This is a genomic window from Bradyrhizobium forestalis (assembly GCF_002795245.1).
Classification (GTDB): domain Bacteria; phylum Pseudomonadota; class Alphaproteobacteria; order Rhizobiales; family Xanthobacteraceae; genus Bradyrhizobium; species Bradyrhizobium forestalis.
In genome coordinates this window covers 82501-194739 of record NZ_PGVG01000009.1, presented here as the reverse complement: position 1 = coordinate 194739, position 112239 = coordinate 82501, and the positions used below count along the sequence as shown (strand labels likewise).

Annotated in this window: 108 protein-coding genes, 1 tRNA gene, 1 rRNA gene and 1 riboswitch (2 of these 111 cut by a window edge); of the genes, 56 read left to right on the top strand and 54 right to left on the bottom strand. The window is 64.4% G+C overall.

Going from position 1 to position 112239, the window contains the following annotated elements:
• Positions 1 to 53, top strand: partial view of a secondary thiamine-phosphate synthase enzyme YjbQ gene (locus tag CVM73_RS13875; RefSeq protein WP_100232531.1) — the 3' portion only. 421 nt of this gene lie to the left of the window's left edge; only the last 53 of its 474 coding nucleotides appear in the window; the start codon falls outside the window, past its left edge; it ends in the stop codon at positions 51 to 53.
• Positions 54 to 116: 63 nt separating this feature from the next.
• Here CVM73_RS13875 and CVM73_RS13870 read toward each other — a convergent pair whose 3' ends face one another.
• Entirely contained in the window at positions 117 to 1742 is a 1626-nt protein-coding gene (locus tag CVM73_RS13870) for an MFS transporter (protein ID WP_208639199.1), read from the bottom strand.
• Between CVM73_RS13870 and CVM73_RS40320 the strand changes: the two genes are divergently transcribed.
• On the top strand, positions 1717 to 1947 hold the full coding sequence (locus CVM73_RS40320) for a hypothetical protein (RefSeq protein WP_167406811.1): 231 nt from the start codon (positions 1717 to 1719) through the stop codon (positions 1945 to 1947). The two genes, CVM73_RS13870 and CVM73_RS40320, sit on opposite strands and share 26 nt — an antisense overlap.
• An 82-nt stretch (positions 1948 to 2029) precedes the next feature.
• Here CVM73_RS40320 and CVM73_RS13865 read toward each other — a convergent pair whose 3' ends face one another.
• The 5 genes from CVM73_RS13865 to CVM73_RS13845 all read right to left on the bottom strand — a co-directional run bounded on the left by CVM73_RS13865 (position 2030) and on the right by CVM73_RS13845 (position 5571).
• Entirely contained in the window at positions 2030 to 2398 is a 369-nt protein-coding gene (locus CVM73_RS13865; protein ID WP_100232529.1) for a hypothetical protein, read from the bottom strand.
• 101 nt (positions 2399 to 2499) lie between these two features.
• Entirely contained in the window at positions 2500 to 2823 is a 324-nt protein-coding gene (locus tag CVM73_RS13860; RefSeq protein WP_100232528.1) for a hypothetical protein, read from the bottom strand.
• Complete coding sequence (locus CVM73_RS40655) at positions 2820 to 3140, bottom strand: YggT family protein (protein WP_100232527.1); 321 nt, start codon at positions 3138 to 3140, stop codon at positions 2820 to 2822. The genes CVM73_RS13860 and CVM73_RS40655 overlap by 4 nt, the downstream gene beginning before the upstream one ends.
• A gap of 158 nt (positions 3141 to 3298) precedes the next feature.
• Entirely contained in the window at positions 3299 to 5278 is a 1980-nt protein-coding gene (locus tag CVM73_RS13850) for a sodium:solute symporter family protein (RefSeq protein WP_100232526.1), read from the bottom strand.
• Between the two features lie 14 nt (positions 5279 to 5292).
• Positions 5293 to 5571 (bottom strand): DUF4212 domain-containing protein, encoded by a 279-nt coding sequence (locus CVM73_RS13845; RefSeq protein ID WP_100232525.1) that lies wholly within the window; start codon positions 5569 to 5571, stop codon positions 5293 to 5295.
• Between the two features lie 286 nt (positions 5572 to 5857).
• On the opposite strand from CVM73_RS13845, the gene CVM73_RS13840 reads away from it, so the two are divergent.
• The 4 genes from CVM73_RS13840 to CVM73_RS13825 all read left to right on the top strand — a co-directional run bounded on the left by CVM73_RS13840 (position 5858) and on the right by CVM73_RS13825 (position 10173).
• Entirely contained in the window at positions 5858 to 6466 is a 609-nt protein-coding gene (locus CVM73_RS13840; RefSeq protein WP_146006597.1) for a hypothetical protein, read from the top strand.
• A 70-nt stretch (positions 6467 to 6536) separates the two neighbouring features.
• Positions 6537 to 8672 (top strand): DUF294 nucleotidyltransferase-like domain-containing protein, encoded by a 2136-nt coding sequence (locus CVM73_RS13835; RefSeq protein ID WP_100232523.1) that lies wholly within the window; start codon positions 6537 to 6539, stop codon positions 8670 to 8672.
• A gap of 185 nt (positions 8673 to 8857) precedes the next feature.
• Positions 8858 to 9538, top strand: a complete 681-nt coding sequence (locus tag CVM73_RS13830; protein ID WP_100232522.1) for a response regulator — start codon at positions 8858 to 8860, stop codon at positions 9536 to 9538.
• A gap of 158 nt (positions 9539 to 9696) precedes the next feature.
• A complete protein-coding gene (locus tag CVM73_RS13825; RefSeq protein WP_100232521.1) occupies positions 9697 to 10173 on the top strand; it encodes a hypothetical protein in 477 nt (158 codons plus the stop codon).
• A gap of 1453 nt (positions 10174 to 11626) precedes the next feature.
• On the opposite strand, the gene CVM73_RS13815 is transcribed toward CVM73_RS13825, so the two are convergent.
• Together CVM73_RS13815 and hemA are read right to left on the bottom strand one after the other, a co-directional pair.
• Positions 11627 to 15136 carry a PAS domain-containing hybrid sensor histidine kinase/response regulator gene (locus CVM73_RS13815; protein ID WP_100232520.1) on the bottom strand — a complete coding sequence of 1170 codons (3510 nt, stop codon included), beginning with the start codon at positions 15134 to 15136 and terminating at the stop codon, positions 11627 to 11629.
• A 435-nt stretch (positions 15137 to 15571) separates the two neighbouring features.
• Positions 15572 to 16801 (bottom strand): 5-aminolevulinate synthase, encoded by a 1230-nt coding sequence (hemA, locus tag CVM73_RS13810; RefSeq protein WP_100232519.1) that lies wholly within the window; start codon positions 16799 to 16801, stop codon positions 15572 to 15574.
• Positions 16802 to 17128: 327 nt separating this feature from the next.
• Between hemA and aroQ the strand changes: the two genes are divergently transcribed.
• Positions 17129 to 17560 (top strand): type II 3-dehydroquinate dehydratase, encoded by a 432-nt coding sequence (aroQ, locus tag CVM73_RS13800; protein WP_100232579.1) that lies wholly within the window; start codon positions 17129 to 17131, stop codon positions 17558 to 17560.
• A 61-nt stretch (positions 17561 to 17621) separates the two neighbouring features.
• Here the strand turns inward: aroQ and CVM73_RS13795 are convergent, their stop codons facing one another.
• From CVM73_RS13795 to CVM73_RS13780, 4 genes are all read right to left on the bottom strand, one after another.
• On the bottom strand, positions 17622 to 18683 hold the full coding sequence (locus tag CVM73_RS13795; protein WP_100232517.1) for an MBL fold metallo-hydrolase: 1062 nt from the start codon (positions 18681 to 18683) through the stop codon (positions 17622 to 17624).
• Positions 18684 to 18815: 132 nt separating this feature from the next.
• Positions 18816 to 20972 carry a methyl-accepting chemotaxis protein gene (locus CVM73_RS13790; RefSeq protein ID WP_100232516.1) on the bottom strand — a complete coding sequence of 719 codons (2157 nt, stop codon included), beginning with the start codon at positions 20970 to 20972 and terminating at the stop codon, positions 18816 to 18818.
• 160 nt (positions 20973 to 21132) lie between these two features.
• Positions 21133 to 21858, bottom strand: coding sequence for an outer membrane protein (locus CVM73_RS13785; protein ID WP_100232578.1), 726 nt, complete (start codon positions 21856 to 21858; stop codon positions 21133 to 21135).
• 225 nt (positions 21859 to 22083) lie between these two features.
• The gene (locus tag CVM73_RS13780) at positions 22084 to 22404 is read right to left on the bottom strand and encodes a helix-turn-helix domain-containing protein (RefSeq protein WP_100232515.1); all 321 of its coding nucleotides are present in this window, start codon (positions 22402 to 22404) and stop codon (positions 22084 to 22086) included.
• 192 nt (positions 22405 to 22596) lie between these two features.
• Here CVM73_RS13780 and CVM73_RS13775 point away from each other — a divergent pair, with 192 nt between their 5' ends.
• Positions 22597 to 22881, top strand: coding sequence for a hypothetical protein (locus CVM73_RS13775; RefSeq protein WP_100232514.1), 285 nt, complete (start codon positions 22597 to 22599; stop codon positions 22879 to 22881).
• A gap of 35 nt (positions 22882 to 22916) precedes the next feature.
• On the opposite strand, the gene CVM73_RS13770 is transcribed toward CVM73_RS13775, so the two are convergent.
• The 7 genes from CVM73_RS13770 to CVM73_RS13740 form a co-directional block, all read right to left on the bottom strand.
• On the bottom strand, positions 22917 to 23054 hold the full coding sequence (locus tag CVM73_RS13770) for a hypothetical protein (protein WP_245452295.1): 138 nt from the start codon (positions 23052 to 23054) through the stop codon (positions 22917 to 22919).
• A 202-nt stretch (positions 23055 to 23256) separates the two neighbouring features.
• On the bottom strand, positions 23257 to 23466 hold the full coding sequence (locus tag CVM73_RS13765) for a hypothetical protein (RefSeq protein WP_080133401.1): 210 nt from the start codon (positions 23464 to 23466) through the stop codon (positions 23257 to 23259).
• Positions 23463 to 23639, bottom strand: a complete 177-nt coding sequence (locus CVM73_RS40310; protein ID WP_167406823.1) for a hypothetical protein — start codon at positions 23637 to 23639, stop codon at positions 23463 to 23465. The genes CVM73_RS13765 and CVM73_RS40310 overlap by 4 nt, the downstream gene beginning before the upstream one ends.
• Positions 23640 to 23992: 353 nt before the next feature.
• Entirely contained in the window at positions 23993 to 25612 is a 1620-nt protein-coding gene (locus CVM73_RS13760) for an ABC transporter ATP-binding protein (RefSeq protein WP_167406822.1), read from the bottom strand.
• 2 nt (positions 25613 to 25614) lie between these two features.
• Positions 25615 to 26454, bottom strand: a complete 840-nt coding sequence (locus tag CVM73_RS13755; RefSeq protein WP_146006596.1) for an ABC transporter permease — start codon at positions 26452 to 26454, stop codon at positions 25615 to 25617.
• On the bottom strand, positions 26451 to 27422 hold the full coding sequence (locus tag CVM73_RS13750) for an ABC transporter permease (protein ID WP_100232512.1): 972 nt from the start codon (positions 27420 to 27422) through the stop codon (positions 26451 to 26453). The genes CVM73_RS13755 and CVM73_RS13750 overlap by 4 nt, the downstream gene beginning before the upstream one ends.
• 484 nt (positions 27423 to 27906) lie before the next feature.
• Positions 27907 to 29457, bottom strand: a complete 1551-nt coding sequence (locus CVM73_RS13740; protein WP_100232511.1) for an ABC transporter substrate-binding protein — start codon at positions 29455 to 29457, stop codon at positions 27907 to 27909.
• A 216-nt stretch (positions 29458 to 29673) separates the two neighbouring features.
• Here CVM73_RS13740 and CVM73_RS13735 point away from each other — a divergent pair, with 216 nt between their 5' ends.
• The 4 genes from CVM73_RS13735 (at position 29674) to irr (ending at position 32599) form a co-directional block, all read left to right on the top strand.
• On the top strand, positions 29674 to 30321 hold the full coding sequence (locus CVM73_RS13735) for a TetR/AcrR family transcriptional regulator (RefSeq protein WP_100232510.1): 648 nt from the start codon (positions 29674 to 29676) through the stop codon (positions 30319 to 30321).
• A 250-nt stretch (positions 30322 to 30571) separates the two neighbouring features.
• A complete protein-coding gene (locus CVM73_RS13730) occupies positions 30572 to 31234 on the top strand; it encodes a DUF3313 domain-containing protein (RefSeq protein ID WP_100232509.1) in 663 nt (220 codons plus the stop codon).
• 32 nt (positions 31235 to 31266) lie between these two features.
• Positions 31267 to 31836 carry a DUF2147 domain-containing protein gene (locus tag CVM73_RS13725; RefSeq protein WP_100232508.1) on the top strand — a complete coding sequence of 190 codons (570 nt, stop codon included), beginning with the start codon at positions 31267 to 31269 and terminating at the stop codon, positions 31834 to 31836.
• 277 nt (positions 31837 to 32113) lie between these two features.
• Positions 32114 to 32599, top strand: coding sequence for a Fur family transcriptional regulator Irr (gene irr, locus CVM73_RS13720; protein ID WP_100232507.1), 486 nt, complete (start codon positions 32114 to 32116; stop codon positions 32597 to 32599).
• Between the two features lie 51 nt (positions 32600 to 32650).
• On the opposite strand, the gene CVM73_RS13715 is transcribed toward irr, so the two are convergent.
• Complete coding sequence (locus tag CVM73_RS13715) at positions 32651 to 34198, bottom strand: winged helix-turn-helix domain-containing tetratricopeptide repeat protein (RefSeq protein WP_100232506.1); 1548 nt, start codon at positions 34196 to 34198, stop codon at positions 32651 to 32653.
• 133 nt (positions 34199 to 34331) lie between these two features.
• Here CVM73_RS13715 and mddA point away from each other — a divergent pair, with 133 nt between their 5' ends.
• Entirely contained in the window at positions 34332 to 35120 is a 789-nt protein-coding gene (gene mddA / locus CVM73_RS13710; protein ID WP_167406821.1) for a methanethiol S-methyltransferase, read from the top strand.
• 89 nt (positions 35121 to 35209) lie between these two features.
• A complete protein-coding gene (locus CVM73_RS13705) occupies positions 35210 to 35632 on the top strand; it encodes a GFA family protein (protein ID WP_100232505.1) in 423 nt (140 codons plus the stop codon).
• 108 nt (positions 35633 to 35740) lie between these two features.
• Here CVM73_RS13705 and CVM73_RS13700 read toward each other — a convergent pair whose 3' ends face one another.
• Positions 35741 to 35965, bottom strand: coding sequence for a cysteine rich repeat-containing protein (locus tag CVM73_RS13700; RefSeq protein WP_100232504.1), 225 nt, complete (start codon positions 35963 to 35965; stop codon positions 35741 to 35743).
• Positions 35966 to 36202: 237 nt separating this feature from the next.
• Here CVM73_RS13700 and CVM73_RS13695 point away from each other — a divergent pair, with 237 nt between their 5' ends.
• Positions 36203 to 36487 (top strand): hypothetical protein, encoded by a 285-nt coding sequence (locus tag CVM73_RS13695; RefSeq protein WP_100232503.1) that lies wholly within the window; start codon positions 36203 to 36205, stop codon positions 36485 to 36487.
• Between the two features lie 135 nt (positions 36488 to 36622).
• Here the strand turns inward: CVM73_RS13695 and CVM73_RS13690 are convergent, their stop codons facing one another.
• Positions 36623 to 38560, bottom strand: a complete 1938-nt coding sequence (locus CVM73_RS13690; protein WP_100232502.1) for a sensor histidine kinase — start codon at positions 38558 to 38560, stop codon at positions 36623 to 36625.
• Positions 38557 to 39240 carry a response regulator gene (locus CVM73_RS13685; protein WP_167406820.1) on the bottom strand — a complete coding sequence of 228 codons (684 nt, stop codon included), beginning with the start codon at positions 39238 to 39240 and terminating at the stop codon, positions 38557 to 38559. The genes CVM73_RS13690 and CVM73_RS13685 overlap by 4 nt, the downstream gene beginning before the upstream one ends.
• Before the next feature lie 331 nt (positions 39241 to 39571).
• Between CVM73_RS13685 and CVM73_RS13680 the strand changes: the two genes are divergently transcribed.
• The gene (locus CVM73_RS13680) at positions 39572 to 39988 is read left to right on the top strand and encodes a RidA family protein (protein WP_100232500.1); all 417 of its coding nucleotides are present in this window, start codon (positions 39572 to 39574) and stop codon (positions 39986 to 39988) included.
• A 186-nt stretch (positions 39989 to 40174) separates the two neighbouring features.
• Positions 40175 to 40843, top strand: coding sequence for an alpha/beta fold hydrolase (locus CVM73_RS40650; protein WP_208639198.1), 669 nt, complete (start codon positions 40175 to 40177; stop codon positions 40841 to 40843).
• A gap of 1147 nt (positions 40844 to 41990) precedes the next feature.
• Here CVM73_RS40650 and CVM73_RS13670 read toward each other — a convergent pair.
• The 3 genes from CVM73_RS13670 to CVM73_RS13655 form a co-directional block, all read right to left on the bottom strand.
• Positions 41991 to 42224: a hypothetical protein gene (locus CVM73_RS13670; protein WP_100232499.1), complete on the bottom strand. Its 234-nt coding sequence runs from the start codon at positions 42222 to 42224 to the stop codon at positions 41991 to 41993.
• 975 nt (positions 42225 to 43199) lie between these two features.
• A complete protein-coding gene (locus CVM73_RS13660) occupies positions 43200 to 43502 on the bottom strand; it encodes a hypothetical protein (protein ID WP_100232497.1) in 303 nt (100 codons plus the stop codon).
• A gap of 217 nt (positions 43503 to 43719) precedes the next feature.
• A tRNA-Leu gene (locus tag CVM73_RS13655) sits at positions 43720 to 43804 on the bottom strand.
• A 154-nt stretch (positions 43805 to 43958) separates the two neighbouring features.
• On the opposite strand from CVM73_RS13655, the gene CVM73_RS13650 reads away from it, so the two are divergent.
• Positions 43959 to 44498: a disulfide bond formation protein B gene (locus CVM73_RS13650; protein ID WP_100232496.1), complete on the top strand. Its 540-nt coding sequence runs from the start codon at positions 43959 to 43961 to the stop codon at positions 44496 to 44498.
• A gap of 3 nt (positions 44499 to 44501) precedes the next feature.
• Here the strand turns inward: CVM73_RS13650 and CVM73_RS13645 are convergent, their stop codons facing one another.
• Positions 44502 to 45587: an AbrB family transcriptional regulator gene (locus CVM73_RS13645; protein ID WP_100232495.1), complete on the bottom strand. Its 1086-nt coding sequence runs from the start codon at positions 45585 to 45587 to the stop codon at positions 44502 to 44504.
• A gap of 100 nt (positions 45588 to 45687) precedes the next feature.
• A complete protein-coding gene (locus CVM73_RS13640; protein WP_100232494.1) occupies positions 45688 to 45978 on the bottom strand; it encodes a PsiF family protein in 291 nt (96 codons plus the stop codon).
• A gap of 199 nt (positions 45979 to 46177) precedes the next feature.
• Here CVM73_RS13640 and CVM73_RS13635 point away from each other — a divergent pair, with 199 nt between their 5' ends.
• Positions 46178 to 46660: a hypothetical protein gene (locus CVM73_RS13635; RefSeq protein WP_100232493.1), complete on the top strand. Its 483-nt coding sequence runs from the start codon at positions 46178 to 46180 to the stop codon at positions 46658 to 46660.
• Positions 46661 to 46785: 125 nt separating this feature from the next.
• Here the strand turns inward: CVM73_RS13635 and CVM73_RS13630 are convergent, their stop codons facing one another.
• A complete protein-coding gene (locus CVM73_RS13630; protein WP_100232492.1) occupies positions 46786 to 47334 on the bottom strand; it encodes a TetR/AcrR family transcriptional regulator in 549 nt (182 codons plus the stop codon).
• Between the two features lie 198 nt (positions 47335 to 47532).
• Here CVM73_RS13630 and CVM73_RS13625 point away from each other — a divergent pair, with 198 nt between their 5' ends.
• The 4 genes from CVM73_RS13625 (at position 47533) to CVM73_RS13610 (ending at position 49903) form a co-directional block, all read left to right on the top strand.
• Positions 47533 to 48009: a PaaI family thioesterase gene (locus CVM73_RS13625; protein ID WP_100232491.1), complete on the top strand. Its 477-nt coding sequence runs from the start codon at positions 47533 to 47535 to the stop codon at positions 48007 to 48009.
• A 44-nt stretch (positions 48010 to 48053) separates the two neighbouring features.
• Entirely contained in the window at positions 48054 to 48437 is a 384-nt protein-coding gene (locus CVM73_RS13620; RefSeq protein WP_100232576.1) for a CidA/LrgA family protein, read from the top strand.
• Positions 48434 to 49156 carry an LrgB family protein gene (locus CVM73_RS13615; protein WP_100232490.1) on the top strand — a complete coding sequence of 241 codons (723 nt, stop codon included), beginning with the start codon at positions 48434 to 48436 and terminating at the stop codon, positions 49154 to 49156. Before CVM73_RS13620 ends, CVM73_RS13615 begins: the two co-directional genes overlap by 4 nt.
• Before the next feature lie 87 nt (positions 49157 to 49243).
• Positions 49244 to 49903, top strand: coding sequence for a DsbA family protein (locus tag CVM73_RS13610; protein WP_100232489.1), 660 nt, complete (start codon positions 49244 to 49246; stop codon positions 49901 to 49903).
• 80 nt (positions 49904 to 49983) lie between these two features.
• Here CVM73_RS13610 and CVM73_RS13605 read toward each other — a convergent pair whose 3' ends face one another.
• From CVM73_RS13605 to CVM73_RS13595, 3 genes are all read right to left on the bottom strand, one after another.
• Positions 49984 to 50190: a hypothetical protein gene (locus CVM73_RS13605; RefSeq protein ID WP_100232488.1), complete on the bottom strand. Its 207-nt coding sequence runs from the start codon at positions 50188 to 50190 to the stop codon at positions 49984 to 49986.
• Between the two features lie 82 nt (positions 50191 to 50272).
• The gene (locus tag CVM73_RS13600) at positions 50273 to 51343 is read right to left on the bottom strand and encodes a carboxylesterase family protein (protein ID WP_100232487.1); all 1071 of its coding nucleotides are present in this window, start codon (positions 51341 to 51343) and stop codon (positions 50273 to 50275) included.
• A gap of 21 nt (positions 51344 to 51364) precedes the next feature.
• A complete protein-coding gene (locus CVM73_RS13595) occupies positions 51365 to 52336 on the bottom strand; it encodes a S1C family serine protease (protein WP_100232486.1) in 972 nt (323 codons plus the stop codon).
• Between the two features lie 281 nt (positions 52337 to 52617).
• Between CVM73_RS13595 and CVM73_RS13590 the strand changes: the two genes are divergently transcribed.
• From CVM73_RS13590 to CVM73_RS13565, 6 genes are all read left to right on the top strand, one after another.
• A complete protein-coding gene (locus tag CVM73_RS13590; RefSeq protein ID WP_100232485.1) occupies positions 52618 to 54036 on the top strand; it encodes a M20 family metallopeptidase in 1419 nt (472 codons plus the stop codon).
• 262 nt (positions 54037 to 54298) lie between these two features.
• Positions 54299 to 56089 carry a peptide ABC transporter substrate-binding protein gene (locus CVM73_RS13585; protein ID WP_100232484.1) on the top strand — a complete coding sequence of 597 codons (1791 nt, stop codon included), beginning with the start codon at positions 54299 to 54301 and terminating at the stop codon, positions 56087 to 56089.
• Positions 56090 to 56119: 30 nt separating this feature from the next.
• Positions 56120 to 57079 (top strand): ABC transporter permease, encoded by a 960-nt coding sequence (locus CVM73_RS13580; protein WP_100232483.1) that lies wholly within the window; start codon positions 56120 to 56122, stop codon positions 57077 to 57079.
• Entirely contained in the window at positions 57045 to 57962 is a 918-nt protein-coding gene (locus CVM73_RS13575; protein WP_100232482.1) for an ABC transporter permease, read from the top strand. The genes CVM73_RS13580 and CVM73_RS13575 overlap by 35 nt, the downstream gene beginning before the upstream one ends.
• A complete protein-coding gene (locus CVM73_RS13570) occupies positions 57962 to 58957 on the top strand; it encodes an ABC transporter ATP-binding protein (RefSeq protein ID WP_100232481.1) in 996 nt (331 codons plus the stop codon). The genes CVM73_RS13575 and CVM73_RS13570 overlap by 1 nt, the downstream gene beginning before the upstream one ends.
• The gene (locus CVM73_RS13565; RefSeq protein ID WP_100232480.1) at positions 58954 to 59922 is read left to right on the top strand and encodes an ABC transporter ATP-binding protein; all 969 of its coding nucleotides are present in this window, start codon (positions 58954 to 58956) and stop codon (positions 59920 to 59922) included. Before CVM73_RS13570 ends, CVM73_RS13565 begins: the two co-directional genes overlap by 4 nt.
• Before the next feature lie 15 nt (positions 59923 to 59937).
• On the opposite strand, the gene CVM73_RS13560 is transcribed toward CVM73_RS13565, so the two are convergent.
• Together CVM73_RS13560 and CVM73_RS13555 are read right to left on the bottom strand one after the other, a co-directional pair.
• Positions 59938 to 60558 (bottom strand): HAD family hydrolase, encoded by a 621-nt coding sequence (locus CVM73_RS13560; RefSeq protein ID WP_347338456.1) that lies wholly within the window; start codon positions 60556 to 60558, stop codon positions 59938 to 59940.
• 120 nt (positions 60559 to 60678) lie between these two features.
• Positions 60679 to 60900, bottom strand: coding sequence for a dodecin (locus CVM73_RS13555; RefSeq protein WP_100232479.1), 222 nt, complete (start codon positions 60898 to 60900; stop codon positions 60679 to 60681).
• Positions 60901 to 61048: 148 nt separating this feature from the next.
• On the opposite strand from CVM73_RS13555, the gene CVM73_RS13550 reads away from it, so the two are divergent.
• Positions 61049 to 61930 carry a DMT family transporter gene (locus tag CVM73_RS13550; RefSeq protein ID WP_100232478.1) on the top strand — a complete coding sequence of 294 codons (882 nt, stop codon included), beginning with the start codon at positions 61049 to 61051 and terminating at the stop codon, positions 61928 to 61930.
• 18 nt (positions 61931 to 61948) lie between these two features.
• Here CVM73_RS13550 and CVM73_RS13545 read toward each other — a convergent pair whose 3' ends face one another.
• The 4 genes from CVM73_RS13545 to CVM73_RS13530 all read right to left on the bottom strand — a co-directional run bounded on the left by CVM73_RS13545 (position 61949) and on the right by CVM73_RS13530 (position 66379).
• A complete protein-coding gene (locus CVM73_RS13545; protein ID WP_100232477.1) occupies positions 61949 to 62506 on the bottom strand; it encodes an HNH endonuclease in 558 nt (185 codons plus the stop codon).
• A gap of 202 nt (positions 62507 to 62708) precedes the next feature.
• Positions 62709 to 63686, bottom strand: coding sequence for a peptidyl-alpha-hydroxyglycine alpha-amidating lyase family protein (locus CVM73_RS13540; RefSeq protein ID WP_100232476.1), 978 nt, complete (start codon positions 63684 to 63686; stop codon positions 62709 to 62711).
• 123 nt (positions 63687 to 63809) lie between these two features.
• A complete protein-coding gene (locus CVM73_RS13535) occupies positions 63810 to 65573 on the bottom strand; it encodes a flavin-containing monooxygenase (RefSeq protein ID WP_100232475.1) in 1764 nt (587 codons plus the stop codon).
• Between the two features lie 158 nt (positions 65574 to 65731).
• Positions 65732 to 66379, bottom strand: coding sequence for a DNA-3-methyladenine glycosylase family protein (locus CVM73_RS13530; RefSeq protein ID WP_100232474.1), 648 nt, complete (start codon positions 66377 to 66379; stop codon positions 65732 to 65734).
• On the opposite strand from CVM73_RS13530, the gene CVM73_RS13525 reads away from it, so the two are divergent.
• The 3 genes from CVM73_RS13525 (at position 66332) to CVM73_RS13515 (ending at position 69583) form a co-directional block, all read left to right on the top strand.
• A complete protein-coding gene (locus CVM73_RS13525) occupies positions 66332 to 67330 on the top strand; it encodes a nucleotidyltransferase domain-containing protein (protein ID WP_245452294.1) in 999 nt (332 codons plus the stop codon). The two genes, CVM73_RS13530 and CVM73_RS13525, sit on opposite strands and share 48 nt — an antisense overlap.
• Positions 67330 to 68199, top strand: coding sequence for a tRNA glutamyl-Q(34) synthetase GluQRS (gene gluQRS, locus CVM73_RS13520; protein ID WP_167406819.1), 870 nt, complete (start codon positions 67330 to 67332; stop codon positions 68197 to 68199). Before CVM73_RS13525 ends, gluQRS begins: the two co-directional genes overlap by 1 nt.
• Positions 68200 to 68314: 115 nt before the next feature.
• Positions 68315 to 69583, top strand: a complete 1269-nt coding sequence (locus tag CVM73_RS13515) for an ATP-binding protein (RefSeq protein WP_100232471.1) — start codon at positions 68315 to 68317, stop codon at positions 69581 to 69583.
• On the opposite strand, the gene CVM73_RS13510 is transcribed toward CVM73_RS13515, so the two are convergent.
• Positions 69510 to 70403 carry a YihY/virulence factor BrkB family protein gene (locus CVM73_RS13510; RefSeq protein ID WP_100232470.1) on the bottom strand — a complete coding sequence of 298 codons (894 nt, stop codon included), beginning with the start codon at positions 70401 to 70403 and terminating at the stop codon, positions 69510 to 69512. The two genes, CVM73_RS13515 and CVM73_RS13510, sit on opposite strands and share 74 nt — an antisense overlap.
• A 309-nt stretch (positions 70404 to 70712) precedes the next feature.
• Between CVM73_RS13510 and CVM73_RS13505 the strand changes: the two genes are divergently transcribed.
• From CVM73_RS13505 to CVM73_RS13480, 6 genes are all read left to right on the top strand, one after another.
• Positions 70713 to 70907: a twin transmembrane helix small protein gene (locus CVM73_RS13505; RefSeq protein ID WP_028178512.1), complete on the top strand. Its 195-nt coding sequence runs from the start codon at positions 70713 to 70715 to the stop codon at positions 70905 to 70907.
• Positions 70908 to 70909: 2 nt separating this feature from the next.
• Positions 70910 to 71482, top strand: a complete 573-nt coding sequence (locus CVM73_RS13500; protein WP_100232469.1) for a cob(I)yrinic acid a,c-diamide adenosyltransferase — start codon at positions 70910 to 70912, stop codon at positions 71480 to 71482.
• Between the two features lie 125 nt (positions 71483 to 71607).
• Positions 71608 to 72357 (top strand): electron transfer flavoprotein subunit beta/FixA family protein, encoded by a 750-nt coding sequence (locus CVM73_RS13495; protein ID WP_100232468.1) that lies wholly within the window; start codon positions 71608 to 71610, stop codon positions 72355 to 72357.
• Positions 72357 to 73301: an electron transfer flavoprotein subunit alpha/FixB family protein gene (locus tag CVM73_RS13490; RefSeq protein ID WP_100232467.1), complete on the top strand. Its 945-nt coding sequence runs from the start codon at positions 72357 to 72359 to the stop codon at positions 73299 to 73301. The genes CVM73_RS13495 and CVM73_RS13490 overlap by 1 nt, the downstream gene beginning before the upstream one ends.
• Positions 73302 to 73510: 209 nt before the next feature.
• The gene (locus tag CVM73_RS13485; protein ID WP_100232466.1) at positions 73511 to 74392 is read left to right on the top strand and encodes a 3-hydroxybutyryl-CoA dehydrogenase; all 882 of its coding nucleotides are present in this window, start codon (positions 73511 to 73513) and stop codon (positions 74390 to 74392) included.
• A 226-nt stretch (positions 74393 to 74618) separates the two neighbouring features.
• Entirely contained in the window at positions 74619 to 74813 is a 195-nt protein-coding gene (locus tag CVM73_RS13480) for a putative motility protein (protein ID WP_035965699.1), read from the top strand.
• 80 nt (positions 74814 to 74893) lie between these two features.
• Here CVM73_RS13480 and tlpA read toward each other — a convergent pair whose 3' ends face one another.
• Entirely contained in the window at positions 74894 to 75559 is a 666-nt protein-coding gene (tlpA, locus tag CVM73_RS13475) for a thiol:disulfide interchange protein TlpA (RefSeq protein ID WP_100232465.1), read from the bottom strand.
• Positions 75560 to 75660: 101 nt separating this feature from the next.
• On the opposite strand from tlpA, the gene argH reads away from it, so the two are divergent.
• From argH to lysA, 3 genes are all read left to right on the top strand, one after another.
• Entirely contained in the window at positions 75661 to 77058 is a 1398-nt protein-coding gene (argH, locus tag CVM73_RS13470; protein WP_100232464.1) for an argininosuccinate lyase, read from the top strand.
• 93 nt (positions 77059 to 77151) lie between these two features.
• A complete protein-coding gene (lptM, locus tag CVM73_RS13465; protein WP_100232463.1) occupies positions 77152 to 77445 on the top strand; it encodes an LPS translocon maturation chaperone LptM in 294 nt (97 codons plus the stop codon).
• Positions 77446 to 77468: 23 nt separating this feature from the next.
• Positions 77469 to 78734 (top strand): diaminopimelate decarboxylase, encoded by a 1266-nt coding sequence (gene lysA / locus CVM73_RS13460; protein ID WP_100232462.1) that lies wholly within the window; start codon positions 77469 to 77471, stop codon positions 78732 to 78734.
• A gap of 23 nt (positions 78735 to 78757) precedes the next feature.
• On the opposite strand, the gene CVM73_RS13455 is transcribed toward lysA, so the two are convergent.
• On the bottom strand, positions 78758 to 79648 hold the full coding sequence (locus CVM73_RS13455; RefSeq protein ID WP_100232461.1) for an NAD(P)-dependent oxidoreductase: 891 nt from the start codon (positions 79646 to 79648) through the stop codon (positions 78758 to 78760).
• A 120-nt stretch (positions 79649 to 79768) separates the two neighbouring features.
• Positions 79769 to 80152: a carboxymuconolactone decarboxylase family protein gene (locus CVM73_RS13450; RefSeq protein ID WP_100232460.1), complete on the bottom strand. Its 384-nt coding sequence runs from the start codon at positions 80150 to 80152 to the stop codon at positions 79769 to 79771.
• Between the two features lie 168 nt (positions 80153 to 80320).
• Here CVM73_RS13450 and CVM73_RS13445 point away from each other — a divergent pair, with 168 nt between their 5' ends.
• The gene (locus CVM73_RS13445; RefSeq protein WP_100232459.1) at positions 80321 to 82981 is read left to right on the top strand and encodes a TIGR02302 family protein; all 2661 of its coding nucleotides are present in this window, start codon (positions 80321 to 80323) and stop codon (positions 82979 to 82981) included.
• Between the two features lie 141 nt (positions 82982 to 83122).
• Here CVM73_RS13445 and CVM73_RS13440 read toward each other — a convergent pair whose 3' ends face one another.
• Together CVM73_RS13440 and CVM73_RS13435 are read right to left on the bottom strand one after the other, a co-directional pair.
• Complete coding sequence (locus CVM73_RS13440; RefSeq protein ID WP_100232458.1) at positions 83123 to 83497, bottom strand: response regulator; 375 nt, start codon at positions 83495 to 83497, stop codon at positions 83123 to 83125.
• Between the two features lie 38 nt (positions 83498 to 83535).
• Positions 83536 to 84414: an MJ0042-type zinc finger domain-containing protein gene (locus CVM73_RS13435; protein ID WP_167406818.1), complete on the bottom strand. Its 879-nt coding sequence runs from the start codon at positions 84412 to 84414 to the stop codon at positions 83536 to 83538.
• A 192-nt stretch (positions 84415 to 84606) separates the two neighbouring features.
• Between CVM73_RS13435 and ftsE the strand changes: the two genes are divergently transcribed.
• From ftsE to CVM73_RS13415, 4 genes are all read left to right on the top strand, one after another.
• Positions 84607 to 85266 carry a cell division ATP-binding protein FtsE gene (ftsE, locus tag CVM73_RS13430; protein WP_100232574.1) on the top strand — a complete coding sequence of 220 codons (660 nt, stop codon included), beginning with the start codon at positions 84607 to 84609 and terminating at the stop codon, positions 85264 to 85266.
• Positions 85259 to 86227, top strand: a complete 969-nt coding sequence (locus tag CVM73_RS13425) for a cell division protein FtsX (protein ID WP_100232456.1) — start codon at positions 85259 to 85261, stop codon at positions 86225 to 86227. Before ftsE ends, CVM73_RS13425 begins: the two co-directional genes overlap by 8 nt.
• A gap of 309 nt (positions 86228 to 86536) precedes the next feature.
• Positions 86537 to 87241, top strand: a complete 705-nt coding sequence (locus CVM73_RS13420) for a YdcF family protein (RefSeq protein WP_100232455.1) — start codon at positions 86537 to 86539, stop codon at positions 87239 to 87241.
• 22 nt (positions 87242 to 87263) lie between these two features.
• Entirely contained in the window at positions 87264 to 88037 is a 774-nt protein-coding gene (locus CVM73_RS13415; protein WP_100232454.1) for a lysophospholipid acyltransferase family protein, read from the top strand.
• Between the two features lie 258 nt (positions 88038 to 88295).
• Here the strand turns inward: CVM73_RS13415 and CVM73_RS13410 are convergent, their stop codons facing one another.
• Entirely contained in the window at positions 88296 to 88907 is a 612-nt protein-coding gene (locus tag CVM73_RS13410) for a gamma-glutamylcyclotransferase (protein WP_167406817.1), read from the bottom strand.
• A gap of 110 nt (positions 88908 to 89017) precedes the next feature.
• On the opposite strand from CVM73_RS13410, the gene CVM73_RS13405 reads away from it, so the two are divergent.
• On the top strand, positions 89018 to 90202 hold the full coding sequence (locus tag CVM73_RS13405; RefSeq protein ID WP_100232452.1) for a DUF2125 domain-containing protein: 1185 nt from the start codon (positions 89018 to 89020) through the stop codon (positions 90200 to 90202).
• 124 nt (positions 90203 to 90326) lie between these two features.
• Here CVM73_RS13405 and CVM73_RS13400 read toward each other — a convergent pair whose 3' ends face one another.
• The 3 genes from CVM73_RS13400 to CVM73_RS13390 are packed head-to-tail and all read right to left on the bottom strand — an operon-like array spanning position 90327 to position 93238.
• Positions 90327 to 91262: a prephenate/arogenate dehydrogenase family protein gene (locus CVM73_RS13400; protein WP_100232451.1), complete on the bottom strand. Its 936-nt coding sequence runs from the start codon at positions 91260 to 91262 to the stop codon at positions 90327 to 90329.
• A complete protein-coding gene (gene hisC, locus CVM73_RS13395; protein ID WP_100232450.1) occupies positions 91259 to 92356 on the bottom strand; it encodes a histidinol-phosphate transaminase in 1098 nt (365 codons plus the stop codon). The genes CVM73_RS13400 and hisC overlap by 4 nt, the downstream gene beginning before the upstream one ends.
• Before the next feature lie 33 nt (positions 92357 to 92389).
• On the bottom strand, positions 92390 to 93238 hold the full coding sequence (locus CVM73_RS13390) for a chorismate mutase (protein ID WP_100232449.1): 849 nt from the start codon (positions 93236 to 93238) through the stop codon (positions 92390 to 92392).
• Between the two features lie 218 nt (positions 93239 to 93456).
• Positions 93457 to 93536, top strand: a riboswitch (SAM riboswitch).
• Between the two features lie 94 nt (positions 93537 to 93630).
• Here CVM73_RS13390 and metX point away from each other — a divergent pair.
• Both metX and metW read left to right on the top strand, forming a co-directional pair.
• Positions 93631 to 94833 (top strand): homoserine O-acetyltransferase MetX, encoded by a 1203-nt coding sequence (gene metX, locus CVM73_RS13385; RefSeq protein ID WP_100232448.1) that lies wholly within the window; start codon positions 93631 to 93633, stop codon positions 94831 to 94833.
• A 2-nt stretch (positions 94834 to 94835) separates the two neighbouring features.
• Positions 94836 to 95498 carry a methionine biosynthesis protein MetW gene (gene metW, locus CVM73_RS13380; RefSeq protein WP_100232447.1) on the top strand — a complete coding sequence of 221 codons (663 nt, stop codon included), beginning with the start codon at positions 94836 to 94838 and terminating at the stop codon, positions 95496 to 95498.
• A gap of 173 nt (positions 95499 to 95671) precedes the next feature.
• On the opposite strand, the gene CVM73_RS13375 is transcribed toward metW, so the two are convergent.
• The gene (locus CVM73_RS13375; RefSeq protein ID WP_100232446.1) at positions 95672 to 96535 is read right to left on the bottom strand and encodes an alpha/beta fold hydrolase; all 864 of its coding nucleotides are present in this window, start codon (positions 96533 to 96535) and stop codon (positions 95672 to 95674) included.
• A 214-nt stretch (positions 96536 to 96749) separates the two neighbouring features.
• On the opposite strand from CVM73_RS13375, the gene CVM73_RS13370 reads away from it, so the two are divergent.
• Positions 96750 to 97409 carry a TIGR02594 family protein gene (locus tag CVM73_RS13370; protein ID WP_100232445.1) on the top strand — a complete coding sequence of 220 codons (660 nt, stop codon included), beginning with the start codon at positions 96750 to 96752 and terminating at the stop codon, positions 97407 to 97409.
• A 168-nt stretch (positions 97410 to 97577) separates the two neighbouring features.
• Here the strand turns inward: CVM73_RS13370 and CVM73_RS13365 are convergent, their stop codons facing one another.
• A complete protein-coding gene (locus tag CVM73_RS13365) occupies positions 97578 to 98366 on the bottom strand; it encodes an MOSC domain-containing protein (RefSeq protein ID WP_100232444.1) in 789 nt (262 codons plus the stop codon).
• Between the two features lie 241 nt (positions 98367 to 98607).
• Between CVM73_RS13365 and clpB the strand changes: the two genes are divergently transcribed.
• Positions 98608 to 101259 carry an ATP-dependent chaperone ClpB gene (gene clpB, locus CVM73_RS13360; protein WP_100232443.1) on the top strand — a complete coding sequence of 884 codons (2652 nt, stop codon included), beginning with the start codon at positions 98608 to 98610 and terminating at the stop codon, positions 101257 to 101259.
• A gap of 87 nt (positions 101260 to 101346) precedes the next feature.
• Here clpB and CVM73_RS13355 read toward each other — a convergent pair whose 3' ends face one another.
• Positions 101347 to 101610: a hypothetical protein gene (locus CVM73_RS13355; RefSeq protein ID WP_100232442.1), complete on the bottom strand. Its 264-nt coding sequence runs from the start codon at positions 101608 to 101610 to the stop codon at positions 101347 to 101349.
• Positions 101611 to 101946: 336 nt separating this feature from the next.
• Between CVM73_RS13355 and CVM73_RS13350 the strand changes: the two genes are divergently transcribed.
• The 3 genes from CVM73_RS13350 to CVM73_RS13340 all read left to right on the top strand — a co-directional run bounded on the left by CVM73_RS13350 (position 101947) and on the right by CVM73_RS13340 (position 105780).
• A complete protein-coding gene (locus tag CVM73_RS13350; RefSeq protein ID WP_146006593.1) occupies positions 101947 to 103470 on the top strand; it encodes a hypothetical protein in 1524 nt (507 codons plus the stop codon).
• Between the two features lie 42 nt (positions 103471 to 103512).
• Positions 103513 to 105309: a phage tail tip lysozyme gene (locus CVM73_RS13345; protein WP_100232440.1), complete on the top strand. Its 1797-nt coding sequence runs from the start codon at positions 103513 to 103515 to the stop codon at positions 105307 to 105309.
• Between the two features lie 102 nt (positions 105310 to 105411).
• Positions 105412 to 105780, top strand: a complete 369-nt coding sequence (locus CVM73_RS13340; RefSeq protein ID WP_100232439.1) for an RNA-binding protein — start codon at positions 105412 to 105414, stop codon at positions 105778 to 105780.
• Positions 105781 to 105878: 98 nt separating this feature from the next.
• On the opposite strand, the gene CVM73_RS13335 is transcribed toward CVM73_RS13340, so the two are convergent.
• The 3 genes from CVM73_RS13335 to CVM73_RS13325 all read right to left on the bottom strand — a co-directional run bounded on the left by CVM73_RS13335 (position 105879) and on the right by CVM73_RS13325 (position 110210).
• The gene (locus CVM73_RS13335) at positions 105879 to 107498 is read right to left on the bottom strand and encodes an NHL repeat-containing protein (protein WP_100232438.1); all 1620 of its coding nucleotides are present in this window, start codon (positions 107496 to 107498) and stop codon (positions 105879 to 105881) included.
• 150 nt (positions 107499 to 107648) lie between these two features.
• Positions 107649 to 108011: an SPW repeat protein gene (locus tag CVM73_RS13330; RefSeq protein WP_100232437.1), complete on the bottom strand. Its 363-nt coding sequence runs from the start codon at positions 108009 to 108011 to the stop codon at positions 107649 to 107651.
• A 135-nt stretch (positions 108012 to 108146) separates the two neighbouring features.
• Complete coding sequence (locus CVM73_RS13325; protein ID WP_100232436.1) at positions 108147 to 110210, bottom strand: M23 family metallopeptidase; 2064 nt, start codon at positions 110208 to 110210, stop codon at positions 108147 to 108149.
• Between the two features lie 992 nt (positions 110211 to 111202).
• Between CVM73_RS13325 and CVM73_RS13320 the strand changes: the two genes are divergently transcribed.
• Positions 111203 to 112239: ribosomal RNA gene (locus tag CVM73_RS13320) — 16S ribosomal RNA — on the top strand (it continues 452 nt past the right edge of the window).

Genomic DNA, 112239 nt, shown 5'->3' with positions numbered 1-112239 from the left:
GCCGCCCGCACCGCCGAGAGATCGTGCTGCAGTTCATCGGCAGCAATCAGTAAGCGCTCGAAACAAAACCGGCCGCGGAGACCGCGGCCGGTTCGTGTCGTCGATCGTGCTGTCGATCAGGTCGCCTTGATGTCGACGTCCTTGGTCTCCGGCAGGAACAGGAATCCGATCACGACGGTGATCGCCGCGAAGATGATCGGGTACCAGAGGCCGGCATAGATGTCGCCGGTCGAGGCCACGATGGCGAAGGCGGTGGCGGGCAGGAGGCCGCCGAACCAGCCGTTGCCGATGTGGTAGGGCAGCGACATCGAGGTGTAGCGGATGCGGGTCGGGAACAGTTCGACCAGCATCGCCGCGATCGGGCCGTACACCATGGTGACATAGACCACGAGGACGAACAGCAGGCCGATGATCGCCGCCACCTGCGGGCGGAAGATGTCGAACGGATGCGCCATCTTCACGATGGCGGCGTCGCCCGCCTTCGGATAGCCGGCCGCCTGCACCGCCGCCGTGATCGCGGGATTACCCGTCTTGGCATCGGTGTAGGGCACGTCCTTGCCGTTGACCACGACCTTCACGCCTGACCCGGCGGCGCCGTAGCTCGTCGAGTACTTGACGGACGACTGCGACAGGAAGGCGCGTGCGGTATCGCAGGGCGCGCTGAAGACGCGGGTGCCGACCGGGTTGAACAGGTCGCCGCAGCCTTTGGGATCGGCCACCACCTCAACCTTGACCTGCTCGATGGCCTTTTCCAGCGCCGGGTTGGCGTTGGTGGTGATCATCTTGAAGATCGGGAAGAAGGTCAGCGCCGCGATCAGGCAGCCGCCGAGGATGATCGGCTTGCGGCCGATTCTGTCGGACAGCATGCCGAACACGACGAAGAAGCCGGTGCCGAGCAACAGCGACCAGGCGATCAGCAGGTTGGCGGTATAGCCGTCGACCTTCAGGATCGATTGCAGGAAGAACAGCGCGTAGAACTGGCCGGTGTACCAAACCACGCCCTGGCCCATCACGCCGCCGAGCAGCGCGAGCAGCACGAGCTTGCCGTTCTGCCAGTTGCCGAAGGCCTCCGTCAGCGGCGCCTTCGAGCCCTTGCCCTCGTCCTTCATCTTCTGGAAGATCGGCGATTCATTGAGGCGAAGCCGGATCCAGACCGAGACTCCAAGCAGCAGCACCGAGACCAGGAACGGGATGCGCCAGCCCCACTTCGCGAAGTCGGCCTCGCCGGTCGCGGTGCGGGTGAACAGGATCACCAGCAGCGACAGGAACAGGCCGAGCGTCGCCGTGGTCTGGATGAAGGAGGTGTAGTAGCCGCGCTTGCCGTGCGGAGCGTGCTCCGCGACATAGGTCGCCGCGCCGCCATACTCGCCGCCGAGCGCCAGGCCCTGGGCGAGGCGCAGCGCGATCAGGATGATCGGGGCCGCGATGCCGATGGTTGCCGCGCTGGGGAGCAGGCCGACGATGAAGGTCGACAGACCCATGATCAGGATGGTGACGAGGAAGGTGTATTTGCGGCCGACGATGTCGCCGATACGGCCGAACACGATCGCGCCGAACGGCCGCACCAGGAAGCCGGCGGCAAACGCCAGCAGCGCGAAGATGTCGCGGGTGGCCGGCGGATAGTCCGAGAAGAACTGCACGCCGATGATCGAGGCGAGCGAACCGTAGAGGTAGAAGTCGTACCACTCGAAGACAGTACCGAGCGAGGAGGCGAGAATGACGAAACGTTCGTCCTTCGTCATGCCGGCGCTGCCTGGTGCCGATGTCGCAGTTATTGTCGTCATTCCGATTCGCTCCCGCTTGTCTTTTTTGGATTCGAATACTGATCTGCGCCATGCAGGCGCGCAGTTAATCGGAGCGAGCACTTACATGTTTGCCGCGTCCGGCCCAATAGTACTTTCGGCTGGACCGACTTTTGGATTACACGCAAACGGCGAGTACGTCTGATATCGGAGCGATTGCGCCGAAATCCTGTCGATAAGACGGCCGCAAGATACCTGCGCGGATCGGCAGAGATGATGAAGTCAGACTAAAGTCCAATCAGGGAGAAGATCAACGCGACCGTCCACATCACGATGGAGACGATCGCGGTCCAGCACGCGAACAGCAGATAGGTCTCGCGCATGACCGTTGAAATCGTCTTCTGCGCATGGGCTTGGGGCGGACGGTGCTCCTTGGGAAGATAGAGCCACATCTCGGTCCGGCGATGATCCTTGGTTCGGGCTTCGCGGGCCTTGAAGGCGAGGACAAGAGTCATTGCCATGCTCAGAAAGCCTCCCGCCTGAAACGCGATGCGCGGGAGGAAGGACAGGCCGATCATGACGCAGAAGATGGCGAGCGAAGCGAACCCGCATGCGCGCAACACAGTCTCATATGCGATACGGCGCATCTCTTCCATGAGCCGCTACTCCGTCGATCGAAATTGACCCGCCACATCGGATTGAGGAGCTGGTTCCAGCGTAGCGCCGGCGCGACCCGTCCTCAACGCCGCTTCAGCGGCTACAGTCCGATCTTGAGAAAGTTCCCGACAGCCGGAAGCGAGAGGATTGCGGTGCCAGCAAGCCATATCCAGAGTGAGACGCTGTTCGATTCCGCCGCGCCGGTGACCCGCTCGTAGATCGCCGCCGGAATTCCGCCAAGAATGACGGTGGCGGTCGAGACCATCAGCGATGCGAACATCAGCGTCAGCGACAGACTTCCGAAAAGCAGCGGGCCGGCGAGCATCTGCGCGTACAGGAGCGTGAAGATCAGCGACAGCTGGTTGAAGATGCCGTTGATCATTCCGAAAAATGCAATTCCGATGAAATAGAAACTGCGGCTCATGAGGCCGCTCCGCCAAATCGGGGGGCGAGATTGAGCAGCAGCAATGTGTAGTGAAACGCGACCCGCAGCCAGAACAGCCAGACGAATCCGAACAGCCACAGCACCACCGGTGGGGTTGCCTTCGGTGTCACAACTGCGACGACCGCTACGACGGGATCGGTGATTCGACAAAAGAATCGCCAGATGTAGTTCGGCGAGTCCGCATCGACCATCAGACCAAGCAGGACGCGGCCAAGCAATGTGTACATCAATGCCGCGAGCAGGAAATTGGGCAGATGAAAGTACCAATACGAAGCAAGTGACGTTGCGGTATCCAAAGGACGTTTCCCCTCGCAGCCGGGCAGCTCAATCTTCGCAACCTGCCTCTTGCACGACAATGGCAAGGGGCGCGTGTCCCGACAAGACAGACGTTGCGCGGCAAACAAAGATGGGGCCCGAGGGGCCCCATCTGCCGATAATGAAGTGCTGCGATACCTCAGGTGGTCTTTTCCTCAAGCACCGTTCTGCCTCGCGGCCTCCTGATGTCATCAACATAGGCCTGCATTTCCCTTGACGGCTCCCGGCCGAGCTTGCTGACGATATAGATGACGAGGAAGCCGAGCGGTGCCCCGAGGAGTCCGCAGGCGATGTTGGTAAGGTCGAACCAGCCGACCTTGTTGGCCAGCGGGTGCGCGAGCGTCGGGAAGCTCTCCATCGCGTTGGGCAGCGCCATGGCTTTGGCAATATCGACCAGCGGCGCTCCTGTCAGCGGGTTGGTCAGTGACGTCATGCCGAAATATTTGACGCCGGCACCCGGGAAATACCGGGTCGTCACCAGGTAGAACAGGCACAGGCCGAAGCCGGCGATGATGCCGCAGATCGCACCGGCCGCCGTCGTGCGTTTCCACCAGACGCCCATCACGAGCGCCGGGAAATTGCCCGCCATTGCAAGCGAGAACGCCCAGCCGACCATGGCCAGGATGTCCGCAGGCTTGGTGGCGGCCGTCGCGGCCGCGATCACGGCGACGCCCACCAGAAGAGCGCGCGCCACCGTGAGACGGCGCATGGTCGGCGCGTTCGGGTCGATCATCTTGTAGTAGATGTCATGCGACAGCGCGTTCGCGATGGCGAGCAGCAGCCCGTCAGCGGTGGACAACGCTGCGGCGAGACCTCCGGCCGCCACGAGACCCGAAATCACATACGGAAGGCCCGCGATTTCCGGCGTGGAAAGCACGATCACGTCCGTATTGATGACGAAGTCCTGCAGCCTCACGACGCCGGGATGTCCGGCGACCGCCTTGCAGGCCGCAATGATGGCATCGATATTGGTGGCGTTCTTGCCGCAGATTTGGATCAGCCCGAGTTCGCCCCAAGTGAACAGCCATGGACGAATGGCCGACAGGTCCCTGCCGATGATGTTGGTATAGACTTCCAGCTTCGAGAACGCCGCGTAGGCTGGCGCCGAGAAGTACAGCAGGAAGATGAACAACAGCGACCACGCCACGGATTGGCGCGCCTCACGCACCGACGGGGTGGTGAAATAGCGCATGAGGATATGCGGCAGCGAAGCCGTGCCGACCATCATGCACATGATGATCGCGAAGAAGTTGAGCGGGCTATAGTTGATGAAGGGCTGGATATGCGGCTTGAGCGCCGCGGCTGTCGCCAGACCCGTCGCCAGCATTTGCTGCTCTCGCGCGGTGATATCCGCGATTGCCTGTCCGTAGGTGAGTTCCGGGATCGGAATTCCATATTTCTTGATGGACAGGATCACGATCGGTGTCAGATAGGCTATGATCAGCACGACGTATTGCGCGATCTGCGTCCAGGTAACCGCCCGCATACCACCCAACATGGCGCAGAGCAGGATTCCGACCAGCCCCGCGAATACCGCGACTTCGAACTGCATGCCGAGGAATCGCGATGCAATAAGGCCGGTGCCGTAAATCTGCGCCGTGACATAGGTGAAGGAGCAGGCAACCAGCACGATCACGCCGAGAAATCGCGCAAAATTGCCGCCGTAACGGAAGGACAGGAAGTCGGGCACCGTATAGGCACCGAACTTGCGCAGGTAGGGCCCAATCAGGATGGACACCAGCACAAACCCGCCAGTCCAGCCAAGCACCCAGGCGAGGCCGTCATAGCCAAGCAAGAACAGTGTGCCCGCCATGCCGACGAACGATGCCGCTGACATCCAGTCGGCGCCCGTCGCCATGCCGTTGTAGAAAGCAGGGACGCGCCGGCCGGCGACGTAATACTCCGAGACCTGTGCGGTTCGCGTCATGACCCCGATGATGGCGTAGACCGCGAGTGTAAAAAACACGAACAGGTAGCCGAGGATCCTGTTGGGAACGCCGACCTGCTCGAGAATTGCGAGGAACAGGATGAATGCGAGGAACCCACCTGTGTAGGTGCCATACATCTTGCCCAGATTCTTGATGAAGTCCGAGCTGCTCGTAGCGGCTTGAGTAGCCATGGTCTCTTCCCCCCTCAATCGTCCTCAGCGAAATCGAATTCGCGGTCGATCTTGTCCTGCTGCTTCGCAAACATGAACAGCATCACCACGAACACAATGAGCGATCCCTGCGCCGCCATATAGAAGCCAAGCGGGAAACCGAGGACCGGGATGATGATCCTGTTGAGCGGCACCACGAACATGTGGATGATGAAGCCGAAGAAGAACCAGATGGCGAGATGCGTGAACATTAGGCGCGAGGTCTTCGCCCAGTGCGCTACCTCTCTTTCTTTCAGGTTTGTCTGGTCGGTCATTGGTTGCAAATCCTCCCTAAAAACCCGGTCCGCAAATGCGCCGGGATTAAAGATCGAGGGACTGCAATCCCATCAATGCGGCGTCCCCCGCGCCGCTGCTTCAACTGGTCTTATGCCAATTTGGAAGTAGCGCGAGGCTAACACCGTAGGTGGCAACCGCTTATTATACTTTTGTCGGGAAAATTTGTTGCGCCTGCTAACGGCTACGCCGCACTGAACATGGAGCTTTGCAGATGCGGGCTGAGGGGCGAAAGTGACCCGGCCCGTCTGGCAGGAAAAGGCTGCAATGAAGCTGTTCGAAAAGTTGTTTCGTCCCCGTCCACCGATTCGCACGCGGCAGGAGCTCGCGGATTTCATCGACGCACAATCTGCGTTCATCGCGCAGAAAGGTATCTACGAATACTCGCGCGCCCGCGCCGGCCATTACGCCAAGGTCCTGTTTGCCGAGGAAGGGTTTGCAAAGGCGGTCGAATATGCGCGCTGGCAGGCCTATCCGCTTGGGCTTGCGATGGTCGGCGAGATGGTCGATGGGGTGTTGCGCCCACACGCCGGGATGCAGCGCAGGGCGGTTCTCGACCAGATGATCCTCGTCGTCCTTTCGGTTTTTGATCGCTATCCAGTGCCGCCGTCGATTGGCGAGGTCGCCTGGCTGCAGGCGCGGCGCGAGCTGGAGCATCGGCTCGACCTCGCCGGCGGGCATGCGCCCAAGCGCGTGATGGACATTCCCGAGCCGCTGGCGGAGTCCTATTTTGCCATGATGCCGATCCACGAAAAGCTGCGCGGACGGGATTTCGAGACGACGCGCAACTACCTGCGTGTCAGTCTTTGCAACATCCACGACGAATTGGTTGATCGCATCGATGCGGCTGCGGTGACCAACACGCTGCTGGAGTAGGACCGCCCGGCCTCTGCCGGTGCCCGGTTGTCGGCCGGCATCGCACGTCCGGCTTTCCGAGGGGAGGACAATGGAAAGGACGAGTGGTGCTGCCCCGCTTTTGTCGCTCGACGCCGTTGTCATCGATGCCGAAACCACCGGGCTCGACCCACGCAAGGCACGGGTGATCGAGCTTGCCGGCGTCCGTCTGTCGGCCGGCAAGCTGGTCGATGGCGGTTCGTTTGTTCAATTGCTGCGGCCGCCCGATCAACCGATCCCCCCCGAGACGACGCGCATTCACGGCATCGACGATGCCACGGTCGCTGAATCGCCGCTGTTCGCAGATATCTGGCCGCGTTTCGAAGCGTTCCTCGGCCGGACTGTCGTCATCGGGCACATGATCGGTTTCGATCTCGCGGTCCTGAAGCGCGAATGCGATCTGGCGGGATTGCCATGGTCCCGGCCTCGAACGCTCGATACCAGGCTGCTCGCAGAGATCGTTGCGCCGGAACTGGGCGGATATGAGCTGGAGAACCTGGCGACCTGGCTTGGCATCGACGTGGTCGGTCGGCACTCCGCCCTCGGCGATGCGATCACGACGGCACGGGTATTCCTGGCGCTGCTGCCGAGGCTGCGGGAGCATGGTATCCGTACCCTTGCTCAAGCCGAGCGGTCCTGTCGTGCGCTCACTGCCGTGCTCGATGATCAGGTGCGGATGGGCTGGATCGAGGCGGTCGAAGCGACGGCCCGCATCGATGCAGAACAAGCGCTGAAGCGGTTTGACGCCTATGCCTACCGTCACCGCAACCGCGACATCATGCGGTCTCCGGCCATTTTCGTCGGGGCGGATGTTTCGGTAAGCGGTGCCCTGTCGCGAATGACGAGCGAGAGAATATCGGCTGTGTACATCAGCGCGCCGGATGCGGCCGCGGATGACGTCAAGGCCGTCGAGGCGGGAATCGTCACCGAGCGCGACGTGCTGCGGGCGATCGCCAGCCTCGGTGCCCCAGCGCTCGAGCTGCCGGTGCACCGGATCATGAGCAAGCCGCTGGCGTCGGTTGCTGAGGACGCGCTTGTCTATCGCGCGATTGGCCGGATGAATCGCCTCAAGACCCGTCATCTAGGCGTTGTCGATGAGGCCGGCCGCGTGGTCGGTGCGTTGTCCGCGCGGGACCTGCTGCGTCTGCGGGCAGGGGAGGCCATATCGCTCGGGGACGAGATCGAGGATGCCTCGGACACGCACGCGCTGGCGGTTGCCTGGGCGAAGCTGCCGCGGGTCGCGGAGGTGCTTTTTGCGGAAGCATTGTCCGGCCGTCAGATTGCGGACGTGATTTCCAGCGAACTCTGCGCCCTCACCCGTCAGGCCGCTGTGATTGCCGAGCGGCTCATGCGGGAGCGCGGCGAGGGCGCCCCCCCGTCGCCATACACGCTGGTCGTGCTCGGGTCTGCCGGACGCGGCGAAAGCCTGCTGGCGTTGGATCAGGACAATGCCGTGATTTTCGAGCGAGGCGAACCGGGAGGCGACGAGGATCGCTGGTTTGCGGCGTTCGGAGCGCACGTCGCAGATATTCTGCATGAGGCCGGTGTGCCGTATTGCAGGGGTGGCGTCATGGCGAAAAACCCGCCCTGGCGCGGCTCGGTAGCGACCTGGCGGGACCGCATCGAACACTGGGTCTGGCGCGCCAATCCAAAGGATCTGCTGTCGGTGGATATCTTCTTCGACCTGCGGGCCGTTCACGGCGACGGCAGCCTTGCCGTCTCCGTCAGGCAGGCTGCCTTCGCGGCAGCCGAGGGGCAGGTCGCATTCGCCAAGCTTCTGGTCGATGGGATCAGCGTCCCCAGGAGCCTGAAATTCTTCGGTGGCATCCGCACCGAAGGCGGCCGTATCGACCTGAAGGCAGCCGGACTGTTCGGCCTGGTCGCTGCAGCGCGTGCGATGGCAATCCGCTACCATGTAATGGGCCGGTCGACACCGCAGCGACTCGCCGGCGTGAAGGCCGTGGTTGGCCGCGGCGAGACCGATCTCGATGCGCTCGACGAGGCCCATGGCGTCTTTCTGGAGCTGATCGTGGCGCAACAGATCGTGGATGTGGCGCAGGGAACGCCGCCCTCCAATGCGGTCTTGGTAAAGCGATTGTCGGCCCCCGACCGCGAGCGATTGAGGGCAGCGCTTGAAGCGGTCACCATGATTGATGACTTGACCCGAGACCTTCTGTTCAGGGATTGAGGAGATCCGCCGGTCTTTTTTTTGCGCTGCAGCATCAGCCGGTTCACGCCTGCATTAACTGCCTCGCGACCAGGGGCGGAAGGTTGCCTTGCAAGACCGGTCCAGACAGTGAACAATTGCAAATTGCTGTTTGATCAGCAACGAGTTGGTATGCTTTCCCGATCTCTCGTCGGCGTGCGGAACAGATGACTGCAACATCCCCTGCAAACACCCACCTCGTCATCGCTGATGACCATCCGCTGTTCCGCGATGCGCTGCGGCAGGCGGTGGCCGGCGTTCTGACCGCAGCCAGGATCGACGAGGCCGGCTCCTTCGAGGATCTGACCAAGCTCCTGGAACAGACCTCCGAGGTCGACCTGGTCCTGCTCGATCTCTCGATGCCCGGGATCTCCGGCTTTTCCGGCCTGATCTATTTGCGCGCGCAATATCCGGCGATTCCGGTCGTGATCGTCTCGGCCTCCGACGACAGCGCCACGATCCGCCGCTCGCTGGATTTCGGCGCGTCCGGCTTCATCCCCAAGCGGTTCGGGGTCGAGACCCTGCGTGACGCCATCCTCAAGGTGATGGAAGGCGACATCTGGGTTCCCGCCGATACAGATCTGTCCGCCGCCGCCGACCCCGACATGACCCGCCTGCGCGACCGCCTGGTGACGCTGACGCCGCAGCAGGTTCGGGTCCTGATGATGCTGTCGGAAGGTCTTCTCAACAAGCAGATCGCCTACGAGCTCGGCGTCTCCGAGGCCACCATCAAGGCCCATGTCTCGGCGATCCTGCAGAAGCTCGGCGTCGAGAGCCGGACGCAGGCGGTGATTGCGGCCGCGAAGATCGCCGGTGGCCAATGGAAGCAGGGCACGCCGACGGGGTAAGGCGCTTGCTCGCTTACTCGCCGATGTCCGGTCTTGAGAGCGAAGCGGACTGATTCGGCGCGTTCATGCTTCGCCGGGTTTTGACCCTAAGCCGACCTTGCCACCGTTGCGGGCTCTCTTCACAGCGTTTATTGAAGGCTTTGATCGGAGCGCGGGATATGGGTGCGGACACCGAGCTGCAAATATTCGCAGACTATTTCCAGGTCTACCTCGCTGATCCCAAGGTGAGCGATGATTGGTCGGATGCCTGGAAGGCGCCGAGCGTGCTGGCAGACCGCTTCATCGCGTGCGAACGCATTTTGGGTTTCGCTACCGAACGAAACACAACAGTGCCAATCCGCGTGGTCTCGCACGACGCTGCTCCCGATCTGACAGATCAGGTTGCGCGCTCCGACCACGCCGTGAAGGCCGGACTGTTCACAACGGATGGTCGGTTGATAGTCGCAGGCTGCTCTGACTATTGGCGGGAAGCCTATCCAATTGCCGTCTCACCCGGATTTCATGGTGCAGCATTCTTCTCGTTTGGGCTTGCAAGTGTGAATGCGCTTCAAGGGAACGACCGATATGAGCTGCACATCTGGCCGGTCGGCGAAACGTCGAAGCCCGAGATGCTGGTTCGTTGGCAGCCAAAGTAGTCGCCGCTGCGGCATGTCCGCTCCCGGCCCAGCGGGTCTGTTGGCCATGAGCGACTTCCGCTTCCGAAGCAGGAGGTAAAGCGGACCTCGACAGGTGGGGCCCAACAGTCGCGACTGACCCGAACCGGACGAAGGCTGCTAGGTGCTATTCGGGTCCAGATTGCAGCTGCTCAGCGTACAGTTGGAAGCTGGTCGTACCATCTGACGCTGATATGCCCCAAGGGGCCTCAATAGTGATGTCAACGATTTGGCGCCCAGCACCATCTTGTCGTCTCGCTATGACTTCGCATGCAATAAGAATGGGCCGAGGAAATTGGCTGTCGGACCGGAGGTCTCCATCACACAGAACCGGCGCCTTCCCTACAATCACCCATTCCGCGCCCGACCTATCGGCGAACCGGCATTCCACGAACCCAGGAAAATCGTCAGAAATCCACCTCGAAATCTCGGCACGAATATACGTCTTCACGACCATTCCTATGGCCAGTCCCCGCTGTCCTCTTTCATAGCAGACTATGCCTGGGATGTCGCCTTCTGGCCCGACCCGGAAGTCCGACGATGCCCGATTCGGCGACGGTGTTGCAGGATGAGCGGACATCGGGTGGCGTTTTTTGAAGCATCTGTGTTAGTCCGCGGCCTAGCGTCACCCAAGGTCTTGGGTTGCCTGCGGGCAAAACAGCAAAGGATAGGTCAATCCGCCTTCACCAAGATATTCCCCTTTACCGAAATTCGGATTTGTCGTATGTGTCGCCCATCCTGATCCAGCGAAAAGGGGCGGTCGTACGTCGTCACGAGCCGCGGATCGGGCTGCGGTGGACGCATGGCGCCGTCGCGGATGGGAGACGCAGGGCGGGGTGATGGATTGAGCCGAGCCCCGTGAGCGTCTCGCAAGCCGCGTTGTACGAACGGCCCTAGTGCGTAACGGCAAAACCGTGTGGTCCTGGCCGTCGTTGCTACGGTCAAGCGCTTGCGGATGCGGCATCTGCGCCAACCGGCGCGGTGCCGGTGACTTTCGTGAGGGCGAGGGAGGCCAGAGGGAACTCGGCTCCCGGGAGAGCACGGCATAAGCCGTCCGACCATCGCGCAGGGAAGGCCGTGTGTTCGGCTCCACCTGTATGCTGCTGTGCGGTTCTTCCTGCGTGTGCATTTCGCGCAGCGGACCGCGGGTGCCAGCCGGCACCCGGCCTTCCCTGCGCCCTTTCTCCAGGAGGGCGTGACGAGAAGCACAAAACTCGGGCGAAACGCGCCGCGAGAAGGCGAATGTGTGCCTTGCGAACGAGATGCCGGTTTGAGGACGACAGCGGTTGCTCCGTCATTGCGAGCGCAGCGAAGCAATCCAGACTGTTCTCCGCGGAGGGATTCTGGATTGCTTCGCGGAGCCTGTCATCGGGCCGCGCTTTGCGCGGACCCGTTGGCTCGCAATGACGATGTGGAGAGAGCAGAGCAGCGCACCTCACTCCGCCGCCACCATCTGCTGCGTGCGCCACTGCCCGAGCAGGGCGCGGAGCGAGGCCGGCTTCACCGGCTTGTTGAGCACCGCGATCTTCTCGTCCCGCGCGGCGACCTGCACGGCGGGACTGCGATCGGCGGTGATCAGGATCGCGGGGATGGTGTCGCCGAAGCGGCGGCGGATCTCGCGGATGGCGGCGATGCCGTTGCCGCGATCGAGGTGATAGTCGACCAGCAGGCCGGTGACGCGTCTTCCGGCGGTCTCGATCGCGGCGATCGCCCCCTCGGGGTCGGCGACCGCGATCACCTCGGCATCCCAGGCCTTGAGCAGCGTGCGCATGCCGTCGAGGATCGCCGCCTCGTTCTCGATGCAGACGATCAGCGCTCCCGAGATCGGCGTGCGCGCCAGCGGCGTTGCGCTGGTCACGGCCGCGGTGTGGGTGACAGCCTTCGCCGTCGGCACCGTCACGGAGAATACCGAGCCGCCGCTGGCATTGGCCTCGATGGCGATGCCGTGATTGAGCACGCGTGCCAGCCGCTCGACGATGGATAATCCCAGCCCCAGGCCGCGCGCGATCCGCGCACCCTGCTCCAGGCGATGGAATTCCTTGAAGATCTCGCCGCGCTTGACCGGGGGGATGCCGACCCCGGTGTCATAGACGCAGATCTTCAGCGAGGCGCCGTGGCGGCGACAGCCGACCAGCACGCGGCCGCGTGGGGTGTACTTGATCGCGTTCGAGATCAGGTTCTGGAGCAGCCGCCGCAGCAGGAGGCGGTCCGACTTGACCGGGAGCGAGCAGGGCACGAAGGCGAGCTCCAGGCCCTTGGCGCGCGCGATCGGCGCGAACTCGATCTCCAGCGAGCGCATCAGATCGGCCATCTTGAAGCTCGATATCGAGGTCGTCATCGCGCCGGCATCGAGCCTGGAGATGTCGAGCAGCGCACCGAGGATCTCCTCGATCGCCTGCAGCGATTCGTCGATGTTCTCGACCAGCCGCGTCTCTTCGCCATTGTGCTGGCGCTCGACCAGGCTGGTGACATAGAGCCGCGCCGCGTTCAGCGGCTGGAGAATGTCGTGGCTGGCGGCGGCGAGGAAACGCGTCTTGGAGATGCTGGCATCTTCCGCCGCGCTCTTGGCCAGGGCCAGTTCGGAGTTCAGCCGCGTCAGCTCCTCGGTGCGATCGCGCACGCGCTTTTCCAGCGTCGCATTGGCGCGCTCCAGCGCTTCCGCGGCTTCGAAGGTGGGCGTGACATCGGTGAAGGTGATGACGAAGCCGCCGCCGGGCATGCGGTTGGTGAGCACTTCAATCACCATGTGGCGTTCCGGCAGGCGTTCGAGATAAGGCTCGCTGTCGGTGGTGTAGGCGGCAAGGCGCCGCTCCAGCAGGGCCTCGCGTCCGAGCGGATCGTCCGGATCACCGAGGCCGATGAATTCCAGGATTTCGCGCAAGGGCGTGCCGAACTGGATGAAATGCGGTGGCACATTGAGGAGGTCGCCGAACTGCCGGTTGGAGCAGATCAGTTGCAGATCGGCATCGAACACGGCGATGCCCTGGCGCACATGGTTGAGCGCAGTCTGGAGGATCTCGCGGTTGAAATGCAGCGCCGCGTGCGAGTCGTCGAGCAGCTTCAGTGCGGCTTTGGCGGAGACCGTCCGCTTGCGCAGCAGCAGCGACATCACGAGGCGGGACGAGGCCGCGCCGATCGAGGAGGCAATCAGGTGCTCGGCGTGTTGCAACAGCTCGAAATCGGCAGGTGCTCCTGGCTCCAGCCGCACGTTTCGCCGCGCCGAGAAGGCCTCGAAGGAGTGCCGTGCGCGGTCGGGGCCGAGATACTGCGCCACCGTGGTCTGGATGTCCTGCACGGTGACGGTGGTGCGCCAGCGGCGGAAGCTCGGGGAGATCGGTGCGAGCGTATTGGGCACGAACAGATCGGCCTGCAGCAGCTCGATGGAGGACGGCCGGCGCGCCAGCGACAGCAGCACATAGGTCAGGATGTTGAGCGACAGCGACCAGATGACGCCGTGCATCAGGGGCGGCAGGTCGGCGCCGAACAGCGCCTGAGGCCGCAGCGCCTCGATGCCGAACGGGCCGTGCTGGAGCAGCAGGATGCCTGACGTCGAGGAATCCATGAAGCTCGGGATGAACAGCGTGTAGAGCCACACCGCAAAGCCCACCAGCATGCCGCCGATGGCGCCGCGTGCGGTCGCGCGCCGCCAGAGCAGCCCGCCGAAGAAGCTCGGGGCGAGCTGAGCGATGGCCGCAAAGGAGAGCAGACCGATGGCCGCGAGCTGGGTATTGCCGAGCGCGCGATAATAGAAATAGGCCATCACCATGATGGCGAAGATCGCGAGCCGCCGCGAGCGCAGCAGGAAGTTGCTGAAATCGGCACCGCCGGTGCGCCCCTCCGGCCGACGTTGCAGCACCAGGGGCACCACGAGGTCGTTCGAGACCATGATGGAGAGCGCGACGCATTCGACGATCACCATCGCAGTCGCCGCCGACAGTCCGCCGACGAAGACAGCACCGCTGAGCAGATTCGCACCTCCCTTCATCGGCAGGGCCAGCACGTACATGTCAGGATCGGCGGTGCCGAAGGGGAAGGTCACGAGGCCGGCGAGCGCGATCGGGATCACGAACAGATTGATGGCGACGAGGTAGAGCGGAAACAGCCAGCGCGCGCGGCCGACCTCGGCGTCCGAGGAATTCTCCACCACGCTGACGTGAAACTGGCGCGGCAGCAGCATGATCGCGCACAGCGACAGCAACGTCATGGTCAGGAAGTTGCCGATCGATGGGGAATAGTTGATCGCGCGCACCGCCTCCGGCGTCTTCATGGCGCTCTCGATCAATTCTTGCGGTGAAAACATCCAGAAGGTGACGAAGACGCCGGCAGCGAGGAAGGCGACCAGCTTGACGATGGACTCGGTGGCGATCGCCAGCATCAGGCCGTGCTGGTGCTCGGTGGCGTCGGTCTGCCGCGTGCCGAACAGCACGGCGAAGGCCGCCATCGCCAGCGTCACCATCAGCGCCACGTCGCCGAGGATCGGGATGTGGGAGAAGGCCTGGTCTTCGCTCAGGATCGTTCCGAGCGAGGAGGCGACCGCCTTGAGCTGGAGCGCGATATAGGGCACCGAGCCGATGATCGCGATCAGCGCGACGGTCGCCGCCACGGCCTGGTTCTTGCCGTAGCGGGCGCCGATGAAGTCTGCGATCGAGGTGATGTTTTGGGCTTTCGCGAGCTGGATCACGCGGCGGAGCACGCCGGCGCCGAGCCCGATCATGAGGATCGGGCCGACATAGATCGCGAGGAAGTCGGTCGAGGTGCGGGTGGCGAAGCCGACCGAGCCGAAGAAGGTCCATGAGGTACAGTAGATCGCCAGCGACAGCGGGTAGATCAGCCCGGAGGCACGGCCGCGTCCGGCCGGCGAGCGGCGGTCGCCATGGCTCGCCACCAGGAACAGGAAGCCGATATAGCCGAAGGCGGCGGCGATCACGCCCCAGTCGTGCAGCATGGCGAGCGCGCTTCTCCCTGGGCGCTGGCCGCGCCCGCTCTCATTTTCCCTGTAAACCTAGCGCGTTGGACGGGTGTAGGCGACAGCGAAATGCCCGGCGGGGGCGGGAACTGGAGGCGTCGTTAAGCACCTCCCCTTCCAGGGCAGGGCGATCGCATATGCTTTCACGGGGACTGTCCGCGGGCTTGCTCCGCCTCTCCCGCTTGCGGGAGAGGCCGACGCGCCCCGGGCGATGCGAAGCATCGTCCCGCGCGCGGCGGGTGAGGGCTCTCGCCGCGCTGGGATATGCTCGGCAAATTCTCGACAACCCCAACGCGGAGACACCCCTCTCGCCAACCCTCCCCCGCAAGCGGGGGAGGGAGCGCACTGCCGATGCAGCAGCATCGTGCAAGCCATATGCGATCGCCCTGCCCTCCAGGGGAGGGTAAGAAAGACCTACTCCGCCGCCAGCGACTTCTCGCGCAGCGGCAGGCCGAGGCGGTCCCACACTTGCAGCAGCGCTTCGGCGAGCTGATCGATCAGGCCGTCGTCGTGATAGGGCGAGGGGGTGATGCGCAGGCGCTCGGAGCCCTTGGCGACGGTCGGATAGTTGATCGGCTGGATGTAGATCCCGTGCTCTTCGAGCAGGAGATCGGAGGCCTGCTTGCACTTCTCGGGATCGCCGACGAACAGCGGCACGATATGGGTGTCGCTCGACATCACCGGCAGGCCGGCGGCATTGAGGATCGCCTTGACGCGGGCGGCGCGGTCCTGGTGGCGCTCGCGCTCCCAGCTCGACGTCTTCAGGTGTCTGATCGCGGCGGTTGCGGCCGAGCAGACCGCCGGCGGCAGCGCGGTGGTGAAGATGAAGCCCGGCGCATAGGAGCGCACGGCGTCGATGATCTGGCCATTGGCGGCGATGTAGCCGCCGAGGCAGCCGAACGCCTTGGCCAGCGTGCCCTCGAGAATGTCGATGCGATGCATGACGCCGTCACGCTCGGCAATGCCGCCGCCGCGCGGACCGTACATGCCGACGGCATGGACTTCGTCGACATAGGTCATCGCGCCATACGTCTCGGCGAGATCGCAGATCTTGGCGAGCGGCGCGACATCGCCGTCCATGGAATAGAGGCTCTCGCAGACGATCAGCTTCGGCCGATTGGGGCCGGCCGCTTTCAACAGCTCTTCGAGATGCGCAAGATCGTTGTGGCGGAATACGACCCGCTCGCAGCCGGACTGGCGGATGCCCTCGATCATCGAATTGTGGTTGAGCTCGTCCGACAGGATCAGGCAGTTCGGAATGAGTTTTGCGATGGTCGGGATGCCGGTCTGGTTCGAGACATAGCCCGAGGTGAACAGCAGTGCGGCTTCCTTGCCGTGGAGATCGGCGAGCTCGGCTTCGAGCTGGACCAGCGGATGGTGCGTGCCGGCGATGTTGCGGGTGCCGCCGGCGCCGGTGCCGACGCGCGTGGCGGTCTCGACCATGGCGCCGACCACCTTCGGGTGCTGGCCCATGCCGAGATAGTCGTTGGAGCACCAGATCACGACGTCGCGCTTGCCCTTGGGCGAGTGCCAGACTGCATGCGGGAACCGGCCGGCCGTGCGTTCGAGGTCGGCGAACACGCGATAGCGCCGCTCGGTGTGGAGACGATCGAGCGCGGAATCGAAGAACTGATTGTAATCCATCGGCAAACCTGCAACGGAGCCCGGCCATGACGGCCGCTCATTTTTAGAGCTTTTCCAGCTCCAATGTCTATGCGCCAGGACACCTTAGAGGCAAGGCGAGCGTGCCAATTGATAACCGCCGGTCCGGCGGCGATTGTTGATTTGGATCAAGCGCCTAACACGGACCTGCCGGTCGGGACCGGGGTTGCCGGGAAGGCAGGGGCAGCCGTGGACATTTTGTCCATGGCCCGCCTCCGTCCATGATGGCGGAACTGGTCGCGCCGACGCCATGGCCTTGCCCGGCTGGGGCAGCGTTCGGTCGGACAGCCCATGCGAAAGGAAGCCGCGATGAAGCGCGTGATGATCCTCAACGGCCCCAACCTCAATATGCTCGGCATCCGCGAGCCGCACATCTACGGCACGACGACGCTCGCAGAGGTCAACGCGAGCTGCGAGGACGCCGCCGCCAAGCTCGGCCTCAAGCTTGCCTTCCACCAGTCCAACCATGAGGGCGTGCTCGTCGATCTGATCCAGTCGGCGCGGCAGGACGCCGATGCCATCGTCATCAACCCGGCCGGTCTCTCCTTCACCTCGGTCTCGATCCTGGACGCGATCAAGACATTCGAGGGCCCGGTGCTGGAGGTGCACATCTCCAACATCCACGCCCGCGACGAATATCATCGCCACTCGAAGATCTCGTACGTGGCGACCGGCGTGATCTGCGGGCTCGGCCCGTTCGGCTACATCGCGGCGCTGCACGCGATCGCGAATATGAAGTGAGGTGCTGCCGCGGCAACGGTGCGCTCCCTCTCCCCGTACGCGGGGAGAGGCGAAGAGCCGCTCACGTCGTCCGAAACTGCAGCACGCCGTCTTGCATCTCGGCCGTCAGCCGGCCCTCGACGATCATGTAGTTGACGTGGGCGACCAGCTCGCCGGCGGCAAAACCCATCTGGTGCTCGTCCAGGACGTGCTTGTTGAACACGACAGGCACCAAGGCGCGGGAGGTTTGCGGCACCTCGCGGCAGGCTTCCGCGATCAGGCGGCAGCGCTCCTCGTGGTGGTCGGCGAGCTGCTTGATGCGGGTCTTCAATCCGTAGAACGGCACGCCGTGGCCGGGCAGCACCAGCACGTCGTAGGGAAGCGTCGTGGTGAGGCTGGCGAGCGAGGCGAGATATTCGCCGAGCGAGTTCTGGTCGGGCTCGACCGCCCAGACGCTGACATTCGGCGAGATCTTGCTCAGCACCTGGTCGGCGGAGAGGAACAGCTTGTCGTCGGCGCAATACAGCATCACCTGGTCGAGCGCGTGGCCGCCGCCGGTGATTACCTTGAAGCGGCGCGTGCCGATCACGACGTCGTCGCCATGCGAGATGCGGCGGTAGGACGGCGGCAGCACCGAGACGCGCTTGAGATAGTCCTGACCGCGGCCGAGCAGCTTTTCAGTGAGCGACTCGTCCATGCCATGGCGGCGGAAGAACAGCCGCTGCGCCTCACGCCGCTCCTCGGTGCCGCGGTTCTGGTGATAGACCGATTGTAGATATTCGACCTGCGACATCACCAGCGGGCAGCTGAAACGCTCGACGATCCACCCGGCGAGACCGACATGGTCGGGGTGGGAGTGGGTGACGATCAGGCGCGTGATGTTGACGCCCTTCAGCGGTCCATCGAACAGCTTGGTCCAGGCCTCGATCGTCTCCTCGTTGCCGAAGCCGGCATCGATCATGGCATAGCCGTCGCCTTCGGCGAGCAGATAGATGTTCACGTGGTTGAGGCGGAACGGCAGCTTCAACCGTGCCCACAACACGCCGGGCCGCACCTCGACGACCTGTTCGGGGCCGGGGTGCTGTTCCCAGGGGTAGCGCAGGGCCTCGGCCGAGGACTGTGCGGTATCGGTTTTTGAGCTCATGCTAACCGCTTAAACCCAGCGCGAGCGGGGCGCCAGCCGAAAAAGGCCGAGCCGGGGTCTCCGCATGGCCGGCATACCGGGCGGTTTTCCGCAGCCCGGATTACGCTCCATCCGGGCTACTGGTTCAGCATCTTACGCCGCCCGCATGTCGTTGAGGAACGCGTCGATCTCCCCGCGCAGCATATCGGCCTCGCGCCGCAGCGCGTCCGAGGCGCTCAGCACTTCGGTGGCCGCGGCGCCGGCTTCGGCGGACGCGGTGGAGACGCCGACGATGTTGCTGGAGACCTCGCTGGTGCCGCCGGCGGCATGCTGGATGTTGCGGGCGATCTCGCGCGTCGCAGCGCCCTGCTCCTCGACCGCGGCTGCGATCGTCGTGGTGACGTCGTCGATCTCGCCGATGATCCGGCCGATGCCCTGGATGGCGCCGACCGCAGAGGTCGTGATCTCCTGCATGCCGGCAATCTGGGTACGGATCTCTTCCGTCGCCCTGGCGGTCTGGCTCGCCAGGCTCTTCACCTCGGAGGCGACCACCGCGAAGCCGCGGCCGGCCTCGCCTGCGCGCGCCGCCTCGATGGTGGCGTTGAGCGCGAGCAGATTGGTCTGCGAGGCGATGGTCTGGATCAGGTCGACGACGACGCTGATGCGGCTCGCGCTGTCGGCGAGGCTCTGCACGGTGGCGTCGGTCGATCCCGCTTCATCGACGGCCTTCTTGGCGATCTCGGCGGAGGTCACGACCTGGCGGCTGATCTCCTGGATCGAGGAGGACAGCTGCTCGGTGCCGGCCGACACGGTCTGCACGTTGACCGACGTTTCCTCCGCGGCGGAGGCGACCGCGTTCACCAGCGCGTTGGACTGGTCGGCGGTGTTCGACATGCTCTGCGCGGTCGATTGCATCGAATTGGCCGACTGCGCCAGATTGTCGAGCGCGGAGCGCACCGTGCTTTCGAATTCGGCGATCTTCGCTTCCATGCGCGCGGCACGCTCGGCCTTGGCGATACGGTCCTTGTCCTGCTCGTTCGTCAGCGCACGGGTCTCGATCATGCTTTCCCGGAACACTTGCAGCGTGTTCGCCATCACCGAGATCTCGTCATTGTGGTTCTTCGAGCGGTAGATCTCGGTTTCGAGATCGCCGTTCGCCAACAGCTGCATCGACTGATGCAAGGAGCCGATCCGGCGCAGGATGTTGCGGCCGACATAGAGCCAGACGAACAGCGCCGAGCCGACCAGCATCAACGCGCCCAGCGCCAGCATGACTGTTGTGGCGAGCGAAGTCTCCTGCCGCGCCTGGAAGGTCGAGGCGTTGGTCTCCTTCTGCACGCCATCGACGAGCTGCTGCACGCTGATACCGAGGCCGACGTTGAGCTTGCGGGTCTCGTCAAGGATGGTCTGACCATAGTCGATGGAGTCGAGCTCCTTCTCGCGCAGATTGAACACGCCGGTCTTGCCGGTGCCGAGCGCGAGCAGCTTTTCCGCCGTGTCGCGCAACATCTTGTTGCCCTGGTTGTCAGGCAACAGATCGAGGTTCGAGCGCAGGCGGCCCTGTGCCGTCTTGAATTCCTTCTGGATGTCGTCGAGCTTGTCGCTGGTGCTCGCCGAAAGCGCCGCGCTCATGTCGGCGGCGGCGAGATTGCCGCTGGCGACGACGTTGCCGAGCTGACCGACGGTCTGCGCGGCGTCGGTTGCATCCGCGGCGGACAGGTCGGCTGAACCGAGAATGGCGTTGACCCGGGTCTGCGCGTCCAGCATCGCCGGGCTCGCTGCGCCGACGAACGCGCCCTGCGCGTTGCGAAGCGCATCATATTGCTTCTCATGGAGGGCGGCGATGTCGAGCCGTTCGCGGGCGGCCTTCGCCAGACTCTGAGCCGCCTCGTTGATGCTCTTCATCGTGTCGCTCAGCCCGGAGACGACGCTCTTGTCGCCGCCGAGCTCGATGATCTCGTTGAGCTTCTGCTGCGTCTGCTCCTGCAATTCCCTGAGCTTCTTGGTGCGTTCATTGAGGGCGTCCTCGCTTTGCGCCGCAAGCAGGGCTGGTCCCTGCGCCGCAAGGCTCGCACTCAGTGCCGACAATTGCAGGCTGGCGGACAGGCGCGGAATGTCCCGTCCGCTCAGTTCGGTCATGCGTCCGCCGAGATTCTGCAGCGCCAGGCCGGCGCCGGCCGCGATCACGAGACCCATGCCCGCGATCACCGCGAAGGCCGCAAACAGGCTGCCGCGCACGCCCCATTTCGGCATTTTGAAACGAGGACGGAAACGGCCAAGGACGCGGCCAAGGCCCAGACGGATCGCCATTGAAATTCCCCCAATGTTCTTCTGTTTGTGGCGGCAGTATCGGCAGCACCGGTTAAAAAATCGCAATTTGCGCAATTGCTTGCGCATGTTCCGCAGGACGAAAAAAGAAAGGGCCGGCAACGAGGCCGGCCCTTCTGCTTGATAAGGTTTTGATAACCGATCAGTAGCGCGCCACAGCCGGGCTGGCCCAGTTGAAGCGGTAGTTGACGCCCGCCTTGAAGGTGTGGTCGTCCGTGGTGAAGTTGCCGGTGCCGGCCAGCGGGCCCGCGGTGAAGTGCGCGTCGCCGAAATTGTAATACTGATACTCGGCCTTGGCCGACCAGTTCGGGGCAAACATGTATTCCAGGCCGGCGCCGACGGTGTAGCCGTTGCGGTGATCGCCATCGATGATGAAGCCGGTCGGCACGCCGCCGACAGTCACCTTCTCGTTGTTGTCCGAATAGGCGTAGCCGCCCTTCACATAAAGCAGGCCGGGACCCCAGGTGTAGCCGACGCGGCCAGTGATCGAGCCGAGGCCGCGCTGGTCGTTGGTATAGGCGATGCCGCCCGGGAACACTGCGCCGACGCTGCCGGAGAGCCAGGAATACTGGCCCTCGACGCCGACCACGAAGTTCGGGTTGAGCTGCCAGTCCGCGCCGACCTGCACGCCGCCGAGGAAGCGGCCATTGCCGTTGTTGCCGGTGGAGAGGCCGTTGAAATTGTTGTCGCTGGAGAATGCGCCGCCGAGATGGGCACCGATGTAGAAGCCGGTCCAGTTGTAGATCGGCGCGGCGTAGGCCGGCGCGGGCGCCTTGTAATAGTTGCGGTTGCCGAGATCGGCACCGATCGCCGGTGCAGCGGCGCCCACCACGAGCAGCGCAACGGTCGCAAACAGAATCTTCTTCATCGTCTTGAACTCCAACACGTAAGGTCCCCGGCAGGCGCGCCTTGCGCGCCGTCGTTGGTTTTGCAGATAGCTCGCTTTTGACGAAAATGCTGTCACATGCGTGGCACAGCGACGGCCAACCTAACTTGTTGGGGGGTAAATGATTTTCGTGCTTAATGGCGGCTTAAGAAGTGGTGAAGGAAGGCTTAACTTCGCGCATCGCCGGTAACTTGCGCGCGCCTCTTGTTAACCAAGACGTCGCAGCACCTCATCGCGCATCTGCGCGCGGAACGCTGCGCGCTTGGCGGGCCGGTCTTCCTCGCGCACGTCATGACGATCGAAGATGTCGAACTTCTCCAGGATCGGATAGCGCTCGCTCGCCATCGCGAGCACGCGCAGTATCTTGGTCGCCTCCGGCGTCGGGCCGCTGACCTCCCAGCGCCGGATGGTGTCGGCGCCGCCTCTCTCCGGCAATCCGCAAAGCTTGGCCATGTCGGCCGCGCTGAGCTTGCGCTCGAGAGCATCGGAGAGGTCGTTGCGAAGCTGCTTCAGTTCGGCGCCGGTCATGCTGCTTGCGTCCAGGGAAGTCACTGAACGCAATGCACTAGCGCTGATTCGGGTCCATCCGAAGGCGGCGGGTGCGTGCCCGCGCTCCGGCACCTTCGCCCGCGCACGGAGTTATGAACGGAGACCCATGGAAATTTCCCGATGAGTGAACAGTTGGCATGTCGGGGCGCGCTCCGGGCGAAAGGATCAGCCATGAAAACCATCAAACTCGCGATCGCCGCGCTCATCACGACCGGACTGCTTGCCGTGCCTTTCGCGGCTGAAGCAAAGAAGGTCCGGTCGAGCCGGCATTACAGCACCGGTGTGGTGGCGCCGACCTATGGCGGTGTCGGCGTGTCGGCCGTGCAGCCAAGGGGGCCCTACGGGTCATCCGGACAGACGGTCGGCACCGTCACCGCGCCGTCGATCGGCTCGTACAATTGGCCCTCGGTCGGCGTGACCAACGCGGTCCCCACCTGGAGCAACACCACGAGATAGAGAGCGCTTCGGCGAGGTGGATGCCGCTCTCCGGATCAACGCATGCCGCTCGCCGATCCGGAGAGCAGATAGAGCGCAATCAGCAATGTCGCGACCGACAGCATCGTCGTGATCGAGACCGTGGCCGCAACCAGCTTCTCCTCGACTTTATGCTCGTGCGCGAGGACATACACGGTTTTCGCCGTCGCTACGGCCGCGTTCAGCGAGGAGCAGGCTTAGTGGCGTGTCCCGGACGCGCGAAGCGCGAGCCGGGACCCAGGGCTGCAAGACTCGGCGCTGCGATGGGCCCCGGCTCTGCAGCGCACCGCTGAAGAAGCGCTGCGCTGCGTCCGGGGCACGAGAACGGCTTACTCCGCCGAATCCAGACGCCCGGGCTTAGATCCCGCGGCCGGTCTGTTGACCGATCACGCAGCGCCATGCCGCCAGTCGCTCGGCCGGATGCTGGTTCATCCATTCGGCGAGTTGCGGCGCGCCCATCAGGCAGGACTGCACCGAGACTTGCGCAAAGTCCGATGTGGTGACGATCTGCTCGTGACAATTGGAGGGAGAGGCGAGGCTGCAAAGCACGGCGATGATTTTGATCACGATACGTTACCCCCGTCGCGGCCGATGAACGTGCGACCGATCGTGGGTTTGTCCTGCCCCTCGGCGGCCGGATCTGCCGGCGGGAAGATGCTGTCGTAGATGGCGCGTGCCTCCTGAATGAGGCGCGTTCGCTCGCGCTCGGATCTTGAGATAAATCGAATGACTTCGCCCATGTTGGCTCCGAATCTCACCTGGTTAAGTCATCATGAGATGACGTTAATCATTCAAATGTCATCTATGGCGCCGGCTTCGGCTTTGAAGCGGCGCGGCGATCACGGCCGGATAAAAAGCGCGTGACCGAGCCGCGCAATCTCAACGTCCCGGTGTTTCTCACGCGCTGGGTTGCAAGACCGTCCAACCCCTCATGTCAGTTGCGCAGCTTCAGCAGCCGAGCAAGCTGTCCTTGCGTCGTCAGCAAGGAAATTCTCACGAAGCAAATGCCGCTGGATCGAATATGTTTCGCCTGTTGCAGCGTGCAAGTTTTTGGAACCATCTCGCAATCCGGCGAATCGGCCCGACCAGCCTCTCAGGCGGCCGGTGCTTGCTCTTTCCGCCCCGGCACCGCCGCGAGCAACTCGCGCGTATAGGCATGCTCGGGCGCGGCGAACAGCTGCGCGGTGGGCTTCAGCTCGACGATGGCGCCGCGCTGCATCACCGCGATGCGGTCGCAGATCTGGGCTGCGACGCGCAGATCGTGGGTGATGAACAGCATCGACAGCCCGAGGCGCGCCTTGAGATCTTCCAGCAGTCTCAACACCTGCGCCTGCACCGAGACGTCGAGCGCGGACACGGCTTCGTCCGCGACGATGATCTCCGGCTCGAGCGCGAGCGCGCGGGCAATGCCGATGCGCTGGCGCTGGCCGCCGGAGAATTCATGCGGATAGCGCTCGAGTGCGCCGGCGTCCAAGCCCACCATCTTGAGGAGATCGCGGGCGCGGTCGAACGCCGCCTTCGGAGCGGTACCGGCTGCGATCGGACCGTCGGCGATGATGTGGCCGATCTTGCGCCGCGGATTGAGCGAGGCGAACGGATCCTGGAAGATCATCTGGATGCGATGACGCTCGGCGCGCAGCGCCTTACCAGACAGCTGGGTGAGATCGGTCTCGCCGATCCGCACCGTGCCGCGGTCGGCCTCGATCAAGCGCATCACCAGGCGTGCCACCGACGATTTGCCGGAGCCGGATTCGCCGACCAGGCCGAGCGTCTCGCCCTTGAGGATGTTGAAGTTGACCGCGCGCGCCGCGTCGACACGGCGATCCTCGCGGAACCAGCCGCCTGACGTGACATAGGTCTTGTCGAGCCCGATCACCTCGACGGCCCTTGCCTGATCGTCGAGGGGCTTTCGCGGCGGCGGATCCATCGACGGCACGGCGGCGAGCAATGCCTTGGTGTAGTCGTGTTGCGGCTCGTTGAAGACAGCCGTGGCGGGACCTTCCTCGACGACCTTGCCGTGCCTGAGCACCACGACCTGGTCGGCGATGTCGGCGACCACGCCGAAATCATGGGTGATGAACATCACCGCCATGTTGCGGCTTCTCTGGAGGTTGCGGATCAGCTTCAGGATCTGCGCCTGCGTGGTGACGTCGAGCGCGGTCGTCGGCTCGTCGGCGACCAGCACCGCGGGCTCGAGCGCGAGCGCCATCGCGATCATGGCGCGCTGGCGCTGGCCGCCGGAGAGCTGATGCGGATAGGCGCGCACGATCCGCTCGGGGTCGGGCAGGCCGACCTCGCGTGCCAATGCGAGTGCTTTCGCGCGCCGTTCCTTCGGCGTGAGCAAGCCGTGCGCCTCGAACATCTCCGCCATCTGGTCGCCGATCCGCATCAACGGATTGAGCGCGGTCATCGGCTCCTGGAAGATCATCGCCAGCCTGCGGCCGCGCAGATCGCGCCAGCCGTCGTCATCGAGCTTGAGCAGGTCGCGGCCTTCGAACTGGATCTCGCCGGAGGCGACCGAAACCGTGTCCGGCAACAGGCCCATCAGTGCATGCGCGCACATCGACTTGCCGCTGCCGGACTCGCCGACAACGCAGACGATCTTGCCGGGCCGCAGATCGAGCGAGACGCCGTCGACGGCGAACGGACGCTCGGCGCCCTTGGGCAGCGCGATCCGCAAGTTCTTGATGGAGACGGCGGGCGGGGCGGTCATCGTCAGCGGCCCTCCCGCGACAGGCGTGGATTGAGGGCATCGTTGAGGCCTTCGCCGATCAAATTGAGGCCGAGCACCGAGATCAGGATGGCGACGCCGGGGAACACCGTGATCCACCAGGCCTGTCGGATCACGGTGCGGCCGGCGCCGACCATGTAGCCCCAGGAAATCAGATTGGGATCGCCGAGGCCGAGGAACGACAGCGAGGATTCCAGGAGGATCGAGGTCGCCACCATCAGCGAAGCCAGCACGATCACGGGCGAGAGCGCGTTCGGCAGGATCTCGCGCAGGATGATCCAAGTGTTGCTCTGGCCGGTGACCACGGCGGCCTGGACATATTCGCGCGTGCGCAGCGACAGCACCTCGCCGCGCACGAGGCGGGCGACCGGAGGCCAGCTCACCACCGCGATCGAGGCGACGATCGAATAGATCGAGGGCTGCAGGATCGCGACCAGCACGATCGCCAGCGCGAAGCTCGGAATGGTCTGGAAGAACTCGGTGAAGCGCATCAGGGCGTCGTCGACCTTGCCGCCGAAATAACCCGCCATGGCGCCGATCGGCACGCCGACGACCAGTGCGACCAGGGTGGAGACGAGGCCGACCAGCAGCGACACCCGTGCGCCGAAGATCATGCCGGCGAACACGTCGCGGCCGAGCGCATCGGTGCCGAGCGGCACCGCCCCGAGCGTGAAGGGCGGCAGGAACGGCCGCTGCACCATGCGCCAGGGCGAGTTCGGGAACAGCATCGGCCCAAACACCGCGACCGAGATCGCAAGCAGGAGGATGACGAGCCCGATGACGCCGCTCGGGCTCTTCAACATCGATTTCCAGAACTGTTTCATGAGGCGAATTCGATGCGTGGATCGACCAGGCGATAGACGAGGTCGGTGATGAGGTTGAAGATCAAGACCATGGCGGAGCAGATCACGAACACGCCGAGCAGCAGATTGTAGTCGCGCTGCAGCAGCGCGTCGTACATCAGCCGCCCGATGCCGGGCCAGGCGAACACGGTCTCTGTGATGACCGCGCCGCCGATCAGCGTGCCGGAATGCACGCCGGCGAGCGTCACCACCGGCAGCAGCGCATTGCGCAGCACGTGGCGGCGCTGGATCACGGCATCCGAGAGGCCTTTGGCACGCGCCGTCTTGACGAAGTCGAGCCGCTTCACCTCCAGCATCGAGGCGCGCGTCATGCGGGTGTAGGTCGCCATGAAGAACAGGCCGAGCGTCATCGCCGGCATGATCAGGTGCTTTGCGACGTCGAGCGCATGGGTAAGGCCGGTGAGGTTGGCGCCGACCGTCTCGTAGCCGAAGCTCGGCAGCCAGTCGAAGGTGACCGAGAACAGCAGAATACCCATCAGCGCCACCCAGAAGATCGGCATGGCGTAGAAGATCAGCGCGAATATTGTGATGCCGGTGTCGAGAAAGGTTCCGGCAAAGCGCGCGGCGAAGGTGCCGAAGAGGATGCCGAGCATCAGCGAGATCGCAAAGGCGGTCAGCGTCAACAGCAGCGTCGCCGGCAGCCGCTCGCCGATCAGCTTCGCAACCGGTGCCTGTTGGCGGAAGGAGAAGCCGAGGTCGAGGCTGACGACGCCCTTGACGTAGATGAAGAGCTGCTCAGGCAGCGGCTTGTCGAGGCCGAACTTCTCCCGGAGCTGCTTGACGAAGATCTGATCGCTGGCCCCAGCCTCGCCCGCCATCACGACCGCGGGGTCGCCGGGCGCCAGCCGGATCAGGAAGAAATTGAGGACCACGATCGCGAGCAGGACGATCACGCCCTTCAGGACACGCTGAGCGACGAAGGAGAGCATCTAGTGCGTCATATTGGTGATGTGACCTGGAGCCACGGAGACGGTGGGCTCCCTCGCCCCGCTTGTGGGGCCGAGACGAGCTTCGCTCGCTCTGGGAGGGTTGGGGTGAGGGGGACTCTCCGCGAGGGTATCAGCAGTTGGACTCGCGGAGACTCCCCCTTACCCGAATGTGCGCTATGCGCACATTCGACCTCTCCCCGTACGCGGCAGGGCGATCGCATATGGCGTGCACGATGCGGCGGCATCGGCACTGGGCTCCCTCCCCCGCTTGCGGGGGAGGGTTGGGGAGAGGGTGCCTCCGTGTTGGGGCCGTTGAGAATCTGCCGAGTTTGTCCCTGCGCGGCGAGAGCTCTCACCCGCCGCGCTCTGCGAGCGCGTCGGCCTCTCCCGCAAGCGGGAGAGGCGGAGCAAGCCCGCGGACAGTCCCCGCGAAAGCATATGCGATCGCCCTGCCGCACGCGGGGAGAGGTGAAGAGGGCAGCCCTCACTTCTCGAGCCATGCGTCCTTGAAGCCGTCATTGACCCCGATCCCCGTGGTGATCAGGTTCTTGACCTTGCAGCGCATGATGGTCGGGAATTGCAGCTCGAGCATCCAGGCCACCGGCACGTCCTCGACCAGGATCTTCTGCGCCTTGTCATAGATCTCCTGGCGCTTGGAGTCGGGCGTCGCAACGGCGCCGTCGGCGAACAGCTTGTCGATCTCCGGGTTGGAATAGCCCTCGACGTTGTTGAAGACCTGGCCCTTCGCGATGTTGCTGGAGATATAGTTGCGGCCGACCCCGAGCGCGGGATCGCCGTACTGGTAGAGATAGGTGAAGGCGATGTCGTAGTCCCAGTCGCCGATCTTCTGGTTGCCGCCGGCAACGTCGGTGGCGATGGTCTCGATGGTCATGCCGACGTCCTGGAGGTTCTGCTTCACGGCTTCACCCCAGCGCTGCCAGGTCTCGCCATAGGCGAGCGGCAAGAGGCGGATCTTCTCGCCCTTGTAGCCGGCTTCCTTCAGCAGCGCCTTGGCCTTGGCCGGATCGTAAGGGTATTTCTTCACGTCGTCGGTGTAGTACTTGATGGTCGAAGCCGACGGGCCGGTGGCGACCTTGCCGAGCCCGTTCCAGATCACGTCCTTGGCGAAGTCGCGGTCGATCGCATACATGATCGCCTGCCGCACCCGCTTGTCCGCGAGCGGCCCCTGGCGATTGTTCAGCCACAGCCAGGCCAGCGGCGAGAAGAACTCCCAGCCGGCGCCGGTGACGCAGGTGTCCTTCAGCTTGGACAGCCGCGGCACGTCGAAATTCTCGACCGAGCCGCCGGGCAGCACGTCGACCTTGCCGGTCTCATACGCCACCGAGCGCGCGGCGGCGTCGGGGATGATCTGCCAGTAGATCTCGTCGAGATAGGGCTTGCCCTTTTCGTAATAGTTCGGGTTCTTGACCAGGCGGATGAACGAGCCCTTCTGCCACTCCTTGAACATGAACGGGCCGGTGCCGACCGGCGCGTTGTTGTAGGGATTGGTCTTCCAGTCGGTGCCCTCATAGAGATGCTTCGGCACCATCGGCATCGAGCCGACCTCGAAGATGCCGAGGAACGGGCCAAACGGCTGCTTCAGCGTGAACACCACGGTGTAATCGTCCGGCGCTGCGACCTTGTCGACCTGCGCGAGGTTGGTGCGGGCGCGCGCGTGGGTCTGCTTCAGCATCTCGATCGAGAACAGCACGTCGGCGGCAGTGAAGGGCTTGCCGTCATGCCAGGTCACGCCCTTCCTGAGCTTGAAGGTGTAGGTCTTGGCGTCCTCGCTGACGCTCCAGCTCTCGGCGAGCTCCGGCTGCGGGTCGAGCTTGGGGCTGTAGCGCAGCAGTCCTTCGAAGATGTTGCCCGACACCATCTGCACCGGGCCGTTCTGCACCATCGCCAGCATCAGGCCGGGCGGTTCGGGTTGGATCACGGCGTTGATTACGCCCCCGCTCTTGGGCTCTTGCGCCAGCGTCGAGGCCGTGAGGCCGCAAGCCAGGAGGAGACCAAGCAACACTCGTTTTGGCATGTCGTATCTTTCTCAAGCGAGACCAGCCGTAAACGCTTCGCAACGTCCTCGCGCGCAAAGCTACGGTCGGCCCATCCCAGTCCCCATCCGATATCGAGGCTCACACAGTCTCGTTCGGCGCTGCAAGATGAAAGTCTCGACAGTGTTCGCACAAAAAATGTACAGCGCGTCCTGTTTTCACTTGATTCATTCTCATGTCGCGCAGACAAGTCCGCCATGGACAATGCCACGCGCTCCGAACGGTCCCGCAATGCCGCGCTCGAAGCGGCCATCGCCATCATCGCGCGCGACGGGCCCGGCCGGTTGACACTCGATGCCATCGCGCGCGAGAGCGGCCTCAGCAAGGGCGGGGTGATGCATCAGTTCCGCACCAAGGAGGCGGTGCTGAAGGCGTTGCTCGAGCGGCAGATGGCGCATTTCGAGGAGTTCTCGACCCGCACCATGGCCAAGGTGAGCGCGTCCTCGGCAAGCCCCAATCTGGCGACCCAGCTCGCCACGATCAGGGAAGCGGCGACCTCGCCGAATTCTGCCGCGCTGGCCCTTGTTGCGGCCATGGTCGAGAATCCCCGCCTGATGGCGCTGCCGCGTGAGCGCGAGATGAAGAGAATGGCGGCGATCAGGGCAGAGGCCGCGGATCCTGATCTCGCAATGCTGCGTTGGGCTGGAGCAATGGGATTGCTGCTGAGCTCGTTGTTCGGCATGTCGCCGCTCAGCAACGACGAGCACCAGCGGCTGTTCGCGCGCCTGCTCGACGACGCACAGTGGAGCGGCCTTGAACAGCCGGCGACGCGCACTATCAAGCCCGCTGCCAAGTCCTCGACGCCATCGACGGCCAAGGCCGCAACTTCGGGCAAGCGCGCCTGATTTATTGTTAACGAATTCCAACCGAGCGCTGCCCAAAACCGCGCCTGCGGCCAAATGTGTCAGGGCGCATTTTCGGGACTTTACAAACCGTCTGGTCGGTTTTATAGACGCTGAGACGGCCCAAGGCGTCTGACAAGGCCCCCGGACGATGCCCTGGGCCGGCAACGGTGAGCGCCGCAGCCGTGTCTGGTCCCAAAGCGCGGCTGCGGTCGTCATTGCCTTCCCAAGAAGCCGCAAAAAGGAGTCTGGAATGGATCGCTCGATCGCCCTGCGCGGTCTGGGAACGCTGATGCTGTGCGTGGCAATGGCCGGCTGCGCCTCGGTGGCGCCCGTGCCCTATTCGGAAATGGCGTCCTCGGCCTACCTGGCCCCGGACAAGTCGGACGCCTCCGGCCGCGTGCCCTACCGCTATTCCACACCGGTCGATTGGCGCTCGTATAATAAAGCGATCGTCGATCCCGTTGTGGTCTATCGCGGCCGGGATCATCAATTCGGCGACATGTCCGACAAGGACAAGGCGACGCTCGCCGCCTACATGCAGAACTGTTTCGCCGATCGGCTGCGCAGCCGCTTCGCCCTGGTGCGCGAGCGCGGGCCGAACACGTTGCGCATCCGGCTGACGCTGACCGGCGCCGTCACCAACACGCCGGTGCTCGGCACGCTCTCTCGTTTCGACATGGCAGGTGCGGTCTACAACGGCGTGCAGGCGGCGCGCGACGGCGAGGGCATGATGACCGGCTCGGTCATCTACGGTGTCGAGATCTTCGACGCTTCGACCTCGCGCCTGCTCTCGGCCTTCGTCACCAAGCAATACCCGGGCGCCTACGACATCAAGGCCAGCGTCGGCGCGCTCGCGGCTGCCACCGCCGGCCTCGACAAGGGCGCCGATGCGCTGATGGCGCAACTCAACTGAAGCCGCAATTCCTGCAACGAAAGGTGCCGCCGATGAACTTCCTGCTTCGCTTCCTGCTGCGCGTCGCAATCACCGTTGTGATGATGGTCCTTGGCGGCCAGGCGGGCGCCGCCGCTCCCACCGATCCCAGCGGCATATGGCTCGTCGAGGACGGCCGCGCCCGCATCCGGCTCGAGCGTTGCGGTCCCGCGCGTGACCGCATCTGCGGCTTCATCGTCTGGATGAAGGAGCCGGCCGACAAGCGCGGCCAGCCCTATCGCGACAAGGAAAATCCTGATGCCGACAAGCGCGCCCGCACGCTGCTCGGCCATCAGCTCATCATGGGCCTACAGGCGACGCCCGAGGGACGGTTCGCCGGCGACATCTACAATGCCGAGGACGGCAAGTTCTACTCGGTCTCGCTTTGGCGCGAATCCGCCGATCGTTTGAAGCTGAAAGGCTGCCTCATAAAAATCCTGTGCCAGACCCAGACCTGGCAACAGACCCTCGACGTGCTGCCCGGCCAGCTCGTCGGCCTGACCGGCGATCTCAACGGCCCGCGCGCTGACCAGGAATGGGCCGCGGTGCCGGTCCCGAAGCCGATCCCGGTCAAGGGAAGATAGGGAGCAGCATTGTCCTGCGGCCGCGCTCGCGCGCGGCATTGCGTCAGGCGCTGTTGCGCCAAACTCCGTCATTGCGAGTGCAGCGAAGCAATCCGGAATCTCTCCGCGGTGAGATTCTGGATTGCTTCGTCGCAAGGGCTCCTCGCAATGACGGATATGGATGCATTTGAGCCCCAAATTTGATCCGGATCAAAGCCATGCCGCCGCTTTTGCGATCGAATAGCAACTAGCGGGGCCGGCTCTGCGTGTCTCGCTCCCTTGAGCCGCGAGACGATCGATGGACATCCAGGCCACCAATATCCCCGCGGTTGACGATAGCGGACCTGATGTCGTCGCTCTCGAGCCGGCGCCGGATGCGGGCATGCAGCATTGCCTGCAATTGCTGGGCAATGCCGGCCTGCGCCCGACGCGCCAGCGCCTGGCGCTTGGCCGATTGCTGTTCCTGGGTGGCCATCGTCACGTCACCGCAGAGAGCCTCTATGAAGAGGCGATGGCTGCGAACGCGTACCTGTCGCTTGCGACGGTCTATAACACGTTGAACCAGTTCACCGAGGCCGGCCTGCTGCGCCGGATCGCGGCCGACGGCCTCAAGTCGTTCTTCGACACCGACACGTCAGTGCATCCGCACTTCTATCTCGAAGGCGAGGACGTGCTGGTCGACGTTGCCGACGGCCTGGCCTTCACCAAGATCCCCGAGGCGCTCCCCGGCCACGAGATCGCGCGACTCGACGTCATCGTCCATTTGCGCCGGAAGCGAACGTAGCGCCGCCGCGCTCTTACCCCGCCCTGCCCCTCCAGGGGAGGGTACGAAGTATCACCGCAACCCGGCGCGTCGGAATCCTTCCAGATAATGTTCGCGGTCGGCATCATTGGCCCACGGCAGTTGCGTCGCGATCCAATGCAGCGAGATGTTCGGCTGGGTGCGTCGGAGCTCGCCGAGTGCCAACTCGGCAAGCGCGCCGTCGCCGATCATGCCGGCGGAGACGGCGAGAACGCGGTAGGCGCCGGTGAGGTCGCCGCGGTGGCGGATCGCCTCGCGCGCGAGCGCGATGGCCTCGTCATAGCGCCGCTCGGTGAAGCGCGCATAGGCCGCGATGCCGTGATAGATCGCCAGCGACGGATCGCGCGGGGATAGCCGGATCGCCCGTTGCGCGGCCTCGAACGAATCCTGGGACCGTCCGGCATAGGACAGCGCCAGCGCGTAATAGCCCTGCGCCAGCGAGAAGTTCGGATTGAGCGCGAGCGCCTGCTCGAACTCGGACAGCGCATCCGCAAGCCTGCGTGTCGAGAAGCAGACGCTGCCGAGCGCGGCATGCGCCCAGGCATCCTCATGGTCGCAGCGCACCGCGGCGAGCGCGGCGGCTTCCGCGACCGGAGCAACCGCCGCCAGCTCGGCCCAGCCGAGATGCACGCCGAACATGTCGTTGACGGCCAGCAGCGACAGCGCCTGGCCGTAAGTCGGATCGATCGCGATCGCGCGTTCGAGCAATGCCCGCGCGGTGTCGTGATCCCGCCGGGTCACGCGCCAGTAATGCGACAGCGCGCGCATCAAGAGGTCCCAGGCGTCCAGGCTTGCAGGCGGCTTGCGGTGAGTGCGAAAATTCTCCGCCGCATGAATCTGCGGCTCGATCGCCGCGGCGATTGCGTTGGTGATCTCGTCCTGCACGGCGAAGACGTCGACGAGCTCGCGGTCGTAGCGCTCGGCCCAGAGATGGCCGCCCGACACGGCATCGTTGAGCTGCGCGGTGATGCGCAGCCGGGTGCCCGCCTTGCGCACGCTGCCTTCGACGACGTAGCGGACGCCGAGCTCATCGGCGATCTGCCTGATGTGGACCGCGCGTCCCTTGTAGGTGAAGGACGAGTTGCGGGCGATCACCATGAACCAGCGCTGCTTCGACAGCGCGGTGAGGATGTCCTCGCTGATCCCGTCGCCGAAATAGTCCTGGGCGGGATCGCCGCTCATGTTCTCGAAGGCGAGCACCGCGATCGCCGGGCGGTCCGCCGCGCGCGGCGGGGTGGGCTTGGCTTCCGCCCGCGCGGGGGATGCCGCCATTTCTTCCCGGACCTCGCCGACGAAGCGAAAGCCCTTGCGCGGAATGGTCTTGATCAGGCGCTGTGTCGCGCCGTCGTCGCCGAGCGCCTTGCGCGCGGCGTTGATCCGGCTGTTCAGGGCGGAATCCGAGACGATGCGGTCGCTCCAGATCTGGCTGATCAGGTCATCCTTGCTGACCACACGCGCCCGTTGCGTGACCAGATAAAGCAAGAGATCGAACACTTGCGGCTGCAACGGAACGGCCGCCCCATCGCAAGTGAGCTCCCGAAGGTCACCGTCGAGCACGTTGTTTTCAAAGCGAAATCGCACGTTTTCGTCGTCTCAAGCAAAAATCAAAGGCGTCTCAGGCGAAAATCAACCGTCCGCGAAAGTCGAGGGACGTCCGATCCGGCATGGTGCGAAGACCAAACCGTGTCGATGCCTCGGCACAACGGAGCGTTTCATGACTCAACTTGATCACCAGGTTCATTCCATCGGCCCGGAGGTTGCGGGCTCCCGTATTTTCAAGTTCATCGCCTTTCTGTACGGAATTGCGGCGTATCTCGTGTTTTTCGTCACCATTCTCTACGCCATCGGCTTCGTCATGGGCGTGATGGTGCCCAAGACCATCGATACCGGAGCCGAAGCGCCCGTCGTTCGCGCGGTCATCATCAATCTGCTGCTGATGTCGCTGTTCGCGGTTCAACACAGCGTGATGGCGCGCCAACAATTCAAGGGATGGTGGACGCAGTTCGTCCCCAGGCCGGTCGAGCGCTCGACCTACGTGTTGCTCGCGAGCCTGTCATTGCTCCTCCTGTTCTGGCAGTGGCGTCCGCTGCCCGCGGTCATATGGGAGGTCGAGAACCCGGATCTTGCCGTGACGGTGGTCACGCTGTCCTTCGCCGGCTGGGTCTTGGTGTTCACCTCGACCTTCATCATCAACCATTTCGAGCTGTTCGGCCTGCATCAGGTCACCAATCATCTCGTCGGCAAGGACATGGAGCCGCCGCGCTTCAAGACGCCGCTGCTCTACAAGTTCGTCCGTCACCCGATCTATCTCGGTTTCATCATCGCATTCTGGGCGGCGCCGACCATGACTGCGGGGCATCTTGTGTTCGCGGCCGTGACCACGCTCTACATCTTCGTCGGCATCGCGCTCGAGGAGAACGATCTCGTTGATCTCTTCGGCGACGAGTACCGGCAGTACAAACAACGGGTGTCGATGCTTATTCCCTGGCGCCGGTCAGTATAGTCTCGGCCTCGCCCCACGCGTTCCCCGAAAGGAGGACGCGCGGGGCGACGATGCGCGATAACAACCCTTCATAAAACGGAGACGTCCAAATGAAACATGTCGGAAACTGCTTCTGCGGCGCGGTCACGGTCGAGGTCACGGGCGCACCGGAGGCGATGGGCTACTGCCATTGCCGCTCCTGCCGCTCCTGGTCGGCCGGTCCGGTCAACGCCTTCAGCCTGTGGAAGCCCGAAGCCGTGCGCATCACCGAAGGCGCTCAGAATGTCGAGACCTTCGCCAAGACGCCGCTCAGTCAGCGAAAGTATTGCAGGAAGTGCGGCGGCCATCTCATGACCAACCATCCGCCGCTCGGTCTGGTCGACGTCTTCACCGCCACCATCCCCACGCTCGCGTTCACGCCCGGCGTCCACGTCAACTATGCCGAGACCGTGCTGCCGATGCGCGATGGCCTGCCCAAGCTGAAGGATTTTCCGGCCGAGTTCGGCGGCAGCGGCGAGATGATGCAGGAGTAGCGGCCTTCATTTGAAGGCCAAAAGGCCGAGGCTGAGCTTCGGCCTTCGCTCGAGAGGGCGGCAGAGCGCCGCCCTCGCTGCCTTCTCCCAAGGGAGAAGGATGAACGACTAGCCTCCGCGGGACTCAACGACCTTGCGGCAGGACTCCGAGAGCTTCGACTTGTTCTCGCGCAGACAGGCGTTCATCTGCGGCGGCTTGCCGATATGTTCGGCGCAGAATTTGCTGGCGTCGCCGCGGCAGGCCATTTGCTCCTGGGGCGACGGACCGGACTGTGCAGCAGCGGCCAGGGCGGTGGCAGCGAGCAGCAGCGCGGCAAGAACCGAAATCTTCATAAAGCACCTCTTTTGGAATCGTCGTTGGTCCCGACCGGGATCACGCGGGCTGGACCATCTCGCGAAGCCCAGGCGCGGGTCCATGCCATGTTCATGGCACCGGCCAGTCCTCCCGGCCGGGGGGACCCCCATCTTCATGGCATGTATCCGCGCGCCGACTTTTGCCATTCAGGCTGGACCTCGGCTGCGAGACCCGGTGATTGCACCGGGACGCCGGACGGGAAGCAGGAGAGCAAGATGTCGAAGAGAGCTGGAGCGCTGAGCGCCGGGCTGACGATCATGGCCCTGGCGGGCGCGGCGATGGTGTCGCTGGGCACGAGCCCGGCGCAGGCGGTGGTTTATTGCAAGACCGTCGGGGTGCCGAAGGGTTGCGTGGTGCGGCCGACTGGCGCCGTCGTGGTGGGAGCGCCGGTCGCGGCGGCTGCGGTCGCGACCCCCGGTGTCGGTGCGCCCGGCGTCGGCGTGCGCGCAGGTACGCCGATGAATCGTGGCGGGCCGGTCAATCGCGTCGGCGTGCGCTGATATTCCATTCGATTGATTTGATCGCATTGCTTCGGGCCGTTGGGCCTGCGGACGAACACCCCCCGTCCTCCGCAGGCAAATCACCCGGCCCGTCCCCTCTCTCCGTGCGCCCCACACGTTCGGGGAGGGGGCCTTTCAGCCCGCGGCCATGTCGCTGTCGGGAAAACGCTGCGGCAATTGCAGCCGCACGCGCGTGCCTGAGGCGTCCGAGCTCAGATCGAGCGCCGCGCCGCAGCGCGCGGCGCGGCTTCTCATGTTGCGCAGGCCACGGGCGGTCTGGCGCGCGCCGGCGGCCTCGCAATGGCCGGCCAGCGCAAAGCCGCGGCCGTCGTCGGTGACGCTGATCACGCCGTAGGACCCCAGGCCGCCGTCATGCGTCTCGATGGTGACCGCGACGTGGCGGGCTTGGGCGTGCTTGACCGCGTTGGTCACGGCCTCGTCGAGGATGCGCACGATCTGGATGACGTGCCATGGCCTGAGCTCGGGATGCAGCGGCAGGCCCTGCGGCGTCGCCACGCGCCAGTCGAGAGCGATGTCGTGCGGCCGCAATTGCGCCGTGGCGCGTTCGCGCCAGGAGCCGAGTGCGAGCATCAGGTCGCCGCCGATGTCGTCCATGGAATCGATGACGAGGCGCAGATCCTTCAGCGCCGCGCGGGCGGCGTCCGTGATGGTCGCGCCCGCACTGCCGCGCTCGGACAGCGCGACGATGCTCACGAGCTGGCCGCCGAGGCCGTCATGCAGGTCTCGCATCAGGCGCGTGCGCTCGTTGGCGAGCGCGGCGGCGCGGGCGCGCTCCTCCTCGCGGGCAAAGCTCGCCTTCAGCCGTTCCTCGGCTTCGCGCACCCGCGTCACCAGCTGGCCGGCAAAGCTGTCGACCTGGTTCAACGCGCGGGCAAAGCGCCAGGTCAGCCCGGCGCCGATCGCGACCAGCATCGCCGAATAAGACAGGCGCGAGACGAAGATGCGATCGTTGCTCACGATCTCGAGCACCGTGAGCATGTCCTGGACCCAGCAGACCAGCACGATGGTCACCGCGCAGCCGATCGTGAAGCTCGCCGCGTCCTGCCGCCGCACCACCGCGGTGGCGGTGACGCAAGCCATCAGGAACAGGCAGAGCCCGACGGTGGGAATGCCGAGCACCAGGAACAGGATGCGCGGCAGCGGCGGGCCCCCGATCAGCCCGACCACGAACACGAGGATGCCAGGCACGAACAGCAGCGTGCCGTAGCGCGGCCAGCGCCAGCCGAAGAACAGCACGCCGAACACGACGATCAGCGCGCTCTCGATCGGTGCGGACGCCAGCAGCACCGCGGCGAGCCGGGATACCGCGGCCGGCGGCACCGGCGGCGGCGCGAACGCCTGCACCACACCGAGCACCATCGCCGCGGCCAGCACGCCATAGACCGGTTCGTGGCGCCGCATCAGCCACATGATCGCGAGAATGACGGCCAGGATCGCCTGCCAGGCGGAGAACACCACCGGCAGCGTGACGAACAGCAGCGTGCGTGTCTCATAGGCCGGGCGCAAGGCGATATCCGGCCCGACATAGACGGTGTCGAGAAAGCCCTTGAGCGGTCCCCACACGAACAGCCGCACCGTGATCTCGTTTCCGCCCTCGCGCAGCAGCGAAGCGGGGATGGCTGCGATCTGCGGCGTGTTGCGGTCGGGCCGGTTGGCGTTGGCATCGCGCCGGGAGTCGAGCACGACGACGCCGTTGACGGCGACCTCCACCGCGTTGCTGAAGCGCGGCAGGAACACCGACCAGCCCGAGGCCGCATCGCCGCTCCGGAACGCGAAGGCGCCGATATAGAACGGTGGGTCGGCCAGGGAGTAGCGCGACGACGTGAAATGCGGCAGCGTCACAGGGCGGGTCAGGTCGTCCTCCCGCGCCGAAAAATCGCTCACCGCGAAGTCTTCGGGATCGTTCGGCTGCAGCAGCCGAATCCCCAGGATCGTGACGATCACGATCAGGGCCTGGAGCAGCAGATAGGGCACCAGGCGCGAAGCCAGCAGCCGGCGCCGCGCGGGTTTGAGAGCCGCCTTCGTAGGTGCCTTGGCCGCGATCTCGCTCACAGCTTGATCAGACCCTGCTGCACCGCCTCGAATACCGCTTCGCTGCGCGTGTGCACCTCGAGCTTGCGATAGATGTTCTTGATATGGCCGGGCACGGTCTGCTTGGACAGGCCGAGATGGCTCGCGATCTCGGCATAGCTGAAGCCCTTTGCGATGCCCCAGAGGATGTCGATCTCGCGCGGGGTCAGCTTGGCCGTGTTGAGCGCGGGGCCGGGCGGCGGCTCCGCCGAATTCTGTGCGGCACCTTGTGTTCTGCGCACGATGAAACGGGCGATCGAGGCCGAGATCGGCGAATGCCCGGCGACCAGGTCGCGTACGGTGGTGGCGATGTCGGTGGGGAAGGCGTCCTTGAGCAGATAGCCGGTGGCGCCGACCGTGATCGCGGAAATCACGCTCTCCTCGTCGCCGAGCGCGGAGATCACCATGATCTCGGTGTCGGGAAAGCGCTGCCGGGTCTCGCGGATCAGCTCGACGCCATGGCCGTCGGGCAGCCGCAGGTCGGTCAGCAGCACGCGCGGCGCGCCGACGCTCAGGGCCTGCCGCGCCTCCGCGAGCGTACCGGCGCTGCGCACCTCGTAACCGGCCTTGACCAGCGCATCCTGCAGCCGCCAGCAGGTCGGCGCGTCATCCTCGACGAGGAGGATGGTGATGGCTTCACCCGTCTCGCCTTGTTCGGTCATGATCATCGTCCCGCGATCCGCGTGTCCCCCGCGGCGCGAGGCAAGTCTAACCGCAGCGCGGAGGCCGTGACACCCATAATCATGGGGGCGGGGATGATACGGTCCGCGTCAGGCGTGGATGGACGGGATTGCGCCTAAGCGAGAGCGCGTGCTCATAATCTGCGTTGCACTCAGGGCCATGCGGTCCGCTCTGCCTCTGAAACTGGCCCATTAGCGCAGCTCACCAGACGTCCGAGTTGGGCCACAAGCTGAAGTTTCCCTTATATATTCATGTGGTCTATTTGCAGAGCGGTGGCGTCGCTGATTGGGCCACCCTGACTAAGGAGCGCCCATGAGCCGACGGGTACATTCTCCGACCGGAATCTTTGACAGCCTGCACTATGGATTCGCGCAAGTGGTAGTTATCCCGACGCCCTTCGGTGACACCGTGCACGTGTCCGGCCAAGTCGCCTGGGACGCCGATCGAAAGGTCGTTGGCGCGCGAGATATCGGGCGCCAACTCCGAAAGAGCTTGGAGAACCTCGCTGTCGCACTTGCATCGGTAGGCGCAACACTTGATCAGGTCGGCGCATTGCGGCTCTACATAAAGCAAAGCCATATGCACGAGGGCGAGGCCATCAGTGGCGCACTCAGAGCGATGTTCGGTGACAATCCGCCGTGTGCTACATGGATTGGAGTGCCACGCCTCGCGAACGATGAATTTCTTGTCGAGGTGGAACCATCTGTAGTTTATCTTGCAAGGGCCTAGACGATTAAAACGCAACGCGCCTTGCCCGACAACGTCAGCTTCGGGTCAAAAGCTGACGGTTGGCGGGCCGCGCTAAAAGGTCGGCTAGGGGCCAACTGCGGACGCCTGTCGTGCCAGGTTGGCACGGTTGCCCGCGAGGAGTATCTTTGGCTCTGACGAACGGGGCAAGTCCGGATCAGGTGTCTTATGGCCGCACCGGCAACTCATTGCGTCAAGAGCGATGACGTTCACATCGCCGATCAGGTCCTTGGAAATGGACCGTTGGATTTGGTATTCGTCCCGGGTTTCGTCTCGCATGTTGAGGCGAGCTGCTACGTGGCGGAACGCAGCGCGTTCTTCCGTCGCCTGGCATCATTCTCCCGCCTTATCCTTTTCGACAAGCGCGGCACCGGAATGTCAGACCGAGGATCGCAGATCTTCACCCTTGAGCAACACATGCACGACGTGCAGACGATTTTGGAGAAAGTCGGTTCAAAGCGCGCGGTTCTGTTTGGCGCATCGTATTGGAGACCGCTGGCTCGAGATCGAGCACGCGCGCTCCTTGCTTTGGCAACAACTACGTTGCCCTATAGGAGGTGTATCATGAAGACCGCACTTCTTATTGCAGCTATATTAGCTGTTGGTGTCGTATCAGCTGATGCTGGTCACAATCAGCGTCATGGTTCATCATTCCACAAAATGCACCGTGTTGGATCAAGCATGGCGGCTGTTGGTGTTCCAGCAAGCGGTAGTCTTGGCGAACAGCCTGCTTCGGCGCTTTATAGGCGGAATCTGCGCGACTCAGGCTACGATGCTAGGAAGAACTTTGATAAAACTGGTCATATGTGCGTGTCCTGTGATCATTACGGCAATTGACCAAGCTGGTGCTGTGGCGACTGAGAGCGGGATAACAACAGGAGCAGCCGGGCAAGACGAACCGGGCCGGGTGTGCAAATAGAAGCGCAGCATTGGTCATCGCGGAACAAGTTGACGTCTGAAGCAGGTGGGCAGAGCGGACGTGCTCTGCCCACCCCGAGCCACCCGGTTTGGGCCAGCAGTAGACTTAATGGTCGCCGCACGTTGAAATGGCGCTACCCAGTTTAGCTAGGTTACCGCAATTCTGCACTTGGTCATGGCAGATCATACGAGCAACATCCCAACCGGACGGACCTATCTGGGTTTTGCCTTAGCTTGGACCGTCCTGCTCTTCTTAGTCTATCTGATTTGCATCGCTCTATTTGCTGCCGGTCGTTGGGAGATTGGTCTTCTCACTATCTTGCTGGCCGCCTGCGGCTTTGTTCGACACAGCGTGCGGCTCGGCAGACGCGCGAAGCGGGGCCTTGTTCGTAGGCGATAACGTCCGTTCAGGGTCACAGCGTGGGTTTAGCGTTCGCCTCGGAATGTCCGGTCTACCTCTGAGAACCGACACGTAGCGGGAAGCAGAAAGGTAGCTGAAGGCCGGAAGCAGAGGGACCATCTTTGCCCAGCGCATCTCCGCGCGGTCCTTGCCTATTTGCGCTAAAACCAAATGCGTCCGGGGAATCCCGAGATACCGAACGAAGGTTGGCGCGGGAGAGAGGGTACGGGGCAGCGACATGCAATATCCGAAACCTCTCGTCGCTCCATTCCGAAAGTCAAGATTGGCACCAACGTTCGGGCCCTCGCGAAAAAGGTCCTCAGCTTTTTGGACGGGATCAGCAGGCCAAGGCAATGCTGACCAGCTCGTTATGTCAGGATAGTAAGACGGAGCAACGGCCCGATCGGCCCTGCCCCATTTGACGGGATGGAGTCGGGGAGCCCTTTGTCAGGTACGTCGAACTCAAGTTCATACAGCACTCGATACAACGGTACGGTGACTGCATCGTCGTGATCCGTCTGCATCGGCCGACCGTACAAGAGAGGATCTATTGCCTCCTGCTCCTCAGCATTTCCGTTTTGGGTCAGAAGCCGATCACGCTCAGCGGGGATGACTTCCGCTTTGTCTCGCGGAGCCGACGTCTAAGAGTACACACCCTTGCCCGGCTCACGAAAGATCATTCCGAGGCGCCGGATAGCGCCGGGCCAGCATCGACAAGGATAGATGCCGTTCGTCTTCCGGCAGCTCCAGATAGGCCAGCACGAGCGCCCGCTTCCAATCGCCCACGCCGAAATCCATCGTCATCCATTTCTGCGGCTCGGGACCGTCGAGGCCGCGGACCCAGACGAAATAGCGCGGGAGGTCGTCGGCGTCCGCTTCTGTCGTGCGTCGTCTGGCCATCGAAGCTGTCCCGCTGCATCACATCACTCGTCACAGGATATAGGTACCGGCGCGGCGAAGTCGAATGCCACGCGGCGGTTCGGGCGCGACGCTTATCGGTCGTGCGGCGGCCGAACAGCAGGTGTCGCTTCGCTCCCGCGCTCAGGGGCCAGGACACCGTATTTGGGAGCGATTTCCCTGTGGCCATCCTTCGAGACGCCCGCTGTTGGCGGGCCCTCAGGATGAGGACCGAGTGCGCGGCAACGGTTTCAGCGGGCGTTGATGCCGCTTAGCCTCATCCTGAGGAGACCGCGGAGCGGTCGTCTCGAAGGACGAGGCGCGCGCTCAGCTCGAGTGATGTATATGCGATGGCCCTGCGCTCGGGGCGGCCAAGGCAAGAGAGTTAACCTCGAAAATTCTGCTTGACCGAAATTCGGAAATATCGTATCTGCGCGTCATCCCGGCCCAAGGTAAGGGGCGTTTCGCGATCGTCACGATACGCGGGCGGGGTGGCGGTGGGCGTGGAGTGCATCGGCGCGCCAGCAATCGCAGGGCGGGTTTGGCCCGTGAGCGGTTGAGCAGCGCGCACACGACCGGTGCGGTCCGCGTACGGCAAAAACGTGTCGTCCTGACGCCCGGGGTCTGTGCGTCAAGGCTTGCGGTGGTGAGGCGGCCCGACCGGGCACGCGCACCAGTCATCCGCAAGGCGACGGGGGCAATAGTGCATCGCTCCCCGGGGAGAGCGCGCCATAAGCCGTCAAACCACTGCGCAGGGAAAGGCCGGGATGTCTTGGCTGCCCTGTATGCCGCTGTGCATCGGTCTCCGCGCAATTTGCGCACAGCGGACCGCGGGTGCCAGCCGGCGCCCGGCCTTCCCTGCGCCCTTTCCAACGAAGGGGCGTCGAGAGAAGAACAGAACTCGGGCGTTCTGCGTCGCGAGGGCGTAGAGGCGTGGCTTGCTGTTTGAAAATGAAGCGTGTCCGCTCGTCCTGCCGATCAGCGCCACAACTCGCAGGTCGCCACGCGGTTGATGTCGGCGAGGCGGCGCGCGGCATCGCCATGCAGATCGAGGCTTTCGACCAGTGTCAGCAGGCGCCGATAGGCGCCATCGGCGACTTCGACCGGAAGCGGGGCCTCGTCAAAGGCTTCGACATAGCTTCCGACGATGCCGCTGAGCAGGCGGCAAAGACCGCGCTGGGCGGGATCGTCCCGGCCGAGCGTCTCGAGCATTTGCTGGAAGGTCTGGAAGGTCCGCAAGCCGTGGTGTTGCTGCGAAAGCCACGTATGCAGGTCGTTCATGTGAGCTCCTTCGGGTCATGGAAGAAGCTACCGGTTTATACAGTGGGGATGCGGGGATGGCTAGTGAGGGAAGAGCGGGCGTGGATGAGGCAGTCCGTCTTCGCCAAGAGGCTTCGGCGGACACGCTTCGCCTTTCGGGCTTCGCGTGGCTTCGGCGGACGCGCTTCGTTCCTGGGCTCAGCATGGCCGCGCCACGCGTAGCCCGAAGGGCGAAGCGTGGTGCCCCTGGCCGGAATCGAACCAGCACTCCTTGCGGAACTCGATTTTGAGTCGAGCGCGTCTACCAGTTCCGCCACAGGGGCCCTCGGTCGGCCTTGAGGCGGCGTCGCGAAGCCGGCGGACTATAGCCATGGACAGGACGGGGTCAACCCGCGCCAAAGTGATCCCGGCCGTTCTCGACAGCCGCGTGGGCCGGGGCTAGAGGCTTGGAGCGCCAGACATGCGAAAGAGGCTGCCGTGACCACCCAGAGTGCCGCCATACCTGCGTTCAAGCCGGCCGGCACGAGCCCCGCGCTGACCGCCTCGGTTCTCGTCACGCTGATCGCCACCGTCACGATCGCCGGTGCCTGGTTCTTCCAGCTCGTGCTGGAGATCCTGCCCTGTCCGTTGTGCCTGGAGCAGCGCTACGCCTATTACCTCGTGATTCCGCTCGGTGCGCTCACGGCGATTGCGGCTCGAAGCAGCGCGCCGCGGCCGCTGCTGCTGGCGGGGCTCACGATTCTCGTGCTGGCGACGCTCGCCAATGCCGGCCTCGGCGCCTACCATTCCGGCGTCGAATGGGGATTCTGGAAGGGGCCGACCGATTGCAGCGGCCCCGTCGTCAATCTCGGCAATGCCGGCGATCTGTTTTCAAGGCTCGACACCGTGAAGGTGGTACGTTGTGACGAGGTGCAGTGGCGCTTCCTCGGCCTCTCGCTCGCCGGCTACAACGTGCTGATCTCGCTGCTGATGGCCGCCATCGCCGCCTGGGGATTTGTGCGGACAGCGAAGCGCTAAGGCCTAATCATCCACATCGTCCTGCGTGCGCCCGAACAGGTGCACGATGCCCGGCGTTGCGATCGTCACGAAGACGAAGCGTGGCAGGTGATGGGCGCCGACGAAGATCGGGTCGATGTGCAGCGTCAAGGCCAGCGCCAGCATCGCATCCATCGCGCCCGGCGCGAAGGCGACGACGACGTCTGAGAATTTCACCTGCGTGGTCAGCGCCACGATGCCGACGAAGATGGCGGAGACGGCGATGGCCACGGCAAACGAGCCCAGTGCCGCGCTGAGGTGGCCGGCGAGCGTCTTGATTCGCATCCGCGCGAAACGGCTGCCGATCAGTGCGCCGATCCCGACCAGCGCCACGCCGCGCACCCAGTCCGGCAGGCCGCCCTCGACCCATCCGGCACCATGCAGCACGCTGGAGGCGATCATCGCGCCGAACATCCAGCTCGCCGGAAACTTGATCAGCCGCAGCACGAGCGCTGCGGCCAGCGAGGCCGCGGCCAGCTCGAAGAGGTCGAGCGGCGAGGCGATCGTCGTCGTCAGCGACGGCGCGGCCGAGGGCGCGACGCCTGCAATCGCCAGCACCATCGGCAGCGCGGCGGTCAGGATGATGACGCGCATGGTCTGCACCACCGCAATGCCCGGCAGGTCGGCGCCGCGCTCGACCGCCAGGATCGTGATCTGCGACAGCGCGCCGGGGCTGCCGGCCAGGAAAGCCGAGGTGCGGTCCCAGCCATGGATGCGCTGAAGGTAATAGCTCGAGCCGAATGTCGAGCAGAAGGTGGCGAGCGCAAGCAGCCCGATGGTGAGGGGATAGGCGCCGACCTGCTGAAGCAAATGGCGCGAGACGACCGAGCCCAGCGAGATGCCGAGCAGCACCAGCACGGTCTGGGTCAGGATCGGCGGCAGCGCTAGCTGCCGGCCGGCGATCGCGGCGATCCCGACCGCGATCATCGAGCCCGAGATCAGCCCGCCGGGAAGGCCGGCCAGCAGAAACACGAGGCCGCCGGCGGTGCCGATGACGAGCGTCTCCACCGTGCTCAAGATCTTGGCACGGCTCGGCCATTCGAACGACAGGGAGGCGGTGATTTGCTTCACGCCGCCTTATCGCAAATCGGCGGGAGGCGCACAATTGCAGGCTCGTCATGCCGCAATGCGCGACGCCTCTCGCGGATGCTCGCAGGGGATCGTGACGGGCTTATTTCTTGTCGGCAGGAGCGGCGGGAGCGGCGGTGCCGGCCTTCGCTTCCTTCATGCACTCACGGCGAAATTTCTTGCGCTCCTTGCCCTTCAATCCCTTGGCGTCCGCCTGCTTGGAGCACTCGAGCGATTCCGCCGACCGCTCCTTCGGCGCCTTCTTGTCGGCCGTGGCAGCAGTATCGGTCTTCGTATCGGTCTTGGCTGCCGGCGCGGCGGTCTGCGCGAAGGCGGTGCCGGTGACGAGCAGGGAGGCGAGAGCGACGGCGGCGAGGCGGGACGTGAAGGTCATGTGGTGCACTCTGCTTGCGAGATTGCGAAGGGCTGGAACGTCGGCCCGCGTTGCTGAACGCGACATGAATGAGTTGCGCGGCGGGATCACTATATTTTGCCGGCGCAACTCATCGCATCCTTGTCGCAAGCGGCCGGCACGCTAGGATAGCAATCCTCGTTTCACTTCCGTCGAGGAAGACCAAGGAGGAGACCCAGGGATGACCATTCAGACAAAACTGTTGTGTGCGATTGCAGCGTCCGGTGTCGCGGCATTGCTGGCGGGCGCGCCGGCACAGGCGCTGACCGCGCAGGAGTGCAGCGCGAAATATCAGGCCGCCAAGAAGGACGGCTCGCTCGGGACCATGAAGTGGAATGACTTCCGCAAGGCGCAGTGCGGCGCCGATGCGACGCCTGTCGCTGCGCCCACCGCGGCTGCGCCCGCCGCTCCTGCCGAGCCGAAGCAGGCGAAGAAGGAGGCGGCACCGGCCGCCGCGCCGGCTCTACCGGCGGGACCTGCGGGCTATCCGAACGCGGTCGATCCGAAATATGCCAAGGAGACTCCTGGAAAAGCGCGCCTGCACACCTGCGTCGACCAGTACAATGCCAACAAGACCACCAACGGCAATGGCGGCCTGAAGTGGATTCAGAAGGGCGGCGGCTATTACAGCGAATGCACCAAGAAGCTGAAGGGCGCCGCCTGAGCTTCGAGAATGGTACGATGGCCGGAGCAGCGCTCCGGCCATTTCACTTGAATTGTTCGAGCATGATCTTCCGGAAAACCGCTGCACACTTTGCGCTTACGCGGCCCTTCGGGTCCGGATCATGCTCAGTCGAGCAGCTTCTCGGCCGATTTCGCCACGAGCTGCGACCGCTTGCGCGGGCCGCTCTCGACGAACAACAGGCTCTGGCCGAAGATGAAGCAGTAGAACAGGAAGGCCTGCGCGTCGGCCTCCTCGGCCGCAAGGCCGGTCGCGCGATAGAGGTCGCCGACGTGCTTGAGCCGCGCCGCGTCGACGCTCGCCACCGCCGCCGCGGCGTTCTCGTCCGAGCGGGCCCATTGCCGGATCGCCAGCTCGATCGCCATGCCTTCCGGATTGAGCCGCTCGGAATAAAGCTGGATCACCGCCCTCAGCCGCTCGCGGGGCGCTTGCCCGTCGAGACTTGTCTGCTGCGCGATCGCGGCGATGCGGCCCTCGCGCCAGGCTTCCAGCATGGCATCGAGCAGCGCGGCGCGGTCGGCGAAGCGTCGGTAGAAGCCGCCCTTGGTGACGCCGAGATTCTTGGCGAGAACCTCGACCCGTACGCCCTCCACCCCGGCGCGGGCGAGCTCGGCAAATCCAGCCTCGACCCAGACATCGCCCTTGCCGTCACTCATGAAAGAAGCCTCACCCGGTCTTGATACGGTACCGTATTGCTAACGCGACACGGGTTTGATACGCTACCGTATCAACCATCAAAGACGAAAAAGCCGGAGGGAAGTGCGATGGAGCAGGAGGCGACCTATCGCGGCACGGCCGATGCCATCCGCGAAGCGGCCTTGAGGCATCTTGCCGAACCGGCCGAGGCCTGAGCCATGACCGCTTTCGAGCCGAAAAATCCGGGCTATCGCGCGGCCACTATCGCCATGTTCGATGGCCAGCCGGCAATGCGCACGCTCGGCATCGTGATCGTCCGCCTTGCGCCGGGCGAGGTCGAGCTGGCGATGCTGCATGCGCCGGGCCTCACACAGCAGAACGGTTTCATTCATGCCGGCATCATCACGGCCGGGCTCGACAACGCCTGCGGCGTTGCGGGCTTCAGCTTGATGCCGCCGGAGGCCGATATCCTCACCGTCGAATTCAAGACCACGCTGCTCGCGCCCGCCCGCGGCGAGCGCTTCGTCTTCAAGGCCGAGGTGGTCAAGCCCGGCCGCACACTCACCTTCTGCGAGGCCAAGGCCTACGCCGAGCATGACGGCAAGGCCACGCTGATCGCCACGATGACCGGGACACTTATGGCGATGCTGCCTCGCCTTGCGACATCGCATGAACCGCGCGCGTCCCGCGCATAGCGGCGATTGACAAGCCTGGCGGCGCATCCCTTGATGCGATGGTCATGCTTGCAAGTCTCGGCCTCATCCTGCTCTGCCAATTGATCGGCGAAGCCGTCGTGCGCGGCCTCGGCCTGCCGTTGCCGGGACCGGTGCTGGGCCTCCTGCTGCTTTTGATCCTGCTGATGGCGCGCGACCGCTTCGCGCTGCTCGCGCGCGGGCCGCTGCGCAATGACGGTGTCGAGACGGCGAGCAAGGGCCTGCTGGCCCATCTCTCATTATTATTCGTGCCGGCCGGCGTCGGCGTCGTGCAGAAGCTCGATCTGCTCGCGTCTCACGGCATCGCCATCACCCTCGTGCTCGCGCTGTCCGTGGTCGTCACGCTGCTCGCGACCGTGCTGACCTTTCGCCTCGTCAGCCGCCTGTTGACGCAACAGGACGCGCGATGAAGGACGATCCGTTCTCGCTGTGGGTCTATCTTTCGCAATCGCCACTGCTGTGGCTGACCGTAACGCTGCTGGTCTATGCAACCACGGACGCGATCTCGCTGGCGACGCGGCGCCATCCGCTGGCCAATCCCGTGCTGCACGCGATGTGGATCATCGGCGCGTTTCTGCTCCTGACCGGCACCTCCTACACGACCTATTTCGCCGGCGCGCAGTTCGTGCACTTCCTGCTGGGGCCCGCCACCGTCGCGCTCGCCGTGCCGCTCTACGAGAATCGCAAGCGCGTGGTCACCTCGATCGTGCCGATGCTGGTGGCGCTGATCGCAGGCTCGGTCACGGCGGTGGTGTCTGTGGTGCTGCTGGCCGAGCTTGCCGGCCTGCCGCGCGATGTCGTGCTGTCGCTGGCGCCGAAATCCGTCACCGCAGGTGTTGCCATGGGTATCGCCGAATCCCTGCATGCGGACCCTTCGCTGGCGGCCGTCGCGGTCATCCTGACCGGCATCATGGGCGCCATCATCGTGACGCCGCTGATGAACCGCACTGGCGTCACCGATTACCGGGCTCGCGGATTTGCCGCGGGCCTTGCCGCGCATGGCATCGGCACCGCGCGCGCGTTCCAGGTCGACGAGATCGCCGGCGTCTTCTCCGGCATCGCCATGAGCCTGAACGCTCTGGTGACCTCGTTCCTGGTGCCGCTGGCGGTCACACTGCTGGTGCGATGACATCGCCGTCGCGACGCTCTATATGAGTTGTAACAATTGCCGGTCTCGATCCGTATCGATGGAGATGGGACCGAAACGGGACGAGATATGGCTGGATTCAGGAATAAGGGCCTTGTGCCGACGCGACGTGTGGCGCTGACGCTGATCGGAGCGGGCGCTCTCGCGATGGGTGGGATCGCCTCGGCGCGCGCGGCGACCGGCGATGACGAAGTGCTGACCGAAGCCAAGGTGCTGCGCGATCCCGATACGCCCGTCGCAGGCAATCCCGACGGCAATATCACCATCGTCGAATGGTCCGACTACAATTGCCCCTATTGCCGCAAGCTCGAGCCCGAGCTGCGCCAGGTCGTCCAGGACGACGGCAAGGTGCGGCTGGTGATGAAGGACTGGCCGATCCTCGGGCCGGTTTCGGTCACGGCGGCGCGGACCGCGCTCGCGGCCAAATTCCAGGACAAGTACCACCAGGCCCATGACGCCATGATGGGCGTCAGCTCGCGCCTGACCGAGCCGCGCATCAACGAGCTGCTCGCGGCTGCCGGGGTCGATATGGACCGGTTGAAGCGCGATCTCACCGGCCACGCCAAGGACATCGACGCCGTCCTCAAGCGCAACAACGAGCAGGCTGAAGCTTTCGGCTTCCAAGGCACCCCGTCCTTCATCGTCGGCAAGTATCGCGTGCCCGGCGTGCTCAGCATGGCCGAGTTCGAGCAGGTCATCGCCGACGCCCGCAAGGCCAAGATGAACTGAGCCGGCCGGTCTTCAACCGGCAACAGAAAGGCGCCGCCGCGGACCTGCGACGGCGCCTTGTTCATGTTGCTCGGACGAAACTACTTCGACGAGATCCGGACCCAGTCCTTGTGCGCGCGGTCGCGCAGCGCATCCCAATCGGCCTTGGCGACGTCCCAGTTCACGATGGTGCGATTGGTGGTCGCGACGTCGCCATTGGCGGCAGACGACGTCTGCATGGAATCATAGACGTAGACGCCGCCCGCAAGCAGCAACGCGCCCAGGATCATTCCGAAAAAAGTCCTCATAGCAAGCCTCCGGTGTCACGCCGACAACGTCGGCACGGCACGATGGTTCCGCGGCGATGCGGCGCATCTAAGGAGAGGTCGTTCATTCTCCATTCAGCCATTGCAGCAGCTCCGCGTTGATCTCGCGCGGATAGGTGTGGCTGAGGTCGTCGATCTCGCGGTAGGTGACGTCGGCGCCGGCGGCGGACAGCGCCGCCTGCGTCTGCCGCGCGGTCTGCACCGGAAACATCCAGTCGAGCTTGCCGTGAGTGATGAAGACCGGCAGGCCTTGCAGGCGCGTTGCGTCCGCCATTTCCGCCATCAGCGGATGGAAGGTCGCCGCAACAGGCGCGAGGTGGGTGAAGGGCGAGGCGCGGTCGAGTCCGGTGACGTAGCAGAAGGTGCCACCGTCGCTCATGCCGGTCAGAAGCATGCGCGATGCATCGATGCTCCAGCGGCTGCGCACCGTCTCGAGGATGCGCATGAGGTTCGGCGTGTCGGTGTCATCGCCCATCAGCGCCCAGGTCGGACCGGTCGCGGTCGGCGCCACCAGGATTGCGCCGAGACTGCGGGCATCGCGCAGCCAGCTCCACAGGAAGCCGCGCCCGTTGCCGCTGCCGCCATGCAGCGCCATCACCAGCGGCATGGTGCGATCAGTCATGTAGTATTCGGGGACATAGACCGAGAAGCCGCCGCGGCTGCCGGGCTCGTTGTGGTCGTGGAAGATGCCGGTGTGCTCGCCTGCGCCCACTTCCAGTCGTGATAGCAGATCGTGATTCTGGCGATTGGCGGCGTTGAGAAAGAAGCTGCTCACGGGCGGAAACTGTGCCGCCAGCGGATAGAGCGCCTCTTGCGCGCGCGGGACATGGCGCAGAGCCCGGAAGACGGCGACGAGATCGCCGTTGCCGCGTTCGACCTCACGGATGCCGGCAAAGGCGGCAAGCGTCTCGTTGCAGGCGCGATCGAGCCGCTCGCGCAGGCCAGCGAACTGCTCCGGCCACCCTCCAATCGCGGTGTGTGCGGCCTGCAACGCCTCGTCCGGTGCGCCGATTGCGTTCATCACGGAGGCGAAGGCCGGCGGGTGCAAATACCGCTGGAAGAAGCCGAGCGCTTCCAGCGCGTTGAGCAACGGCGGCAGCACGGCCACGATGTCGTCGATCACGGCCTCGCTCATCGCGGCTTCCCTGGCTTGGGGTCAATGCAGCTTCGGCGCCTTCAAAAGCTTGAAACGATCGGTCGACGTCACCGTGACGTCGAAGGTGACGCCTTCATGATGCACCGTGAGCGGCACGTCGACGCCCGCGGCGCCGAGCGCCCACATCTTCTTGTAGAACGCGGTTTGGCTCGTGACCTTGTCGCCGTCCACGCCGAGGATGACATCCCCGGTCTTGAGCTCGGCGCGGGCAGCCGGGCCGTTGGCGGAGATCCCGATCACCACCACGCGGTTGTCGATCTCGGTCGAGTAGAGCCCGAGCCAGGGCCGTGCCGGCTTGTTGACGCGGCCGAATTTGCGCAAGTCCTCCAGGATCGGCTTCAAGAGGTCGATCGGCACGTTCATATTGACGTGCTCGGCCTTGCCGTCCCGTTCGCGCTCGAGCTGGAGCGAGCCGATGCCGATCAACTCGCCGCGTTCGTTGAGCAGCGCCGTGCCGCCCCAGTTCGGATGTGCGGGACAGGTGAAAATGGCCTCATCCAGCAGATACTCCCAGTAGCCGGCGAATTCCTGCTTGGCCACGATCTGGCTCGCGACCGAGCGCGTGCGCCCGCCGGCGCCGCCGACCACGACGCGGTCGCCGATCCGGGTTGCCGCCGACGAACCCAGCGGCAGCGGCGCGATGTCGAGCCGGCCGAGCGCCTGCACCAGCCCGAACCCGGTCTCGGAATCGAAGCCGAGCGCATGGCCCTCCACCACGCGGCCGTCGGCGCGGTGCAGCCAGACCGTCTCCGCCTCGGTGATGAGATAACCTATCGTCAGCACGAGCCCATCGTCGATCACGACGCCGTTGCCGGCGCGTTCGGTGCCCAGCGTCTCGGCGCTGAAGGCATCCGGCGGGATGAGAGCGTGGAGGCCGACGACGGAGCCGAGCGCGCGGTCGAGATCGAAACCGTAGTCGCTCGCCCGCGGCTGGTTCGCCGGCGGCACTCTCCATTCGGTCAGAGTGCTCATGGAGTTCTCCTGGCTGAGAGCATCACTCCGGCGGCTGGCGGAGCGACGCGCGAAGCACGCATAATTTAGGCCGGAGCAGGCCGTCTTGAAAGCCTCGTTCCCAACTATTCGTGAGAACGCCGCGTGAAATCTTGGAAAGGCACGGAAACACCTCTTGCACGGGGGCGTCGTGCGATCCAGCACCGGCCGCATGGCTGCCGTCCGGCGGGATGCTAGGCGCCGCACAGCGAAGCTGCTAACCATTGCCGCTTCGTTTGACCTTGGGATCACGGACGACAAGCATGGACAACCGCAGCGACATCTGGCGTGGCATCGACACGATCAAGGCACGTTTCATCGACCTCAGCGACAGGGTCTGGGGCATGCCTGAGGTCTGCTACACCGAGGCGCGGTCCGCCGCCGAACATCTCGCCGAGCTGCGGCATCAGGAATTCCGCATCACCGAGAACGTCGCCGGCATCCCGACCGCGCTGATGGGCGAGTGGGGCGAGGGCGGTCCGGTCATCGCTTTCATGGGTGAGTACGACGCGCTGCCGGGCCTCAGCCAGGAAGCGGGCGTCGCCGAGCATCGCCCGGTCGAGACCGGCGGCCACGGCCATGGCTGCGGTCACAATCTGCTCGGTTCCGCCGCGCTGCTCGCGGCGACGGCGGTGAAGGACTGGCTGGCCGAAAACAAGGTGCCCGGGCGCGTCCGCTATTACGGCTGCCCTGCGGAAGAAGGCGGCGCGGCCAAGGCCTTCATGGTGCGCTCCGGCGCGTTCGAAGACGCCGACATCGCCATCACCTGGCATCCGCATAGTTTCTGGGAAGTGGCGGTGACGCCGTCGCTCGCGAATACGCGCGCCGACTTCATCTTTACCGGCCGCACCTCACATGCGGCGGCCTCGCCGCATCTCGGCCGTTCGGCGCTCGATGCGGTGGAACTGATGAATGTCGGCGTGAACTACATGCGCGAGCACATGCCGAGCGACGCGCGCGTGCACTACGCCTTGCTCGACACCGGCGGCATCGCGCCCAACGTGGTGCAGGCCCATGCGCGCGTGCGCTACTCGATCCGCGCCCGTGACCTTCCCGGCATGAACGAGCTGGTCGAGCGCGTGTCCAAGATCGCGCAGGGCGCCGCGTTGATGACCGAGACCAAGGTCGAGATGAAGATCATCTCCGCCGTCTCCAACATCCTGCCGAACGCGCCGCTGGAACAGGCACTGCACCAGGTGATGGAAGAGCTCGGACCGCCGCATTTCGACGATGCGGACAACAGCTTTGCCGGCCAGATCCGTGCGACCCTGAGCGACAAGGACATCGCGTCGGTCTATTACGCGATCGGCATGGAGCCGACCGATCGGCCGCTGGCCGACTTCCTGGTGCCGCTCGATGCCAAGCGCAACCCGCTTGTAGGCTCGACCGACGTCGGCGATGTCAGCTGGGTGGTGCCGACCGTGCAGGTGCACGCCCCCACGGTTGCGATCGGCACGCCCTTCCACACCTGGCAGGTGGTGGCGCAGGGCAAGAGCCCGCATGCCCATAAGGCCATGGTGCAGGCGGCCAAGGCGATGGCTGGTCTCGGCATCAAGGCGCTGACGGAACCGGAGCTGATCAAGGTGGCCAAGGCGGATCTCCAAAAGCGCACGGCCAAGACACCTTATGTCTGTCCGCTGCCGGATCACGTCGCGCCGCCGCTCGACATGTCCGTGGCGTAGAATTTCGCCTCGATACTTCGTCTGATGCACCGAACAAATTTTCCGCAGTGCAGCGCGCAATCCAGCACGTTTTGATGCTGGATTGCCGAACGGATGGGCTGCGGAACGCAATTTTGCTCAACGGACAGCCAGAAGACCGTTTGCATACACACGGTCCCAGTTGACGTGCACCCCATTCGGTGTGCCATCTACCGCCAGCCAAACCCGGCGGTCGCCTCTTGCGGCCGCCTGCATCCATACCGGAACCAGACGGGGGACAACCATGCTGGATAAAGAACTGCGTTCGATGATCGGCCAGGTGAAGGACGGGCGGATGGACCGCCGCGGCTTCATCAAGTACATGGCCGCGGTCGGTCTCACCGCCCCTCTGGCCAATCAGATCCTCGCGCTTGGCGGTGTCGCCATGGCCGAAGGTCCGTCCGCCTATAAGCCGACCAAACGCGGCGGCGGTGGTGCGCTGAAGCTGTTGTGGTGGCAGGGACCGACCTTGCTCAATCCGCATTTCGCCACTGGCACCAAGGACCAGGACGGCTCGTGCCTGTTCTACGAACCGCTCGCCTGCTGGGATCCCGACGGCAACATGAAGCTGGTGCTGGCGGCAGAGATCCCGTCGATCCAGAACGGTCTGCTTGCCGCTGACGGCAAGTCGGTGACATGGAAGCTGAAGCCGGGTGTAAAAGGGCACGACGGCAAGCCGTTCACCGCCGATGACGTCGTCTTCACCTGGGAATACATCGTCGATCCCGCGACGGCAGCCATTACCGTGGCGACCTACCGCGACATCACGGTCGCGAAAGTGGACGACCTGACGGTTCGCATCACCTTTAAGAAGCCGACGCCGTTCTGGGCGGACGCCTTTGTTGGCGCTCCCAACACCATCATCCCCAAGCATCTGTTCGCCGACTACAAGGGGTCCAAATCGCGGGAGGCGCCGACCAACCTCGCGCCGGTCGGAACCGGTCCGTACAAGTTCGTCGAGTTCAAGCCAGGTGATCTCGTCCGCGGCCAGCTCAATCCCGATTACCACATGCCGAACCGGCCCTATTTCGACTCGGTCGAGATGAAGGGCGGTGGTGACGCGGTTTCGGCTGCGCGCGCCGTGATCCAGACCGGCGAATATGATTTCGGCTGGAACATCCAGGTCGAGGACGACGTCCTGCTGCGCTTGGAGAAGGGCGGCAAGGGCAAGACCATCTATGCCGTCGGCGGCGACACCGAGTTCATCGCGCTCAACTTCACCGATCCCAACACCGAGGTCGACGGCGAACGCTCGTCGATGAAGACCAAGCATCCGCTGTTCTCCGATCCCGCCGTGCGCAAGGCGCTGTCACTGCTGGTCGATCGCGAATCCGTCAAGAAGGCGATCTACGGCCGCGCCGGCCGTACCACCGCCAACTTCCTCAATGGTCCCGAGAAGTTCGTCTCCAAGAACACCTCGTGGGAGTTCAGCGTCGAGAAGGCTTCGAAGATCCTGGACGACGCCGGCTGGAAGCCGGGCGCCGACGGGATCCGCGAGAAGGACGGCAAGAAGCTGAAGCTGCTGTACCAGACATCGATCAACGGCCCCCGCCAGAAGACCCAGGCGATCGTCAAGCAGGCCTGCCAGAAGGCCGGTATCGACGTCGAGCTGAAATCGGTGGTTGCGTCGGTCTTCTTCTCCTCGGACGTCGCCAATCCCGACACCTACGCGAAGTTCTACGCCGACATGGAGATGTTCCAGATCCCGTTGAGCCAGCCGGACCCGTCGCAGCACATGCGCCGCTACCTGTCGACCAACGTCGCCACCAAGGAGAACAAGTGGCAGGGCACGAACTTCCCGCGCTGGATCAAAAAGGACTACGACGCAGTGATCGAAGCCGCCGAAAGCGAGATGGATCCGCTCAAGCGCGCGGCGCACTACATCAAGGCCAACGACCTCATGTACCAGGATACGGTGTTCATCCCGGTGCAGCACCGGCTGAAGGTGGAAGCGGCGGCCAACAATTTGCGACCGATCATCAGCGGCTGGGCCAACGAAACCGACAATCTGCACGATTGGTACCGCGAGGAATGATTCCCCAACTCTAGACGGGGCGCTTCCCTCATGAGTCAATACGTCCTGCGTCGCCTGCTGATCGCGATTCCGAGCCTGCTCGGAATCTCGGTCGTGCTGTTCGTCGTGCTCGCACTCGCCCCCGGCGATCCGTTCTCGGAACTGGCGACCAACCCGAACGTGCCGCCCGAAGTGCAGGCCGCGCTTCGGGCCAAGTTCGGCCTCGACGATCCGATCCACCTTCGTTACCTGCACTGGCTCAACGCCATGCTGCACGGCGACTGGGGCTTCTCCTTCGTCAGCCGGATGAACGTCGACGCGCTGATCCTCCAGCGCCTGCCGGCGACGCTCTACGTGATCGGGTCGGCGCAGATCCTGGCGCTGCTGATCGCGATTCCGGTCGGTGTCTATGCCGCGACCAAGCCTTATTCGCTGTTCGATCAGATCGCCAATACGCTCGCCTTCGTCGGCTTCTCGCTGCCGACCTTCTTCACCGGCATCCTGTTCATCCTGATCTTCTCGGTCACGCTGGACTGGCTGCCGTTCGTCTACACCACCGACATCAAGGCCACCGGCATCCACTGGGTGCTGGAGATGATCCGGCAGGCGATCATGCCGGTGGCAGTGCTCGGCCTGTTCCAGGCGGCGTCGATGACGCGCTTCGTGCGCTCGGCAATGCTCGACGTCATCAGGCTCGACTACGTCACCACGGCGCGGGCCAAGGGGCTCGGCCAGGCCACGGTGATCGTCAAGCACGTGATGCGCAACGCCATGATCCCCGTGGTCACGCTGATTGCGTTGCAGATGCCCGCGGTGTTCGGCGGCGCCATCGTCACCGAGCAGATCTTCCGCATCCCTGGCATCGGCTCGCTGCTGATCTCCTCCATCCTTTCCAACGACACGCCGGTGGTGATGGCCGTCACCTTCGTCTTCGCGTGCCTGGTCGTGTTGTTCAATCTCATCGCGGACGTGCTTTATGGCTGGCTTGACCCTCGCATCTCCCTCCGCTGAGCGGCGCGCCTATTCGCCCTGGCGTGAGACGTGGCGGCGCTACAGCCGCCACAGGCTCGCCGTGATCAGCGCCTTCCTGCTCCTGATCCTGGTGCTGGCGGTGGTGATGGGCCCCTTCATCTGGCGTATCAAGATCAACGAGATCGACATCGTCGCAGGCATGCAGGGGCCTTCGCTGGCGCATCCCTTTGGCACCGACGATCTCGGCCAGGACATCCTCGCCCGCATGATCTATGGCGGGCGGATCTCGCTCGCGGTCGGGCTCGCCGCGATGCTGGTCTCGGTCTTCATCGGCACGCTGATCGGCGCGCTCGCCGGCATGTCGCGCGGTGCGCTCGGGCACGGATTGATGTGGCTTACCGATTTGTTCCTGTCGCTGCCGCAGCTGCCGCTGCTCCTGCTGCTGATCTATCTCTTCCGCGACGGGCTGAAGCAGGTGTTCGGCCCCGAGGGCGGCATCTTCATCCTGATCGTGCTCGTGATCGGGGGCCTGCGCTGGATGCCGGTGGCACGCCTGGTGCGCGCGCAGTTCCTGTCGATCCGCGAGAAGGAGTTCGTCGAAGCCGCGCGTGCGCTCGGCGCCAGTCCGGTGCGGCAGGTGGTGCGGCACATCCTGCCCAATGCGGTCGGCCCGGTGATCATTGCCGGGACCATCGACGTCGCCGCCGCCATCATCGCGGAATCGACGCTGTCCTTCCTCGGCCTCGGCTTCCCGCCTGATACCCCGACCTGGGGCCGGCTGCTCTATGATGCCAAGGACTTTCTCGACATCGGCCCGCACTGGGCGCTGTTTCCGGGCGGCGCGATCTTCATCGCGGTGGTCGCCATCAACTTCATCGGCGACGGTCTGCGTGACGCGCTCGATGCGCGACGGGTGATCTGATGGCACCGCTGCTCGAGATCAAGGGCCTGAAAACCCACTTCTCCACCGACGACGGCATCCTCCAGGCCGTCGACGGCGTCGATATCTCCATCAACAAGGGCGAGACGCTCTGCGTCGTCGGCGAGTCCGGCTGCGGCAAGACCGTCACCGCGATGTCCATCCTGAAGCTGATCGCGATGCCGCCGGGCCGGATCGCGGCGGGCCAGATCATCTTCGAGGGGCGCGATCTCGTGCCGCTGACCAGCAATCAGCTCGATGAGATCAGGGCCAAGGAGATCGGCTTCATCTTCCAGGAGCCGATGACCTCGCTCAACCCGGTGCTCACGATCGGCGAGCAGATCGCCGAGAGCCTGCGCCGCCACGAGGCGGTGACGAGAAAGCAGGCCCTGGAACGCACCATCGAGATGCTGAAGCTGGTGCAGATCCCCAATGCCGAAGGCCGCGTGCACAATTATCCGCACCAGTTCTCCGGCGGCATGCGCCAGCGCGTGATGATCGCGATGGCGCTCGCCTGCAGGCCGAAGCTGATCATCGCCGACGAGCCGACCACGGCGCTCGACGTCACCATCCAGGCGCAGATCCTCGACCTCTTGCAGGACATGAAGGAACGCTTCGGCATGGCGGTGATGCTGATCACCCATGCCATGGGCGTGGTCGCCGAGACGGCGCAGCGCGTCGTCGTGATGTATGCGGGCAAGGTGGTGGAGGAGGCGCCCGTCGACGATCTCTTCGGCGATCCCCGTCATCCCTATACGCAAGGGTTGATCCGCTCGATCCCGCGCATCGACCTCGACAGCGAGCACAAGACGCGGCTCGAGGCGATCGGCGGGTCGGTGCCGATCCTGATCAATCCACCGGTCGGCTGCCGCTTCGCGCCGCGCTGCAAGTTCGCCATGAACGTCTGTACCGAGAAGGAGCCGCTGCTTCGCGAGATCGCGCCCGGCCATCGCATGGCCTGTCACCTGGGAGATACGAGCGTGGGAGCCGCGTCATGAGCGAGCCCTTGCTCCGCGTCAGCGGACTGAAGAAACATTTCCCCGTGCTCGGCGGCCTGCTGTCGCGCCAGGTCGGCACCGTCTACGCGGTCGACGGCGTGTCGTTCTCGGTCAACCGCGGCGAGACGCTCGGTCTCGTCGGCGAATCCGGCTGCGGCAAGTCGACGACGGGGCGCTGCGTGCTGCGCCTGATCGAGCCGACCGACGGCGAGGTCACCTTCGACGGCCAGGACGTGCGCAAGCTCGGCGGCAACGATCTGCGGGCGATGCGGCGGAACATGCAGCTGGTGTTCCAGGATCCGTTCGCCTCGCTCAATCCGCGCATGACAGTCGGCGCCATCCTCGGCGAGGCCTTCACCATCCACAATCTCGCCTCCTCCGCGAAAGAGCGCGAGGAGCGCGTCGCGAGCCTCCTGGTCAAGGTCGGGCTCAAGGCCGAGCACATGCGGCGCTATCCGCATGAATTCTCCGGCGGCCAGCGTCAGCGTATCGTGATCGCGCGCGCGCTCGCGGTCGAGCCGAAGCTGATCGTCTGCGACGAGCCGGTCTCCGCGCTCGACGTGTCGATCCAGGCGCAGGTCATCAACCTCCTGGAAGACCTCCAGGCCGAGCTGAACCTCACCTATCTGTTCGTCGCGCACGATCTGTCGGTGGTCGAGCACATCTCCGACCGCGTCGCGGTGATGTATCTCGGCCGCATCGTCGAGCTCGCCAAGGCCAGCGACCTCTACCGCAACCCGCAGCATCCCTACACCAGGGCGCTGCTGTCCGCGGTGCCGGTGCCCGATCCCAAGCTCAAGCGCGAGCGCATCCGTCTGAAGGGCGACGTGCCGAGCCCGATGAAGCCGCCGTCGGGCTGTCACTTCCACACTCGCTGTCCGATCGCCCAGCCGCGCTGCGCCGAGAGCGCACCCGTGCTGAAGGAGGGCGCGGGCGGGCACTTCGTGGCGTGCCACCTCGCCTGACGGGCGGGAAGCAATTCAGCCGTGAGGCAGGCCGCGCTCCGAGAGGACCAGCCTGAAAGCCGCAACCGACGTGTGGTGGTGCGCGAACAGGCCCGCCTCGCGCGCGCCCGCGACGTTGGCCGCGAGATCGTCGACGAACAGGACGGTGTCCGGCCTTACGTTGAGCTCCGACACGCAGAGGCGATAGCAGCGCGGGTCCGGCTTTGCAGCCTTGAATTGGGCCGAGGTGTAGATTCGGGAGCCGAACAGGGGACGCAGGTCCGGCAGCAGCGTGTCGATGTGGTCCGCGACCAGAGTGGTGTTGTTGGTCAGGACGGCAATGTCGACGGTTTGGCGCAAGCTGCCGGCAATCTCCAGCATCGCGCGATCGGCCTGCATGGAACGGCGACGCGCCTCCACCCACTCGTCGAGCGATAGCGGATAGCCGATGCGCTCGCCGAAGCCCCGCAGATAGTCGGCGGCCTCGAGCGCGCCGGAATCGCCGAGCAACTCGAAGCCGGATTCCCAGATCGCCTTGTAGACGAACTCGCTCGTCGCCCCTGCGAGCTCCGCGAGATACGCCACCCGCTTGCTCCTGTCGTACCGACAAAGGACGTTGTCCATGTCGAACAGGACCAGCTTGACAGCATCAATCACAGCAACACTCTAGGCCCGGCCGGATATGGCCGCTACGAGCGTACGATGCTGGCTGACGGCGGGTCAATGGCGGGCGCCGCTTCGGAGGTTTGCGGATCGCTTCCGACGAGAGGGCCGCCGTCAGTCTTCGAGCGTGAAGCCTACGCGCAAGGCTACTTGATAGTGGCCGACAGTGCCGTTCTCGATGTGGCCACGAGTCTGCACCACCTCGAACCACTTCATCTCGCGAACGGTCTTCGACGCGCGGCTGATCGCGTTCTTGATCGCGTCTTCGATCGAGGTCTCGGACGATCCGACCAGGTCCAGGATCTTGTAGACATGGTCTCTCTCAGCTGCAGGCATGATGGCCTCCCTCGGTTGCGCTGCGGCACGCGTCGACGCGTGTGCTCCCATTTGAACGAGCGTCAGGCAGTCCGGTTCCGTCCTGCGCGATGGCCCGCATGCACCAGCCGAGGTGGAGCGGCCGGCGTCCGCCTGCTAAGCGCTGTCCATGGATTCGGCGCGGCGCGACAGGACGATCGGCTCTCTCTGCCTCTGCGTGACGGCGTTCGGCTGGGCGTTGAACTGGCCGCTGATGAAGCTGTTGCTGCAGCAATGGCCGCCTCTGTTCGCACGAGGACTTGCCGGGGCCTGTGCCTCGCTCATTCTCGGCACCCTGGTGCTGAGCCGGAAGGAGTCTTTCGCCGTTCCGCGCGAGGCGGTCCCGCGGCTGCTGTTTGCGACCTTCACCAACGTCTTTGCCTGGATGGGTCTCGGCACGGTCGCGATGAAATATGTGAGTGTGAGCGAGGGCGCTCTGCTCGCCTATACAATGCCGATCTGGGCGATGCTGTTCGCCTGGCCGGTGCTGCACACGCGGCCGGCCCCGCGGGATATTTTCGGGCTCGTGCTTGGCGTTGCCGGCGTCACGCTGCTCCTGAGCGGCAACGGCCTTGCGTTCAGCGCCGACAAGCTGCTGGGCATTGTGCTGGCGCTGCTTTGTGCCATCCTGTTCGCGCTCGGCAACGTGATCAACCGCAAGCCGCTGCCGATGCCGCCGCTGGTCGTCGTCGCCTGGCAGGTCGGGCTCGGCTGCGCCACGATGCTGATTCTCGGCGTCGCGTTCGAGCACCCTGACGTCACCGCGATCACCCCGCTCGGGCTCGGCTGCTTCGTCTATATGACCCTGGTGCCAATGGGCCTTTGCTACGTCACCTGGTTCGAGACGCTGCGCCGTCTGCCGCCGACCACGGCCTCGACCGGCATGCTGATCGTGCCCGTTATCGGCGTGGTCTCCGCCGCCATCATTCTCGGCGAGCCGCTGGGCTATCGCGAATGGACGGCGATGGCGCTCACGCTCGGCGGCGTGACACTCGCCTTGCAGCGGGGATAATGCGCGGAGCCTCGCCTCCTACGGATCCAGCTCCGTATCCCAGTACAGATAGTCCAGCCAGCTGTCGTGCAGATAGTTCGGCGGGAAGAGACGGCCGTTGCGGTGGAGCTGGTGCACGGTCGGTGCGAACGCGTTCTGGCGCGGAAACATCTTTGCCTGTGCCGGCGTGAGGTTGCCCTTGCGCAGATTGCACGGCGAACACGCCGCGACCACGTTCTCCCAGGTGGTCTGGCCGCCTTTGCTGCGCGGGATGATGTGATCGAAGGTGAGGTCTTCGGGCGAGCCGCAATATTGGCAGGCGAAACGATCGCGCAGGAAGACGTTGAATCGGGTGAAGGCGGGATGGGTGGTCGGCTTGACGAAAGATTTGAGCGAGACGACGCTCGGCAGCTGCATTTCCAGCGTGGGACTTCGAACCGCCTGATCGTAATGCGCTACGATGTTGACGCGGTCGAGGAACACCGCCTTGATCGCGTCCTGCCACGACCACAGAGACAGTGGGTAGTAACTCAGCGGCCGGAAGTCCGCATTCAGCACCAACACCGGCCAACTGCCTTGCGAGACATGTGCGTTCAAGTAACGCTCCCGGCCTCCAATGTACGCTGCGAAGCAGCATGTATTGACATACTACATGCAGCGTGACGGGATTGTGAAGCCCGTTGAGCGACTTATTCAGGCGCAAGCAATGCGGCGCCGGGGTGGCAAAAGTGCTCAAAAAGCCGCGATCCCGGGGGCGTGGAACCGCCCGCCCCAGCGTGGGCTGGCCTTGCCACGGCAGCTACTCCCGTACCCGCTCCAGCTTCTGCAGGCACCGCGTCGTGCGCACCGCCGCCGGCATCTCCTCGTCCGGAAAGCTGGTCTCCCAATTGGTGACGCCGACCTCGCCGACATAGATGTCGCCCCTTGAGTCCAGCGCGACCCCATGCGGCGCGAGGAATTTGCCGCTGGCAACGCCCGGGCCCTCCTCGCCGCCAACTCGTGCGATGCGATTTCCCCTGGCGTCCACGATCGACAGCCGCGGGCCGATGTTGGGCACATTGCGGTTGATGGCAAGGCCGGGGCCGAGCTCGCCAATCACGAAGGTCGGGCTCTTGGTCCCGCCGCAGCAGCACAGCGCGCAGGGGCGGTGCAGATTGTTCCACTGCGTCTCGTATTTGCCCTCGCCGTTGAAGACCTGGACGCGGTGGTTCTCGCGGTCGGCGACATAGACCCAGCCGTCGGCATCGGTGGCGATATTGTGCACGATGTTGAACTGGCCGGGGTCGGTGCCCGGCTCCCCCCAGCTCTTGATCAGCTTGCCGTCGGGCGTGAACTTGTGCACGCGCGCATTGCCATAGCCGTCGGAGACGTAGATCTCGCCCTTCGGCGACAGCGCGGTGTGGGTGCAGCGGTGGAACGGCTCGCCGCTCATGAACGGCGCCGGCTTTGCCGGGATGCCGATCGTCAGCAGCACCTTGCCGTCGGTGGTGCATTTGCGCACGGTGTGATCGCCGTCATCGGTGCAATAGAGATTGTCGTCGGCATCGATGTGCAGGCCATGCGCGCGGGAGAACAGGCCTTCGCCCCAACTGCGGAGGAAATTGCCTTCGCGGTCCAGCACGACCATCGGATGGGCGCCGCGGTTGAACACGTAGATGCGGTCGCGGCTGTCGACCGCGACCGAGGCGACGTCGGTGAGCTGCCAGCCGTCGGGCAATTTCGCGAAGTTCTCGACGACGCGGTACCGGTGTTCGCCGCTGCCGAGAATGGTTGGCATTGATCTCTCCTCTGGTCATTCCGGGGCACGCGAAGCGTGAACCCGGAATACATCGTACGACAACGTCGGGGATAAATGGATTCCGGGCTCGCGCTGACGCGCGCCCCGGAATGACGGCTGTGGTTATGTCCGCCCCAGCATCCCTTCCTCGATCGCCTTGATCTGGAGCGCGAGGTATTTCGAGTTGATCCGGCATTGCGCGAGGCTGCCGGCGATGAACCAGAGGCCGGGCTGCTTCGTGCGCGCATACATGTTGCGCAGCTCGTGACCGTCGCCAAAACCCCAGATCGGGCCGACGCGGTCGGCGATGGCATCGCCGAACAGCTTTCGTACCAGATATTCCTGCGGCTTGTAGCCGGTGGAGAGCACGATGAGGTCGGCTGCAATGGTCGAGCCGTCCTTCATCCGCGCGCCCTCGGTGACGAAGCTGTCGATGTCGGAAAACTGCCTGAGCTTGATCTTGCCCTCGACGATGAGGTTGGAGCAGCCGACGTTGAAGTAATAACCGCCGCCGCGGGTGAGGTATTTGAACTGCCAGCCGGTGCCGGCCTCGCCGAAGTCGAGCTTGAAGCCGACGCGGGCAAGGCCGTCGAGCAGCTCCTTGTCGAGCTGCTTCGACTGCTCTGTCAGCATCACATGCGTCTTCTTCGTCAGCGGCGTCGGCATCGACGCCGCGATCAGATCATTGTCCTCGAGCGTGCCCTCGTTGTAGGTGGCATAGGCGAGCTGCGCCGACGGCTCGATGTTGGTGACCAGCGTCGGCGAGCGCTGCACCAGTGTCACCTCGGCGCCGCTGGAATACAGATCCTGCGCGATATCGTGACCGCTGTTGCCGGTGCCGATGACGATGGCGCGCTTGCCTGTCCAGCTCTCGCCGTCCTCGTAGCGGCTGGAATGCAGCAGTGTGCCCTTGAAATTGTCGAGGCCCCGAATATCAGTCACGTTGGCGATGCCGCTGACGCCGGTCGCCATGATCACGTGGCGCGGATGCATGGTGCGCCGGCTGCCGTCGGCGCGCCGCAGCGCCACAGTCCAATGGCCATTGGCCTCGTCATAGGCGCCGCCTTCGAACTCGGTGCCGGTCCAGAAGTTCAGCTCCATGGCATCGACATAGGCCTCGAACCAGTTGGCGAGCTTGTCCTTGGGAATATAGGTCGGCCAGTTCGGCGGAAACGGCATGTAGGGCAGGTGATTGACCTGCACCTGGTTGTGCAGCGTCAGCGCGTGATAGCGCTTGCGCCAGTTGTCGCCGATCCGCGCCTCGCGATCGACGATCAGCGTGTCGACCTTGAGCTGCTTCAGCCGCGCCGCGATGGCAAGTCCGGCCTGGCCGCCGCCGACCACCAGCACGACCGGATCGCGGTCGGCATAGTTGAGCGAGGCATTGCGCTGGTCGAGCCAGTTCGGCCCGCGGAAATCACGCGAATAGGCCTGCCCCCGCGGCCGCGAGGTACCGAGCTGTTCTTCAAATCCCTTGAGCTCGTCGAGTGCAGTCAACAGCGTCCAGGCTTTCAGACGGTCGCCGTCGGCGGCATCGGGCACAAGCCGCACGATGCCGCTGTCGCGGCCGATCGCGGTCCCGAAACTGAAGATGGTCTCGATATTGTTCGTGCCGGCGCGCATCACCCATCGCGGCGGCGCACGATTGGGAGCGACCTTGAAATTGATCGGCGCGGCCTTGGGCGCGAGCTCCGTCAACGCTTGCGCGACTGCATCGCGGCTGGCGGTGGTTTGCAGGTTCCAGCTCAGCGCCAGCACGTCGCGCCAAAAACATTCGGCAACGAACAGGCCGGCGAGCGCAGCGGAATCGGGTTTGCCAAGCATGCGCTCGAAATCATCGAGCCAGGCTTGTGCAGCGACGGAAATGTCCTTCGTCCTGTCCAGCATGCGCGACCTCGTGGCCGTCTTCGCGGCGTTTCCTCTCTGGCCGAACGCTATACTGGATCAGTGATCGTCCAAAGCGCTTTACCCGAGCCGTGAGAGCATATGGCTCTGCCTGGTGGGAATGCGCTCCTTCAGGGTGACTTGTTCAGGGTGACTTGGGCCTAGGCAGTGAGCACGCCCTCGCGTTTCTTCACCGCGCGGTAATAGCTCCACCATAGATGCGCCGCCGCGCCGCGCAGGGGACGCCAGGGCTCGGCGAGCGGCGCCATCTGTTTTTCCGTCGGCCGCGCCTGAAGGCCAAGGCCGATGCGAATCCCTTCCTGCACGGCGAGGTCGCCGGCCGGCCAGGCATCGCCATGGCCGAGGCAGAACAACAGATAGACGTCCGCGGTCCAGGGGCCGATGCCCGGCAGCGCGATCAGCGTGTGATGCGCGGCGTCGGCATCTTCCTCCGCGAGCACGTCGAGGTTCAGCCGCTGCGCGGTGATCTCGCGCGCCAGATGCTTCAGCGTCTTGATCTTGGCGGCGGACAGGCCGAGCCGCCCCAGCCGGTCGGTGCGCGCACGGCGCACGGCGTCATGATCGAACGGATCGAAGGCGGCCGACAGTCGTCCCCAGATCGCCGAGGCACTCGCGGTCGAGAGCTGCTGCCCGCAAACGATGTGTGCCAGCCCCGTAAAACCCGGCTCGCGCCGCCGCAACGCCGGCATGCCCGCGATCTCGAGCACGGGTTTGAGGCGCGAATCGCGCTTGATCAGCGCGTGAACGGCCTCTTCGAGATCGGACTGGGTTTCGAGGTGGATGGTCATGACGTCATCGGCTCGCCGCGATGCGGATTTGGCGTCCTGTGGACGGCTTGGGACGATAAGATTAAGACCATACTATCGGAATCCTGGAAGCGTTCGATGACTTTGAGAAGTATTCCTGTGGAGATGGACGGCGAGAAAGTCGCTGGGATCGATGCCATGCTGGACCGCGTCGTCGATGAACACCGGGTCTTCCTGCCGCTGGCCATCGAGAGTGGAAGCCGCGCCTGGGGTTTTGCGTCCCCCGACAGCGACTATGATTGTCGGTTTGTCTATGTGCGCCGCGCGGCCGATCACATTACGCCATGGGTCAGTCGTGACGTCATCGAGCTCCCGCTCGAAGGAGATCTCGACGCAAACGGTTGGGACTTGCGCAAGGCATTGCAGCTACTGTTGAAGGGCAATGCGGTGATCGTGGAGTGGCTGTGTTCGCCCGTCGTTTACCGGGGGCAGGCGTGGTTTCGCGACGAGTTCCTGGCGTTTGCCAGGGAGGCCGCGAGCCGGAAGGCCGTCTGCCGTCACTATCTTCATCTCGGCGAGCGTCAGCGGCGAGTCTATTTCGGGGATGGGACGAGCGTTGCGCAAAAGAAAATCTTCTATGCACTTCGACCGGCCGCCGCTTTGCGATGGCTGCGCATGCATCCCACCGATGCCGTGGCGCCGATGCATTTTCCGACCCTCATGGAGGAGTGCGACCCGCCGAGCGAACTGAAATCGGAGGTCGTCGATCTCATGGCTCGGAAGGCGATCACACACGAACTGGGCTCAGCGCCTCTGCCGCGGACCGTGGCCAGCTTCCTCGATACAGAGTTCGAGCTTGCCCGTAGTCTCTACGAAGGTAGCGGGCCAAGTGCGTCGGAAGAGATGGTCCGTCGGGCAGAACAATTTTACCGCAACGTAGTGGAGCGCCTCGAACGTGAGAACGGAGCTGTTCTTCCGTTTCGGCTCACCTGATGCCACCCGTTTTCCGATTTGCCCCGAGCCCGAACGGCTTCCTGCATCTCGGCCACGCCTATTCCGCGCTGCTCAACTTCGATCGCGCGCGAGAGATCGGCGGGCGGCTGTTGCTGCGGATCGAGGACATCGATGCGACGCGCTGCCGGCCGGAATATGAGACGGCGATCTACGAGGATCTCGCCTGGCTCGGGATCTCCTGGCAGACGCCGGTGCGCCGGCAGTCCGAACATCTCGCCGACTATCGCGCCGCGCTGGAAAAGCTCTCTGCGCTGGGTCTCGTCTATCCTGCCTTCGAAAGCCGGGCCGAGATTGCAAAGCTGGTGGCCGCGCGCGAGGCCGACGGGCCGTGGCCGCGCGATCCCGACGGCGCGCCGCTTTATCCCGGCGACGCCAAATCACTGTCGGCCGACGAGCGGTCGCAGCTGATCGCATCAGGCGCGCCTTACGCGCTGCGGCTCGACATGGGAGCCGCCTGCCGTCGCACCGCCGACCTGACCTGGAACGAGCACGGCGAGGGGCCCGATGGCGAGCGCGGCATCGTCCCGGCGCGGCCGGAGGCCTGGGGCGATGTGGTCCTGGCCCGCAAGGAGACGCCGACCAGCTACCATCTGTCGGTGGTCGTCGACGACGCGCTCCAGGACGTCAGCGAGATCGTGCGGGGTCAGGACCTGTTTTACGCCACCTCGGTGCACCGCTTGCTCCAGGTCCTGCTCGGCCTGCCCGAGCCCGCCTATCGCCATCACCGGCTGATTCGCGATGAGGCCGGCCGGAAGTTGTCGAAGTCGAGCCGCTCGACCGGTCTGCGCGAATTGCGCGCGGCCGGCATCACGGCTGCCCGCATCCGCCGGCTGGTGGGATTAGGTTAAGTTTCTCTGGGGGTTAGCAAAACGTCGCCGTGACTCCGGGTGTTCCTCCGTGCCATGCTTGGGTAGCGCGGGGTTCCCAGCGCGGGGTTCGAAGAGGGTACTTCGAAGGGGATTCATGGCGGCGAAAACGCGTCCAGTGCGCACCACGCGGACGTCCAGGCGGCTGCCTCGGAAGCGGCCCAGGGCGGCCGGCCGGTTGCGCAAGCGCAGCACCAAGGCCGTCGCGCCGGACGTCGTCCAGGCGGCGCTGGCCGCCTTTGCCCATGAGGTCCGCACCCCCCTGACTGGCATTCTGGCGATCAGCGACCTGCTCGCGACGTCCGATCTCGGCGAACGGGAGCGGCGCTGGGCCGACACCATCAAGGCCGGCGCCGAGCATCTGGCGAGCCTTGCCACGCTGTTCGTGGATGCCGCCAGAACGGGCAAGGGGGCGGGAAAGGGCGGCAGCACGCTGCGGCAGGACCTGTTCGACTTCAGGACGCTCGCCCGCAGCGCCGGCGATTCGCTGGCCGGCCGCGCCGCGGCCAAAGGTCTCCAGGCCGAGGTCAAGATCTCCGAAAAGCTCCCAGGACTCGTGGTTGGTGATCCCGTCCGCCTGCGCGCCGCGCTCGAGAACCTGATCGACAATGCCGTGAAATTCACCGACCAGGGCGGCGTGGCGCTCGCAGTCGAGCCGTGGCGTCCTGCCAAAGGCAAAGCGAAGGGCAAGGGCAGGGTCGGCGTCGCCTTCGCGGTGTCCGACAGCGGCATCGGCCTGACCATGGCCGAGATCAAGCGGCTGTTCCGCCCGTTCACCCAGGCCAATGTCACCATCGCCTCACGCTTCGGCGGCGCCGGCTTGGGGCTCTCCTCGGTCAAGCAATTGGCGCGTGCGATGGGCGGTGACATCACCGTCGCTCCGCGCCGCGGCGGCGGCGCCACCTTCACGTTGACGGTGTCGCTGGATGCGGCGGGGGCGGGCAAGACCCGCAAGGCGAAGAACGGCGGCGAGCCCGAGGCAGTGGCCGCCCTTCGCGTGCTCAGCGTCGAGGACAACCCGTTCGGCCGCGTCGTGCTCAATACCATCCTGACCGAGCTTGGCCATCATGCCGAGTTCATCGGGCGCGGCGAGGATGCCGTGAACCGGCTGGAGCAGGGCGCGTTCGACGCGGTGCTGATGGACATGGTGCTGCCGGGCATCGACGGCATCGAGGCCATCAGGCGGATTCGCGCGCTGCCGACGCCGCTGGCCCAGATCCCGATCATCGGCGTGTCCGGCCGCGGCGAGGACGAGGCAGCCTCGCGCGAGGCCGGTGCCGACGCCTTCCTGGTCAAGCCTGTGTCTCCGCGGGCTTTAGCGACTGCGCTGCTTGAAGCGACACGCCGTGAGGCAGCCGCGACTTGATGATCGCGGCGTTGAGTTCGCCGCCGTAAACGAAGATCGCAGCGATGAAATATAGGAACACCAGCGCGATGATCACCGAGGCGAGCCCCGCATACATCGTCACGTAGTTGTTGGCGAAGCGCGCCAGATACTGTCCGAAGACGACGCCGGAGACCAGCGACGCCACCACCGTGAAGATGATGCCCGGCATGATCTGGAGGAAGCTGCGCCGCCCCGCCGGCAGCCAGGCGTGCAGGATGAACAGTGCCACCACCAGCGCGCTGATCGTGATGCCGTAGCGCAGCCAGGTGAGAATGCTTTCGTTGGATTCGACGAACAGCGGAATGTGGCGCCGCGCGGCCTCGATGATCAGCGGACCGAGCACGATCAGGAACGCCATCGCGAGCGCGGTGAACGCCGCAATCAGCGTGTAGGCAATTGATTCCAACCGTAGCCAGTACCAGCGCCGCATCTCCACCACCGCATAGGCGCGGTTGAGCGCGACCCGCAGCGCCTCGACGCCGTTGGAGGCGAAATAGACCGACAATGCCGCGCCGATGGTCAGAATGCCGGTGCGGGTGGTGGTCAGCACGTCATGGACCTCGCCCGAGATCGAATCGGCGACCTGCTTGGGCCAGATCTGCAGCATCAGGCTGGCGGCTTGGTCGGCCAGTTCCTTGGAGCCAACGAAGCCGGCGAGCGAGGTCAGCACGATCAGGAACGGGAACAGCGCCATCAGCGTCGACAAGGCGATGTGGCTAGCGATCGCCCAGCCGTCGTCGGCGAGGAACGTGTAGAACGCGTCCATCACGACGACGTAGATGTAGCGGATCGCTTTCACGGCTTGCCCTGTACTGCTTCCTCCTCCCGCTTGCGGGGAGAGGGGAAGACGGTCGGCGAGGGACGCAAATCGGAAATCATCCAGCTAGCTTCTGACATTATTGGCTCAAAAGCCAGATCGCGAAGCGCCCCGCCGTCATTCCGGGGCGCGCGAAGCGCGAGTCCGGAATCCATCTAGCCGCAGCGCAAGTGGCACGATGGATTCCGGGCTCGACGCGCCGGGCCTCGCTTCGCTCGATCCCGCCGCATCGCCCCGGAATGACGAACTGGGGAGATGGCGGACCGGCGCACACGGTGTTATCTACCCCGAATGGCATCTCTCCTGAGTACTTTTATCCTGCCGGCGGCAGCCGGCGCCGTGGCGTTGGTGCTGCTGCTCGGACTCATCAATATGATGCGCGGCGGCTCGCCCAACACCTCGCAGAAGCTGATGCGCTGGCGCGTGCTGCTTCAGTTCGTGGCGATCATCATCGCGATGCTCGCTGTCTGGGCGATGGGGCGTTAATCATGGTGGTGCTGAACCGCATCTACACGAAGACCGGTGACGACGGCACGACGGCGCTCGGAACCGGCGAGCGGCGTCCGAAATACGATCTGCGCATCGAGGCCTATGGCACCGTTGACGAGACCAACGCCGCGATCGGCGTGGTCAGGCTCCACACCCGGGACATGCCCGAGTTCGATGCGATGCTCGGCCGCATCCAGAATGATCTGTTCGACCTTGGCGCGGATCTCGCCGTGCCCGAACGGGAGGGGAAAGCCGAACGGCTGCGGGTGGTGACGAGCCAGGTCGAGCGGCTCGAGCGCGACATCGACGCGCTCAACGACAAGCTCGCGCCGCTGACCTCCTTCGTGCTTCCCGGCGGCACACCGGCCGCCGCCTATCTGCATGTGGCGCGCACGATATGCCGCAGGGCGGAACGCGTCATCGTGGAACTGGCGGCTCGACCGGGCGAGACGGTCAGCGCGGCTGGCATCCAGTATATGAACCGCCTGTCGGACTTCCTGTTCGTGGCGAGCCGCGCCGCTAACCATGATGGCGCCGGTGACGTGCTCTGGGTTCCGGGCCAGAACCGCTGACCCATTTGGGCGGCGCATTTCTAAGGTCTAAAAATTGGCCGCATCGCGCGTTGACCGGGCCGGATCAGGCCTTTAGGTTCCGCGCCAGTTGATACCCCCCTCCCAAATTGAGTGAAAGAGGATCGATGAAGGTCTTAGTGCCGGTAAAGCGGGTGGTCGATTACAACGTCAAGGTCCGCGTCAAGGGCGATGGATCGGGCGTTGAACTCGCCAACGTCAAGATGTCGATGAACCCGTTCGACGAAATCGCGGTCGAGGAAGCGCTGCGCCTGAAGGAAGCCGGCAAGGCGACCGAGGTCGTGGTGGTCTCCATTGGACCTGCGCAGGCGTCGGAGACGATCCGCACCGGTCTTGCCATGGGCGCCGATCGCGGCATCCTGGTGAAGGCTGAAGGCACCGTCGAGCCGCTCGCCGTCGCGAAGATCCTGAAGAAGGTTGCTGACGAAGAGCAGCCGGGTCTCATCATCCTCGGCAAGCAGGCGATCGACGACGACTCGAACCAGACCGGCCAGATGCTGGCCGCGCTGCTCGGCTGGTCGCAGGCGACCTTCGCCTCGAAGCTCGAAGTCGAAGGAAGCGACTTCAAGGTCACCCGCGAAGTCGACGGCGGTCTGCAGACCGTGAAGCTGAAGGGACCGGCGATCGTCACCACCGACCTTCGTCTCAACGAGCCGCGCTATGCCTCGCTGCCGAACATCATGAAGGCGAAGAAGAAGCCGATCGCGGAGAAGACCGTTGCCGATACCGGCGTCGATGTCGCCGCGCGCCTCGAGGTTCTCAAGACGACGGAGCCGGCAGGCCGCAAGGCGGGCGTCAAGGTCAAGGACGTCGCCGAGCTGGTGTCGAAACTCAAGAACGAAGCCGGGGTGCTCTGATGACGACGCTTCTGATTGCCGAACACGACAATGCGTCGCTCAAGGATGCGACCAACAAGACCCTCACCGCGGCCGCCGCGCTCGGCGCGGACGTCGAGGTGCTGGTGGCCGGCCAGAACGCCAAGGCCGCGGCGGATGCTGCCGCCAAGCTTGCCGGCGTGAAGAAGGTGCTGCTCGCCGACGGCGAGCTCTACGCGCACGATCTCGCCGAGCCGCTGGCCGCGCTGATCGTCTCGCTGGCTCCGTCTTATGACGCGATCGTCGCGCCGGCGACCTCGCGCTTCAAGAACGTGATGCCGCGCGTCGCAGCCCTGCTCGACGTCATGCAGGTCTCGGAGATCATCAAGGTGGTCGCGCCCGATACCTTCGAGCGTCCGATCTATGCCGGCAACGCCATCCAGACGGTGAAGTCGAAGGACGCCAAGAAGGTCATCACGGTGCGGACCTCGACCTTCACCGCTGCGGGCGAGGGCGGCAGCGCGCCGGTCGAGAACGTGGCGGCGGCCGCTGATCCGGGCCTGTCGACCTTCGTCGGCGAGGAAGTCGCCAAGAGCGACCGTCCCGAACTGACCTCGGCCAAGATCATCGTCTCCGGTGGCCGGGCCATGCAGAGCCGCGAGAACTTCGCCAAGTACATCGAGCCGCTCGCCGACAAGCTGGGCGCCGGTGTCGGTGCCTCGCGCGCGGCGGTGGACGCCGGCTATGCGCCGAACGACTGGCAGGTCGGGCAGACCGGCAAGGTCGTAGCCCCCGAGCTCTATGTCGCCGTGGGCATTTCCGGTGCGATCCAGCATCTGGCCGGCATGAAAGACTCCAAGGTGATCGTTGCGATCAACAAGGACGAGGACGCGCCGATCTTCCAAGTCGCCGACTACGGCCTGGTCGCCGATCTCTACCAGGCGGTTCCGGAGCTGACGGCCGAACTCGGCAAGCTCGGCAAGTAAAAGGCATCACAAACACCGGCCGGAGGTATAAACTCCGGCCGGTGTTGCATTTCTGAGGCGTTTTCTTTGGCGTGGGGGGCGCCTTCGAAGCGATCCAATCTAGGTTTCGAGCCAAGGTTCTGATTAAATCAGGCTTCTGGTCAGATCAGACCTCCCGGCTCAGGGGATAGGCAGGGCGCGATATGCGCGCCGTTCCGGTGGATGACATTATGGCGGCAGTGATCAAGAAGGTCGGCGTGATCGGCGCGGGTCAGATGGGCAATGGCATCGCGCATGTTGCGGCGCTCGCCGGCTTCGACGTGGTGCTCAACGACGTTTCGGCCGACCGCCTCAAGTCGGGCATGGCCACCATCAACGGCAATCTGGCCCGCCAGGTCTCCAAAAAGGTCGTCACCGAGGACGACAAGGTCAAGGCGATGGCGCGCATCACGCCCGCCGAAAAACTCGATGATCTCACTGATTGCGACCTCGTCATCGAGACCGCGGTCGAGAAGGAAGAGGTCAAGCGCAAGATCTTCCACGAGCTCTGCGCCGTGTTGAAGCCGGAGGCGATCGTCGCCTCCGATACGTCCTCGATCTCGATCACGCGGCTGGCCGCCGCCACCGACCGCCCGGAGCGCTTCATCGGCATTCACTTCATGAATCCGGTGCCGTTGATGGAGCTGGTCGAGCTGATCCGCGGCATCGCCACCGACGACTCCACCTTCGAGGCCGCCAAGGAATTCGTCGGCAGGCTCGGCAAGCAGGTCGCGGTCTCCGAGGATTTCCCGGCCTTCATCGTCAACCGCATCCTGCTGCCGATGATCAACGAGGCGATCTACACGCTGTATGAAGGCGTCGGCAATGTCGAGGCGATCGACGCCGCGATGAAGCTTGGCGCGCATCATCCGATGGGCCCGCTCGAGCTTGCCGACTTCATCGGCCTCGACACCTGCCTCTCCATCATGCAGGTGCTGCACGAGGGGCTCGCCGACTCCAAGTACCGCCCGTGCCCGCTGCTCGTGAAATATGTCGAGGCCGGTTGGCTCGGCCGCAAGACCCAGCGCGGCTTCTACGACTATCGCGGCGCCAAGCCGGTGCCGACGCGGTAAGATTCTCTCGTGCCCCGGACGGCTGCGCAGCGCGTCAGCGATTCGCAGCAGAGCCGGGGCCCAGGAGCCGCGTGCACGCTGGAGCATGGGTCCCGGCTCTGCGGCGCGTCACTTCGTGCCGCGCCTTGTCCGGGACACGAATACAGCCCACCCCACAGCACCCGTGACAATTCATGTCCCATTAACCCCTCGCGCCTAGGTTACGGCCGGTACGAGGGTTCGCGTAATGGACATGATGGCAATGGTCAGCACCATGCTGGCCGCTCAGCAAGGCGCGCTGCAGTCGAATATCGCGGCGACGCTGACCAAGCAGAACATGGATATGGAGAAATCCACCGTCCTGACCCTGCTCGGTGCCGGTCAGCCTTCGCTCGCCAATGTCGGCGCCGGCGTCGGCGGCAATCTCAACGTGACGGCCTAGCGCATGATCCGGACCCGAAGGGCCGCGTTAGCGCAAAGTGGGTACCGGTTTTCCGATCAGATCATGCGCCAATAAGGTTTCTAGAGCGACGCGGCGGCCTTGCCGGTCGCGGCGCGGATCAGCTTGAGCGCGTCCTCGCTCGCCCATTCCGCCGGCCCCGCGATCGTCGCGATCTCGCAGCCTTGGGGGTCGACCAGCACCGAGGTCGGCATGCCCAGTGCCCGGCCTATAGCCTTAAGATCCTGAAAAACCTTGGCTTTCTGATCGCTGAAATAGCTGAGCCTGACAAGATTGGCCTCTTTCAGGAAGGTTTTCGGCTTCTCGGGGTCGCGGGTGTCGATATTGATCGCCACCACCTCGAAATCCGGGCCCGACAGCTTGCCCTGGAGCTCGTCCAGCGCCGGCATCTCTTTTCGACAAGGCACGCACCAGGTCGCCCAGAGGTTCACCAGCAGGGTCTTGCCGCGGAAGTCGGACAGCTTTTTCGGCTTGCCGTCCGCGTCGTCGAAGGCGAGGTCGGGCAGCTTCAACGGGGTGCTCGCCATGGTCAGCGCCGCCACCTCGCCATGGGCGAGCGGGGCAATCTTCTGCGCCGTGGCCACCGCTGTCCGGCACGCGGGGTCGCCTGACGGCGCCCGGCTGAGGCCTAGCCCGTACAGCGCGGCGAAGCCGGCCAGTCCTCCGATCGCCACGGTGGCGATGACGAGGGGGATGCGGCGCGTGGCGGAGGGCTTCTGGTCGAGCATATCGTTTGTCATCCGGTCGCAGATATGGCTATCAGGGGCCTCTTAATACGGCTGGCTGCGGCCAGCAAACGTGCGGCAAATCAAGGCGTGAGCAGGGGATCATGAGCAACAAGATGTGGGGCGGCCGGTTCTCGGAACGTCCCGACGAGATCATGGAAGAGATCAACGTCTCCATCGACGTCGATCGTCACCTCTTCGCCCAGGACATTGCCGCGTCCAAGGCCCACGCCGCGATGCTCGCCGCGAACGGCATCATCACGGCCTCTGATGCGAAAAATATCGGCAAGGGTCTAGACACGATTTTGTCAGAGATCGGCAAGGGCGGCTTCGAATTCAAGCGTGCGCTCGAGGACATCCATATGAATGTCGAGAGCCGCCTGTCGGAGCTGATCGGCCCCGCCGCCGGAAGGCTGCACACCGCGCGTTCGCGCAACGACCAGGTCGCGACCGACTTTCGTCTGTTCGTCCGCGATGTGATCGACGAGACCGATGCCGCGCTCGCCGCGTTCCAGCGGGCGCTGGTCGAGCGCGCGCTGGAGCACGCCGCAACCGTGATGCCCGGCTTCACGCATCTGCAAACGGCGCAGCCCGTCACCTTCGGTCACCACCTGCTGGCCTATGTCGAGATGGCCGCACGCGACCGCGGCCGTTTTCAGGACGCGCGCAAGCGGCTGAATGAATCCCCGCTCGGCGCCGCCGCGCTCGCCGGCACCTCGTTCCCGATCGACCGCCACGCCACCGCGAAGGCGCTTCTCTTCGACCGGCCGATGGCGAACTCGCTTGATGCGGTGTCCGACCGCGACTTCGTGCTGGAGACGCTGTCGGCGGCCTCGATCTGCGCCGTGCACATGTCGCGCTTTGCCGAGGAGATCGTGATCTGGACCTCGCCGCTGGTCGGACTGATCCGGCTCAGCGACAAATTCACCACCGGCTCCTCGATCATGCCGCAGAAGCGCAACCCGGATGCCGCCGAGCTGGTGCGCGCCAAGACCGGCCGCGTCATCGGCGCGCTCAACGGCCTCTTGATCGTGATGAAAGGCCTGCCACTCGCCTATCAAAAGGACATGCAGGAGGACAAGCAGGGCGCCATGGAGGGTTTTGCCGCGCTGTCACTGGCGATCCGCGCCATGACCGGCATGGTCCGCGACCTCGTACCCGACGAAGCCAAGATGAAGGTGGCCGCCGGCGAGGGCTACGCCACCGCGACCGATCTTGCCGACTGGCTGGTGCGGACGCTGAAGATGCCGTTCCGCGAGGCCCACCACGTCACCGGCCGCATCGTCGCCAAGGCCGCCGAGGGCGGCGTCGCGCTGCACGAGCTGCCGCTCAAGGAGATGCAGGCGATCGAGCCCAAAATCACCAAGGACGTGCTCGGCGTGCTCTCGGTCGAATCGTCGGTGAAGAGCCGGACCAGCTTTGGCGGCACCGCGCCGAAGAACGTGGCGTCGCAGGCCAAGGCCTGGGCGAAGCGGCTGGAAAAAGAGCGAAAATTGGGCTGAGGGCAGAATTTCGCTGATGTTTCATGGTCATCCGGCTCTCGCCAGAATGCGCCAATCTCTGTATGGTGCGCCGCGCGTAGTGGGGATTTCGTCGTGACGTCAAAGTTTCGCCTGGCCGGCTCGGGGTGGGCCATCATTGTCTTGAGCCTGACGGCGCTTGCGCTGGCCGGCTGCGGCCGCAAAGGTCCGCTGGATCTACCGCCGACCGCCTCCAACGCGCCCGCGGCCAGCGGCGCCGCACCGACTGACACCGAGACCGAAGCTCAGCGGACGCCGAGCGTGTTCAATCCCGCCACTGGTGCGGATGCCGCGCCCGCGGCGGCCAAGGGCCGGAAGAAACCGTTCATTCTCGACCCGCTCCTGGACGAACCTCCCGGCAAGAAATAAGCCGAGACAACCGAGCCTGCGCCATGAACCATTTCGACTATCGCAACGGCGTGCTGCACGCCGAGGCGGTGAACCTGTCCGAGCTGGCCGCGACCGTCGGCACACCGTTCTATTGCTATTCGACCGCAACGCTGGAGCGGCACTACCGCGTCTTCACAGAGGCCTTCGCCGGCGAGAAGGTGCTGGTCTGCTACGCCATGAAGGCGAACTCCAACCAGTCGGTGCTGCGCACGCTGGCCAAGCTGGGCGCTGGCGCCGACGTGGTTTCGGGCGGCGAGCTGAAGCGCGCGCTTGCCGCCGGCATTCCCGCCAGCAAGATCCTGTTCTCAGGCGTCGGCAAGACCGAAGCAGAGCTGCGCGCCGCGCTCGCCGCCGACATCCTCTGCCTCAACGTCGAATCCGAGCCGGAGCTCGAATTGTTGTCGCGGCTGGCGACCGAGATGGGCAGGACCGCGCGGATCTCATTGCGCGTCAATCCCGACGTCGATGCCGGCACGCATGCCAAGATCTCCACCGGCAAGTCCGAGAACAAGTTCGGCATCCCGATCGTGCATGCTCGCGAGGTCTATGCGCGCGCAGCGAAGCTGCCCGGAATCCAGGTGACCGGCACCGACGTGCATATCGGCAGCCAGATCACCGACCTCTCCGGCATGGAGACCGCGTTCCGCATCCTCTCCGAATTCGTGCAGACACTGCGGTCGGACGGCCACGACATCAGCCACGTCGATTTCGGCGGCGGTCTCGGCATTCCCTATTACATGGACCGCGAGGCGCCGCCGGCGCCCGCCGCTTATGCCGCCATGGTCAAGCGCGTCAGCCATAATCTCGGCTGCACGCTGATGTTCGAGCCGGGCCGCATGATCGTCGGCAATGCCGGCATCCTGGTCGCGAGGGTGATCTATGTGAAGCACGGTGACGGCAAGAACTTCGTCATCATCGACGCCGCCATGAACGATCTGATCCGCCCGACGCTGTACGAGGCCCATCACGACATCCTGCCGGTGACGCAAGCCCCGAAGGGCGCCGCCACCATCGTGGCCGACGTGGTCGGCCCGGTCTGCGAGACCGGCGACTATCTTGCCCTCGACCGCACGCTGCCGACGCCGAAGCCGGGCGATCTCCTCGCCATCATGACTGCGGGCGCCTACGGCGCCGTGCAGGCCGGCACCTACAACACCCGGCCGCTGGTGCCCGAGGTGCTGGTGAAGGGCGACCAATACGCGGTGGTGCGCCCGCGCATCGAGGTCGAGCAGCTCATCGCGATGGATACGCCGGCGCCGTGGCTGTGAGCAATTGATCTACGGAACTGGCGTTATTTCGTCCCGCCGACCACAACCCCCGCCTTCCTCTCGATCGGCTTGATCGCCGCGGTGAAATCGGACTCGGCGCCTTCCGCGCTGATCACCGTTTCCCACAACCGTCCGACCGCGTCGGCGACCTCCATCGACAGGCCGAGCTGCTTCATCTCCTCCAGCGCCAGCCGCACGTCCTTCACCATCAATCCCGTGGCGAAGCCGAAGTCGAATGTGCGCGGCAGCACCGAGCGCGGAAACTTGTCGCGGCTCGCGGTGTTCATGCCCGAGCCCGCGTTGATGACGTCGATCATGACGGCGGGATCGAGCCCCGCTTTTACGCCCATCACCACCGCTTCCGACGTTGCGACGATCGCGGTGGCTGACAGGAAATTGTTGGCGAGCTTCATGGTCTGCGCCGTGCCGGGCTGTTCGCCGATGAAGAAGACCTTTCCGATCACGTCGAGCGCGGGCTTGAGCAGCTCGAACTCGGCTTTCGGGCCCGACACCATCACCGCAAGCGTGCCCTTCTCGGCGCCGCCGACGCCGCCGGAGACGGGACAGTCGATCTGCACGATGCCGCGCCTGGCGAGCAGGCCATGAATCTTCGCGGCCATCGCCGAGCCGACGGTGGAGAGATCGATGAAACGCCTGGCGCGCTTGCCCTCGATCACGCCGTTTGCGCCGGTGGCAACGTCCAGGGAAGCCTGCAGCGAAGGCAGGCTCGCCATGACAGTCTCGACTTGATCGGCGACGTCCTTCGGCGACGCCGCCGCAGTCGCGCCGCGCGCGACCAGCTTGTCCATGGCCTCCTTGCGCGTATCGAACACCACGAGCCTGTGTCCCGCCTCGATCAGCCGCCGCGCCATCGGGAAACCCATGTTTCCGAGCCCGATGAATCCGATGTCCATGGTGTTTCCTTGTTTGGTTTTCGTTGTTGTAGAAGATGCGCATTCCTCCCTCGATGTCGTCCCGGATCAGCGCTCCGCTGCGCTCCGCTTGTCCGGGACGACGGCGGAGATTGGCGCTGCTCACGCCTTCCCGTCGATCTCCGCGAACACCTCGCGCGCGATGCGGAAACTGTCGACCGCAGCGGGCATGCCGCCATAGATCGCGACCTGCATCAGGATCTCGCGGATCTCCTCGCGGGTGACGCCGTTGGTCAGCGCGCCCTTGAGATGCGCGCGAAACTCGTGCTGGCGGTTGAGGATCGCGATCATGGCGATGTTGAGCATGCTGCGGGTCTTGCGCGGCAGTTCCTCGCGGCCCCACACCGCGCCCCAGCAATATTCGTTGAGCATCTCCTGGAACGGACGGTTGAAATCGTCGACGTTCCTCAGGGCGTTGTTGACATAGGCCTCGCCCAGCACCGCTTTGCGGACTTCCAGGCCCTTGTCGTGCATCTTCTTGTCCATGGCGTTTCCTTCGTTCCCTCGGGGATGGCGCGCGGAAATTACGGGGTTGCGCCGGGCCAGTCACGTCCTCGTGTTATGCGGGAAAAGGAGGCTCTCCCGTACAGGAACGGATGCCTCAGTGCTGCCGTTGTGATAGGCTTTTCTCTACCGGGCAACCTGGAGAATTGATTGAACGGCGTCACCCCCGACCCGTCAGACCCGATCCGCGACAGTGATGCGCTGTCGCGGCTGAAGCTGGCGCAGGCCCTTGATCGGGCTATTTATGCCATCGCGTGGGAGCGGGCCTGGCCCAGTGCGGCGCGCCTGCTGACGGTCATCGGCCTGTTCCTTGTGGTGTCCTGGGCCGGCCTCTGGCTTGCCGTGCCGTTTGCTGCCCGGGCCGTCGGCCTTGCGCTCTTCGCCGTGATCGCGGTCGTCGCCCTGTTCCCGCTGATTCGCTTCCGCTGGCCGAGCCGCGAGGAAGCGCTCGCCCGGCTCGACCGTGGCTCCGGCATCCGTCACCGCCCGGCCACCACGCTCACGGACACGCTGACCTCGCAGGACCCGGTCGCGCAGGCGCTGTGGCAGGCGCAGCGCGAGCGGGCGCCGGCCTCCATCAAGCGCATCCGCGCCGGTGTACCGCACCCGCGGCTTGCGCTTCACGACCCCTGGGCGCTGCGTGCCCTGGTCATGGTGATGCTGGTTGCGACCTTCTTCGCCGCCGGTGACGAGCGTGCGATGCGCCTTGGTGCCGCCTTCGACTGGAACGGGGTGCTGGCGCCGACCAATGTTCGCGTCGATGCCTGGGTCACGCCGCCGCTCTACACCGGCAGGCCGCCGGTCATCCTGTCGGCTGCCAACAAGGAGGCCGCGGCGCTGCCCGCCAGCGGCCCGCTTGCCGTTCCTGCCAGCTCGACCCTGATCGTGCGCTCCTCCGGTGGCAATCTGGATGTCGCCGTCTCCGGCGGACTCAAGGAGGTCGCCCCCACTGAAGCCAGCCCCAAGGGGACCAACGAAAAGCATTTTGCCATTTCCGGCGACGGCACCGCGCATGTCCGCGCGCCCTCCGGCCAGCCGCAATGGGCGTTTGCGGCCACGCCGGACCGTCCGCCGACGATCGCGCTCGCCAAGGACCCGGAGCGCCAGGCGCGCGGCGCGCTCCAGCTCTCCTACAAGATCGAGGACGATTACGGCGTCACCGGCGCCGAGGCGAAATTTGCCCCGCGGTCGACCGATGCCCGGGACGATGCCAAGGACGGTACCAAGGGCGGTGCGAAGGCTGCTGCCGGCGATGGCGACAGCAGGACGGCTCCGCGTCCGCTGTTCCAGCCGCCGCAATTCCCGCTCGCGCTGCCGAATGCGCGGACCCGCAACGGCGTCGGACAATCCGTGAAGGATCTCAGCGAGGATCCCTATGCCGGCGCCGACGTCACGCTGACCCTCACGGCCAAGGACGAGGCCGGCAATGAGGCCAAGAGCGAGCCGTTCAACATGCGCCTGCCCGAGCGGCTGTTCACCAAGCCGCTGGCACGCGCACTGATCGAGCAGCGCCGCATTCTCGCGCTCGACGCCAACAAGAATTCCGACGTCTATGCCGCGCTCGACGCGCTGATGATCGCGCCCGAAATGTTCACGCCGGAGCCCGGGCAATATCTCGGCCTGCACAGCGTCGCCCGGCAGCTCGAGGCCGCGCGCACCGATGATGCCCTGCGCGAGGTCGTTGCAAGCCTGTGGGCGCTTGCGGTGACGATCGAGGACGGCAAGATTTCCGATGTCGAGAAGGCGTTGCGGGCGGCTCAGGACGCGCTGAAGCAGGCGCTGGAGCGCGGCGCGAGCGACGAGGAGATCAAGAAGCTCACGCAGGATCTGCGTCAGGCGCTGAACGATTTCATGCGTCAGCTCGCCGAGCAGTTCCGCAACAACAATGACCCGCAGCAGCTGGCACGGCCGCTCGACCCGAATACCAAAGTCCTGCGCCAGCAGGATCTGCAGAACATGATCGACCGCATGGAGCGCCTGTCGCGCTCCGGCGACAAGGATGCCGCCAAGCAATTGCTCGACCAGCTCCAGCAGATGTTGGAAGGCCTCCAGATGGCGCAGCCGGGGCAGTCCGGCGAGAGCGACATGGAGCAGGCGCTCAACGAGCTCGGCGACATGATCCGCAAGCAGCAGCAGTTGCGCGACAAGACCTTCAAGCAGGGCCAGGATTCCCGGCGCGACCGCTCGCGCGGCAAGCAGCAGGGCGATCAGTCCATGTCGGAGCTGCAGCAGGACCAGCAGGGGCTGCGCGACCGCCTGAAGAAGTTGCAGGACGAGCTGGCCAAGCGCGGCCTCATGCAGAAGGGGGAAAAGGGGCAGAAAGGCCAACAGGGACAGAAGGGCCAGCAAGGGGACCAGGGCCAGCCCGGCCAGAACGGCGATCAGGATGGCGACCAGGGCGATGACGACGGCAGTCTGGATGCAGCCGACGGCGCCATGGGCGATGCGGGATCAAAGCTCGGTGAGGGCAATGCCGATGGCGCCGTGGACTCGCAGGGCAAGGCGCTCGACGCGATGCGCAAGGGTGCGCAGAAGATGGCCGAGGCGATGCAGCAGGGCGATGGTGACGGCCAGGGCGACGGCCCCGGCCAGCGCGCCGGCCGTCAGCAGAGCGGCGGCAATCAGACCGATCCGCTCGGCCGTCCGCTGCATGGGCGCGAATATGGCGACGATTACACGGTCAAGATCCCCGGCGAGATCGACACCCAGCGTGTCCGCCGCATTCTCGAAGAGCTCCGCCGTCGTCTCGGCGATCCCTCGCGCCCGCAGATCGAGCTCGACTATCTCGAGCGGCTGCTGAAGGAGTTCTGAGGCGGCAATCTCAGTGTCACCGCCCGGCTTGACCGGGCGATCCAGTACTCCGAGACAGTTGTGATTCGATCGAGAAGCTGCGGCGTACTGGATGCCCCGGCCAAGCCGGGGCATGACCGCGGAATGTGCGGCCGCGCCGCGCTACCCCTTCCTCGCTGCCAGCGCATCCGCCACGGCCGTGCGGATGTCGGCGACCGAGAAAGGCTTGGTCACGACGTCATGCACCAGCGCATTGAGGTTCGAGGCGCGCTCGCGCTGGTCGGCAAAGCCGGTCATCAGCAAAATGGTCAGGTCAGGGAAATCGCGCGCGGCGGAGAGCGCCAGCGCGATGCCGTCCATGACCGGCATCTGGATGTCGGTGAGCAACAGGTCGAAGGCGCCGTCCTCGCGGGTCAGGATCTCCAGCGCCTCGGCGCCGTCCTGGGCGGTGACGGTCTCGTGGCCGTCCATGGCGATGGCGCGCGCCACGAGCGTGCGCATCGAATCCTCGTCGTCGGCGATCAAGATTTTCGGCATGAGACCAACCTTGGGATCACCCTCCCCTGCAGGGTCGATTATACGCTGCCGCCGGCAATGTCGCGCCGGTTGAAGAAACGAACGTCGATATTGCGGCCCTCCGGCGGCGGCGAGGCAAGGCGCGAGCGGAAGAAGGCGCGCTCGCCGGGCCGCAGCACGGTCTGTTCCAGCACCGTATTCCAGGCGTAGATCTCCGCGCCTTGCGCATCGCGTACGGCAAAGCGCAGCCGCGGGATATCGAGCGGCTTCTTGCCCTCGCCGACGATCACGCCCTCGATCACCAGCACCTGCTTACCGTCCACGGTCTCGCTGGAGAGCTTGACGTCCTTGAAGGCGAGGCCCCGCAGGTTCACCTCGAGCCCGACCATCTTGTAGAACGCCGCCGTCTGGGGCAGCAGCCGCACCACGTCGCCGCGCCAGATCACCAGTGCCAGCACCAGCGCGCCCATCGCGGCGCAGGCGGTCGGCAGGCCAAAATAGGATTTGCGCGGAGCGGTGGTGGCGACGGGGCGGCTCACCCGTGCGCCGCGGCGGCGGAACAGGTCACGGAACCAGGACTGGTGCTGCGCGCCGGCGGCCTCCTCCTCGGCCTGCCGGGCCGCCGCTGACCATTCGTTCTCGGTTTCGTGGGCCTCCTCATCCGGCCAGTCGCTGGCGATCGAGGGACTGTCGACGACCGGCGCATCAGCGGTGCCGTCGTCCTTGGCATAGGAGTTCCACTGCTCGGCGAGGTCGGACTGGTCGTCGGCTCGGCTCGCCGCGGCCAGGACCGGAACGGATGCCTCCTCGATGGCATCCTCGGCGTGGGCGATCCAGGTCTCCTTGCAGCGGGAGCAGCGGACCGCTCGCCCGTTCGCCCCAAGGCTCGCGAGCTTGATGGCGTAGGATGTCATACAATGAGGGCAGACGATATGCATGGACGAGCCTTGATGCATGAACGAAGGTCTTGGACTGGTCTTGACGATGTCACGGTCGCGGAGAACCGGGCGCCCTTTATGCTACAGGGCGACCGTTAACGAACCGGAAACCATAACGGCGGCAAAACCCGTTGATCGCGCATGGCGGAACGCCGCAGCGCGACCCGCGCCCCCTCTCGAACGGAGCTGAGCTTGGTTCGGTTCGAAAATGTCGGATTGCGTTACGGTCTGGGGCCGGAGATCCTGCGCGATCTCAGTTTCCAGATCCCGGCGCATTCCTTCCAGTTTCTCACCGGACCGTCCGGTGCCGGCAAGACCTCGCTGCTGCGCCTGTTGTTCCTGTCGCATCGGCCGACGCGGGGCCTCGTCAATCTGTTCGGCCACGACGTCTCGCAGCTCGGCAAGGACGAGATCGCGGATCTGCGCAAGCGCATCGGCATCGTGCTGCAGGATTTCCGCCTGCTCGACCACATGACGACCTATGAGAACGTCGCGCTGCCGTTCCGGGTCATGGGCCGCAGCGAGTCGAGCTACCGCAAGGAGGTGATCGATCTGTTGCGCTGGGTCGGCCTCGGCGACCGCATGGATGCGCTGCCGCCGATCCTGTCGGGCGGCGAGAAGCAGCGCGCGGCGATCGCGCGCGCCGTGATCTCGCGGCCGCAGCTGCTGCTCGCGGACGAGCCGACCGGCAGCGTCGACCCGACGCTCGGCCGGCGCCTGCTGCGGCTCTTCATCGAGCTCAACAAATCAGGTACCGCCGTCATCATCGCCACGCACGATATCGGCCTGATGGATCAATACGAAGCACGGCGGCTGGTGCTGCACCAGGGACGGTTGCACGTCTATGAGTAGACTAGACGAGCGCGGCGTGCTGGTCGACCTCGGACAGGAGCGTCCGCAGCTTCCGGCCAAGGCGCGCAACATGTCGCCGATCGTGCCGCGCGCCTCGATCCACGGCAGAGCGCTGGTCGCCGTGGTCGCCATCATGACCTTCCTCGCCTCGATGGCCACGGGCACGGTGCTGCTGGTGAGTGCCTCCGCCGCCGAATGGCAGTCGGATGTCGCGAGTGAGATCACGATCCAGGTTCGTCCGCAGGCGGGCCGCGATCTCGAGCGCGACACCGCAGCCGTGACCGAGGCGATGCGCGCGCAAGCCGGTATCGTCGAGGTGAAGCCGTTCACCAGGGAGGAGAGCGGCAAGCTGCTCGAGCCCTGGCTCGGCACCGGTCTGTCGATGGACGATCTGCCGGTGCCGCGCATGATCATCGCACGCGTGCAGCCGGGCACGCCGCTCGATCTCAGCGCCTTGCGCGCGCGCGTGACGCAGGTCGCGCCGGGCGCCAGCGTCGACGATCACCGCGCCTGGATCGAGCGCATGCGCTTGATGACGAACGCCACCGTGCTTGCCGGCCTCGGCATCCTCGCGCTCGTCATCGTCGCAACCATCATCTCGGTGTCGTTCGCGACCCGCGGTGCCATGGCGGCGAACCGTCCGATCGTCGAGGTCCTGCATTTCGTCGGCGCCGGCGACCGCTACATCGCCAATCATTTCCTGCGTCATTTCCTCAGGCTGGGCCTGGAGGGCGGCGTGATCGGCGGCGGCGCCGCCATGCTGGTGTTCGGCTTCTCCGAGTCCATCGCAGGCTGGTTTTCCGGTACCCCCGTCGGCGACCAGTTCGCCGCGTTGCTCGGCACCTTCTCGCTGCGGCCATCCGGCTACATCGTGCTCGCGGTCCAGGCCGTGCTGATCGGCGGCATTACCGCGGTGGCCTCGCGCCAGACGCTGTTTGCGACCTTGAATGATGTGGATTGAGTTCTTTTCTTCCCTTCTCCCCTTGTGGGAGAAGGTGGCATAGGCGGCCATCGGCCGCCGTTCTTAAGAACGCCGAAACGAAGCTTCGGCTATGGCGCCGGATGAGGGGTATCTCTCCGCCCACTCGAATCGCGAGAGGTGAACTCGCGGAGAGATACCCCTTACCCGGCTTCGCTGCCGCGAAGCCACCCTCTCCCACAAGGGGAGAGGGTGGCCGAGTTCGCAGCCCGAGTGTTCTTTACATTCGTAAGACTCCACTTCGCCTCAAAACGTCATAAAATCACTCAGGGAAGGGATCACCGACATCGCATGACCTCGCCGACCGACGATCGATCGCCGAAACTGCCGCGCGGCTGGCTGCGCGCGACAATCGTGTCGACGATCGCGCTCGCCTTCGTCGGCGCGGCGGCCGGCTTCATTGCGTTCCTGTCGCAATTGCGCGGCGCCGAGATGGTGCCGGACCGCAAGGCAGACGGCATCGTGGTGCTGACCGGCGGCTCCTCGCGGGTATCGGACGCCATGGAGCTGCTAGCTGCCGGCTACGGCAGGCGGCTTCTGATCTCCGGCGTGCATCCGACCTCGACGGCGAGCGACATCTCCCGGACCCTGCCAGAGAACCAGTCCTTCATGACCTGTTGCGTCGATCTCGACCGCACGGCGCTCTCGACCCGCGGCAACGCGGCGGAGGCGCGGCGCTGGGCCGAAGGGCGCCGGTTCAAATCGTTGATCGTGGTCACCTCCAACTATCACATGCCGCGCGCGCTAGTGGAGTTCTCGCATGCGATGCCACAGACGACGCTGATCCCGTTCGCGGTGGTCGGCGACAAATGGCGCGAGGAGCCGTGGTGGACCTCAGGCTCGACGCTGCGGCTGCTCCTGTCGGAATATGTCAAGTACATCGCGGCCGAGCTCAGGGTGCGGCTGGAGGATTTCGGGATTGACCTTTCGCCCGAGATGTCGGAGCAGCCTGCAGGTCAGCAGCCGAAGCGGCCCGCCACCGCACAGGCCAATTGATCGGCAATTGATCGGATCGTCGATGTTCCCAATTTTCCTGCGTTCGCTCGTATTCAACGTGCTGTTCTATGCCGTGCTGGTGTGCCTTGCGATCGTCGCGCTGCCGACCTTCGCATTGCCACCGCGTGCGATGCTGACGGTGGCGAAATGGTGGGCCAGGGCAACGCTGGTCCTGATGCGCGTGGTCTGCAACATCAAGGTGGAATTCCGCGGGGTCGAGAAGATCCCGGAAGGGCCGTTGCTGATCGTGGCCAAGCATCAGTCGTTCTGGGAGACGTTCGTGCTGCCGGGCTTCTTCAACCGGCCGATCTTCATCCTCAAGCGCCAGCTCATGCAGATCCCGGTGTTCGGTCAATTCCTGGTCAAGACCGGAATGATCGCGATCGACCGCAATGCCGGCGTGAAAGCGCTGCTCGACATGACGCGGCGGGCGCGCGAGGCGGTGCGCAGTGGCCGGCAGCTCGTCATTTTTCCGGAAGGCACGCGCCGTGCTCCCGGCGCGCCGCCCGCCTACAAGACCGGCTTTGCGCAGATCTATTCGTCCTGCGGCGTGCCATGCCTGCCGATCGCGCTCAACTCCGGCCTGTTCTGGCCGCGCCGCACCTTCATGCGCTATCCCGGCACGCTGGTGGTGGAGTTTCTCGAGCCGTTGCCGCCGGGCTTGCCGAAGGACGAGTTTCTCTCCCGCGTTCAAGCCGCGATCGAGGGCGCGACCGGTCGTCTCGTAGAAGCGGGGCGGAAAGAGCAGGAGCAGTTGATCGGCTCCGCACCGAGCTACGCGCCGACCGGCGGCTAAAGCGGAATGGCTTTAAGTTGAATCGGCTAGCCGCAGGCTCGCTCGAACCTCTCCCGCTTGCGGGAGAGGTCGGCATAGGCGGCCTTCGGCCGCCGTTCTATAGGACGCCGATGCTTCGCATCGGCTATGGCGCCGGGTGAGGGCTTTCTCTTCTTGGGGATTGTCCCATTGCGGAAACACCCTCTCCCCAACCCTCTCCCGCAAGCGGGAGAGGGAGTGCACCTCCGTTGCAGCAATCAAACCTGATCTCATCAGGCTTTAGCGGCTTTCGCGGTCTTCGTCCCGACCCGCCGCGTGCAGGGAATGCGCATCACCATGCAGCATCATTGCAAGCTGATGCAGCGGCGTATCGCGAAAGCCTTCGGCCTCGATCGCCTTCACCGTCGCGGTCACGTAATCGCGGTTGGCGCCGGACTGGCCGTGGCCCTGGATGACATGGCGGTGCTGTTCGGCGAGCGACAGCCGGCCGGCATATTGCACATGGCCGCGGTCGACGACGTAGGCGAGCGCGGAGACGCGCTGGCGCGCGTCGTTCTCCAGCCACACCGAGCGCATCACCTCGCGATAGACCGAGGTGACCTGCTCGCGCTCCCGCAAATAGGCGACGACCTCAGTGCGGTTCTTTTCAGCGACGCGGAAGGCGATGCCGCGGCAGGCGCCGCCGCGGTCGAGGCCGAGCACCAGGCCAGGTTTTTCCGGGGTACCGCGGTGCACGAAGGAATAGACGCAGAGCGCGCGATGCTCGCCGACCAGTCGCGCCGGGACGCGCTCCTCGAATTCGAAGCCCGGCCGCCACATCAGCGAGCCGTAGCCGAACACCCAGAGGTCGTCCTGGGCAGTGGTGACGGAGGGGAGGGCGATTTCCGACATTTCGGGCACGGCTACCAGAACTGTACCGCCAAGCGAAGCGATTTCTCCGCCTTTTGTCGCGGGCGGGCCTCGCTTACATTTGCCTGAATCTGGGATCAAAGGGTTGCCGCATGTCCAATATGACCGTTGCCGCAGGCCGCCGCTCCCGCTGGGGCCTTTTCATCGCACCCGTTTTCGTTTTGATCCTCGCCGTGGCGTGGAGCTGCTTCTGGTTCTATGCGGCGTCGCAGGCCGAAATCGCCGCCGACGCCTGGCGCGCGCAGGAAGCCAAGTCCGGCCGCATCTATGATTGCACCAAGCGCTCGATCGCCGGCTTCCCATTCCGCTTCGAGGTTCAGTGTTCCGGCGCCAGCGTCGCCCTGGTCTCGCAAAACGCGAGCAAGACGCCGTTCACGGCGAAGCTCGACAACATCCTGGTCGTGGCCCAGGTCTACGATCCCAAGCGCGTCATCGCCGAATTCTCCGCGCCTGCGACGCTGATCGATGGCGTGACGCAAAACACTTTCGCTGTGAATTGGAGCAAGGGCAGCGCCAGCGTGGCCGGCTTGCCGGCCGTGCCGGACCGGGCCTCCATCGTGTTCGACGATCCCAGCCTCAACCGTCTCGACGGCAGCGTGCAGGTGCCGCTTGCGCGCGCCAAGCAGGTCGAGCTGCATGGCCGCCTTGCCGACGGCTCGCCGGCCGATCATCCTGTGATCGAGACCGTGCTCCATGTCGCGCAAGGCAGCATCCAGGGCGTGCATCCGCTGCTCGCCGAGCCGTTCGAGGCGGACACCCGCGCCAAGGTCACCGGCCTCTCGGACCTCACGCCAAAGCCTTGGCCGCAGCGCTTCCGCGAGATCCAGGCTGCCGGCGGTCACATCGAGATCGTGCAGTCGCGGATCCAGCAGGGCGAGATGATCGCGGTTGCGGCCGGCACGCTCGGCCTCTCGGCCAATGGCCGACTTGACGGCGAATTGCAGATGACGGTGACCGGCCTCGAGCGCGTGATCCCGGCGCTCGGCATCGAGAAGATGCTGGAGGAGGGCGTGCCGCAGGCAACGCTCGACCGCGTCGCGCCCGGCGTGAAGTCGCAGGACCTCAACAATCTGTTCGGCGCGCTCGACCGCGCGGTGCCCGGCCTCGGCAAGGTCATCAAGCAGAACGCCAATGCGGGCGTTGCCGCCGGCATCAATTCGATCGGCACCGAGAGCACGCTGGAAGGCAAGAAGGCGAGAAGCTTCCCGCTGAAGTTCGTCGACGGCGCCGTTCTGCTCGGCCCGGTCAAGGTCGGCCAGATTCCGCCGCTGTATTGACAATTTGTAGCCTCGTCATTCCGGGGCGATGCGGAGCATCGAACCCGGAATCCATCTCACCGCGCGTGTTTTGGCACAATGGATTCCGGGCTCGTCCTTCGGGCGCCCCGGAATGACAGGCGTGCTACGGCTTCTTCAGCGCCGCGTGCGGCCGGCCGAAATCGGGCACCGCCGAATCCTGGCCGATCTCGACGATGCCGCGGCGGATGGCGCGGGTGCGGGTGAAGTGGTCGAACAGCGCATCGCCATCGCCGCGGCGGATCGCGCGGGTGAGCTTGGCGAGATCCTCGGTGAAAGTGCCGAGCATCTCCAGCACGGCCTCCTTGTTGGCGAGGAAGACGTCGCGCCACATCGTCGGGTCGGAGGCCGCGATGCGGGTGAAATCGCGAAAACCGCCGGCGGAGAATTTGATCACCTCGGATTCCGTCACCTGCGCCAGCTCGTCGGCGGTGCCGACGATGGTGTAGGCGATCAGATGCGGCAGATGGCTGGTGATCGCGAGCACGAGATCATGATGATCCGGCGTCATCACCTCGACCTTGGCGCCCATCGCCGCCCAGAAGCCGCGCAGGCGCTCGGTCGCCGCCGCGTCGGTGCCATCGGGCGGGGTAAGGATGCACCAGCGGTTGATGAAGAGCTCGGCAAATCCCGAATCCGGGCCCGAATGCTCGGTGCCTGCGACCGGATGCGCCGGCACGAAATGAACGCCCTGCGGCAGATGCGGGGCCATGTCCCGGACCACCGCGCCCTTGACCGAGCCGACGTCGGAGATGATCGCGCCCGGCTTCAGGTGCGCGGCGATCTCCTGCGCCACAGGTCCGCAGGCGCCGACGGGAATGCAGAGGATGACGAGATCGGCATCCTTCACCGCCTCCGCGTTGCTCGCCACGACCTGATCGACGATGCCGAGCTCGGCAACCCGCGCGCGCGTCTGTTCCGAGCGCGCGGTGGTGACGATCGCGCCAGCCAGGCCCTGGAGCTTCGCAGCACGCGCGATCGAGCCGCCGATCAGGCCGAAGCCGATCAGCGCGACGCGCTGGAAGTGCGGTGCGGCGCTCATTTGCCGCCCATGAAGTCGCGCAAGGCTTCGACCACGAGGCGGTTGGCCTCCTCGGTGCCGATGGTCATGCGTAGCGCATGCGGCAGGCCGTAGTTCTTTAAGCCGCGCAGCACGAGGCCCCGCTTGGTCAGGAAGGCGTCGGCGTCATCAGCGGTCTTGCCCTTGTCGGTCGGAAAGTGGATCAGCACGAAATTGGCGACGCTCGGCGTCACCTTCAGCCCGAGCTTGCCGATCTGCTCGGTCAGCCAGTTGCGCCAGGTCTCGGTGAACTGCTTCGACATCGCCTGATGCGCGGTGTCCTCGATCGCGGCGACCGCGGCGTACATCGCCGGCGTCGACACGTTGAAGGGGCCGCGGATGCGGTTGACCGCGTCGATGATGTGCTCGGGCCCGAACATCCAGCCGATACGCAGTGCCGCAAGACCGTGGATCTTGGAGAAGGTGTGCGTCACCACCGTGTTCTCGGTGGTGGCGACGAGCTCGATTCCCATCTCGTAGTCGTTGCGCGAGACGTAATCGCAATAGGCGGCATCCAGCACCAGCAGCACGTGCGAGGGCAGGCCGGCGCGCAGCCGCTTGACCTCGTCGAACGGCAGATAGGTGCCGGTCGGGTTGTTGGGGTTGGCGAGCCAGACCAGCTTTGTCTGCGGCGTCACGGCCTTCAGGATGGCGTCGACGTCAGCGGTGAGATTGGTCTCCTGCGCGACGACGTTCCTGGCGCCGACCGCCATGGTCGCGATCGGGTAGACCAGGAAGCCGTGCGTGGTGGAAATCGCCTCGTCGCCGTGGCTGAGATAGGTGTGCGCGAGCAGGTTGAGGATCTCGTCCGAGCCGGCGCCGCAGATGATGCGGTTGGGATCGAGCCCGAAAGAGCGGCCGATCGCCTCGCGCAGCACCCGCGAGGTGCCTTCCGGATAGTCCTCCAGATGATCCGCCACGCGCTTGAACGCCTCGATCGCCTTGGGCGAGGGCCCGAACGGCGTCTCGTTGGCCGAGAGCTTGAATACCTTGCGGCCCGGCTCCGGCACCGGGCTCTTGCCGGGGGTGTAGGGCGCAATATCGAGAATGCCGGGATTCGGCACGGGGCGGGACATCTTGGACTCCGGATAGGCTGGGCTGCTCGCGATTTACGATTTCGGCCCGGTCGGGGGCACCGTATAGCGCGTTGCGTGGCTGCCGACGAGGGCCGTGGAGCGCACCGAGGCCCCCGCCTCGATCAGGGCAGCCCTGATTTTGTCGATGCTGGTCGCGCTGGTGACCGAGACCAGCAGCGCCGCGCCGTCGAAGGCGGTGTCGGGCACCGCCACGATCTCGGCGAGCGGCGACAGGGCGCGCGCGACCTCGGCGTTCCACCCGGAGACGCGCACGCTGAAGGTCTCGACCTCCGTCACCAGGGCGCTGTCGGCGACGCGCGAGACCGCGAACACCGGCAACGCCGCCGGATGATCGGCGCGTTCGACGAAAGGCAGCCGCGCGATGATCTTCGGTGCGCCTTCCGCCTCCAGCTCCAGCCACCACGGTGTGCGGCTGGAGGTCGCCGAGACCAGCGCCAGGTCGCCCTTGGATTTCGCCACCGCCTCGACCGCAGCCTGCGCGCTGAAATGCGCGACGTAAGGCACGGTGAAGCCGAAATGGAAGCGCGCGGAATCGCGCATCGCCGGCTCGCTCACCGAGATGTCGGCATGCACGGAGAACGGCGCCTGCACATAAGTGAACGTCGAGATGATGACGCGCCAGATGCTCTCGACCGTGTCGAGCGGCAGGATGCCGCGATGACGCTGCACGAGGTGGCGCATCATGTCGGCCTCGCGCGCAGGCCGAAATGCCGAGCCGACCTCCTGGGTCTGCTTCACCTGGATCAGGCGGTCGATGATGTCGCCGCGCTGCATCAAGAGGCGATGCATGCCCTCGTCGATCGCGTCGATCTCCTTGCGCAGTTCCTGGAGCGATGGTGGCGCGGGCGGACGTTGGGTCATGTCTGACTTGATTGTTGAAGAGCTTGGGCTGTTGAAGGACGTTCCGGTGCGGATCGGCATAATTCGTAAGGCCGTCACCGCTGCGATCAATGTCCTGATTAGGCAGTCGGGGCGGCGAAAGCAAAGAGAAATGACGGCCCTTTCGGCGGGCGGCGCGAGAGGCGAATTGGCTCGATCCGGGCCGCGACTTGACGAAAACCGCCCCAGACGGTAGCTTTTGCCCGTTCCGTGGTCATTTGAGCCGGCCGGCTTGCAGCCACGTTAAAAAACTCGCTAAACAGGCCGGGGACGCTTCCGATCCCGGCCGAACCTATCGTTCAGGCCGGGTTTTTCATGGCCTGATGTCAGCGGCGCGGTCTAGCAGCCAGTCGCAAACGAGGTCGATGTCAGAGATGGGTAGCGTCAAGTCGATACCGAGTCCTGCGATCAGCGCCGACGAACGGTCGCACGAGGTGGATCATCCAAGCTCGCAGGTCGCGCATTTCGGCACCGAGCAGCCGCTGCGGCTCGATTGCGGCGTCGATCTCTCCCCGTTCCAGATCGCCTACCAGACCTATGGCGAGCTCAACGCCGATCGCTCCAACGCCGTGCTGATCTGCCATGCGCTGACCGGCGACCAGCATGTCGCCAATGTGCATCCCGTCACCGGCAAGCCCGGCTGGTGGGAGACGCTGGTCGGCCCCGGCCGACCCATCGATCCCAAGCACTACTTCATCATCTGCTCCAACGTGATCGGCGGCTGCATGGGCTCGACCGGGCCGGCGTCGATCAATCCCGCCACCGGCAAGGTCTGGGGCCTGGATTTCCCTGTCATCACCATCCCCGACATGGTCCGCGCGCAGGCGATGCTGATCGACCGGCTCGGCATCGACACGCTGTTTGCCGTCGTCGGCGGCTCGATGGGCGGCATGCAGGTGCTGCAATGGACCGCGGCCTATCCTGCCCGCGTCTACTCCGCGCTGGCGATCGCCTGCGCGACGCGGCACTCGGCGCAGAACATCGCCTTCCACGAGCTCGGCCGCCAGGCCGTCATGGCCGACCCCGACTGGCACGGCGGCGGCTATGCCGACCGCGGCATCCATCCGCATCGCGGCCTCGCGGTGGCGCGGATGGCGGCGCACATCACCTATCTCTCGGACGCGGCGCTGCATCGCAAGTTCGGACGGCGCATGCAGGACCGCGAGCTGCCGACCTTCTCGTTCGACGCCGACTTCCAGGTCGAATCCTATCTGCGCTACCAGGGCTCGTCCTTCGTCGAGCGCTTCGACGCCAACGCCTATCTCTACCTGACCCGCGCGATGGATTATTTCGACATCGCCGCCGATCATGGCGGCGTGCTGGCGAAGGCGTTCGCCGGCATCCAGACCCGCTTCTGCGTGGTCTCCTTCACCAGCGACTGGCTGTTCCCGACCTCGGAATCGCGCGCGCTGGTGCACGCGCTGAACGCCTCGAGCGCCCGGGTGTCGTTCGCCGAGATCGAGACCGATCGCGGTCACGACGCCTTCCTGCTCGACGTGCCCGAATTCTTCGACATCTCCCGCGCCTTCCTGCAATCGGCAGGCAAGGCCCGCGGGCTCACCCTCAAGGACCGCTAGCGATGTCTGTCCAGGAAGTGCTGCCCTTGAACGGCGTTGCGACCGCGCGGTCCGGTCAGTTTCGCGCCGACCATCTGCTGGTCGCCGAGATGGTCAAGCCGGGTTCGAAGGTGCTCGACGTCGGCTGCGGCGAGGGTGATCTGCTTCAGCTCTTGGAGACTCGCGGCATCGACGGCCGCGGCATCGAATTGTCGCGCGAGGGTGTCAACCGCTGCGTCGCCAAGGGCCTTGCGGTGGTGCAGGGCGATGCCGATACCGATCTCGTCAACTATCCCGACGACGCCTTCGACTACGTGATCCTGTCGCAGACGCTGCAGGCGACGCGGCAGCCGAAGCTCGTGCTGGAGAACCTGCTGCGCATCGGCCGCCGGGCCATCGTGTCGTTCCCGAATTTCGGGTTCTGGAAGATGCGGCTCCAGCTCCTGATCGGCGGCCACATGCCGCGCACGGAGAATCTGCCGGCGACCTGGTACGACACCGCCAACATCCATTTCTGCACCATCAAGGACTTCGTGCAGCTCTGCGACGAGATCAACGTCAAGATGGAGCGCTCGGTCGCGCTCGATCTCTACGGCCGCCCGGTGCCGCTGAACCTGCCGTGGTGGGTGTGGAACATGTTCGGCGAGCAGGCGGTGTTCTTGCTGAGCCGGGGCGGGGGGAAGTAGTTTCTCGTCATTCGAGAGTTGAGCGAGCCCCATCGACACGCTCAACTGTCATCGTCCGGCTTGACCGGGCGATCCAGTACGCCGAGACGGGAGTAATTAAACGATAGGCCGCGGCGTACTGGATTCCCCGCTTTCGCGGGGAATGACAGCGGAGCTTGGTGCGAGAGCTCAGCCTAACTCACCGCCAGCGACCGCGGATCGCGCACCGGCCAGCGTCCCGCTTCCACCAGTGTCACGAACCGCTCCACGCTCTCGTTGAACAGCGCGGGCTCTTCCAGGTTGAGCACGTGGCCCGACTTCGGAAACATCGCGAGCCCCGCGGCGGGCAGATGCTTCTTCAGGAACAGGCTCGGTCCGACGCAGGGATCGTCCTCGTCGCCGCAGATGATCAGCGCCGGCGTCGCCACGTTCCGGATCGCATCCGTCATGGTGTAGATCGAGGGACGGCCGCCCTGGAAACCGCGCATCGTGTTCGCCGAACCCCTGGCATCGTGCCGCGCCAGTGCAGCGTAGAAATCGGCATGACCGCGCGGATCTTTCACCAGGAAGGGAATCCGGCTCGGCGCCTCGCGCGTGACCTTCGCGACTTCGACGGAGCCTGATGTCTCGAACTGCTCGGCATTGGCGCGGCACTGCTTGCGCCAATTCTCGAGATTTTCGATCTCCGAGCCGGAGCCGACGCCGGCGAGCGTCATCGACAGCGCGCGCTGCGGCGCGTTGAGCCCGATCTGAAGCGAGGAATACGCGCCCATCGACAGCCCGACGAGATGTGCGCGCTCGATGCCGAGATGATCGAGCACCGCAAGCGCATCGGTGTAGAAGTGCGTGTAGGTGTAGACCTCGCCGTCAGGCACGTCCGACGGCGTGTAGCCGCGCGCCGAATAGGTGATGCAGCGATGGCCGCGCGAGAAGTAGCGCATCTGCGGCTCCCAATTGGTGTAGTCGGCCGCGAACTCGTGCAGAAAAAGTATCGGCGTTCCCTGGCCCGCCTCTTCGAAGTAGATGCGAACGTCGTCCCTGGTCGTGGCGTGGGGCATTAACCGTTTCCCTCTGTTCAAGCCGCGTTTGCAGGATTGCAGTTAACGCAGTTGTCCGCAATGCGGCAGCATCAGGCCAGTCCCGATACAAAATCATCGCAGCCATTCGCAGGCGTGGCGTCTTTTTCTCGCCACATCCGGAAGCTTTACGGCCCGGCGGATGTCGGCCACCGCACCGGGCCGACGGGAAGTGGGGTGTAACGAAGGATGAAGAATGGTTGAGTTGTTTGCGTACCGCCTGTCGCGTTGTGTTGTCGCGCTGGCGTTTTTCTTCGCGGCGGTCGCCGCGTTCGTTTCTCCGGCCTCGGCCCGGCCACATCATCGTCATAGCGCGGAGCGGCACGCTTACGTGCACCATGCCAGGCATCACCACCACCGCCATCATGCACGCAGCTCGCGCTTCGAGCGCAGCGCGGCGCAATTGCAGGCGAGCGGCTTCGCCGAGACGCAGGCCAGCTACAATCCGAACGCCGACAGCGGCGGCATGGGCCATGACAGCATGGCTGCGAGCGGCGGCGTCGGTGGCGGATCGGGCCTCGTGTCCGAGGCCCGCCGCTATCTCGGCGGCAATCCGACCGGGCGCGGCAGCCTGTGGTGTGCGCGCTTCATGAACATGGTGCTCGAGCACTCCGGCCATCGTGGCACCGGCTCGGACATGGCGAGCTCGTTCGCGCGCTACGGCACGCGTGTCTCGGGTCCGCAGGTCGGCGCCATCGCGGTGATGTCGCGCGGCCGCCGCGGCGGCCATGTCGGCATCATCACCGGCATCGATGCGCAGGGCAATCCGATCATGATCTCCGGTAACAACGGCAACCGCGTTCGCGAGGCGCCGGTCTCGCGCGGGAAGATCTATGCGTATGTGATGCCGAATTGACGGAGTGAAGGTGGCGTAGGGTGGGTTAGCTAGCGGTCGCGCGCAGCGCGGTCCGCTGGCGTAACCCGCCTCTTCGGTCTCCGCGGTGACAGAAGTGGTGGGTTACGCCTCACGGTCTGCGCTTCGCGCAACCGCGTGGCTAACCCACCCTACGGCAGCGGTGCCAGCTCAGACCAGCTTCGGCTCTTCCACCGCCACGGCATCGCCAATGCCGACGTCACCGTCGGCGACCACCTCGGCGTAGATGCCGCAGTCCATGTGGCCGAGGTGGCGCGAGAGCGTGGGCGGGATTTCGAGATCGCGCTTGGCGGTTTCCGGATCGACATTGGTGGCCGGGCAGCGGACGATGCGCTTGACCACCTTCAGGCGAGCCTGACCGATCGCGAGCGTCTGGCCGACGAGATCGAGCTCCGACCAGGCCGGCCAGCCCTTGGCGTAAAGATTGGCGCGAAAGCGGAGAGGATGGACGGCGACGCCGCCGAGCATGGTCTCGATGGCGCGGACGCTGTTGATGTTGATGATCGAGACGACCTTGCGGGCGACGTCGGAGAAGCTGTGGTCGCGGCCGGACAGAACCTTTGGCGGGCCCTTCAGCTCGGGCTGAAAGTTCTCGCTGAAATAGGCCTCGATGGCGGCGCGCCCGGCAGCGGTCTCGAGATCGCCGCTGGCGACGATTTGGCCGTCCTTGCGGATCGTCAACACATTGGTGGCGTCGTCGAACCGGCTGTCGAGCTCCGCCAGCCGCTCATTGCGCGCCAGCATCAGAAACTGGATTTTCGGCTTCCATTCGGGCGCATCAGGGTCGAACCCGCTCGGGCCGTTCTCGATGGCATAGCGGCGGTCGGGCGGCAGGGTCTGGCCGACCCGCAAAGGGACGCGCGACAGGCGGTCCGGCGTCAGGCCCTTGATCGGGTAGCGGTAGAGGCCGGTGATCTCGGCGGTGTGGCTGGCTGTCATGCCGCTACTTAAGGGATTCGGCCCGCCCCCGCCAAGCCCGCCCATGTGCGCACGAAATTGTGAAGTCGCCTCTTTCGCATCCGTAACCCGCTTCCCACATCTGCCTGAGGCCGGCGGCAACGTCGGCAAAAGACGGCCGTTTGCCGCTTGAGAAACCTCAATGCGGTAAGCGGAAACCCAATGAAGATGCCGTATTGGGGTGCCTGAGAGGGCCCCAAGGGCAGGCCGAGGGACAGAAAAGATGAATATCGAGAAGTATACCGAACGCTCCAGGGGCTTCATCCAGTCGGCGCAGTCGCTCGCGATGCGCGAGGGGCACCAGCAGTTTTCCACCCTGCACGTCCTGAAAGTCCTCCTGGACGACAATGAGGGGCTCGCCGCCGGTCTGATCGACCGTGCCGGCGGTCATTCCCGTGCAATTCTCAAAGCGACCGAGGACGCCCTGAACAAGGTGCCGAAGGTCTCCGGCGGCGGTGCCGGGCAGATCTATCTCGCGCCTGAGCTCGCCCGGACTTTCGACGCGGCCGAAAAGGCCGGCGAGAAGGCCGGCGACAGCTTTGTCACCGTCGAGCGGCTGCTGCTCGGGCTTGCGCTGGAGAAGACCAGCGAGGCCGGCACGATCCTCAACAAAGGCGGCGTCACGCCGCAAAACCTCAACGCGGCCATCGAGGCGCTGCGCAAGGGCCGCACCGCGGATTCCGCGACGGCCGAGAACGCCTATGACGCGCTGAAGAAATATGCCCGCGACCTGACCCAGGCGGCGCGCGACGGCAAGCTTGACCCGGTCATCGGCCGCGACGAGGAGATCCGCCGCACCATCCAGGTGCTGTCGCGCCGGACCAAGAACAATCCCGTCCTGATCGGCGAGCCCGGCGTCGGCAAGACCGCCATCGCGGAAGGGCTCGCGCTGCGCATCGTCAATGGCGACGTGCCGGAGAGCCTGAAGGACAAGAAGCTGCTCGCGCTTGACCTCGGTGCGCTGATCGCCGGCGCAAAATACCGCGGCGAGTTCGAGGAGCGGCTGAAGGCCGTGCTCCAGGAGGTCACCGGAAGCGAGGGCACCTTCATCCTGTTCATCGACGAGATGCACACGCTGATCGGCGCCGGCAAGGGCGACGGCGCGATGGACGCCTCCAACCTGCTCAAGCCGGCGCTCGCCCGCGGCGAGCTGCACTGCATCGGCGCGACCACGCTCGACGAGTATCAGAAGCACGTCGAGAAGGACGCCGCGCTGGCGCGGCGCTTCCAGCCGATCTTCGTCAGCGAGCCCTCGGTCGAGGACACCATCTCGATCCTGCGTGGCCTGAAGGACAAGTACGAGCAGCATCACGGCGTGCGGATCACCGATTCTGCGCTCGTGGCCTCCGCGACGCTCTCCAACCGCTACATCACCGACCGCTTCCTGCCCGACAAGGCGATCGACCTGATGGACGAGGCCGCGGCGCGGCTGAAGATGCAGGTCGATTCCAAGCCGGAAGAGCTGGATTCGCTCGACCGCGAGATCATCCGGCTCAAGATCGAGCAGGAGGCGCTCAAGAAGGAAAGCGATGTCGGCTCCAAGTCCAGGCTCCAGACGCTGGAGAAGGATCTTGCCGAGCTCGAGGAGAAGTCGGCGGCGCTGACGGCGCGCTGGAGCGCGGAGAAGAGCAAGCTCTCGGATGCCCAGAAGCTGAAGGCCGAGCTCGACGGCCTGCGTGTCGAGCTCGCCAACGCGCAGCGGCGCGGCGAATTCCAGAAGGCCGGCGAGCTGGCCTATGGCCGGATCCCGGAGCTCGAGAAGAAGCTCGCCGACATCGAGGCCAAGGATAACACAACGCAGAACGCCGGCGAGATGATGGAGGAGGCGGTCACCGCCAACCACATCGCGCAGGTGGTCTCGCGCTGGACCGGCGTGCCCGTCGACAAGATGCTGGAAGGCGAGAAGGAGAAGCTCCTGAAGATGGAGGAGCAGCTCGGCAAGCGCGTCGTCGGCCAGGCCGAGGCGGTGCGCGCGGTCGCAACCGCCGTGCGCCGCTCGCGCGCAGGCCTGCAGGACCCGAACCGCCCCACAGGCTCGTTCATGTTCTTAGGGCCGACCGGCGTCGGCAAGACCGAGCTGACCAAGGCTCTCGCCGAGTACCTGTTCAACGACGAGACCGCGATGGTCCGCCTCGATATGTCCGAATACATGGAGAAGCACTCGGTCTCGCGGCTGATCGGCGCGCCTCCGGGCTATGTCGGCTATGACGAGGGCGGCGCGCTTACCGAGGCGGTGCGGCGCCGGCCCTACCAGGTCGTGCTGTTCGACGAGATCGAGAAGGCGCATCCCGACGTCTTCAACGTCCTCTTGCAGGTGCTCGACGACGGCCGCCTGACCGATGGCCAGGGCCGTACCGTCGACTTCCGCAACACGCTGATCATCATGACCTCGAACCTCGGCTCGGAATTCCTGGTGAACCAGCCGGAGGGCGAGGACACCTCGGCCGTGCGCGAGCAGGTGATGGGAATGGTGCGGGGCCACTTCCGCCCCGAATTCCTCAACCGCGTCGACGAGATCATCCTGTTCCACCGCCTGCAGAAGAGCGAGATGGGCCGGATCGTCGAGATCCAGTTCGCGCGGCTCCAGAAGCTCCTGACCGATCGCAAGATCGTGCTGAGCCTCGATGCCGCCGGTCGCGACTGGCTCGCGGCCAAGGGCTGGGATCCCGCCTACGGCGCACGGCCCTTGAAGCGGGTGATCCAGCGCTACCTCCAGGATCCGCTCGCCGAGATGATCCTGGCCGGCGACGTCAGGGACGGCGACACGGTTGCGATCTCGTCCGAAGGCAACGTGCTGACCTTCAACGGCAAGGCGCCTCAGACCGCGGAGATCGCCCAGTTCGAGGCGCCGGTGGCGAAGCGGAAGTTGAACTGAGGGTCGGCGCTTGCCGCCGGAAACGACAAGCCGCCCCGGAGAGATCACCCTCTTCGGGGCGTTTTGTTTTGTCGGCTGGCTCGCAAGCTAACCAACCGAGTGCGATGCGGAGCCAGGATCGCCTTGCTCGTCGTCGTCTTCATCGAGCTCAGAAAGGATGTCCACGAGCTCACGCACGCGGCCTTGCGCCAGCGGCCGCAGATCGTTGATCATGGGCTCGTCATTGGCGAGCCAGGCCTGGGCTTCGGCAAGTTCGTCAACTGTCGCGCCGGTGCCGATGATCTTGGCAATCGTGACGTCGTCTGCTCCGGAGAGCACCTTCGTGACGTCATCTCGTGAGAGGCGTCGCATGGTTCTCCTCCTGCGCTTCGTGGTTCGGAATATTCATCGGTCCGGTCAATCGAGAAACCCGGCGAACAGTTCCCTCTGAACGACGGTCAATACGCGATGCGACCGCACGGGATGCGTGACAGCGCTACTGTCCCTTTCGCCGCGGCGCTGGCGAGCCCTTGGGCTCAGATTGCGATGGCGGAAGCAAGTACAACTGCAGGGCGATCGCCAGGCGACACGCTGAGGCCGTGTTGTCAAAATGGTACACGCACTCCGAATTGGACCAGAGGCTGTCAAATTGATCTTGAACAACCCGCCGTGGCTGCGCAAGCTTGAGAACCAGCAGGGGGGCCTGTGGTGCGTATTTTATTGGTTGCTTTTTTAAGCGTTGCTTTGCTGCTCAACAATGGTTGTGCCATCTACGAGATGGAGACGACCAATCGAGGCGGCTACATCGACTATGTCCTCGACAAGCACTGGTTGAAGGCAGACTCAAAGTCGATGCGCGCGCTGCGCGCGTTTGCGATGCAGGTCTCGCTGGCGAGGCTCGCTTCAGTGTCGGCCAAGAACGAATCGGACCGGCAGTTGCTTGCCATTCGCATTGGTGCGCTGACGAAGCGATTCATGCCGATCTATCTCTGCGCCTTCAACGAAAACCCGCTTGCAGTCGAAGGCGCCGAGCACGACCCCTGCTTCTATTACGACAGCGCGATGGTCGATTATTCCACGGGCTTGTTCGATCTCGCGATGATCGCGCTGCCTATCGAGGACGCGAAGCGGTTGGTGACCGTGGCCACAGGAAGCGCGGTCAACCCCATCAATCTCATCGATTTGCTCGACGCGCTGCTGCAGATCGGAAAGGACGCCATCAAGTACGGCCGTGTCGTGGGCGCGCTCTACCGGGATACGGTGGAGCTCGAGGTGCAAGTCTGGCTTACGACGCCTGCCATCGACAACAGGGATTTGTCCTATCGCGTCACGGTCACCGACGTTCAGTCGCTCTATGACGTCTATGCGCGCGGGAACGACAATATGCCGGCCTGGATCGCCGAGATGGCGGCACTCAGGGCGCGTGGACTCGAACCGATCCCGCAGCGGAAGTTCTTCTTCCAGCTTGCCGGCCTCATGAACTACATCTGCGATTTGATTACTGTCGATCCGAGAGCGAACAATTCCGACACGTGCAAGGCGAATCTGCCGAAGACAGCGATAGCCCCTGTGGCGGCGCTGGGATCGGCCGGATCGCTGCGGATCGGAGATGTCATCAGGGCCAACACGCTGGTGCGGTCGGCGGACGCTGCTGACAAGGGAAAGGGCGGAAGGTCGGTCGGCGAAGCTCTCAAGGATGCCGACAAGATGTTCGCGGACTACTCGGTCAAGGAGTATCCAATCTCGGTCGTCCGGCAGCTTCAGAACGCGCTCTGTGTCCCGACATCGGAGGTAGGGAAAGTCGGAGAGACAACGAAGGCGCACATTCTGATCTTCGAAAGCACCAATATGGTGCAGGCGTCCGACAACAATCTCGTCAGAAAGGATGGTCTGCTCGACGTCAACGAGCGTGACGTCTTGCGCAAATCTGCGGAATGCCCGCGCACCAAGGCTTTGAATTTCTATGAGCGGGGAAGGTTCGGGGACGGCAACGATGCCGCCACTCGGAAGACTCTCGATGAGACGATTATCCCACGGTTGAACAGCATCGCAATCACGGGCCTTGAGGATTTGCCGGCTGGAGCGACGCTGCCTCTCGTGCGTACAAGGATCAAGCTTGTGCGAGGGGCGATGCTGCAAGACACCACCCTTGCGAAAGACATGATTCAGCTTCCTGCTTCGATGTCAGATCAATGGACGCCGGATTTAGCGCAGCTGTTGAAGAGGAAGTGACCCCGATCCGAGCGGCATATATCCAGATTCGCGGAGAGCGGCATGCTATACAGGATAAAGGCAGCAGAGACAGAGTTGCGGGCTTCTGCGTCCGACACGGCGGCCAGCAACGGAACGCTGTTTGAAGGCGAGGACATTGGCGAAGGAATCGAGACCGCGGATCGGCTGTGGCTCAAGGTCGATTTCGGCCCATTACCTAGCCAGAAGGGCTTCGTGCTGGCGGCGGACTGTCAGGACCAGGCTGGCGAGCCCCGCCGGCAGGTGCCGCGCGAGTCTTTCGTGCATGCGTGTGTCACCACAGAGTTGCGCTTCAACGACGATGCTGCGATCAAGCCCTGGCCGGTTTTGGCAGATTTTTTGGTCGCCCGGGCAATCATCGAAACGGGGATCGGTAACGCACAACCGATCATCCCGGGTTCGGACGGCGTCGGTCCACTGCAAGTCTCGCGCAAGGAATGGGCCGCTTTCGTTGCAAACGGTGGCGCGTTGGTCAGGCACGCGACTGAGGTGGACCGGCAGGATCCTATTCGGCAGATCGATGCGGCCGCGTATCGTATGCACGACGATACTGCGAAACTGAGCAAAATTCGCACACCGGAGGGATCGAACGATCCGTTTGTGCCGCAATTCCTGGATGTCTTCTTTGCTTATCTTACGGACAGTCCGGAAGCTGCGCTTGCGTTGCGAGATGCCATGGTAACGCTCGAGAATCGGACCGAACCGGTAACGAAGTTTCTGCATGGTCCTCTGACTGACGATCAGATTTCCTTCGTGCACAACGCACGCACCCGCTTCTTCGGGTCGCAAAGCAGTCCAAAAACGTTGAACGAGGTCGTTACCGGGGTGGGGGATATACTCGACAAGGCATTGAAGCAGGCGTTCGACGACATCAAGCGGTTCATCCCCGAGGCTGTTCCTGTTACGAGCGTGCCCGAACTTGGAGGTGCCGGCGCGACTTTCGTCGAGAAGGCGCCCATTATCATGCGGGCGCTGATGGCAGACTTCGGATTCAAGGATTTTCAAGCAGCAGCCATCCTGGGCAATATCGGCCAGGAATGCGGCGGCTTCACGCTGTTTCAGGAGCGTCATCCAATCTCCGGACGGGGCGGCATTGGCTGGTGCCAGTGGACCGCCGACCGGCGTGTCAATTACGAGAACTTTTGCAGAGACAATCAACTCGATCCACAGTCGGACAAGGCCAATTACAGCTTCATGAAGCACGAGATGACGAATACTTCGGAAAGGGGAGTCGTGGCGCGCCTTCAGGCAACGACGGAGATCAACGCCGCGACCGAACTCTTCATGAGGGTTTACGAGCGGCCCGGCATCCCAGCTCTAGAGAAGCGCCAGACTTGGGCGCAGCGGGCACTGAGCGCCTTCAAAGGCATCGGAACGCTGGGAACCGATGCTCAAACGCTGCAACAGCAAATCAATGCTGGCAGGATCATCTTCGATTCTGCAACGCTCAAGAATGAATTGCTCGGGCTCAACACCGGCACCAAGGTATCGCCTAAATTGCAGGCGCTGGTGCTGAAAATATCCCAGCTTGTGCCGGTCATTCGCATCAGTTCCCTCGTTCGATCCGGCACAGGCAGCCACCATACCGAGGGGCGGGCCGTCGACATTGGCAACGAAGAGATTGCAGGAGGCTTGCTGCCTCTGATCGCGACGGCGGATCAGGTTGTCCAGCTCGGAATCGACGAGTTGATCTTCGACGCCGCGATTCTCCATGAAGCCGATCGCAACAAGTTCAATTTCGATCAGGGAGCGAAACACAATTTCAACGAGTCAACGTTGAACCAGCATGGAAATCATATCCATTTTGCCGTTCTGGCGTGATTGCTGCTCGACAGAGATGGCAATGCACGGGTAGTGGCCCAGAGGTGTCGATTTTCACATCACTGTGGAATAGGCTCGCTGCGTTCGAGGGCGAGCGGTGAAATGCATTGGGTCAGGGACATCAGGATATTGCTGGTCGCGACAGCGCTGCTGTCGGCGATGATTGCTCCGCTGTCGGCGAGTGCGGCTGACGGCAGGTGCCTAGTTGTGGTGAAAGGGCGCACCTACCTCAAGGGCATGTGCGAAATCGACGTGCAGGCAGGAGGAAGTTTCACGGTGGGTGTCAGCGACCAAGCACGGTCGAAGCACTTCGCATATGTGGCGCTTGATGCCGAGACGGGAAAGGCCCGCGGGTTCTGGAATGGTGCCGCAGCCGAGGATCGGGCCCATGAGGGGCTCGGCGAATTGAAGAGACGCGGCGCCTGCTGGTCCAACGCTCGCGCAAGGATTTGTGCCTGGAAAAGGAAATAGCAGTTTGGTCAGAGCCGCAGCGAGTTCTGCCATTGCTTGCGGAGTGTGCCATCGAGCGGACACTTGGAAGTGCTGATATTTGGACGCGACTCGCACCCCTACTTCCTCACCACCTTGTAGATCGCATTCTCGACGTCCGAGCTGAAGTAAATCGCGCCCGTTGCCCCGACCGCGACGCCCGTCGGAATATGCGTCGGCAGGCCGCCCGGTGCACCCGTGAGGCCGATCGGGAGATTGGCGGCGATCTCGGTGATCTTGCCGCTCTCCGGTGCGATCTCGATCAGCCGCTTGGCGCCGACCTCCGCCACGATTAACTGGCCGTCGCGGCCTCGCGCGATGCCTTCCGGCATTTGCAGCTCCTTGGCGACCACGGTCTTTTCGCCATTGCTGTCGATCCTGGAGACGAGACCGGCAAAGGCCTCGGTGACGTAGACCTCGTCGCCGGCCCCGCGGACGAGTCCCATCGGTCCCTCGAGGGCGCCGGTCAGCGTGGTGCGATCCTTGCCATGCTCACCGCTCACCTTGATCAGTGACTTGGTGCCGAGCTCGGCCACCAGGATGCTGCCGTCCGCGAGCACGACCGCGTCATGCGGCGCCTTGAAGTCGTGCAGCATGTCACGCGTCGCGCCGGTCTTGCCGTCGATCACCTGCACGGTGCCGGTGAACCAGCTCGACAGGACCACGTCGTTGCCCTTCGCCGTCGCGCTCATCGGATATTCGAGCGTGACGCCGGCGGCGTGCATGCGCGCCTTCTCGGTGACCTCGCCGGTCGCCCCGTCCACCGTGCGATAGGCGAACACGTCGGCGACGTGGATCGTGTCCTTGCCGTTCTCCGAGGTGACGCCGATGCCGCCGGGCAGCGCAAGCTTGCCGATGATGATCTGCTTGGCCTGGCCCGTCGCGGGGTCGACCTCCTGGATGCCGTTGTCGGCCATGTTGGAGACGTAGATGCGGTCCTTGTCGTCGATGGCGAGATTGTCCAGGGATGGCTTCAGTTGCGCAACCATGGTCTTGGTGCCCGAGATGGGATCGACCCGGACGAGCTGGCCGAGCGCGGTGTCGACCACAAAGAGATTGCCCTTGGAATCGAAGTTCACGGCGGCCGGGACCTTGAAGCCGTCGGCGACGACGGTCAGCTCGGCCTTGTCAACGTCGACCCTGGCGACCTGGCCCTTGAACCAGAGCGGACCATAGAGCTTGTCGTCGGGACCGAACTCGAAGCCGTTGAGGCCACCCATCTTCTCCATGATCTGGCGGGGCGGTTTGACGCCCTCGACATCGATCTCATAGAGCGCATCGCCGAGGAAGACGGTGGTGGCGTAGAGCCTGCCGTCCTTGCGGAAGGCGAGCGAGTTGATGCCGGGAAGGCCGCTCGCAAGCTTCTTGATCGGGCCGTCGCCCTTGCGCGCATAGAGGTCGCCGGCGAGGAATCCGGTCCAGGCCATGGTGCCGTCGGGCGCAAACGCGATGTCGTCCGCCATCCCGACCGGAGCCGGGATTGCAACCTTGGCGGTACCAGCCGCGAGGTCGACCTCATAGAGCGCCGCGCCCGCCACGCTGCCGGCAAACAGATGGCCGGCCTTGTCGAGACCAAGCCCGTGCACACCATGGAATGCCGAGCCGGGGACCAGTCGCGTCACCTCCCAGGTTTCTGCCGATGCGCTCGTGACGGCGAAAATCGCAGCGACGGCGGCTGCGCAGGCGAGCCTGGTGCCCATGACGTGACCTCCCGATCTTTTGGAAAGTATTTGCCCGTCATGCGGCTTTGGCAAACAAAACTTGGCGTTGTGCCGGCAAGGTGGCGTGCCTTGCGGCACCTCGTCGATATGATGGCTCGCGCCCGATTGGTGCGGGCGGGGCTTTGCCTGCTACCGGCTCGTCGTCAGCCGCGGCGGGTTCTGGGACATCATCCAGATCTCAACCGCAGCAAGCAGGGCGACCAGAATGCCGACCGCGACGTGAACGGTCATTGCCGTCTTGGCGCCCTGGAACCCGAGCACCCAAGGCGCAATGAGCGTCCACAGGCCGACGATCAGGTTGAGCCACTCCTCCCACACCGCGAAGGCTGCGAGTGCCGCGATGGCCAGGATCGCAATCACGATGCCCGCGACATACGCGTTCTGAGAGGCCGGTCCGGCATCGAAACCGAAAATCCAGGGCGAGAAGAACAGGAATGCGCCGAGGATCAGGTTCGCGACGTCGCACCATTTTGCGTTCGTCCAGGTGTCCATGACATTCCTCCGTGAACTCCGCCCCCTCACGCAACTACAACCGGGCCACTCCCCAGCGTGTTCCCTGCGGTTCCACCGAAATTGATGAAGGGAGGAGGCGCGCCCAGCCGCGCCACAAGCTCGGCCCCGACCGATTTACCGGTTGGTGACCTGCAGCGGGCCGCCGGTCGCATCCGACATGCGGGCGATGGCGCCGCCACGGCCGCTCATCATGCCGTCGAGTCGGTCGCGCTCCTTCTCGAAGCTTGCCAGCATCGGGCCCTCCAGCGAACGGCCGCGCGGCAGCTTCACGCGCATCGGGTCGACGAAGCGGCCGTTGACTAGGATTTCGTAATGGACGTGGGGGCCGGTCGACAGGCCGGAGGAGCCGACGAAGCCGATCACCTGGCCCTGCCGCACCTTCTTGCCGACCTCCATGCCCTTGGCGAAGGCCGACATGTGGCCGTAGGCGGTCTCGTAGCCGTTGGCGTGCTTGATGCGGATGTACTTGCCGTAGCCGCCCTCGGGGCCGGCCTTCTCGATCACGCCGTTGCCGGAGGCGAAGATCGGCGTGCCGTAGGCGGTGGACCAGTCGACGCCGGTATGCATCTTCACGTAGCCCAGGATCGGGTGGCGGCGGCCGCCGAAGCCGGAGCGCATGATGGCGTTGTTGACGGGCTTTCTGACCAGGAACTTCTTCGCGCTCTTGCCGGTCTCGTCGTAGTAGTCGACGAGGCCGTCGTCGGGGCTCTGGTAGCGATAGTATTTCTTGGTCTCGCCGCCGACGGTGAGCGAGGCGAACAGCACCTCGTTCTTCTCGCTCGACGTCACGCCCTCGTCCTCGCCGGCGTAGAACACGTCGAAGGAATCTCCGGGCTGCACCTTGCGCTGGAAATCGACGTCGTAGGAGTAGATCTTGATCATGTCCTCGATGACCGGCATCGGCACCTTGTTGCGCATCGCGGTCTCGTAGATGCTCTGGTAGAGCCGCACGCCGGAGCCGTCGTCATCATCGTCGTCGTCGCTGCTGGCGCTCGCCGCGGTGTCGGCGACGGTGTTCATGCTGGAGACGTCGACCGCGACGTATTTGCCGAGGTCGGACAGTGCCGCGATCGCTTCCACCATGGTGTCGTTGGCGACGACGACGCGGTAGGGTTGCAGGCGGGCGCCGGGGCTCGCGGGCGCCATCAGGATGCGGAGCTTCTCGCCTTCCTTGAGGCCGCCGTCGCGGCCGCGCGGCCCGAGCGTTGCGGTGATCGCCTTGATCTCGTCGGCGCTCGCGCCGAGATCGCGCAGCACCGAGGCGACGCTGTCGCCCTTCTTGACCATGTGGACGCGTTCGCCGTTGGGATTGCCGCCGGTGATCTGCTCCTTGGTCTTGGGCAGCAGCGTGACGTTTTCCGGCACCACGCGCGTCTCGAAACCGGCATAGGGATCGGACGAGGACGCTTCGGTGGCGTAGGCCATCTTGATGTCGGACGGGCCGGTCGCGCCGGAGACGTCGGCTGCGGCATTGGCGAGCGAGGCGTAGCGCACGCCGCCATTGCCGCGCCAGTTGGCGGCATCGCGGACCCGCATCAGGATGTCGTCGAGCGCCACCACCGCGGAAATCTTGGCCTTCGGCAGCACCGGCGACAGGTCCTTGGTGACGAAGGACACTTCCGCGTCGGGCTCCACCGCCTCGGGATTGTTGGGATCGTCGGACGCCGTCTTCGGATCGGAACCGACGTCGGTGAGCAGGCGCTGGGCGTTGAATGGCGGGATCTTCGCCGACAAATCGCTCGTCGTCATCGACAAATTGCCTGCGATCCGGACGAACGGACGCACCCGCATCACGTCACGGTTGCCGACGCGGGCGACCGTCGAAACGCGCATGACGTTGCGCGAGGCCGTGGATTCGCTCGGCGGCGGCAGGCGGTCGCTCTTGTGCAGCGTGGCGGCGCGATCGGCGGCGCCGAATGCACCACGCAGCGCGCCTTCGACCCGCTCCGGCACCTTGGCGAAGGTCATTTCGCCGTCGAGCGATGCGAAAACGGCGCCGCCGATCAGGGCTGCGCCGCAGAGTCCGGTCAAGATTGTTCCGCTGAACCATTGCACCGAGACGCGGCGGCGGTCGATCACGGCGGCTTCCGAACCATCGACGGACAGCGGCGGCTCGTGGCCGAGATCGATGATCCCGGTCTCACGCCCGTAAGTGCCGCGTGACGTCCTGTGGTTCAACCCAAGTCCCCCAACTCAACGACCCAAGAAAGCCCGCTTCGAACCTTGTCTCTGGTCCCCTCTTGAAGGGGGATCGCCGGAAAAGGCAAGCCGTACGGCTGTCCGCGCTCAGAAAGCCCTGGAACAGGGCCGGCGGAAATTACGAACAGCTGGACGGGTAAAGCTCTCTCGATGTCTTTCGAATGCCGAAGGAAGGTCGCGTCATTTGCAAGATCGCCTTCCACTGACCCATGAAAATCGCCGGCAGCCCCCACAGGCATTCCCGCGATTCAAGCTCGTCTCTTATCAGAACGCCGCGGGATTGTGGCTCAAGTACGGCGCCAAATATGGAAAAAACTTCCTGAAGGGGGCGGCGCGAGGGGCGTCCCCGGCAGGGCGCCGCAAGCCGCCTCAGGAGCCCCTCCGGAGCCCTCCGGGCCTCAAACTTTTTTTCAGTTTTTTCCTCGGGCAAGCTCGGTTCGCGCGCTCCGTGCCACTCTAACCTCCTGTAAACGCGTATTTTTTTCCGATGATCCACTGTGCGACGATTTGTTGACGATGGGCGTTGACAGCCCGGAAGGTGGGGCCTATAACCCCAACCACTGAGCGCGGCGCCGCCGGGTCACTGACCAAGGCGAGCGAACGCGCCACTGATGCTCCTCAACTCGTTGAGTGACACAACAATCGACGCCAGTCGGTTGGAGTCATTCATCGTCGGTAAGGGTGTCGGAACCCTTCCACCTTGGAAGGTTGGGACCTCTCCGGTTCCGGGCTGTTTGACAAGTGAAGATGAAGAAAGAGAAACGTGGACGGCGGAGTCCTTGCGGGTCTCGCTTCTGAAAAGCCTCGGCTTTTCTGATCGAGACCGGACGAAAGACTTCGGCGGTACACGTTTTAAAGGAAACACCATCGTTGCCAGCGATGTGAATCGCAGGCAGCTCGGCGGCTTCGGTCGTCGGAAAAATGGTGGGACCTCGTCAAACGTTGTGATCAGCCGGTTCAAAGTTCAAGTCCAACTTGAGAGTTTGATCCTGGCTCAGAGCGAACGCTGGCGGCAGGCTTAACACATGCAAGTCGAGCGGGCGTAGCAATACGTCAGCGGCAGACGGGTGAGTAACGCGTGGGAACGTACCTTTTGGTTCGGAACAACACAGGGAAACTTGTGCTAATACCGGATAAGCCCTTACGGGGAAAGATTTATCGCCGAAAGATCGGCCCGCGTCTGATTAGCTAGTTGGTGAGGTAATGGCTCACCAAGGCGACGATCAGTAGCTGGTCTGAGAGGATGATCAGCCACATTGGGACTGAGACACGGCCCAAACTCCTACGGGAGGCAGCAGTGGGGAATATTGGACAATGGGGGCAACCCTGATCCAGCCATGCCGCGTGAGTGATGAAGGCCCTAGGGTTGTAAAGCTCTTTTGTGCGGGAAGATAATGACGGTACCGCAAGAATAAGCCCCGGCTAACTTCGTGCCAGCAGCCGCGGTAATACGAAGGGGGCTAGCGTTGCTCGGAATCACTGGGCGTAAAGGGTGCGTAGGCGGGTCTTTAAGTCAGGGGTGAAATCCTGGAGCTCAACTCCAGAACTGCCTTTGATACTGAAGATCTTGAGTCCGGGAGAGGTGAGTGGAACTGCGAGTGTAGAGGTGAAATTCGTAGATATTCGCAAGAACACCAGTGGCGAAGGCGGCTCACTGGCCCGGTACTGACGCTGAGGCACGAAAGCGTGGGGAGCAAACAGGATTAGATACCCTGGTAGTCCACGCCGTAAACGATGAATGCCAGCCGTTAGTGGGTTTACTCACTAGTGGCGCAGCTAACGCTTTAAGCATTCCGCCTGGGGAGTACGGTCGCAAGATTAAAACTCAAAGGAATTGACGGGGGCCCGCACAAGCGGTGGAGCATGTGGTTTAATTCGACGCAACGCGCAGAACCTTACCAGCCCTTGACATGTCCAGGACCGGTCGCAGAGATGTGACCTTCTCTTCGGAGCCTGGAGCACAGGTGCTGCATGGCTGTCGTCAGCTCGTGTCGTGAGATGTTGGGTT

Coding starts and splice junctions, on each gene's coding strand:
- CVM73_RS13775 (WP_100232514.1), top strand. CDS start 22,597: ATGAAAACCATCAAACTCGCGATCGCCGCGCTCATCACGACCGGACTG.
- CVM73_RS13630 (WP_100232492.1), bottom strand. CDS start 47,334: ATGAGTGACGGCAAGGGCGATGTCTGGGTCGAGGCTGGATTTGCCGAG.
- CVM73_RS13830 (WP_100232522.1), top strand. CDS start 8,858: ATGACTGCAACATCCCCTGCAAACACCCACCTCGTCATCGCTGATGAC.
- CVM73_RS13595 (WP_100232486.1), bottom strand. CDS start 52,336: ATGAGCACTCTGACCGAATGGAGAGTGCCGCCGGCGAACCAGCCGCGG.
- CVM73_RS13860 (WP_100232528.1), bottom strand. CDS start 2,823: ATGAGCCGCAGTTTCTATTTCATCGGAATTGCATTTTTCGGAATGATC.
- CVM73_RS13565 (WP_100232480.1), top strand. CDS start 58,954: ATGAGCGAGCCCTTGCTCCGCGTCAGCGGACTGAAGAAACATTTCCCC.
- CVM73_RS13845 (WP_100232525.1), bottom strand. CDS start 5,571: ATGACCGACCAGACAAACCTGAAAGAAAGAGAGGTAGCGCACTGGGCG.
- CVM73_RS13390 (WP_100232449.1), bottom strand. CDS start 93,238: ATGACCCAACGTCCGCCCGCGCCACCATCGCTCCAGGAACTGCGCAAG.
- CVM73_RS13495 (WP_100232468.1), top strand. CDS start 71,608: ATGAAGGTCTTAGTGCCGGTAAAGCGGGTGGTCGATTACAACGTCAAG.
- CVM73_RS13400 (WP_100232451.1), bottom strand. CDS start 91,262: ATGAGCGCCGCACCGCACTTCCAGCGCGTCGCGCTGATCGGCTTCGGC.
- CVM73_RS13700 (WP_100232504.1), bottom strand. CDS start 35,965: ATGAAGATTTCGGTTCTTGCCGCGCTGCTGCTCGCTGCCACCGCCCTG.
- CVM73_RS40650 (WP_208639198.1), top strand. CDS start 40,175: ATGGCCGCACCGGCAACTCATTGCGTCAAGAGCGATGACGTTCACATC.
- aroQ (WP_100232579.1), top strand. CDS start 17,129: ATGAAGCGCGTGATGATCCTCAACGGCCCCAACCTCAATATGCTCGGC.
- CVM73_RS13660 (WP_100232497.1), bottom strand. CDS start 43,502: ATGAACGACCTGCATACGTGGCTTTCGCAGCAACACCACGGCTTGCGG.
- CVM73_RS13440 (WP_100232458.1), bottom strand. CDS start 83,497: ATGCCGAAAATCTTGATCGCCGACGACGAGGATTCGATGCGCACGCTC.
- CVM73_RS13795 (WP_100232517.1), bottom strand. CDS start 18,683: ATGAGCTCAAAAACCGATACCGCACAGTCCTCGGCCGAGGCCCTGCGC.
- CVM73_RS13790 (WP_100232516.1), bottom strand. CDS start 20,972: ATGGCGATCCGTCTGGGCCTTGGCCGCGTCCTTGGCCGTTTCCGTCCT.
- CVM73_RS13685 (WP_167406820.1), bottom strand. CDS start 39,240: ATGACCGAACAAGGCGAGACGGGTGAAGCCATCACCATCCTCCTCGTC.
- CVM73_RS13615 (WP_100232490.1), top strand. CDS start 48,434: ATGAAGGACGATCCGTTCTCGCTGTGGGTCTATCTTTCGCAATCGCCA.
- CVM73_RS13730 (WP_100232509.1), top strand. CDS start 30,572: ATGGATCGCTCGATCGCCCTGCGCGGTCTGGGAACGCTGATGCTGTGC.
- CVM73_RS13425 (WP_100232456.1), top strand. CDS start 85,259: ATGAGTAGACTAGACGAGCGCGGCGTGCTGGTCGACCTCGGACAGGAG.
- CVM73_RS13485 (WP_100232466.1), top strand. CDS start 73,511: ATGGCGGCAGTGATCAAGAAGGTCGGCGTGATCGGCGCGGGTCAGATG.
- CVM73_RS13375 (WP_100232446.1), bottom strand. CDS start 96,535: ATGCCCCACGCCACGACCAGGGACGACGTTCGCATCTACTTCGAAGAG.
- CVM73_RS13865 (WP_100232529.1), bottom strand. CDS start 2,398: ATGGAAGAGATGCGCCGTATCGCATATGAGACTGTGTTGCGCGCATGC.
- CVM73_RS13835 (WP_100232523.1), top strand. CDS start 6,537: ATGGAAAGGACGAGTGGTGCTGCCCCGCTTTTGTCGCTCGACGCCGTT.
- CVM73_RS13740 (WP_100232511.1), bottom strand. CDS start 29,457: ATGCCAAAACGAGTGTTGCTTGGTCTCCTCCTGGCTTGCGGCCTCACG.
- tlpA (WP_100232465.1), bottom strand. CDS start 75,559: ATGCTCGACCAGAAGCCCTCCGCCACGCGCCGCATCCCCCTCGTCATC.
- CVM73_RS13670 (WP_100232499.1), bottom strand. CDS start 42,224: ATGGCCAGACGACGCACGACAGAAGCGGACGCCGACGACCTCCCGCGC.
- CVM73_RS13500 (WP_100232469.1), top strand. CDS start 70,910: ATGGTGGTGCTGAACCGCATCTACACGAAGACCGGTGACGACGGCACG.
- CVM73_RS13785 (WP_100232578.1), bottom strand. CDS start 21,858: ATGAAGAAGATTCTGTTTGCGACCGTTGCGCTGCTCGTGGTGGGCGCC.
- CVM73_RS13540 (WP_100232476.1), bottom strand. CDS start 63,686: ATGCCAACCATTCTCGGCAGCGGCGAACACCGGTACCGCGTCGTCGAG.
- hisC (WP_100232450.1), bottom strand. CDS start 92,356: ATGTCCCGCCCCGTGCCGAATCCCGGCATTCTCGATATTGCGCCCTAC.
- CVM73_RS13335 (WP_100232438.1), bottom strand. CDS start 107,498: ATGGGCACCAGGCTCGCCTGCGCAGCCGCCGTCGCTGCGATTTTCGCC.
- CVM73_RS13480 (WP_035965699.1), top strand. CDS start 74,619: ATGGACATGATGGCAATGGTCAGCACCATGCTGGCCGCTCAGCAAGGC.
- CVM73_RS13600 (WP_100232487.1), bottom strand. CDS start 51,343: ATGAGCGAGGCCGTGATCGACGACATCGTGGCCGTGCTGCCGCCGTTG.
- CVM73_RS13580 (WP_100232483.1), top strand. CDS start 56,120: ATGAGTCAATACGTCCTGCGTCGCCTGCTGATCGCGATTCCGAGCCTG.
- CVM73_RS13705 (WP_100232505.1), top strand. CDS start 35,210: ATGAAACATGTCGGAAACTGCTTCTGCGGCGCGGTCACGGTCGAGGTC.
- CVM73_RS13355 (WP_100232442.1), bottom strand. CDS start 101,610: ATGCGACGCCTCTCACGAGATGACGTCACGAAGGTGCTCTCCGGAGCA.
- argH (WP_100232464.1), top strand. CDS start 75,661: ATGAGCAACAAGATGTGGGGCGGCCGGTTCTCGGAACGTCCCGACGAG.
- CVM73_RS13435 (WP_167406818.1), bottom strand. CDS start 84,414: ATGCATATCGTCTGCCCTCATTGTATGACATCCTACGCCATCAAGCTC.
- CVM73_RS13850 (WP_100232526.1), bottom strand. CDS start 5,278: ATGGCTACTCAAGCCGCTACGAGCAGCTCGGACTTCATCAAGAATCTG.
- gluQRS (WP_167406819.1), top strand. CDS start 67,330: ATGCCACCCGTTTTCCGATTTGCCCCGAGCCCGAACGGCTTCCTGCAT.
- CVM73_RS13695 (WP_100232503.1), top strand. CDS start 36,203: ATGTCGAAGAGAGCTGGAGCGCTGAGCGCCGGGCTGACGATCATGGCC.
- CVM73_RS13515 (WP_100232471.1), top strand. CDS start 68,315: ATGGCGGCGAAAACGCGTCCAGTGCGCACCACGCGGACGTCCAGGCGG.
- CVM73_RS13570 (WP_100232481.1), top strand. CDS start 57,962: ATGGCACCGCTGCTCGAGATCAAGGGCCTGAAAACCCACTTCTCCACC.
- CVM73_RS13410 (WP_167406817.1), bottom strand. CDS start 88,907: ATGTCGGAAATCGCCCTCCCCTCCGTCACCACTGCCCAGGACGACCTC.
- mddA (WP_167406821.1), top strand. CDS start 34,332: ATGACTCAACTTGATCACCAGGTTCATTCCATCGGCCCGGAGGTTGCG.
- CVM73_RS13340 (WP_100232439.1), top strand. CDS start 105,412: ATGCATTGGGTCAGGGACATCAGGATATTGCTGGTCGCGACAGCGCTG.
- CVM73_RS13575 (WP_100232482.1), top strand. CDS start 57,045: ATGGCTGGCTTGACCCTCGCATCTCCCTCCGCTGAGCGGCGCGCCTAT.
- CVM73_RS13640 (WP_100232494.1), bottom strand. CDS start 45,978: ATGACCTTCACGTCCCGCCTCGCCGCCGTCGCTCTCGCCTCCCTGCTC.
- CVM73_RS13590 (WP_100232485.1), top strand. CDS start 52,618: ATGGACAACCGCAGCGACATCTGGCGTGGCATCGACACGATCAAGGCA.
- CVM73_RS13345 (WP_100232440.1), top strand. CDS start 103,513: ATGCTATACAGGATAAAGGCAGCAGAGACAGAGTTGCGGGCTTCTGCG.
- CVM73_RS40320 (WP_167406811.1), top strand. CDS start 1,717: ATGACGAAACGTTCGTCCTTCGTCATGCCGGCGCTGCCTGGTGCCGAT.
- CVM73_RS13535 (WP_100232475.1), bottom strand. CDS start 65,573: ATGCTGGACAGGACGAAGGACATTTCCGTCGCTGCACAAGCCTGGCTC.
- clpB (WP_100232443.1), top strand. CDS start 98,608: ATGAATATCGAGAAGTATACCGAACGCTCCAGGGGCTTCATCCAGTCG.
- CVM73_RS13825 (WP_100232521.1), top strand. CDS start 9,697: ATGGGTGCGGACACCGAGCTGCAAATATTCGCAGACTATTTCCAGGTC.
- CVM73_RS13550 (WP_100232478.1), top strand. CDS start 61,049: ATGGATTCGGCGCGGCGCGACAGGACGATCGGCTCTCTCTGCCTCTGC.
- hemA (WP_100232519.1), bottom strand. CDS start 16,801: ATGGATTACAATCAGTTCTTCGATTCCGCGCTCGATCGTCTCCACACC.
- CVM73_RS13780 (WP_100232515.1), bottom strand. CDS start 22,404: ATGACCGGCGCCGAACTGAAGCAGCTTCGCAACGACCTCTCCGATGCT.
- CVM73_RS13365 (WP_100232444.1), bottom strand. CDS start 98,366: ATGACAGCCAGCCACACCGCCGAGATCACCGGCCTCTACCGCTACCCG.
- metW (WP_100232447.1), top strand. CDS start 94,836: ATGTCTGTCCAGGAAGTGCTGCCCTTGAACGGCGTTGCGACCGCGCGG.
- CVM73_RS13370 (WP_100232445.1), top strand. CDS start 96,750: ATGGTTGAGTTGTTTGCGTACCGCCTGTCGCGTTGTGTTGTCGCGCTG.
- CVM73_RS13760 (WP_167406822.1), bottom strand. CDS start 25,612: ATGACCGCCCCGCCCGCCGTCTCCATCAAGAACTTGCGGATCGCGCTG.
- CVM73_RS13735 (WP_100232510.1), top strand. CDS start 29,674: ATGGACAATGCCACGCGCTCCGAACGGTCCCGCAATGCCGCGCTCGAA.
- CVM73_RS13635 (WP_100232493.1), top strand. CDS start 46,178: ATGACCATTCAGACAAAACTGTTGTGTGCGATTGCAGCGTCCGGTGTC.
- CVM73_RS40310 (WP_167406823.1), bottom strand. CDS start 23,639: ATGGGCGAAGTCATTCGATTTATCTCAAGATCCGAGCGCGAGCGAACG.
- CVM73_RS13755 (WP_146006596.1), bottom strand. CDS start 26,454: ATGAAACAGTTCTGGAAATCGATGTTGAAGAGCCCGAGCGGCGTCATC.
- CVM73_RS13610 (WP_100232489.1), top strand. CDS start 49,244: ATGGCTGGATTCAGGAATAAGGGCCTTGTGCCGACGCGACGTGTGGCG.
- CVM73_RS13750 (WP_100232512.1), bottom strand. CDS start 27,422: ATGCTCTCCTTCGTCGCTCAGCGTGTCCTGAAGGGCGTGATCGTCCTG.
- CVM73_RS13605 (WP_100232488.1), bottom strand. CDS start 50,190: ATGAGGACTTTTTTCGGAATGATCCTGGGCGCGTTGCTGCTTGCGGGC.
- metX (WP_100232448.1), top strand. CDS start 93,631: ATGGGTAGCGTCAAGTCGATACCGAGTCCTGCGATCAGCGCCGACGAA.
- CVM73_RS13405 (WP_100232452.1), top strand. CDS start 89,018: ATGTCCAATATGACCGTTGCCGCAGGCCGCCGCTCCCGCTGGGGCCTT.
- CVM73_RS13450 (WP_100232460.1), bottom strand. CDS start 80,152: ATGGACAAGAAGATGCACGACAAGGGCCTGGAAGTCCGCAAAGCGGTG.
- CVM73_RS13870 (WP_208639199.1), bottom strand. CDS start 1,742: ATGACGAAGGACGAACGTTTCGTCATTCTCGCCTCCTCGCTCGGTACT.
- CVM73_RS13585 (WP_100232484.1), top strand. CDS start 54,299: ATGCTGGATAAAGAACTGCGTTCGATGATCGGCCAGGTGAAGGACGGG.
- CVM73_RS13505 (WP_028178512.1), top strand. CDS start 70,713: ATGGCATCTCTCCTGAGTACTTTTATCCTGCCGGCGGCAGCCGGCGCC.
- CVM73_RS13725 (WP_100232508.1), top strand. CDS start 31,267: ATGAACTTCCTGCTTCGCTTCCTGCTGCGCGTCGCAATCACCGTTGTG.
- CVM73_RS13490 (WP_100232467.1), top strand. CDS start 72,357: ATGACGACGCTTCTGATTGCCGAACACGACAATGCGTCGCTCAAGGAT.
- CVM73_RS13530 (WP_100232474.1), bottom strand. CDS start 66,379: ATGACCATCCACCTCGAAACCCAGTCCGATCTCGAAGAGGCCGTTCAC.
- CVM73_RS13620 (WP_100232576.1), top strand. CDS start 48,054: ATGCTTGCAAGTCTCGGCCTCATCCTGCTCTGCCAATTGATCGGCGAA.
- CVM73_RS13455 (WP_100232461.1), bottom strand. CDS start 79,648: ATGGACATCGGATTCATCGGGCTCGGAAACATGGGTTTCCCGATGGCG.
- CVM73_RS13415 (WP_100232454.1), top strand. CDS start 87,264: ATGTTCCCAATTTTCCTGCGTTCGCTCGTATTCAACGTGCTGTTCTAT.
- irr (WP_100232507.1), top strand. CDS start 32,114: ATGGACATCCAGGCCACCAATATCCCCGCGGTTGACGATAGCGGACCT.
- CVM73_RS13330 (WP_100232437.1), bottom strand. CDS start 108,011: ATGGACACCTGGACGAACGCAAAATGGTGCGACGTCGCGAACCTGATC.
- lysA (WP_100232462.1), top strand. CDS start 77,469: ATGAACCATTTCGACTATCGCAACGGCGTGCTGCACGCCGAGGCGGTG.
- CVM73_RS13680 (WP_100232500.1), top strand. CDS start 39,572: ATGAGCCGACGGGTACATTCTCCGACCGGAATCTTTGACAGCCTGCAC.
- CVM73_RS13625 (WP_100232491.1), top strand. CDS start 47,533: ATGACCGCTTTCGAGCCGAAAAATCCGGGCTATCGCGCGGCCACTATC.
- CVM73_RS13840 (WP_146006597.1), top strand. CDS start 5,858: ATGAAGCTGTTCGAAAAGTTGTTTCGTCCCCGTCCACCGATTCGCACG.
- CVM73_RS13815 (WP_100232520.1), bottom strand. CDS start 15,136: ATGCTGCACGACTGGGGCGTGATCGCCGCCGCCTTCGGCTATATCGGC.
- CVM73_RS13555 (WP_100232479.1), bottom strand. CDS start 60,900: ATGCCTGCAGCTGAGAGAGACCATGTCTACAAGATCCTGGACCTGGTC.
- CVM73_RS13420 (WP_100232455.1), top strand. CDS start 86,537: ATGACCTCGCCGACCGACGATCGATCGCCGAAACTGCCGCGCGGCTGG.